The organism is Achromobacter spanius (genome assembly GCF_039673305.1).
Lineage (GTDB): Bacteria > Pseudomonadota > Gammaproteobacteria > Burkholderiales > Burkholderiaceae_B > Achromobacter > Achromobacter spanius_F.
In genome coordinates this window covers 56,798-167,808 of record NZ_JBDJLJ010000003.1, presented here as the reverse complement: position 1 = coordinate 167,808, position 111,011 = coordinate 56,798, and the positions used below count along the sequence as shown (strand labels likewise).

The window sequence follows — 111,011 nt, the reverse complement described above, 5'->3', positions numbered from 1 at the left end:
CCTGCGGCAGGAAGCGCAGCATCAGGATCAGCGCCACCCCGTACAGAATGTCCTGCGATTCCACCGCGCCCCGGAACAGCTCGGGCAACGGCGTCATGACCAGCGCGCCGATCAGTCCCCCCAGCAGATGCCTGCGTCCGCCGACGACCATCATGATGATGAGCGCGACCGACAGGTGCATGTTGAAGGACTCCGGCGAGATGTAGCCCACGTAGTGCGCCAGCAACGCCCCGCCCAGCCCGGCGAACACGCTGGCCAGCGTGAAGGCGAAAAGCTGCGTGCGCCGCACGCCGATGCCGCTGGACTCCGCCAGCGCCGGGTTCTCGCCGACGGCGTCCACCGCCTCGCCCGCCGGCGACGCATAGAACCAGCGGAAGAAGGCCAGCACGCCTACCGCGACCAGCGCCGCCAGCGCATAGAAGGCGGCCTTGTCGACGAAGACGTAGCCGGCGATGGCGGGCGCCGGAATGTTGGTGATGCCGTTCGCGCCGCCCGTCACGTCGCCGAACTCCAGCAGCACCAGCCGCAGCAGCTCGCCGAACGCAAAGGTCACCAGCACGAAGTAGACGCCCTGCAGGCGCAGCACGATGCGGCCCAGCAGATAGGCGACGCAGCCCGCGGCGACCATGGCCGCCGCCACCCCGACGATGAACGGCAATCCCAGCCCCTTCACGCAGAACACGGAGGCATAGGCCCCGACGCCCGCCAGCGCCCCGTGGCACAGCGACACCTGGCCCGCCCGCGCCAGCACCGAAAGCGACGTCACGACGACGGTGTTGATGCAGATGAAGATGGCCAGGTGGTAGGTGAAGGCCTGGTTCAGGAAGAATGGCACGCAGGCCAGCAGTCCAAGACCCAGCACGCTGGGCAGCCCCAGCGGCTGTGGCGCGGCGGCGCCCCGGATCAGGGCCCGGTCCGGGGCCGGCGGAATCGTTGGCAACACGGCTTTGCTCATATCCATCTCACGCCTCCGCCTTGCCCAGCAGCCCCGCGGGCCGCAACACCAGGATGCCCATCACCAGCACGAAGATCAGGATCTCCGCCAGGCTGTTGCTCATAAAGGAACTGGCCAGGCTTTCGGACACGCCCAGCAGCAGGCTTGCCGCCGCCGCGCCCGGCACGCTGCCCAGTCCGCCCAGGATCACCACGATGAACGCCTTGAGCAGCGGCGTGCTGCCGATGAAGGGCGACACCGAGAACAGCGGCGCCATCAGCGCCCCCGCGATCGCCGCCAGCCCCACCCCGATGCTGAACCCCAGCGGATACATCATCTTGGCCCGCACGCCCTGCGCCGTCGCGATCTCCATGTCCTGCACCGACGCGCGCAGGGCCTTGCCCTGCCGCGTGTGGATCAGGAACCCGTACAGGACCGCCAGCACGATGACCGAGCACACGGCCACGTACAGCCGCGACGCCGGGATGATCACCGACCCGAGCCGGAACACGCCCTCGGCCACCTGCGGCATGATCTGCGAATCGGGGCCGAACACCAGCAGCGCCACCGATTGCAGGATCATGGCCACGCCGATGGTCGCGATCATGCCGTTCAGCTCGTCATGCCGGAAGGGCTTGAGCACGGTCCACTCCACCAGCCAGCCCAGCGCCGCCGTCACGATGAAGGCGCCCAGCAGCGCCACCAGGAATGGCGCTTCCCAGTGGCTCATGAGCACGTAGGTCGCGAACGCGCCCACCATATAGAACTGCCCGTGCGCGAAATTGACGACGCGCATCACGCCGAACACCAGCGTGAACCCCACCGCCATCAGCAGGTAGAGCAGGCCGATGATGACGCCGTTGACCAGCGCCTGGGATAACAAGTTGGACATGGGTATCCCTCCGCCCGCTCATTTCTGGATATCGACGCACTTGTCGATATCGCAGCGCGCCACCGTGACTTCCTGGCCGTCGCGGACCTCGGAAATGAAGAACGGCGACGCGACCTGATGGTCGATGCCGTAGCGCGCCTTGCCGCTCCAGTTCACGACGCCCTGGATGCCCTTGTAGTCCTTGAGCTTGGCCAGCTCGTCGCGGACGCGGGTGCTGTCGGCCACGGTGCCCGCGTTTTGCATGGCCTTGAACAGCATGTGCGTGCCGTCGTAGAAAGCCGGGCTGAAGCCGTTCATCTTCTTGTTGTACTTGTCCTGGTAACGCTGGGCGTATTGCGCCACCTCCTTGTTGTCGGGATCCTGCAGGGACGTGACCATCATGCCTTCGGTCGCGGCCTTGCCGGCCACGGCCACGATCTCGGGCGTGGCCGGCCCCCCGTTGCGCACGATCGGCCCCTTGAATCCCAGCTCCCTGGCCTGGCGCACGATCATGCCGGCCGTGGCCGGCGAATTCCCGTTCAGCTCGATGGCGTCGACCCCGGCGGCAAGCATCCGGGTCAGCAGGGGCACCATGTCCACCCGCTGGCGTTCGAAGAATTCCTTGCTGGACAGCGCCGCGCCCGCCTTCTCGTACGCCTTGGACAGGTCTCCGGAAATCTGTTGGCCGGACTCGTCGTTGGGGAACAACCCGCCGACCTTCTTCAGGTTGTATCGCTTCACCAGCCACGCGATGATGGGCGGCGACGTCTCTTCGGTCGTCAGGTTCGGGCGGAAGGAATATGGTTTTTCCGGGCTGAGCGCCTTGTTGGTGAAGCCCAGCGTCATGATGATGACCTTCTCGCGCTCGGTGACCGGCTGCACGGCCAGCGCCGGGGCGGAGCCCATCGGCCCGATGATGTACTTCACCTTGTCGTCGCTGACCAGGCGGTTCGCAGCGGTCACCGCGTCGGCCGACTGGTACTTGTCGTCATAGGGAATGACGCTGATCTTGTACTTCTTGCCGCCGACCTCCAGGCCGCCCTGCGCATTGATGTCGTCGGCCGCGAGTTCGGCGCCGTACAGCAGCGCCTGGCCCCAGGCCGCGCCCGCGCCGGACAAGGTCACCAGCGCGCCGATCTTCAGCGTGTCCTGCGCCAGGGCCGCGGCCGGCAGGGCCAGCGCGACGGGAAGCATTACCTTGAATATCCGAACCATGTCTCTCTCCTGTGCTTTTTTGTGTAGTCAGTGCTTGAACAACAGGTGTCCTGTTGGCGAACGGCCGCTGCCGGCCGCGCCGCGTCACAGGGGAATTTCGATATCCAGCAGCGGCGCGTGCTGCTGCGCGCCGTAGACGTCCACGTCGCCCACCGCGCCCGACGCCACCGGGCGCGGCAGGGTCGCCTTCCACGCCAGCGCCGGCGGATACTCGGTAAAGAGCACGTCGTCCTCCCGCACCCCGTACAGGCGGGCGATCAGCGCGGCGCTGACGACGCCCGTGGCGCGGACGCGCTCGAACAGCGCCGGGTCATCGAACATGATGTCCAGCGTGATGGAAAACGGCCCTGCGTTCTTGCTTTTGCAGGCCTTGGCGATGTCTTTCAGCTTGGCCACGTCGGCTCTCCCCGCTCAGACGGTTTCGTATTCAATGGGAAACAGGCTGAGCGGATCAGCCACCTCGATCACGTGCTGCATGAAGAACTCGTAGATCGGCCCGCGTTCGATGTCCGACGGCGAAAACGGGAACGCCATGTTGCCTTCGCGGCACATGCGCCCGGGAAAGTCGGAATGCAGCAGGGTCACGCGCGCCAGCGACAGGGCCGCGTTGGCGATTTCCTGCGTGGTGCCCACGACTTCGGCGACGATGGCCAGTTCCTGCGGGCGAAAGCCGGGGTTGGGCTCCCAGCTTCCCATGACGCCGTTCGCGCCATAGACCCGCAGCACCAGTTGCCAGTCCTGCGGCGCGAGGCCCAGGGCCGCGACCTTGGTGGCCGTGGACGAACGCACGAAGTCCAGGAAGCCGTCCACCTGGCCGATGAGGCCCGGATCGCGCGTGGCGGCAAAGGCCACCGCGCTGAATCCCGCCCGCCGCACGCCTTCCAGCTTGATGCTGTACGGCTGGGGCTGCCATTTCATGCCCGTGATGCGCACGCGGCGGTCCGACACCGCGCGGATCTCGCAATCGCGCGTGTCCACGCAGCCGCCCGGCTCGTAGCGCAGCACCGGGCTGGCGTTCTCGTGCAACGCCTGCACCGCCACCGACAGCGGGGTGCAGCGCAGCTCGGGGTTGAGCGGCTCGGCCTCCACGTAGTCCTCGCCCACCGTCACCATCAGGCAGTCGTGCTTCTTGGGGATGGCCGCGTTGCAGGCGCACTCCAGCATCTTGCCGGCGTACCACGCGGGCGCTTCAGGCACGCCGTGGTGCATGGCCAGCGCCACCCACGGCGCGGGGTCGGTGCCGCGTCCGCCCAGGATCACCTGCGCGCCCTGCTCCAACGCCTGGCGGTAGGGCTCCGGCCCCATCATGCCGACGATGCGCACGGCCTGGTCGACGTCGTCCGCCGTCAGGATGCCCGCCGCGCCCAGCGGGCGGATGCGGTCTTCGGCCAGCGCCCGCCGGATCGCCGCCGGCTCCTGCTCGGCATGGATCAGCGCCATCTTGAAATGCAGATCGTGTTCGCGGGCGATCTCCCGCACGATGTCGGCGCAGGCCTGCAGATGGGGCTCGCCGCCGGCGCCGCCGCAGGTGCCCACCATCATGGGGATGCCATTGGCGATCGCCGCGCGCAACAGCAGCGACAGGTCCCGCTTCATGGCGAGCCGGGAATTCAGGGTCTTGCCGGATCCCAGGTAATGCGGGCCGGGATCGCTCGACCCCCCATCCACCCCCACCATATGCGGCTTGAGTTCCATGGCCGCCTTGATGGAGGCCTCCGGAAACCCGTAGCCCAGGATGCCGCTGGCGGACATCATCCGCACGCTTGCTTTGCTCATGTCGGCGGTCCTCAGCGGCTGTTGGCCTTCCAGTCGCCCGCGCGCGGACGGCGCAGGCCCAGATTGCCGCGCAGCGTGCCGCTGCCGTACTCCTTGCGCACCAGCCCGCGCTTCTGCAGGTGGGGGATGACAAGGCGGACAATCTCCTCGTAGGTCCCCGGCACGGCGGTCGCCGACAGCACGAAGCCGTCGCAGCCCTTGCTGAACCACTCTTCCATCATGTCGGCCACCTGCTCGCCGGTGCCGCAGAACACCGGGCCGTCGTTGAGCGTGCCGCGGCCCGAGGCCTCGACGAAGTCGCGCACGGAAGGGTTCTTCTTGCCGCTGACCTGCACCACCTTGTCGCGCAGGCTCTGCCACGACATCGCGGCCAGTTCCGCATCCGTGAAGGGCTGGTCGTAGGGGCGTCCCGAGAAATCGATGTTGGCGGTCTCGCCGATCATGGTCAGCCCGTCGATGGGACGCGACAGGCCGGCAATCATCTCGCGCTTTTCCTTCGCCAGGCTTTCCGTTTCGGCGGCGATGATCTTCACTTCGGCGGCGACCTTCAGGTCGTCGGGATGACGCCCGGCCTTGGCCACGCCTTCCTTGAGCGCCTGGTACTGCTTGATGCCGCCTTCCAGCGTCGGATACTTGGCGAACACCACTTCCGCCCAGCGCGCCGCGAAGGCCAGCCCCCGCCCGCTCTGGCCGGCCTGCAGGATCACCGGATTGCCTTGCGGCGAGCGCGGCACGGTCAGCGGCCCGCGCGACCGGAAGAAGCGGCCTTCATGGTCCAGTCTGCGCACCTTGTCCGGATCGGCGAAGAAGCCCTCTTCCTTGTCGGCGACGATGATGTCGTCTTCCCAGGTATCCCAATGCCCCATGACCACTTCCATGAACTCGTCGGCGCGGTCGTAGCGCAGGTCGTGCTCCAGATGTTCGGTATGGCCGAAGTTGGCCGCTTCCGAATTGTTCATGGAGGTCACCACGTTCCAGGCCACGCGGCCCTTCGTCATCAGGTCCAGCGTCGCGAACAGGCGCGCCACGTGGAAGGGTTCGTAATAGGTGGTGGAGTAGGTGGCGCCCAGCCCCAGGTGACGCGTGGCCATGGCCATGGCCATCAGCACCGCGGTCGGTTCGAGCTTCACGGCGCGCACGCCGCTGCGCACGGTTTCGCGATGGTCGCCGCCGTAGATGTCCGGCATCGCCAGGCGGTCGTCGAAGAACGCCATGTCGAAGCAGCCGTCCTCCAGGGTGCGCGCGATGCGCTGGTAGTACTCCGGCGTGAGGTAGTCGGCCATGCTCGACGGATTTCTCCAGGAGCCGACGTAGTTGGAACAATTCTGCGCTTGCAGGAAGGCCACCAGGGCCATTTGGCGGGCGTTTGTGCTCATGCTTTTCCGATTTCCGATGAGTTCGAAGAGGTGTCGAAGTGGCGTCAGTATTGGTGTCGACTCGGATATGCACAATTTCCGCGGCGTGATACATCTATAACCACCATGAATCAATCAACCGACCACACCGCCCTCACCCGGCTCGAACTTTCCGAACTGGAAACCTTTCTGTGGGTCGTGCGCGAAGGCAGCTTCAGCGACGCCGCCCGCAAGCTGCATCTGTCCCAGCCGGCCGTCACCAACCGGGTCAAGCGCCTGGAAGACAAGCTGCGCACCAAGCTGCTGCAGCGGACCACGCGCCAGGTCACCGCCACGCCGGATGGCATCCGCCTGCGGGACGCGGCCGAGGAAGCGCTGGCGGGCCTGCGCGAGGTCATGCGCCACTTCCAGAAAAGCGCCGAAACCGGCCGCAACCGCATCGTGGTGGCCTGCACGCCGATGCTGGCCGCAACGGTGCTGCCGCGCCTGATCCACGACTACCAGCAGCGCTATCCGGATATCCAGGTGGTGCTGCGCGACCTGCCCTACGCGCAGGTGGTGCAGGCGGTCACCCAGGACGCGGCGGACTTTGCCGTGGCGGCGCTGGACACCAAGCAGCGTGGGCTGCAGTTCCAGTCATTGGCCGAGGAAAAGGTGCTGCTCGTCGTGCCCGCCGGCCACCCGCTGGCCGCGCACGCCAGCGTCACCCTGTCGATGATCGCGCCCTACCGGATCATGTTCCTGGACCGCTACCTGTCGCTGCGCAAGCACCTGACCGAAGAATTCGCCAAGCAGGGGCTGACGTTCGAGCACACCACGGCCTCCACCCTGCCCACCCTCCTCGGCATGATCGACGCCGGCAACTGCGTCACCTTCCTGCCGCGCACCATGGTCCAGCGCAACGCCCAGTCGTCGCGCGTCCTCATCGAGATCCAGGACCTGGACGCCACCCGCCACTGGGGCTGCATCCTGTCGCGCAAGGCCGAACTCTCCACGGCCGCGCAGGCCTTCAAGGAATACCTGCGCAAGCACTTTCGCGAGCAGCTTGCCGAACCCGTCTGAAACCGCCGCATTCATAACGGTGCGTAATAGACGCATACCGGAACACAATTTGTGGGCGTTTCCCCGCCGCTCCTAGACTGGGCGCCATGCCAGGCTGCATGCAGGCGGGACGGTTTCCATCCTGCGCGGCGCTGGCATTCACGAAACAGGATGCGAGCATGACACCCTTCGACAGCCGGGAATTCCGCCGCGCGCTCGGCGCTTTCCCCACCGGCGTTACCGTAATCACCACCTGCGATGCCGGGGGCAAACCCTTTGGCGTCACCGCCAACTCCTTCAGCTCGGTATCGCTGGATCCGCCGCTGATCCTGTGGAGCCAATCCACCACCTCCAGCAGCTACCCGGCGTTCCGCGATTGCGATCGCTTCGTCGTCAACATCCTGGCGGACCATCAGGTGCAGGTGTCCAACCAGTTCGCGAAATCGGGCGCCGACAAGTTCCGCGAGGTTCCCGTCACCGCCGGGCTGGGCGGCGTGCCCATCATCGACGACTGCGCCGCCCACCTGGAATGCGTGAAGGTCGCCGCCTATCCCGGCGGGGACCACGTGGTCTACCTGGGCCAGGTGGAGAAGATCTTCCGCAGCGCCCATCACTCGCTGGCCTTCGGCGACGGCAAGTACCTGCGGACCTTCGCGCACGACCTGGGAGAAGTCGGCAGCCAGACGGGCACGGCCAGCCTCGCGAGCCTGAAGGCCCAGCGGATCGCCCTGGCGGCGCTGCCCGCCATCTGCGAGCGCATCGGCCAGCGCACTGTCGGCATCGCCGTCTGGGGCAACCAGGGCGCGACGATCGTCGGTTGGGAGCCGTCGGCCCATCCGGTCAGTCCGTTCCTGCAGGCGGGCGTCGTGGTAAGCCTCACGCAATCGGCCACGGGCATTGCGTTCGCCGCCTTCATGCCGCCCGAACAGGCACAGGCGGCCATCGACGACGAACTGCAGGCGCGCGCGCGCAGCGGCCAACCCGACAACGGACAGTTCGCGCAGCGCGTGGCCGAGACGCGCCGGCACGGACTGGCGCGGGCCGTCGGCGCGGCCGACTCGCCGCGCCATAAGGTCAAGGTCAACGCCTTCAGCGCGCCCGTCTTTGACGCGGGCGGCAACATGGTGCTGGCGATCTCGACCACCTGCGAGGCGGAGCGGCTGCCTTCGGATTGGGAGGGACCGGTGCCGGTCGCGCTGCGCGAGGCCGCGCGGGAGCTGTCGCAGCGCCTGGGCTGCCCGTCGGAAGCCTTCGTGCTGGCGGGCTAGCTCAGGGCAGGCACGGTTGTCATGCGGACTGCGCGGGCGGCTGTCCGCGCGTCACAGTTGCCCGGGCACGACCCGGTTGCGCCCCTGGCGCTTGGCCTCATAAAGGCCCCGGTCGGCCGCCTGGATCAGCTCGGTGCAAGGCTGCTCGCCTTGGGGCACGGCCGTGGCCAGGCCCACGCTGACCGTCAGCCAGGGGCCGGAACCCGCTTCCCGCTGCGGGATCTGCATGGCCTCGACGGCGCGGCGCAGCTTCTCGGCGGCCAGGCGGGCGCTGCCCGCGGGCGTGCCGGGCAGCACCAGCGCGAACTCTTCCCCGCCGAAGCGCGCGGCCAGATCGGTGGACCGGTCGCAGCTCGCGAAAATGGTGTTGGCCACGCGCTTGAGCGCTTCGTCGCCCGCGATATGGCCGTAGGTGTCGTTGTAGGACTTGAAGTGGTCCACGTCGATCATGAGCATGCTGATCTCGCGGCCATCGCGGCGCGCGCGCAGCCATTCGGCGTTCAGGTACTCATCGAAATAGCGCCGGTTGCCCAGGCCCGTCAGGCCGTCGGAATTGGTCAGCCGGCGCAGCTCCATGTTGCTTTCCAGCAGCTGCTGCTGGCTCTGGCGCAGGGCCTGGTAGGCCTCGTCGCGCTGCACCAGCGCCATGTAGGAGCGCGAGTGGTAGCGGATGCGCGCCACCAGTTCGATGGAATCCGGCAGCTTCACCAGGTAATCGTTGGCGCCGGCCGAGAAGGCGGCGCTCTTGATCGCCGGATCTTCCTTGGTGGACAGCACGATGATGGGGATGTCCCGCGTCACGGGATGGCTGCGGTATTCGCGCACAAGGCTCAGGCCGTCCACGCCCGGCAGCACCAGGTCCTGCAGGATGACGGTGGGCCGCGTCTGGACCGCCACGGTCAGGGCCTTGTATGGATCCGAACAATAGTGGAAATCGATATTGCCTTCGGGCACCAGCGCGCGCCGGATGGCCTCTCCAACCATCACCTGATCGTCGACGAGCAGCACCATCGCCCCGTGCGAATTCAAGTCCGCGGAGGCTGGGTCGTCAATGGAAGGGAGCATAGTGAGGTCCTTGAATTTCGCCTGTGTTCCGCGGCTCAGGCGAACGCCTGGATGACGCGGGTGGCAATTTGTTCGAGTGGCCGGATTTCCACGGCGGCCTGCATGGCCGCGGCGGCCTTGGGCATGCCATAGACGGCGCTGGTGGCCTGGTCCTGCGCGATGGTCAGGCAGCCCCGCTCGCGCAGCGCCTTCAGGCCGCGCGCGCCGTCCTGTCCCATGCCGGTCAGCAGCACGCCGACCGCCACGCCGCGCCAATGCTGCGCCACGCTATGGAAAAAAACGTCGATGGAGGGCCGGTACAGGCTTTCCGTGGGTTGGTCGGTGTAGCGCAGGGTACCATCGTCCAGCAAATGCAGATGGTCATCCGTGCCCGCCAGCAGAATCTGCCCAGGTTGCGGCCGTTCGCCTTCGCGCACCAGCCTGACGGGCAGCGACACCTGGTCGTTGAGCCAGTCCGCCATGCCCGCCGCGAACGACGCGTCCACGTGCTGCACCAGCACGATGCCCGCCGGGAAGTCGGTCGGCAGGTCGCCCAGCAACTGCGCCAGCGTGGCCGGCCCGCCTGCCGAGGCGCCGATCACCAGCAGGCGCCGCGCGCCCGGCTGGGGCGCGGGCTTGGCCAGCGGCGTCAGGGCCGGACGGCTGCCGTAGCGCCCGATCAGCCAGCCGATATTGCGGATCTTGCGCAGCAGCGGCGCGGCGGCGCTGCGCATGTCGCCGCTGCCGACGACCGGCGTGTCCGCGGCGTCCAGCGCGCCGTGCCCCATCGCGTCGAACACCCGCGAGGTATGGCGCGCCACGTCCGCCGTCACCACCACGATCGCGCAGGGCGTTTCCGCCATGATGCGGCGCGTGGCCTCGACGCCGTCCATGACGGGCATGATGAGGTCCATCAGCACCACGTCGGGACGGTCGCGCGCGCACTGCTGCACGGCCTCCAGCCCGTCGGACGCTGTCCACGCCACTTCCAGGCCGGGCTCCAGCGCAATCGCGCGCCGCAGGGTCTCGACCGCGAGGGGCATATCGTTGACGATCCCGATTCTCACGTGCGTGCCTTCCCGATCAGGTCTTCGACGGCATCGAGCAGCGCATCGTCGTGGAAGCTGCCCTTGGCCAGATAGTAGTCGGCGCCGGCGTCCAGCCCGCGCTGCCTGTCCTCTTCCCTGTCCTTGTACGACACCACCATCACCGGCAGGCCCTGCAGCCTGGGATCGGCCTTGATCCGCGACACGAGCTCGATGCCGTCCATGCGCGGCATGTCCACGTCGGTCACGATCAGATCGAAGTCCTCGGCGCGCAGCATGTTCCAGCCGTCCATGCCGTCCACCGCCACGGCCACGTCGAAGCCCCGGTTCAGCAACAGCTTGCGCTCGAGTTCGCGCACCGTCAATGAGTCATCCACCACCAGCACGCGCTTGCGGCGCCGCGCCGTCGCGGCCTCGGCCCCGCTGTCGACCCGCGACAGGCTGCCGCCTTCAATGAGCTTCTGGACGGACACCAGCATGTCCTCCACGTCCAGGATCAGCAGCGGCGTGCCGTCGTCCATCAACGCGCCCGCCATCACGTCCTGCACCTTGCCCAGCCGCGGATCCAGAGGCTGGACCACCAGCGTGCGCTCGCCCACGTAGCGGTCCACGGCGATGCCGTAGAGGCGGTCATGCTCGCCGGCCACCACCACCGGCAGCGTGTCGGCGGCCGGCGCGGGTTCGCCGGCGCGCAGGATCTGGCGGGCCGACACCAGGCCGATCTGGCGATCCATGAAGCGAAAATGCTGCTGGCCTTCGAGCTGTTCGATGTCCTCGGCACGCACCTGCAGCGCATGCCGGACGTAGGCAAGCGGAAACGCGTAGATCTGCCCCTGCACTTCGACCAGCAGGCTGCGCACCACCGACAGCGACAGGGGCATCTCCAGCACGAAGCGCGTGCCCTGCCCCGCCTGCTGGTACACCCGGACGGCGCCGCGCAACTGCCGCACCATCGTCTGCACCACGTCGAGCCCCACGCCGCGCCCCGAGATCTCGGTCACTTCGTCGCGCGTGCTGAACCCCGACAGGAACAGGAATTCAAGCAGTTCGGCCTCGCTCAGCCGCGCGGCGGTCTCCGTGTTGGTGAGCTTGCGTTCGACGACCTCGGCGCGAAGCTGGTCCAGCGAAATCCCGGAGCCGTCGTCCGCCAGCTCGACCAGCAGCATGCCGGCCGAGTGACGGGCCGACAGCCGGATCAGGCCTTCCGGCGGCTTGCCCGCCGCCACCCGGGCCGCGGGCGCTTCGATGCCATGGTCCACCGCGTTGCGCAGCAGGTGCATGAGCGGGGCATCCAGCTTTTCCAGGATGTCGCGGTCCACCTGCGTGTTCTCGCCGTCGATCTCCAGGCGCACCTGCTTGCCCAGCGAACGGCCCAGGTCGCGCACCATGCGCGCCATGCCGCCCAGGCCATCGCCGAACGGCCGCATCCGGCAGGCCAGCGCGGTGTCGTAGAGCCGCCGCGTGAGATGGCTCATGCGCCAGCCGAATTCGTCGACTTCGTTCGCGCGCTGCGTCAGTTCGCGCTGGCACTGGTCAAGGATGCGCTGCGCATCGTCCAGCGCCGCCTGCCCGCGCGCGTCCAGCTTCTGTCCCGCCAGCACGGCGCGCACGCCGTCCAGCGCCTGCGCGGCGCCCGCCTGCATGCGCCGCAGGCGCAGCATGGACGCGCTGAACGGGCCGACCCACTGCGATTCGACCAGCGTTTCGCTGGACAGGCCCAGCAGCTTGTTGAGCGTGTCGGCCGTGACGCGCAGCACGCGCTCGCCGTCTCCCAGTCCGGTGTCCGAACTGCGGCGCGCCGGCGCGGGAACCGGGGCCGCCGGCGCCGCCGACCCGGCGGGCGCGGCCGGTGCGTCATACGGCAGCACGATCGGCGGCAGGAAATCCGACGGCCTGGGCGGGCGCGGCGCCAGGGCCGGCGGCGCATTGGGCGCGCTGCTCAGGCGCACCACCAGGTCGCCGATCTCGGCGTCCAGCTCCACGCCCGGCGTGGCCACGCGCTGCAGCAGATCGGCGCCCAGCAACAGGGCGTCGATATCGGCCGCCTGCAGGCGCAAGCGTCCCTCCTGCGCGGCCACCAGGCAATCCTCCATGGCGTGCGCGATGCGCACGGCGGGATGCAGGTCCACGATGCGGGCGGCGCCCTTGAGCGAATGCGCGGCGCGCATGCAGGCCTCGAGCTGCGGCGCCGAGGTGGGATCCTGTTCCAGCGCCAGCAGGCCGTCGTTGAGCACCTGCACCTGGGTGCGGGTCTCGATCTGGAACAATTCGAGCAGCGAGGCGTCGCGCATCTGATCCGGATTCACGCCAGGCTCCGTTCCAAGGCTTGCATCAGCAAGGTTTCGTCCAGCACGCCCACGCCGCGCCCGCCGCAGCGGGCCATGCCGCGCGAATACTTGAGGCTGGCTCCCTGCACCGTCGCCGGCAACGGTTCCAGCGCGTCCAGGTCCACGTCGTGCATGCCCTCGACCTCGTCCACGGGCAGCACCACCGCCCGCCCCGCGCCGCCGATGATCAGCATGCGCGCGGCCGCGGGACGCTCGCGCGACTGCGGCGCCGCGGCCTCCAGGCCCAGCAGGCGCGACAGCGAAACGCAAACCGTCAGCGTGCCGCGCACGTTCGTCACGCCCAGCACGGCCGGATCGCGGCGATGCGGCAGGCTGACGATGCCGCGCGTGCCGGCCACCTCGTCCAGCGCGCGGGTGGGCAGGCCCAGCCATTCCTGATGCAGCCGGAACACCAGCAGCGAAGACAGGTTCTCGCCCTGGGCCTCGGCGGCGGGTTCGGCCTGTTCCTCCATGCCCGGCGCCAGCCGGTCGAGGATGCGCTTGGCGGCCGCCGCATACACGGGGCAGTTGCGGCAATGCACATGTCCGGGCAGCTGCGCGCAGCTTTTGTCGCCGCGGATGCCGATGCGGTTCCAGCAGTCGTCCACGTCGGACAGCGTTGAAATCTGTTCACTCACGCCGCGCCTCCTGGCGCGCCGCGCGCGCCTGCAGGCGGCGGGCGCCCTCGTGGTCGCCATCGGACGCGACCAGCGCCGCCAGGTGCAGCAGCGCCTCGCGGTGGGTCGGGTCCAGGTACAGCGCCTTGCGGTAGGCGGCCTGCGCCTGCCGCGCATTGCCCGCCGCGTCCAGCAGCAGGCCCTGCAGATGCAGCACCGCGGCGCTCGCGCCATGCAGGTCAATGTGGGCCTGGCACTGCGCCATCGCGTCCCGCACCCTGCCCTGGTCGGCCAGGGACTCGATCTGCCGCAGCGATGCCTCGGACGCCTGTCCGGGCGCCACGGCCGCGCCGGCAGGCGCCGCGCCCGCGATGGCCGCGTGCGGCAGGGGCAGCCGCGGCGCAGGCGTCTGGGCGACGGTTCGCCTGGGCGGCGTCCAGGCATGCACGATGGGAGGCGGCGCGCGCAGCGGAGCCGGGGCTTCGGCCGGCGCCGGCGCCGGCCTGGCCCGAAACGCGAACGAGCGCGCGATGGGCACCGGCGGCAGCCGCCGTCCCGTCAGCAGGCTGGTCTCGGCAGGCCCCACGAAGATCACGCCGTCCTCGCGCGTGTGGCGCCGCAGCACCTGGATCGCGCGCTCCTGCGTGGCGGCGTCGAAATAGATGAGCAAGTTGCGGCAGAAGACGAAATCGTAGGGCGCCGCGCCCGCCAGCAGATTGGGATCGAACAGGTTGCCCGGCCGGAACCGGACCTGCGCCGTCACCCGCGAGGCCAATTGGTGGCCGTCGGGCGCCTCGGAGAAATGGCGGTCGCGGAACGACAGATGGTCGCCGCGGAAGGAGTTGCGGCCATACACGGCGCGCTGGGCGAATTCGACCATGCGCACGCTGATGTCCACGGCGTCCACCTGGAAGCGCTGCGGCGGCACGCCGGCGTCCAGCAGCGCCATCGCGATGGAATACGGTTCTTCGCCACTGGAACAGGGCACGCTCAGCACCCGCAGCACCCGGCCTTCGCAGCCCGGCGCGAACAGGCGCTCGCGGGCCAGCGCCGCCATGGCCGCCTGCGATTCCGGATACCGGAAGAACCAGGTCTCCGGCACGATCACGGCTTCGATCAGCTGCTGCATTTCGTCGGGCCAGGACTGCACCCGCGCCAGGTATTCGCGCTCGTCTTCCACGCCGGCCGCATGCATGCGGTGGCGCACGGCGCGCTCGACGGCGGCCTGGCCGATGGAGCCGCTGTCCAGCCCCATCCTGCGCTTGAGCAAGCCGCTGAATTCTTCCATCAGGCTCATGGCCGCGCCTCGCCAGCCGCCGGGGCGGCCCCGGGCGGAAACAGCAGCGACCGCACATGCAGCGGCAGCAGATCATCCACCCTCACGGCCTGCACCATGCCCTGCGCATCGCTCAGGACCGGGCCGAGGTAGCGGGCTTCGGCGTTGTCCAGCGCGTGCGGCTGGAACGCGGCGGGGTCGTAGTGGACGGTTTCGGTGGCCTGCTCCAGGATCAATCCCAGCAGGCGCTCGCCCGCCAGCGCATCCGCGCGGTAGCGCACCATCGCCAGCCGGGTGCTGGTCACGGCCGCCGCCGCGCCCGCGCCGGCCAGCGCGCTCATGTCCAGCACCGGCACGGCCGCGCCGCGGCGCTGCATCATGCCCGCCACCCAGTGCGGCGCGCCGGGCACCTGCTTGAATGCGCGCAGGCCCAGCACCTCGGCGATATCGGCGGCGTCCAGCGCATAGCGGTCCGCGCCGATCCGGAACAGCAGATACAGCCGGCGTCCGGCGGCGGCATGAGCCGGACCGGCGGGCGCGCGGGGGACGGGATCCGTCATGGCCGCGTTCACACCTTGAAGCGCGAAACGCCGCTGCGCAGGTCATTGGCCACCAGCGTCAGCTCTTCGATGGCCAGGCTGGACTGGCGCAGCGATTCCACGGTCTGCTGCGCGGCGTCGCTGAGCTGCTGCAGCGCCTGGTTGATCTGCTCGGCGCCGGTCGCCTGCGCCTGCATGCCTTCATTCACCATCTGCACCCGCGGCGCCAGCGTCTGCACCTGCTGGATGATCTGCGACAGCTGATCGCCCACCTGCTGCATGTCGGTCATGCCGCGGCGCACTTCCTCGGAAAATTTGTCCATGCCCATCACGCCGGCGGACACGGACGACTGGATCTCGCGCACCATCTGCTCGATGTCGTACGTGGCCACGGCCGTCTGGTCGGCAAGGCGGCGGATCTCGGTGGCCACCACGACAAAGCCGCGGCCGTACTCGCCGGCCTTCTCGGCTTCGATGGCCGCGTTCAGCGACAGCAGGTTGGTCTGGTCGGCCACCTTGGTGATCGTCGTCACGACCTGCGTGATGTTGCCCGCCTTCTCGTTCAGGATGGCCAGCTTGGCGTTGACCGAGCCGGCCGCGCCCACCACGTTGCGCATGGTGTCTTCCATGCGCGCCAGGCCCACCTGCCCGCTGCCGGCCAGCGTCGCGGTCTGCTCGGCCGCGCCGGAGACCTCGGTCATGGTGCGCACCAGTTCGCGCGAGGTCGCGGAGATTTCGCGAGAGGTAGCGCCGATTTCCGTTGTGGTGGCCGCCACTTCGGATGCGGTGGCCTGCTGCTGCTTGGACGTGGCGGCGATCTCGGTCACCGACGTCGCCACCTGCACGGCCGACCGCTGCGTCTTGCCGACCAGGCCGGTCAGCTCGTCCACCATGCCGTTAAAGCCGCTCTCGATGGCGTTGAATTCATCGTTGCGCGCCAGCTTCAGCCGCCGGGTCAGGTCGCCGCCGCCGGTGGCTTCCAGCGTCTTGACGATGTCGCGCATCGGATTGGCGATGGCGCGCATCAGCAACACCCCGCAGACGATCGCCGCGGCAATGGCCATCGCCAGCGACGCCAGCATGCCGGTTTCGGCCGACCTGACAGATTGCCGGATGCTGACCGCGGCCAGGTCCGCCTGCTTCTTGTTTTCAACGACCATCCTGGCCAGGATGTCGCGCCCCTGATAGAACGCGGGCCGCAATTCCGACGCGATGCGCGCCCGCACGCGCGCGGGATCCGACTGATCCGCGGACGCCAGGATGTCGGTGCGGATGCGCTTGTATTCGCGCAGATCCTTTTGAAACTCGTCGAACAGCTGCTGGTCGTCCTGCCGGGTGATGGCCTGCCGGTAGAACTCGATGTGCTCGTCCAGCAGCTGGTCGTTCTTGGGCAGCGCCTCCAGCGTGGTGCGGCGCTCCCGCTCGTCGGTGGTATTGAAGGCATCCTGCACCACCACGAAGCCCGCGAACCACGCGGCCCGGATCGAGGTGCTGTAGTAGATCCCCGGAACGGCGTCGACGTTGATCATTTCGACTTCGGACTCGATGTGCAGCAGCCGCCGGTAGTCCACCACCACCATCAGGGTCATGATCGCAAGAATGACCAGGAAACTGGCCAGGATGCGCCGGCGGAGCGTCAGATTCTTCATTCCGAGAGACCTTTGTACTGTTTCGACTTGTCAACGTCCGAGCGGGACGCCCCTTGAATCCCGCCGCATCGGCCTGCCCGCGGCCGGCGGCCCTGACGGGATGTGGGAAATTTCGACAATTATTACAAAGGTGCCGCCCCGCAGCCATGAAAAATGCGGGAAAACCCAAAACTTGCCGCCCTTCGTCGGTAAAAAGCAAAGTTCTATTACAGAATTTGGTCCGACACCTGTGAGCGTTGGTGCGTTTTCCGTCAGGCCTGGCCCGTCCAGAGCGCCTGGGGCGGCCGTTCCCGGACCCAGTCGCGCGTCTTTTCGTACGCGTGCGCCAGCTGCAGCACGGCCAGGTCCCCACGGGGCGGCCCGATGAGCTGCATGCCCATCGGCAGGCCCGCGGCGTTGAACCCGACCGGCACGCTGATCACCGGACACCCCGCCAGCGTCCAGGGCGTGACGGTCTCCATCCAGCGATGGTAGGTATCCATGGGCCGGCCGGCGATCTCCTTGGGCCAGTCCAGATTCACGTCGAAGGGAAACACCTGCGCCGACGGCACGGCCAGGTAGTCCACGTCCTCGAACATGCGCAGCACCGTCTGGTACCACGCGCTGCGCTCCTCGGTCGCCTGGTAGACCTCGTGCGCGGTCATGCCGTCCAACCCTTCGACTTCCCAGATCAGCGCGGGCTTGACCAGCTTGCGGGTGTCCGGATTCTGGACCAGCGCATGGAATTGCCCGCCCACCATCAGGTGGCGGTGCGTCAGCCAGATGCGCCACAGCCGCTCGCCCGCGAAGGGCACCTGGTAATCGACGACCCGGCAGCCCGAGGCGTCCAGGCCCTTCAGCGCCTGCGCGCACAGGTCCAGGATGCCGGGCTCCATCGGCAGATAGCCGCCCCAGTCGCCCAGCCAGCCCACGCGCCGGCCGGACAGGTCGGCGTCCAGCGGCTGTGCGTACTGGGCGGGGTCGTCGGTCAGCGACAGGGGCGCGCGCTTGTCATGGCCCGCCATCACCGACAGCAGCAGTGCCACGTCGCGCGGCGTGCGGCCCATGGGCCCTTCATAGGAAAGCTGCTTGAGGAACACTTCCGGCGCGGGACCGGCCGGCACGCGCCCCGCGGACGGACGCATGCCGTAGACGTTGCAGAACGCCGCCGGGTTGCGCAGCGATCCGCCGAAATCGCTGCCGTCGGCCACGGGCAGCATGCGGGCGGCCAGCGCCGCGGCCGCGCCGCCGCTGCTGCCGCCGGCGGTCTTGGTGGCGTCGTAGGGGTTGCCCGTGGCGCCGTAGACCTTGTTGTAGGTGTGCGAGCCCAGGCCGAATTCCGGCACATTGCTGCGGCCGATGAAGATCGCGCCGGACGCGCGCATGCGCTCGACGATGATCGAATCATGCTGCGTCACCACGTCCTTGTAGACCAGCGATCCCATGGACGTGACCATGCCGCGCACCGCGGTCAGGTCCTTGGGCGCCTGCGGCATGCCATGCAGCCAGCCCAGCCACTGGCCCGCGGCCAGCTGGGCGTCGCGTTCGTCGGCTTCGCACAAGAGTTCGTCGCTGTCGCGCCGCGCGACGATGGCGTTCAGCTTGGGGTTGACCTGGTCGATATGCGCCAGATAGGCCTGCATCACTTCGCGGCAGGACACGCGGCGGCTGCGGATGGCGTCCGACAGCGCGTGCGCGGGCATCGCCACAATCTCATTCAGCGGGGCGGCGGTAGACATGGGTGTGGGTCTCCTGGCGGCGCGCCGCGGGGCAGCCGGGCGCGCGTATTGTCGTTGGGCGCGCGGCGGCCACCCGCCCGCGCAAGGCGACAATACTACGCAAACTGTCGGGCCGCGTCAGGCCGGGCCGCGTCAGGCCGGGCCGCGCCAGGTCCGCGCCTTGCCCCCAACGATGCTGACCGACCTCAGCGGCTCGCCTGACGATCCGTGCCGATCAATTCCAGCAGGCCGTCGGACAGCGTGCCGCGCCAGCTCAGATAGTCGTGGCCGCCCGCGACCTCGCGGTGCGTCACCAGGTAGCCCTTGGCGAGCAGCACGTCGCGCAAGTGCCGGTTGGTCTCCAGGATGCCGGGCTGGCCGCCGCGCCCCGTCTCGAACAGCCCGGCACCCAGGAAGAAGCGCACCGGCAGCTTGCGGATGGCGACGAACTGCCGCGTCAGCCACTGGTCCTCTTCGCCCGGCGGCGCCCACCAGTAAGAGCCCGACTGGCTGAGCACGTTGCCGAAGATCTCGGGATGGCGCAACGCCGCGTACGACGACGCCAGCCCACCGTAGCTGGAACCGCCGATGACGGTGCGCGCCGCCGGCGCGCCGATGCCCTGCTTGCGCGCCCACGGCATGAGCTCGCGCGCCAGGAAATCGGCGAAGTCCGGATTGGGCGGCAGCTCGCGGCCCCGCGAATCCGCCGTGGGATTGTCGATCAGCAACGCCGCCGTCGGCGGGATGACGCCTGCCGCGATCATGTTGTCCAGGATGGTCGGCGTGGGCACCCGGCCCAGGTACGCGCCCGCGTCGAACAGCACCAGCACGTGGTTGTCCGGGCCATCAGGCCGCCAGCCGGCCGGACGATACAGATGCACCTTGCGCGTGTTGCCCAGTATATCGCTGCGCAGATCCTTGGCCTGCACCGTGCCGGCTGGCACGCCCGCGCGCGGCTCCACCCAGGGCTGCGGCGGCGCACCGGCCAGTTCCAGCACGGAATAGTTCTGGAAGGCGTCGACGCCGCGCTCGGGATAGACCTTCGGGTTGCCGGGATCGGCCTGCGCGGTGGCTAGGATCGCGCGCCGCCGCGCCATGCCGGTTCCAGGCAGCTCGGGCACGTCGGGCGCCAGCCGGTACGACAGGCGCGTCGACCTGGGCACCACGAAGCTCACATGCCAGACATCGGAATCGCCCAGCCGCGCCAACTGCGCGTGGTCGGCCGACGGCCCGCCAAAGAGGCGGACATTGCGCTGCGCGCCCCGCCACAGGAAGGTGACGCGATCATTGGCCGCATCCACCGGCTCGACCAGCGGCGTGCCCGTGCGCGCGATCTCTTCCCAGAACGCGGCGGTCGTGCCGCCCCGCGCCAGCGTCTGCGCCAGCGCGGCCAGGCGCGGGCTTTCAATCGCGGGCGCGGGCGCATGCTGCGCCGACAACGGCAGGCGCTCGGTCACCGCCCACCGGTATGCGCCCTGCCCCTGCGCCCGCACCGTATAGGCGCCGTCGGCCGGACCGACCAGCATCAGCATGCCGGCCGGCTTCTCGCGGTCGCTCAGCCGGCGCACGTGGCGGCCGTCCGCGTCCAGCAGATCCAGCGTCACGCCGCTGTCCGCCGCCCACGTGCCCGCCAGGAACTCTCCCTTCCGCAACTCGATGCGCGTGTCGGCATGCGCCTGCGGCGTCACCTCGCCCTGCGCCGACTGCGCCGCGGCCAGTCCTGACGCCGCGCCCAACATCGCAAAAACCAGCGCCGCCGGCGCAACGCGCCACCCCATTCTTTTTCGCATACAGGCCCGCCATAATAAGAATAGGTATCATTATTACCCAAACCGCCGACCATGCCGGCGTTCGCGTAAATTCCGCCGCGACGCTTGAGCCATATCAAACCGCAAGGGTTCGCCCCCGCCCTAAGATCGCCTCCTGCCCACCGTCCGGAGACGATCTTGACCACCCCCACCGACCTCTGCACCGAAGCCGAAATCCAGGACATGGTCCACACCTTCTACGGCAAGGCGCGCGCCGACGAGTCGCTGGGTCCCATCTTCAACGGCCTGATCCACGACTGGGACGAACACCTGGCCACGCTGTCCGACTTCTGGTCCGCGGTGCTGCTGGGCACCGGCCGCTTCTCGGGCATGCCCATGCCCAAGCACGTCGCCATGCCCAACCTGAAGGCCGAGCTCTTCGAACGCTGGCTGGTGCTATTCGGGGAAACTACCGACGCCCTGCCCAACCGCGCGCTGGGCGACGCGGCGCAGGAAATGGCCAAGCGCATGGCGCGCAGCCTCTGGTACGGCTACCAGCTGTCGCGCGATCCCAGCCAGCCGCTGACCGAACTGCGCCCCGCGTAGCCCGCGGCCGGATCAGTCCACCCGCCACCAGCCCGGCAGCAGTCCGCGCACCTTGGCGCGGCGATAGCGATCGTCGATGAGATGCACCGTGCCCACGTCGTGCTCGGTGCGGATGACGCGGCCCGCCGCCTGCACCACCTTCTGCATGCCCGGGTACAGATAGGTGTAGTCGTAGCCGTTCTCTTCGCCGTAGCGCAGGTCCATGGCGCGCTTCATGTTTTCGTTCACGGGATTCACCTGCGGCAGGCCCAGGGTGGCGATGAACGCGCCGATCAGCCGCTTGCCCGGCAGGTCCACGCCTTCCGAGAACGCGCCCCCCAGCACCGCGAAACCCACGCCCTGCCCGGTTTCCGTGAAGCGGGCCAGGAACGCCGCGCGGCCGGGCTCATCCATGCCCGGCGTCTGCAGCCAGATCGGCACGTGCGGATGGCGCTGGCGCATCAGGTCGGCCACCCGCTTGAGGTAGTCGAAGCTGCTCAGGAACCCCAGGTAATTGCCGGGTCGCTCGGCGTACTCGCGCGCGATGAGGTCGGCGATGGGCGCCAGCGAGCGCTCGCGGTCGCGAAAGCGCGTCGACACGTTGCCCACGACCCGCACCGCCAGTTGCGCCGCCTGGAACGGCGCGGCCACGTCGATCCAGGGCGTGTCCTTGGGCAGGCCCAGCGTATCGCGGTAGAACTGTTGCGGACTCAGCGTGCCCGAAAACAGCACCGTGGCGTGCGCCCCCGCATAGCGCGCGGCCAGATAGGGCGCGGGAATGACATTGCGCACGCACAGCACGGACGGCGGCGTCTTGGCGCCGGCGGCGGCCGCGTCGCTGCGCGTCGCGTCGAACAGCGCGTGCGAGCCGAACTGCTCGGCCAGCCGCATGAAATGCAGCGCCTCGAAGTAGAACCCCAGCAGGGGATCGTCCTGCGGCAGCGGCGCCTGGCCGATATATTCGGTGATGGCGGCAACCGCCTTCTGCACCGCCGACAAGACGCCGGCCGGCGCGGCGTCGTAGGCCTGGTAGCGTTCGGCCTGCTTCTTGTTCAGGGCGTTCCAGGACCGGTGCAGTCCGTCCAGCGCTTTCTTGAGCGCCTTGGGCGCCGCGTGGCGCGCCGCCGTCAGGCGGTCCTGGTCCAGTTCGCCGGTGTACATGCGGCGCGCGCGGTCCACCAGGTTGTGGGCCTCGTCGACCAGCACGGCCACCTTCCACTGGTGCGCCTGCGTCAGCGCGTACAGCATCGCCGTGGAATCGTAGTAGTAGTTGTAGTCGCCCACCACGACGTCGCTCCAGCGGATCAGCTCCTGCGACAGGTAATACGGACAGACATCATGCTCAAGCGCGGTGGCGCGCACGGCGGGCGCGTCCAGTCGCGTGTGTTCCAGCGCCGCCGCGCGCGCCTGCGGCAGGCGGTCGTAGAAGCCCCGCGCCAGCGGGCAAGATTCGCCATGGCAGGCCAGGTCCGGATGCACGCAGGCCTTGTCGCGGGCCTGCAGGTCCAGCACCCGCAGCCCGGGCGCGGCGGGCTGGGCGTTGACCGTGTCCAGCGCCTCGAGCGCCAAGCCCCGCCCGGGCCCCTTGGCCGCCAGGAAGAACATCTTGTCCAGCCCCGTTCCCGGGCTGGCCTTGAGCAAAGGAAAGATCGTGCCCAGCGTCTTGCCGATGCCGGTGGGCGCCTGCGCCATCAGGCAGCCGCCGTCGCGCGCCGTGCGGTAGGCGGCCACCGCCAGTTCGCGCTGACCGGCCCGGAACTCGCCGTGCGGAAACGCCAGCTTTTCCAGCGCGGCGTCGCGCGCCTGGCGATGGGCAAGCTCAGTTCTGGCCCAGGCCAGGAAGCGCCCGCACTGCGCCTGGAAGAACGCGGCCAGTTCGGCGGCCTGGCAGGTTTCAACCAGCACGGTCTCTTCTTCCGTGGCCACGTTGAAGTACACCAGCGCCACCCGCACGCTCGCCAGGCCCCGCGCCTGGCACAGCAGATGGCCGTACACCCGCGCCTGCGCCCAATGGACCACGCGGTGGTTCTCGCGCACGCTGTCGATCTGCCCGCGATACGTCTTGATCTCTTCGAGCTGATTGGCGGCCGGGTCGTAGCCGTCGGCGCGGCCACGCACCAACAGGCCTTCAAAGGCGCCGGACAGGGGAACCTCGGTCTCGTAGTCCGGCCCCCGTCGTCCCGTGACCACCGCATGGCCCGCCATGCCCTCCACGCCGCTGGGCGCCGGCGTGAAACGCAGGTCCAGGTCGCCCGCCCGGGCCGTGAACTCGCACAGCGCACGCACCGCCACCGCGTAGCTCATGCCGCGCCCTCGAGCCAGCTGACGTGGCAGACGCGCACCGGCATACCATGCGCCACGCAGTACTGCAGCCAGCGGATCTGGTTGTCCTGCAGCTTGTCGCCCGGCCCCTTCACTTCGATCAGTTCATATCGGCGTTCGGCGGGCCAGAAACGGACGAGGTCGGGCAGCCCGGTCCGGTTCGCCTTGACGTCGCGCAGCAGCCGCGCAAAGAACAGCTTCAGGTGCGCGGCCGGCAGGCAGTCCAGTGCCTGCGCCAGCAACGGTTCGGACAAGGCGCCCCAGAACACGAACGGGGACTGCACGCCGGATTTGTCGGCGTAGCGCCGCAGGATGACATCGCGGTAGGCCGGCGTATCAAGCTGCGCCAGGCAGTCCTCGAAGTGCGCCTGGCGCCGCGCGTGGAAGTCCGGCGCATCCAGGTCGGCCGGGCCGCGCTGGAACGGATGGAAGAACGCGCCCGGCAGCGGCGCGAACACGGCCGGCCAGCACAATAGCCCGAACAGCGAATTGATCAGCGCATTCTCAACGTAATGCACCGGAGCGTCGTCATGATGCAGGTGGTCCCGCGTCACGTATTCCACGGACGAGGCCACGGCCGGACGCGGCAGCGCCAGGTCGGTGCGCGGCACGGCCGGCGCGGCGGCGCGCGCCGGCACGCCCTGCCCCAGCCCGCGCCGCAGCCGCGGCATCATGCGCGCCACGCGCTGGCTTTCTTCTTCGCTTTCCGGCGCGCTGCCGGCCTGCAGGGCCAGCGCCATCGCGTCCTGGAACCGCTGCATCCGTTCATACACGCGGATGCGGCGATGCCTGGCGCCCGGATAGTCGCAGCAAGCGTACACGCGCTGCGCGGCCTCCCAGTCCTGCGCACGCTCACAGGCCTGCCCGATCCGCAGCAGCACCTTGGCGCGGCGCTTTTCCAGCCAGGCGTTGCCGCTGGCGCAGGCCTGCGCGGCCTGCAGCAAGGTGTCGACGGCGGCGCCCTCGTCCAGCGCCTGCCGGCAGGCGTGCAGCGCCAGGTAGCAGTCCACGTCCGCGCGCGTCTGGAACGCCCGCGACGCGGCGTCGAACGGCACGGCTTCGTACTGGAACACGCCCAGGTCCGCCAGCACGAATTCCGACCAGTCTTGGTGCAGGTTGCCGAAGAACATCAGGCGCAGGCGTTCGCAGCGTTCGCCCACGGTCACGCGCCAGACGGCCTCTTGCGCGCCGGGGTTCCAGCCGCCATAGGGACGCGCGTCGCCCAGGACGGGGCGCAGCGCCTCGAGCATGTCGGCCTTGCGCGCGGCGGGCCTTGCCGCCGCCTGCGGGGCGAACACGCGGACAAGTTCCGGCTTGGTCAGCAGCCCGAACAGTTCGTCCAGCGTCATCAGCGCCTGGGCGTCCAGCCAGCCCAACGCCTGCAGCGGCGCGGCGGCGTCCTCGATGCCCGGGATTTCGTCGTAGACGAGCCGGCTGGCGCGAAACCACGGCCCGCGCCGCATCAGCATGCGCACCATCAGCGCTTGCGACGCCTGCGGCAACGCCGCGAAATCCGCCAGGAAACGGCAATCGTCCGCGTCCAGCAGGTCGGCGTAGCGGTCCGAGACCCACGCCAGCGCGCGCTGGAAATTGTGCAGATAGTAGTAACGGTGCGGGGGCAACATCGGCGCCGGAGAGCTGTTTATTTATCCAGTAATCATAGCAGGCCGGCCGCCGGCGCGTCCGCTTGCGCACCCGCTTGCGCCGCCTGCCACACGTGCCTGACGATGCACAGCCCTTCCCCTTCGTCAGGCTCGACGAAATACGCCGTGATCGCGTCGTACTCGGCATCGCTGGTCTGGAAGGGATGCGTGCCCGCGGCATTGCGCGCACGCAGCCGCGCCTTGCACACGTCGTCCGGCACGTCCAGGTAATGCAGCTGGTGCGGACACCCCGACGCTTGCGCCACCGCGCGCAGCCATTCTCGGCTGCGCCGCGTATTCGCGGGAAAGTCCAGCACCACCGACAGGCCGGCCGCCACCAGCGCCGCCACATGGTCGCCCATGGCATTGCGCAGGCGGCCGGCGCAGCGCGCGTAATCCGTCACGTCCACGATCTCGCCGGGATACAGCGACGCCAGCCAGCGGTCTTCGCTGAGCAGCAGGGTCCCGGGCCGCGCCGCGAGCCGGGCCGCCAGCGTGGACTTTCCCGCGCCGATCTTGCCGCACAGAAAGTGGAGCACGGGCGCGGCGGCGTCGAAGGTCGAAGAGTCGGTGGAAGATTCGGTGGAAGATTCGGTGGAAGATGCGGTGAAAGACATGCGGGCCTCCTGTAAGACGGCAGATCCAGGAGGCGGAAAACAAAAAACCCGCCTCTTGGCGGGTTCATGTAGCGATGTCCGGATGCGCGCTACCCCACCATCAGTGCGATGGTGGAAATAATCAAGGCGAACGGGGCGCGGGTCGAAGACATGACCCGCAGCTTGCGCCCTTGCCCGCCCCTTGTCAAACCCGCGCATGAAAAACGGCGCCGGAAAGCCTGGGCTTTCCGGCGCCGTCAGGCGTCGCGGCGGGCGCTGACACGCCCGCTCGACGCGTCGGCTTACTGCGCGCGCACCGGCTGCGGCGCCGCGCCGATATCCTTGCGCACCTTGGCCACGTCCGCGGCGGAGACTGCCGCCCCCTTGTTGCCCCAGCTCGACCGCACGAAGCTCACCACGTCGGCGACCTCCTTGTCGGTCATGCGCCAGTCGAAGCCCGGCATCGCGTACGCGGTCGGCGCCGACGCCGTGCCCGGCATCTGCGCGCCCTTGAGCACGATGTGGATCAGCGAGGCCGGATCGGCCGAGTTCACCGTGGAGCTCAGCGCCAACTGCGGGAAAGTCTCCGTGTAGCCCTTGCCCGTGCTGCGGTGGCAGGCCGCGCAGTTGTTCAGGAAGGCCATGGCGCCGTCGCCCTTGTCCTTGCCGGTGCGCAGCGCCTGGGCCACGGACTCGTCATAGGCCAGCGGCTTGGTGGCGTCCTTGTTCACCGGAGGCAGGCTCTTCAAGTACACCGCAATGGCGTTCAGGTCGTCGTCGGTGAGGTGCTGCGTGCTTTCCTCGACCACCTGGGCCATGCCGCCGAAGGCTGCCGAATGGCCGTTGCGGCCGGACTTCAGGAAGGTCGTGATGTCTTCCTTGCTCCAGCTGCCCAGGCCGTCGGTGACGTCGCCGCGCAGGTTCTTGGCCAGCCAGCCTTCCACCACGCCGCCCGACAGGAACGCCGAACCGTCCGCGTCCGTCAGCGCCTTTTCCTGCAGCGCCATGCCGCGCGGCGTGTGGCAGGTGCTGCAATGGCCCAGGCCTTCGACGAGGTACTGGCCACGCAGCAGCGCCTGCTTGTCCGCGCCGCTCAGGTTGGCCGTGACAGGAGCCGTCGCGACGTCGGGCGCGAACATCCAGCGCCACACGGTCAGGGGCCAGCGCATCGACATCGGCCAGATGATGTCGGTGTCCTTGTTTTCCTGCTTCACCGGCTCGACGCCGTGCATGAAGTAGGCGTACAAGGCCTTGACGTCATCGGGGGTGACCTTGGCGTACGCGGTGTACGGCATGGCCGGGTACAGCGAATGTCCGTCCTTGGCCACGCCGTGGCGCACGGCCCGGTCGAAGTCCTCGTACGAATAATTGCCGATACCCGTTTCCTTGTCCGGCGTGATGTTGGTCGAATAGATCATGCCCAGCGGCGAATCGATGCCCAGGCCGCCGGCAAAGGGCTTGCCGCCCTTGGCCGTGTGGCAGGCGATACAGTCGCCGGCGCGCGACAGGTATTCGCCCTGCTTGATCATCTGCGCATCGTTTGACGCCGGCGTGCCGTCCGCGGCAAACGCGGCGCTGGCAACCAGGGCCGAGAAGGCCGCAACAATGGTCTGCTTAATCATTGTTCCGTCTCCTTAAGCCTGGACCAGCGGGCCGGGGTTCTTCAGATACTGGTCGCGGATCGCCTGGGCGGCCCAATAGGCCAAGGCGCCCACCAGCCCGGTCGGGTTGTAGCCCATGTTCTGCGGGAACACGCAGGCGCCCATCACGAACACGTTCGGCACATCCCAGCTCTGCAGATACTTGTTGACCACGCTTTCCTTCGGATTGGTGCCCATGATGGCGCCGCCCGTGTTGTGCGTGCTCTGGTAGACGCGCGTGTCGTAGCGCGCGCCCTTCTTGCGCACCGCCACGAAATGCTTCTCGGGATTCATGGCCTTGGCCACGGTCTCCATGCGCTTGCCCATGTAGCCCAGCATGTCGAACTCGTTGTCGTGCCAGTCGAACGTCATGCGCAGCAGGGGCTGGCCGTAGGCGTCCTTGTAGGTCGGATCGAGCGACAGGTAGGCGTCGCGGTAGGACATCACCGAACCGGAAATGCCGATGGTCATGAAGCGCTGGTAGGCGTCCTGCACGCCCGCCTTCCAGGCGGTGCCCCAGGTCGGGGTGCCCGGCGTCGTCGGCGTCTGCTTGATGGGACGGCCGCCGTAGCGCACGTGGCGGATGCTGGCGCCGCCCACGAAGCCCAGCGGGCCGTGGTCGAACTGGTCGCCGTTCAGGTCGTCCATGCCCACGCCGCCCGCGCCGGTGCCGACGAAGGGGTTGAGCTGGGTGCCCTTGGGCAGCAGCACGTTGACCGCGCCGTTCATCTGGTAGGCGTAGTTCTTGCCGACCACGCCTTCGTTGGTCTTGGGATCATAGGGCTTGCCGATGCCCGACAGCAGCAGCAGGCGCACGTTGTGCATCTGGTAGGCCGACAGGATCACCAGGTCCGCGGGCTGCTCGATCTCGCGGCCCTGCGCGTCGATGTAGGTCACGCCCACGGCCTTCTTGCCGGTCGAATCCAGGTTGACCTTGATCACCTGCGCCTGCGTGCGCAGTTCAAAATTCGGCTTCTTCAGCAGCACCGGCAGAATGGTGGTCTGCGGCGAGGCCTTCGAATACATGTAGCAGCCGTAGTTCTCGCAGAACCCGCAGAAATTGCAGGGGCCCAGGCGCACGCCGTACGGGTTGGTGTACGGGCCCGAGGCATTGGCCGCGGGCGTGGGATACGGATTGAAGCCGACTTCGCGCGCGGCCTTGTCGAACAGCGATGCGCCGTACGTCGTGGCCAGCGGGGGCAGCGGGAATTCCTTGCTGCGCTTGCCTTCCAGCTTGTTGCCGCCTTCGACGATCTGGCCGTTCAGGTTGCCGGCCTTGCCCGACGTGCCGCAGACGTACTCGAACTTGCTGAAGTACGGCTCCAGTTCGTCGTAGGTCACGCCGAAGTCCTGGATGGTCATGCCTTCCGGGATGAACTTCTTGCCGTAGCGCGTCTCGTAGCGCGTGCGCAGTTCCAGCTCTTCGGGCAGCACGCGGTAATGCATGCCGTTCCAGTGGAAGCCCGCGCCGCCCACGCCCGTGCCCAGCAGGAACGAACCGTTCTGGCGATACGGCACGGCCACGTCGTCCACGCCGTGGCGGATCGTGACGGTTTCCTTGGACAGGTCCTGGAACAGGTAGCCGCGCACCGAGTACTTCAGCTCGTCGATCACCTTGGGGTATTCGGCGTCCTTGGGCGTGTCCTGCATGCCGCCGCGCTCCAGCGCCAGCACTTGCAGGCCCGCTTCGGTCAGCTCCTGGCCCAGGATCGCGCCGGTCCAGCCGAACCCGACCAGCACCGCATCAACTTTCTCTTTCTTGATCGCCATGATTAACCCTTCTCCCCAGAGATAGACACGGGGCCATAGGGGTACTTCACATTGGGCTGGTCGACCCAGTCCATAAAGTCGGCGCGCGCGCCGGGAAAGCCCACCATCTTCCAGCCCACCATGTTCTTGTTGCCGCCGTAGATCGGATCGGCGAAGAACCCTTCCTTGGTGTTGGCAAGGAGGAAGCTGAAGAACGTCTTGGACGGCACGGATTCGAACGCGATCTTGCCGGCCTGCAGGTCTTTCAGGATCTGTTCCTGCAGGGCCTTGTCCAGTTCGGCGTACGCCTTGCCGTGCGTCTTCACGCACCAGGCGTCACAGGCCTCGATGCCGTGGCGGTAGACTTCGCGCGGATTCTGGTTGAGCTGGTAGCCCAGTTCCGGCACCTGGTCGGTGTGGAACGGCCCGTCCATGTACCAGAGTTTGCCATGGCCAAAGGGCGTTTCCATCTGGCGGTCGATGAATTCGGGCACGCCGGCGGCGATCGCGCCGGGGCCGTATTCGTCGGCGGGGATCAGGTGATCCACCGCGGCAACGATGAAGGCCCATTCGGCCTTGGTGAAATAGGTGGGCTCGTAGGGCTTGTTGGCCGCCTGGGCGGCCTTGCCGTCGGCGGCGTTGGTACAGCCTGCGGTCAGGCCGCCAACCGCCAACGTGGACGCTGGCACAATGGCCATCGCCTGCAGAAACCGCCGGCGCGGCTGTGCGTCATCTGTCATGGACATCTCCGTGAATACTCCAAGTTGTCCTAGCGCGCTACCGAACATGAAACCTGGAACACGAACTGCCGAGCTAGAGACAACACGCTCTTTTCTTGCTGAAGATCAAACCTGGTCTTGGAAAAGGGACGTAAGAGCAGGTGCCCGAATTATGCGCTCTTAAACGCATCTGATCCGCTCAAATAACCGTATCAGATTGAAATTCTTGACATGGAAAAGTCTTTTGCATTAAGGACAATGTAAGAAGCCCGGGAAATCGGGTTTTTCTGACAGCAAGGTGAAAGCATTCGGTATATTTGCGCGTCCACACCTGGCGCTGATGCCTGAGCGGCATCGATGCTGGCGTCGTGCCCTTGCGCGACACACGAACGGACTCGACGATGACCGAAAACACCAAGACCTGGCGCAGTTCGACCACCACAAAAAGCTGGAGTTCGACCACGGCGCTCACACCCGAACAGCGCGCAAGCATCGAAGCGCTACTGGACAGCCCGATCGACGGCGCGACGGTCAGCGAAACCTGGAGCTATGCGGGCACGGAGAACGGCGAAACCTTCAACGTCGAGATCCGCAACGGCGCCGTCACGGTGAACGGCCGACGCTATGACAGCCTGGACGATGTGCCGCGCGCCGAGCGCGAGCGCATCGAAGCCCTGCGCAATGGCCAGGGCATGGAAGGCCTGTGGAACATGCTGCGAAGCGCGGGGGTGGACCCCAACGACCTGGGCGCCGCATTGGCCGATCGCCAGGCCAAGCCCGCGTTCACCATCGAAACCGACAGCCCCAACGCCGCGCGCACCGAAGCATCCGGCGCTTATCGCGCGCCCGCCCCAGGAGACCAGGACGGCCCTGCCCCTGGCGCGGTCCCGGCCGGCGCAGGCCTGCGCAAGACACTCCTGATCGGTATCGCAATCGGCCTGGCGTTGTGGGTGGCGCAGGCGTTGAATCTGTTCTGAAATGCGCAGCAGCGGTTCTCAGCGCGCCAATCCGTCCGCGGTGGTGCGGGCGTTGATGGCAATGCCGAGCCGCTGACGCGAGCCGCCGACGACAGACACGTCGGCGGCTCCGCCATCAGCATCTTGCGCTGGCCCGCGTGGCGGGCTTCCCAAGCGCAAGACCGCCTAGCGTCCCTTCCCGCGCAACTGCTCCAGCAGCGCGACGGCGCGATCGGTGCGCACATCGTGTTCAGCGGCCATCTGCCTGGCGATCGCATCGATCTCATCACCCACGGCCCCGGCGACCAGCGCGATATTGCGGGCGTGCAGCGCCATGTGCCCGCGCTGGATGCCTTCGGTGGCCAGCGCGCGCAGCGCACCCAGGTTTTGCGCCAGGCCCACGGCCACCGCGATCTCGCCCAGTTCCTGGGCCGTCTTCACGCCCATGATCTTGAGCGACAGTTGCGCCAGCGGATGCGTCTTGGTCGCGCCGCCCACCAGGCCCACCGGCATCGGCATCTCCAGCGTGCCCACCAGCGCGCCAGAGGTGTCCTTCTCCCAGGTGGAAAGCGAGGTGTAGCGGCCATTGCGGCAAGCCCAGGCATGGGCGCCGGCTTCCACCGCCCGCCAGTCGTTGCCGGTGGCGACGATGACGGGATCGATGCCGTTCATGATGCCCTTGTTGTGCGTGGCCGCGCGGTAAGGGTCCACGGCCGCGAAGGTGTAGGCGTCAAGCACGCCCTCCACGATCTCCGCTCCGCTGCGTTCGCGGGTCGTCAGGATCTCGGGCGTCAGGCGCACCCGGGCCCGCGCCAGGCGCAGGTCGGCCAGGTTGGACAGGATGCGCAGGCGCACCTGCCCGCCGGTCAGCTTTTCCACCAGCGGAGAGACCGATTCCGCCATCGTGTTGACGGTATTGGCGCCCATCGCGTCGCGCACGTCCACCAGCAGGTGCAGCACTACCATCGGTCCGCGCGGCGTATCGGGAAAAACGTGGATATCGATGTCGCGGCAGCCGCCGCCCAGGCCGATCAGCACCTTGTCGCGGCTGTTGGCGACTTCCAGGATCTCGTCGCGCCCTTTCAGCAGCGCGAGCCGCGCGCCGTACGGGTCGGTGATGCCCAGGATCTGCACCTGGGCGCGCATGATGGGGCCGGTGCTGGAGGTTTCGAAGCCTCCTGTGTCGCGCGCCAGCTTGGCCATGAATGAGGCCGCCGCCACCACGGAGGGCTCTTCGACCGCCATGGGCACCAGCACGTCCCGGCCGTTGACCTGGAAGTTGCCGGCCACGCCGAAGGGCAATTCGAACGTGCCGATGACGTTCTCGATCATGCCATCCGCGCGCGCCGCCGGCAGCGCGCCGGGCTGGGCGACAAGGGCGATTTCTTCGTCGGTAAGCCCGGTTGCCTTGGCGACGTGCGCCAGGCGCTGGGCGGGAGCAAGAGCGCGAAAATTGGGCAGGCGCGAATCGGCCATGGAAGGTCTCCTGATTGATGAGGTTGGCTTGCAATGGGAACAAGGGCGGCAGCGGCCAGGGCGCTCAGCCCGATTTGTTGGCGGCCGTCCTGTCGCGGGACATGAAACGCTGCAGGCCCGCTTTGGCTTCGTCACTGGTGAACGCGCGCTGCCCCAGCAGCGCCTCGCGGCGGAACGCCTCGTCCAGGGAAAGATGCCCCAGCGTAAGCGCCGCTTCCTTGATGACCGACACGGCCACGCGCCCTTTCCGGGCGATCGATCGGGCGTACTCGAGCGCCACGGATTCGAGCTCGCCAGGGGCGACCACGCGGTTCAAGAGGCCCATCTCGGCAAGCCGGGACGCGGGAAAACGCTCTGCCGTCAGCATCAGCTCCATGGCCAGCGCGAACGGGATCTGGCGCACCAGTCGCACCAGCGTGCCTCCCGCCGGCACGAAGCCGAGCGAAGACTCGGGCAAGGCGAAGACGGCCGTGTCCGAGGCGATCCGGATATCGGCCGCCAGCATGATCTCGAAGCCACCCCCCAGGCACAGCCCATTGATCGCCGCCACCACGGGTTTATGAAAGCCCGCCTGCTTCAGATGCGCCCCGTCCCATTCCGATATGTCGAAACGGCCTTCCGCCAACGCCGGAATGGACTCGCCCAGGTCGGCGCCCACGCAAAAGGCCCTGTCGCCGTTTCCGCCCAGCAGGATCACTCGCACGTCGGGGTCTTCGTGGGCCCGTACGAACGCCTGGGCCAGCGCCTCGTACATCGCCAGGGTCAGCGCGTTCAGCTTTTCGGGCCGGTCAAAGCGGATGTGCGCGATCGCATCGCTGACCGCATAGGAAATGCTCATCAGACGACTCCCTCGGCCACGTAGCGGTCATAGTCGGCGGCGGCGACCCCGAGCCAGCCCTTCAGGACCATCTCGTTGTGCTCGCCGAAGCCGGGCGCCGCCCCCTGCGCCCGGACGGGCGTGCGGGACAGTTTCATGGGGCTGCCGAACGCCTGGACCGCGGCGCCGTCGACTTCGATCGGCACGAACATGTCCCTGGCCTTCAGGTGGGGATCGTCCACCACCTCGGCAATGGTCTTGATGGGCGTCACCGGAATGATGTCGCCGGCGATGGCTTCCAGCTCCGCCTTCGTACGCGTCCCGCACCATCCCTGGACGATGGGCTGCACCCGCCTGGCGTAGACATCGGGATCGAAGCGCTGGGCCATCGTGGCGATCTCCGGATCGTCGATGAGCGCCGGCTCCCCGAAGAGCCGGCAGGCCTCTCCCCAGAACTTGTCCGTGTAGGCGCCGAAGAAGACATAGCCGTCCTTGCAGGCATATTGGCCATAGGGCTTCACGAAGGGATGCTCGTTGCCCAGGGGCTCACCGATGACCCCGTCGACCGTGTAATTGACGATCGCGTGCTCGGTCAGCGTAACCACCGAATCCTGCTGGGCCACGTCCACGAGCTGGCCTTTGCCCGAGCTGCGCATGTCGATCACGGCCGCCAGCGCGGCGATCGCCGCATAGAACGACGCGGACAGGTCGCCGATGATGGTGCCCACGCGCAGCGGCGCCTTGCCCTTCTCGCCGTTGATGGACCACAGGCCGCCCGTGGCCTGGGCGCTGTTGTCATAGGCCGGCCGCCTGGCATTGGGGCCGGTCTGGCCGAATCCGCTGATCGACACGTAGATGAGCCGCGGATTGCTCTCCTTGAGCGTCTCGTAGTCCAGCCCCATGCGCGCCATGGTTCCCGGGCGGAAATTCTCGACAAGCAGATCGGCCTTGCCGACCAGCTCGCGCAGCAGCGTCCGCCCCTGCTCCGACTTCAGGTCCAGGCTCACGCCCAGCTTGTGGCGGTTGTACTGCGCGAAGAACGCGCTGGCCTGTCCATGCGCCCCCTCGACGAACGGCGGAAAGGTCCGCACGTAGTCGGGCTCGGCCGGGTTCTCGATCTTGATCACCGTGGCCCCCAGGTCGGCAAGCATCATGGTGCAGTACGGGCCTGCCACGACCCGTGTCACATCGATGACCACCAATCCCCGCAGCGGGCCCACGCCCAACGGTAGTTGCGCCAGATCATGATTCACTTCATTCCCTCCGATGCAAGGCCCATGGACATCGTGTCCATGCGCTCGAATTCCAGGGCGGACTCGCCGTGGCCGGCGCCGCCCTGAGCGTCGGGTAGCGCCGTTCCCACGTGTCCGCGCTCGATGTACAGCGTCCTGCTCTGCACGTCCTCGAGCAAGGACGCGTTCGACTCGGTGACCACCACGCAGAGTTGCGGATGAGAGGCCCGCAGCGCGCGCAGCGAATCGCCGTACTGGCGCGCCAATGCCGGCGCCAGGCCCTGGAACGGTTCGTCCAGCAGCACGAAGCGCGTGCCCACCATCAATGCCCGCGCGAGCGCCACGATCTTTCCCTGGCCGCCCGACAGGGCGGCGCCGGAGCGCGGCAGCAGCGCCTTCAACTGCGGAACGCTGTTCAGCACGGCGTCCAGCCGCCGCCGGATTTCCGGCGTGGGCACCCGGAGCACGTCGCAGGGCAGCGTGATGTTCTGCTCGACCGTCAACGTCGGCAGGATCACCCGATCCTCGGGCGCATAGCCGAAGCCCTGGGCAGCCCGCCGGAAGGCCGCGCGCTGCGCGATGTCCTCGCCGTCCAGCAGCAGCCGGCCCGACTTCAGCCTGGCCAGGCCCATGATGCTGCGCAGCAGCGTCGTCTTGCCCGCGCCGTTCCTGCCCACCACCGCCACGGTCTGGCCGGCTTCGAGCAGGACATCCACGCCGCGCAGCACGGCATGCCCCGCCAGGTCCACATTCATCGACTGGATATGCAGGCTCATCGCACCCCCAGCACTTCGCGCCGGACCACCGGGTCCGCAAAGACCTTGCGCGGCTCGCTGTCGGCGGCGATGCGGCCGTCTATCCATGCCGCGACCCGCGTCGCGTATTTCAGGACGATGTCCACGTCATGCTCCACGAACCAACTGGTGACCTTGCGCAGCGTCAGCGCCCGCATCAGCGTCTGCATGACGCCATGCTTGTCCTCCGAGGCCACGCCGCTGGTGGGCTCGTCCATGATGACCAGCTTGGGCTCCAGCATCAGTGCGATCGCGACATCCAGCAACTTGCGGTGGCCTTCGGGCAGCACCATCGTCGGGTGCGCCGCATACCGATCCAGTTCCACCAGTTCCAGCATGGCGGCCACCGCCTTCTGGTCGGCGGAGCTGGACAGCGAGGTCCAGCGCGACAGCTTTCCCTGCCTGCTGGCGGAAGCCAGCTCCAGGCATTGCCGCACCGTATGGTCCTGGAATAGCTGGGGAAGCTGGAACGACCGCCCCACCCCCAGCCTTGCGATCTGCCGCGGGCCATGGCGCGTGATGTCCACCCCTTCAAGGAACACCTTGCCGCTGGACGGCTTCAGGTAGCCCGTGCAGATGTTGATGAATGTGGTCTTTCCGGCGCCGTTGGCGCCGATCACCGCCAGGTGCTCCCCGTGATTCAGCGCGAAGTCGATCTGGTCGGCCGCATTCACGCCGCCAAAGCGCAGCGTCAATCCTTCGGTGCGCAGCAGTTCAGTAGGGGACGAGCTCATCGGGCACCTCCGGCGGCAAGACGCGCGCGGGCCTGTTCCAGCCAGCCCACCATCCCGCCGGGCGCAAAAAAGATCACGGCGATGAGCGTCAAGCCCAGCAGCATCTGCCAGGCATTGGTGAAATACACGGCGGCGGTCAGCTTGATCGTCTCGAACACGGCCGCCCCGAAAAAGGCGCCCAGCGCATGGCCGGATCCGCCCAGGATGGCAATGAAGACGTACTCGCCCGACCGGATCCAGTAGCCGCTTTCCGGCGTCACCAGGCCCTGCTCCAGGCTGAGCAACGCGCCGGACAGCCCGACCAGCGCCGCCGACATGACATAGCCCTGCGCCAGCGTCGCCCGTGCAGACACGCCGATGTATTCAAGGCGCGTTTCGTTCGTCCGGATGGCAAGCATCACCTGGCCGGCCGACGACTCGAAGTAGCGCTGGATCAGCCAGGTCAGGGCCACGGCCAGCGTCAGGGCCAGCGCCAGCACCCCGAACTCGAATTCGCCGCGGTCCAGCGTCATGCCCAGCAGCGTCGGCCGTTCGAAGCGCAGGCCGTCCGTGCCACCCGTCCAGGCATACAGCTTGCCGGCCAGCGCGAACAGCACCATGGAAATGCCCAGGTTGAGCATCCCGAAGAAAATGCCGCGGTAGCGCGAGACGAACGCGGCGGCGATCGTACCGGCGCATACGCTTGCCAGCACGCCGGCCCCCACGACGACCAGCGCGTCGGCGCCGGGAAAGAGCCGGGCGGTGAACGCGGCGGCATACCCGCCGATCGCCGCATACATCGCGTGGCCAAACGAAACCTGGCCCGCCCGCAACAGGACGGTCAAGCCCAGCGCGGCAAGGCCCGCGCACAGGAACCCGATGACCGGCACGCGCAGCCCGGCCCAGAACCAGCAGGCCGCGAGCGCCATCAGGAAGGCCAGCGCGGCGGCCGGCAGAATTGGAAAGCGCTGCATCAGATCCTCCGGGCCGTGGCGGCGGAAAACAGGCCATGCGGGCGAACGAGCAGCACCGCGACCATCATGAGATAAGGCATCACGACCTCGAGTTCAGGCAGGGTATAGACGGCCATCGCCCGGGCCAGGCCGATGAGCAGGGCCGCCACCAGCGCGCCGGTGATCTGGCCCAGGCCCGCCGTGGCGATCACGGCAAAGGACGTCACGATCATTTCGGCGCCCAGCCCCGGCACGAACGACGTCAGCGGGACCGAGAGCGCGCCTCCCAGCGCCCCCAGGGCGCCGGCCAGCCCGAAGGTCAGCATGCCCACGCGCGAGGCATTGATGCCCAGCGCGGTGGCGACCTCGCGGTGGTGGATGACCGCGACGATCTGGCGGCCCGCTATCGAGTGCTTCAACAGGAACTGGAGCGCCGCGTAGGCCGCAAGCGCCACGCCCGGCACGAACAGCAACTGGTAGTTCATGAACGTCACGCCCACCAGCTCCGTCGTCCCCATGCGCGCGGCCAGCTCGCCCGCATTGACGGGCGTTGCCCCCCAGATCATGCGCTGAAGGTCTTCCAGCACCATGAACGCCGCGAACGTCACCAGGAGCTGAAGCACGGGATCGCGATCCTGGAAGTGCCGGAGCAGGCCTCGCTCCAGGAACATCCCGAGGCATCCGCCGACCAGCGCCGCGGCCACGAACAGCGCGGCCACCATCAACGGCGTGGACGACGTATGCGGCGCCAGCCAGCCCAGCAGCGTGGCGGCGCTGTAGCCGCCAAAGGCATACAGGCTGCCGTGCGCCACGTTGACCACGCCGAACACGCCGCAGATCAAGGTCAGGCCCAGCGCGATGAGAAACAGCAGGCTGGCGTAGGACACGCCGTCCACGCCCGCCAGCAAGAGCAGATTGAAGTCCATGACAGATATATGCCGCTACGGGGCTTCAGTTGCCGACGCGCTTGATCTGGCTGTTCTGCAACAGCTCGGGCTTGAGCGTCTTGACCCAGTCGACCGACTTCTGTCCGACGGGCGGCGCCACGATGTCCGCCGGATAGAACGACAGCTCGCCCACGACCGGGAAGGTCTGCGAACCGTCCTTGCGCGTGACGCCATAGAGCTGGCCCTGCAGCGCCTGGCCGTCTTCCCGCATGCGGATGGGTCGCGACAGACCGCGGTATTCCAGCGTGCGCAAGCTGGCGGCAAGCTGATCCGGCGTGGGCCAGTTCCCGCCGTTCTCCGTCAGCGCCTTCTTGTAGGCGCCCGTCGCGGCCTTCAGGGCCTGGATCATGTGATACACGGCAAAGTTGGGATAAGCGCCGGTGCGCTGCTTGAACTTCTGCACGAACGCGCGCACTTCGGGGTCACCCGCGAACTCCGGATCCGCAAAATAGCCATCGCCCACGAAGCCGACGATGACGCCGGGCGGCACGGCGTCGCCCAGCCGCTCCAGCGACGAGTCGGCCAGCGGCAGCACGAACTGCGAATTCTTCAGCAGCCCGCGCTGGGAGGCCTGGCGCAGGAAGGTGTCCAGGTCGCCGCCCCAGGCGGTCGACAACACGACGTCGGGGCGCAATGCCTGCAGGCGCGTCACCTCGCTGGAGAAATCCGGCGCACCGAACTTCGGGAACAGTTCGGCCACGATCTTCACGTCCGGCTTGAGCGCCTGCAGCGTATGGCGGAAGACCTCCCAGGAATCGCGTCCCCATGCGTAATCCTGGTTCACCACGGCAATCGTCTTGAAGTCGGGCTTGGTGCGCAGCAGGTGCAGCACGGCGGCCACCATTTCCATGGTGCCGTTCGGACCGGTGCGGAACACATAGCGGTAGCGCCGCTCTTCCAGCACCTTCTCGCTGGAGCATTCCCACAGGATGTTGACGATCTTGAGATCTTCCGCCACCGGCGCCAGCGCATTGCAATAGCCGCTGGAAATCGCCGACAGCATCAGCTTTTCGCCGGGTTCCTGAGCCAGCCTGCGGTATTCGGCCAGGAACTTTTCCGCGCCCTGCCCTTCGTCGATCCAGGTCTGCCTGAGCTTCACGCCATCGATGCCGCCCGCGGCGTTGAACTCCTCGATCCACATGTCCGCCGCCACCTTCGCGGGCGCGCCCAGCACCGAGGCCGAACCCGTCATGAAGGTGCTCATGCCGAGCTTGAGTTCCGCGGGACGGTTTTGCTGCGCCATCGACGTGGCGGACAGCGCAAGCAGGGCGGCGCCTACGCCCAGGAATCTGGCTAGCGATTTCATGGTTTGTCTCCTCAGCCTTCAGACTGATAATGTTTTAGTGAGTGAATAATGACGTTTAAGAAGGCCGGCGAACATGTACGAAAAACACATGTGTCGGATGTTCTTGTGTCGCTTAATCACATCGCCATTGCTGCGCACCCCGTTCATTCAGGGTTTTCACTGAACTTTTCCAAGGACGAAGCACATGCGGGAATCCGCTCTTCCGGCGCAAGAGGCCACGGCAATCCAGTCCGCGGAGAACCTGGGCGCGGCGCCCCCGGCGTGGGATCCCGGCGCGCTGCAATCGGAGCTGCTGGTCATGCTCCAGCGCAATGCCGGCGCCCGCGACTATGACCAGATGCTGGCCCGCATGGAAGCCGCCACGCAGGACCCCGCCGAACGCGCCCAGCTGGCCGGCAGCATCCGTGCTGCCATTGCCATCTGCGAACAGCAGGCCTTGCAGCAGCGCCGCGAAAAAAGCCTGCTGGTGGTGCTGGAAAGCGTCAACGACCTGACCGCGATCCGCGACCTGGAGCTCGTGCTGGGCGCGATCGTCCGCCGCGCAAGGCAGATCTTCGCGTCGGACATCGGCTATCTCACCAACTTCGACCGCGTCCGCAACGACTTCTACATCCGGGCCACCGACGGCGCGATCTCCGAGCGCTTCAAGAATGTCCGGGTGCCGCCGGACCACGGCATCTGCGGGCACGTCCTCAAGCACAAGACGCCGTATCACTGCAGCGATTACCTCGCGGACGGCGGCTTCGCGCATGACCGCGGGATCGACCTGGCCATCAAGGACGAAGGCGTGCAATCCTTGCTGGGCGCGCCGCTGATGGTGGGCAACCATTGCATCGGCGTCCTGTGCATCTGCGATCGGCAGCCGCGCCATCACGCGCCCTGGGAGATCGCGATGCTGTCCACGCTGGCCGCCCAGGCCGCCATCGCCATGGAGAACGCGCGCCTCTTCCAGGAAGCGCAAGTGGCGCTGCAGCGCGCCAGTGAAGCCAATGCATCGCTGCATCGCCAGGCCGCGGAAATCGAAGCGGCCGCGGAAGCCCAGGAGCAAATGACCAAGCTTGTGGCGCGCGGCTGCACCGTGCTGGACCTGATGAACATGGTCGCGTCATTGCTCGGCGGCCACATCGCGCTCCTGGACGAAGCCGAGCAACCCATCCAGCGCACCGGCGCTGGCGATCCGCAGGCCGCCGCCGGCAACCAGTTGGCGGTGCTGCTGCAGGACACCCCCACCCAGGACGCCATCCATCAGGCGCTGTCCGCGAGCCGGCGCACGGGCAGGTCGCAAGAGGTCGATAACGGGGCGGGCATCCACGTCCGCGCCGCCGCGCTCATGGGGGCCGACCGCCTGCTGGGCGCCATGCTGATCGCATCGGACGGCCCCCTGACGCCCACGCAGATCCGCACCTTCGAACGCAGCGCGCTGGTTGCCGGCGTCGTCCTGCTCTCGCAAGAGCGTAGCGAACGCGTGGTGAGCAACGAATCGGCCGCCACCATCCGCGCGCTGGTGAGCTGGCAGCAAGAGAGCCCTTCCGCGCTGCAATCGCGGGCCAGCCCTTTGGGGCTGGATCTCTCCGAGCCGTTGCGCATGGCGGTCTTGAGCGTAGAGGAACGGAACATCGAATATGCGCTGCGCCGGGTGCGCGCGCAGATCGCGCGTGGAACCCTGCTGGAAAACGTCGAAGGCTTCATCGTCGGCATTTGCGCCGACAGCGCCTTCGACCAACTGGAGCGCACGCTGCAGGACACCTTGCTCACGGACGAGCGCCTTGACACGCTGGGGGTCGTCTCGGCCAGCCTGCACAGGCTGGATGCGCTGCCCAACGGCTTCCGGTCCCTGAAACGGGGCATCGACATTCTGAAAGCGCTGGGCCGGTCACGCGAAATGGTGGCCGAGGCCGGGCTGTCCATGTATTCGCTCTTGTTCGAGCAGCGGCAGGTGGCGGATGTCTCGGGCTTCATCGACGCCACGGTCGGAAGGCTCGTCGCCCACGACCAGCGTCGCAACACGGGGCTGGCGGACACGCTGCTAGCCTATCTGGAACACGCCCAGAACGCCCGGTCCACGGCCGACCATCTGCAGATACACGTCAATACCTTGCGGCAACGGCTCGAGGTGGTCGACGATCTGCTCAAGGGATGGCGCGACGACGGGCGCTTCCTTGAGCTGCATGTGGCGCTGCGCCTGCATCGGCTGCGCAGGGGCCTGCGCGACACGCGGGCAAGCGGCGAGACGGGCGAACCGGCGGGCGCGGATGGCGCTCAGGCGCCCCGCGCGTAATAGCCCAGGAACATCCCCACCGCGGAATCCGCCACGCGCTCGCGCTCCGCCTTCGCCAAAGGCGGCTGCCCAAGCGTCACCTGCGGCCAGAACGCAAAGCTCTTCACCAGCCCTTCAAGCTGATGGCCCGCGAAACCAGGGTCCACCTCGGCCAGGCGCCCGTCGTCGATGGCCGCCTGGATCCAGGCCGTCACGCCGCTGCCCTTCTCGTCCATGCGGCAGACGATGTCCTGGGCGCGGTCCGGCGCGTGGATGATCTCGGCCATGGCCACCCGGGCCAGGTCGATGAAACTCGCGTCTCCAAGCAGCTCGAGCTTCTGCATCAGGAGCTGGCGCAATTGCTGCGCCAGCGGCACGTCGGCCCGGTACGCAACGTCGACGCTCGCCGCGCTGCTGGCCCACAGCTGTTCCAGCATCAGCGCGAACAGCTCTTCCTTGCTGGGGAAATGGTTATAGACCGTGCGCTTGGAAACACCCGCCGCCTGGGCGATGCGGTCCATGCTGGTCGCCTCGTAGCCCGCGACGCGGAATTCTTCCACCGCGGCGCGCACGATGTCCTCGCGCTTGCGGTCGGTCAGGCGTCTGGGCGGGCGGGAAACGGCGAGGTCCGGGGCTTTGGTCGGCATGACTGAAATTTTACACCGGCCAGTGTACTTTTCTGAAAATGGAAACTACACTGTGTAGTGTAATTTTTGATTCGCCTCATGAAGCGACTGCTCCTGCCCCTTCTGCTTGGAATCCTTGCCGTGACCGCCATTGCCATCTGCCGCCCCGCCCTGCCCAGCCACCCGGAATCCCCGCAACATCGCGACGGCCGCTTCCAGAATCCTGTCCCGCGCCCGGCGATGGGCTTCTGGAAAGGCGTGAAGCTGGCCTGGACGGTCCTTTTCGCCAAGCCCGCCGGAACCGTGCCCGACATCGAGATTCCGGTCCGCCCCCTGGACCGCGCGGCGCTGGACGCCGCGCCCGACCGCAGCCTCTACCGGCTGGGCCATTCCACGATCCTGATGAAGCTGCGCGGCCGTTACTGGCTGACGGATCCCGTCTTCTCCGAACGCGCCTCGCCGGTGCAATGGGCCGGTCCTGCCCGCTTTCATGCGCCCCCCGTCCGCATCGAAGACCTGCCCCCGATCGCCGGCGTCATCCTGTCGCACAACCACTATGACCACCTGGACCACGCCGCGGTCACGAAGCTGGCCGCCAAGACCGGCCGATTCATCGCGCCCCTGGGCGTGGGCGACCAGTTGATCGCCTGGGGCATCGACGCCGCCAAGGTCGAACAGCTGGACTGGTGGCAATCCACCGACGTCGACGGCCTGCGCCTGACCGCCACGCCGGCGCAGCACTTTTCCGGCCGCGGCCTGACCGACGGCGACCGAAGCCTGTGGGCCTCGTGGGTCATCCAGGACGCGGAACTGCGCGTGTTCTTCAGCGGCGACACCGGCTATTTCGACGGTTTCAAAGCCATCGGCAACGCCTTTGGCCCCTTCGACCTGACACTGATGGAGACGGGCGCCTACGACGAGCGCTGGGCCTTCGTGCACATGCAGCCCGAAGAAACCCTGCGGGCGCACCAGGACCTGCGCGGCAAATGGTTGCTGCCCATCCACAACGGCACCTTCGACCTGGCGCTGCATCCCTGGCAACAGCCGTTCGAGCGCATCGCCGCGCTGGCGCGGGAAAACGGCGTGGATCTGGCCACGCCCGAAATGGGAGAGCGCGTGGACATGGCGTCGCCACAGGCGGGGAATGCATGGTGGCGCAAGGGGGACGCACACCCCTGACGGCAAGGCCGGCCGCATGCCGCGGTCCAGTACAATCCGCGTTTGGCGACGTTGTGCTCGCCCATCTGTCTGGACCAAAGCATGTTGCGACTGTCTGAAATCAAGCTGCCGTTGAACCACACGTCCGAGGAATTGCCCGCCGCAATCCTGAAAAAGCTGGGCATCCCGGCCAGCGACCTGAACGGCTACACCATCTTCCTGCGCAGCTACGACGCGCGCAAGAAACACAATATCCTGCTGATCTACACGCTGGATATCGACGTCGCAAACGAAGCCGCGCTGCTCAAGCGCTTTCACGACGACCGCAACGTCAAGCCGTCCCCCGACACCGAATACAAATTCGTCGCCCAGGCGCCCGCCGCCCTGGCCAAGCGTCCCGTCGTCATCGGCACCGGCCCCTGTGGCCTGTTCGCCGGGCTGGTCCTGGCGCAGATGGGCTTCAAGCCCATCATCCTGGAACGCGGCAAGGCCGTGCGCGAACGCACCAAGGACACCTGGGGCCTATGGCGCAAGCGCATCCTGAACCCGGACTCCAACGTCCAGTTCGGCGAAGGCGGCGCCGGCACGTTCTCGGACGGCAAGCTCTACAGCCAGATCAAGGATCCCAAGCACTACGGCGAAAAGGTGCTCAAGGAATTCGTCCTGGCCGGCGCGCCGGAAGAAATCCTGTACGTCAGCAAGCCCCACATCGGCACCTTCCGCCTGGTCGGCATGGTCGAAGTCATGCGCGACACCATCACCAAGCTGGGCGGCGAAGTGCGCTTCTCCAGCAGGGTCGAAACGCTGCATCGCGAAAACGGCCAGGTCACCGGCGTCACCCTCGCCAACGGCGAACACATCGAGACCGACCACGTCGTGCTGGCGATCGGCCACAGCGCGCGCGACACCTTCCAGATGCTGCACGACCAGGGCGTCTTCATGGAAGCCAAGCCCTTCTCCATCGGCTTTCGCATCGAACACCCGCAATCCCTCATCGACCGTGCGCGTTTCGGCCCCAACGCCGGCCACCCGATCCTGGGCGCCGCGGACTACAAACTGGTCCACCACGCCAGCAACGGGCGCTCCGTCTACAGCTTCTGTATGTGCCCGGGCGGCACGGTGGTCGCGGCCACGTCCGAGCCCAACCGCGTCGTCACCAACGGCATGAGCCAGTATTCGCGCAACGAACGCAACGCCAACGCCGGCATCGTCGTGGGCATCTCACCCGAGGTCGACTACCCCGAACACGTCCTGGCCGGCGTGGACTTCCAGCGCAAATGGGAATCCCAGGCCTTCGAATTGGGCGGCCGCAACTACAGCGCGCCGGGGCAATTGGTGGGCGACTTCCTGGAAGGCAAGGCCTCGACCGAATTCGGCGCCGTCCTGCCCTCTTACACGCCGGGCGTGCACCTGACCGACCTGGCCACCGCCCTGCCCGACTTCGCCATCACCGCCATCCGCGAAGCCTTGCCGGCTTTCGACAAGACCATCAAGGGCTTCAACATGCCCGAGGCCGTGCTGACGGGCGTGGAAACGCGGACCTCGTCGCCGATACGCATCAAGCGGGACAACGAGACGCTGCAAAGCATCAACACGCAGGGCTTGTTCCCGGCGGGCGAAGGCGCGGGTTATGCCGGCGGGATTCTGTCGGCGGGGGTGGACGGGATCAAGATTGCGGAGGCGGTGGCGCTGAGCATCATGGCCCGTCAGGGATAAATACGGATCGTCCGGGTCCGGTGCGCCGGCCGGGCGTCAGGTTAGGGTCGTATTTCTTTTTGACCCGCGACGCTTCCACATCCAGCGCGTCGAGCGTGCGCATCACGTTGCACAGATAAGAAAGTCTCCATGCAATTGTTCGCGCCTCTGAACGGCAATGCGCCTATCTTGACGGCCGCGTCTGCGTCAGCCCGGTGGGAGGCCCGTCGATGGCGGTCCATCCCGCATCCACCGCCAGGCTGCTGCCCGAGATATAGCTGGCGGCGTCCGACGCCAGAAACGCGACCGCAGCGCCCACTTCGGACGGCTGGCCCCAGCGGTTCAGCACGGTATGGCCGGCATACGTGTTGTAGATGTCGGCACGTTCCTTCAGCGGCTCGGTCAGGCGGGTCTCGATGATGCTGGGCATGACCGCGTTCACGCGCACGCCGTAGCTGCCGACCTCGGCCGCGAACGCCTTCACCATCTGCTCGATGCCAGCCTTGGTGGCCGCATAGATGCCCAGCCCGGGCTCGATCGTCACGGCGCGCATCGACGAGCACAGGATCATGCTGCCGGCGCCCTGGTTCATCATCGGCCGGCCGAAGTGGCGCATGAAATGGAAGGCGCCGCGCAGGTTCAGGTTCACCACCTGGTCGAACTCTTCTTCCGTGTAGTCGACGATCAGCTTGCGGATGTTCAGCGCCGGCGTCGACACCGCAATGTCCACCCGCCCCTGTTCTTCCAGCACCCTGGCGGCCAATGCCCCGATGGCCTCGCCGCTGGCGGCATCGGTCTGCATCCAGCCGGCCGAACCGCCGCCGTCGATGATCTGTTGCGCGCAGGCCTGCGCGCCGCCCTCGTCGCGGTCGGCGCACATCACATAGGCGCCCATCGCGCCCAGCGCATGCGCCGAGGCCTGGCCTATGCCGGACGCGGCGCCCAGCACGACGGCGACTTTGCCCTGCAGACTGAAAAGTTGGGGATAGTTGGTCATGAGACGGCTATGAACACATGTTGGAATGGGGGCACGCCGGGCTTCTGTGGCCTGCCCCGTGGTCGAGCCATGCTCAGCGCGACGCCCCGATCTGCAGAACGGTGAAGTCGCGCTGCATGTAGCGGTTCATGATCTGGGTCAGGATCGGGTTGGCGGGGTTGGCGGGTTTGTCTGATTGCGGCGCAGTCAGGCTCACGACCGCTGCGCAAAGCTTGCCCGCCTGGACGGTGCGTCCGGAAACCTCGGCTTGCACCGCGCCGGCCATGCTTTGCTTCCATGCGGCGCCAACGCCATCGACGGCTTGCTGGGCGGCGGCGCAATCCGCGTAGGACAGGGAAATCACGACGGCGGGCGCGTTCTTGCGCTGCACGTCCGCGATGACGCCCGCAAAGTACGGCGGGATGCCCCGTCCGTTCGATTCGGCAATGGCTTGAAGTTTCTGCTTCGCGGCTTCCATATCCCCCGGCGAGCCGGACAGCACCTTGGCCGGGTCCACGCCTTGCAGGCCAAGAACAGGCGAAATGATGGCCGCCTGCACGATCCGGGCGTCATCCGAAGGCACGGCGTCCTTCAATCCGGCGACGGCCGCGGCAACGATCTCGCTGTCCGCCACGGATGGCGAAGGTTTGGCCAATACCTTCATGCCGGCAGCCGCAGGCGCCTGGACCAGCGCGGCGTCCAGCGGCAGCACAAAGGTCGGCATGCCCATCGTGCCTCGCCACGGATCCTGTCCGCTGGCCTTGGTCATATCCGGCTTGTTGGCCTCGCCGTTGGCCATCAGGCCAGCCACATCGCCATTCACCGCCTTGAAATCGGCCTGCTTCAGGCGATCCACCAACTTGTCCGCGGATTGGCTGTCTTTCAGCCCCCAGTAGGTGACGTTGCCCGGCGGCTGGCCAAATCCGGCGAAATAGGAAAGCTCATCAAACTGGATTTTTGCGTTGCCGGACCACTTGTCCAGGCCGTACCCGATGGATTGGAGCGGAGTGATCGCCTGCGCGATGGACAGCCTGCGCATGCCATCCGGGGTCGGCCCGCTTTTCTCCAGGCCTCGCCACGCCTGTACATCCAAAAAGAAGATCTGCATCGCCTGCGGGGCGGTCAACACCACCTGCGGCACCTGCTTCAAGGCCTGCTGCAATGTCTGGGTGCTGTCCTGTGCAGCCACCGACGTACCGCAAACTGCCGCCAAGCCAAGCGCAAGGGCCGTTGAGCGCATCCAATATCTCCCGTTAGTTGTTGCTTCGATCGGGCAGTATATCAATGGTCAGTCACCAATAAAAAAGCCCGCTTTTACGCGGACTTGCGGAGGCTAGTGCGTTCTGGAAGCGTCAGCGCCGGGCCTCGATCAGGTGCCGGGTCGCGTGCGCCACGAAAGGCTCCCCCTGGCGCATCCGGCAATCCAGCGCAAGCAGCGCATCGCGGTATCCGGACACCGAAAAATCCGGTACCCACCATACGCACTTGCGAAGAATCCATACCACCGCGCCCACGTCATGGAACACCATGCGGCAGCGCGCCAAGCGCAGGTCCGTCACGGTCAATCCCGCCGCGCGCGCCGCCGCGGCTTCATCCTGCGGATCACGAAGCTGTCGCGCCGCCGGCAGCGGCCCCATGAAATGCTCGATCAGTTCGAAGGCCGAAGCCGGCCCCACGTGCTGCGCGAAATAGTGTCCACCAGGCTGCAAAACGCGATGGATTTCTGCCCAATCCAGTTGCACCGGATGGCGCGACGTCACCAGCGCAAACGATGCATCGGCGAAAGGCAGCGCCGCGCCGGCAGACACCTCCACCACCTGCACGCCGCGCGCGCCCAGGCGCTCGCGCGCCTGTTGCGCATTGGGCTGCCAGGCTTCGGTCGCGACCATGCGCGGCGGAAACCGCCCGGCCTCGGCCAGCACCTCGCCGCCGCCCGTGCCCAGGTCCAGCGCCGACTCCACGCTGGCCAGCCGCTGCGCCAGCATCCGGGCGTACCCCCAAGGCGGACGTTCCTCGCTGGCCCGTCCCGCCAGCCAATCGAACCCCCAGCCGCTCACGTCGGCCGCTTCGGCTTCCGCCACCAAGGCGTCAAAGGGCTTCATCTGCGCGGTCGTCGCTGAAAGGCCGGATCTCACGTCATCCCTTGGCTTACTGCGCACTGCCAGTGGCGGCGGCAGGCTGGCGGGCCAGTTCAATGAAGGCTCGCACGTAATCGATGGCGGTGTCCGCCTCGCGCGCGCCCAGGAAGATCTGCTTGGCGATGCCGCGCACCCCCAGCCTTACGGGCACCACATCCATCCTGGCCGCGTATTCCTCGACCAGCCAGCGCGGCAAGGCGGCCACGCCGCGTCCGCTGGCCACCATCTGCACCATGATGTCGGTCGTTTCGATGGATTTGTGGCGCTTGGGCGTGACGCCGGCCGGCAACAGGAACTGGTTGTAGATGTCCAGGCGCTCGATGTCCACGGGATAGCTGATGAGCACTTCCTGGGTCAACTGCTGCGGCTTCACATACGCCGCCGACGCCAGGGGATGGCCCTTGGGCACGACCAGCACCTGCTCGTAGTCGAACACGGGCTCGAACTTGAGCCCCGGCTTGAACAGCGGGTCGGGCGTGACCAGCAGGTCGATCTCAAAACCGAAGAGCGCGCCAATCCCGCCGAACTGGAACTTCTGCTTGACGTCGACATCCACGTCCGGCCATGCGGCCAGATAAGGAGACACCACCTTCAGCAGCCACTGGTAGCAGGGGTGGCATTCCATGCCGATGCGCAGCGCACCGCGCTCGCCCTGCGCGAACTGGCCCAGGCGCTCTTCGGCCAGGTCCAGTTGCGGCAGCACGCGGTTCGCCACCGCCAGCAGGTACTGGCCGGCCTGCGTCAGGCGCAGGCTTCGACCTTCGCGCAGCCAGACGTCGGTGCCCAGTTGCTGCTCCAGCTTCTTCATGCTGTGGCTCAGGGCCGACTGGGTCAGGCTCAGCACGCCCGCGGCGGCCGTCAACGACCCCTGCTTTTCGACCTGCTGAACGATGCTGAGGTGGATGCGTTCAAGCATTCAGATGAATCTCGCTCATGGATTTGTGAAATAAAACCATTTTACTTCATCACTCCCCTCCCCTAGTATCCGCTTCCATTGATTGTTCGCAAACGATCGAGCGGCCCTTGCCACCGATCAAACTTTGAATGCGCGGGCTCCTCCGCGCGTTTCGGCGGCACGCACGCATACGGCAAGGCCTCAGCGGCGCGCAGATTCCTTTTCATGAAATCCAGAATGACACGTCCACTCCGTCTAGTAGCAGTCTCCGGCGGATTGCAACGCCCCTCCAAGTCCGCCGCCCTGGCAGAGCACCTGCTCGACCTGATCGCCGACGAAGTCCCCTGCGAACAACACCTGGTGGAACTGGGTCAACTCGCGCCGCAACTTGCTGGCGCGGTCTGGCGCTCGCACCTGCCCGACACGGTGGAGCGGGAGCTTTGCGCGGTCGAACAAGCCGACGTCCTGGTGGTGGCGACGCCGGTCTTCCGCGGCTCGTACACGGGCCTGTTCAAGCACTTCTTCGACTTCATTCATCAGGACGCCTTGATCGACAAGCCCGTCCTGCTGGCCGCCACCGGCGGCAGCGAACGCCATGCCCTGGTGATCGACCATCAATTGCGGCCGCTGTTCAGCTTTTTCCAGGCGCGCACCTTGCCGCTGGGCGTCTACGCGACCGACAAGGATTTCGCCGACTACCGCCTGCAGAACGAAGCCCTGATCGAGCGGGCCCGGCTGGCGATCCACCGGGCACTGCCCTTGGTCGAACTGACGCGCCATCTCAGCACTGCCGCCGCGGAGGACGCGGTCGCAGCCTGAAGCAAGACTTGGCCCAGGTAGCCGGCCAGGCGGCCGCTACAGGGCCGTCCAACCCAACATACGCCCTCTGAACGCCCCGCGCGCCGCGCCCGTTCAAGAGCCGGCTTTAACCCCAAGCAAACCATTTCGCAACATCCACGCGCCCACCGCCATGAGCAACGATTTCACATTCACCATCAAGAGCCTTCGTTTCGACGAGAATTATCAGCCGTCGGACAATACGCGCATCACGACCAACTTCGCCAATCTGGCCCGCGGAACGAGCCGCCAGGAAAATCTGCGCAACACCTTGAGGATGATCGACAGGCGCTTCAATAGCCTGGCGCATTGGGACAACCCGACGGGGGACCGCTACGCGGTCGAACTCGAGATCATTTCCGCAGAAATGAACATCGGCGCCGAAGGCGGCAGCAATGTTTTTCCGCTGATCGAGATATTGCAGACCAACATCGTCGACAAGAAAAACAACGAGCGTATCGAGGGCATTGCAGGGAACAATTTCTCTTCTTACGTGCGCGACTACGACTTCAGCGTGGTTCTGCCCGAACACAACAACAATAAATCCACGTTCAGCATCCCCGACGATTTCGGCGATCTGCACGGCAAGCTGTTCAAGCACTTTCTGAATTCAAGCGCCTACAAGAAGCGGTTCAGCAAGCCGCCGGTCATCTGCATCAGCGCATCGAGCAGCAAGACCTACCACCGCACTGAAAACCAGCACCCCATCCTGGGGGTCGAATATCGGCAAGACGAATTCTCTTCCACCGATCAGTACTTCGAGAAAATGGGCCTGCAGGTTCGCTATTTCATGCCGCCGGGCAGCGCCGCACCCCTGGCCTTTTATTTCCAGGGCGACCTGCTGGGCCGCTACACCAATCTTGAGCTGATCAGCCTGATCAGCACGATGGAAACGTTCCAGAAGATCTACCGCCCCGAGATCTACAACGCCAATTCCGCGGCCGGCAATCTCTATCGCCCCAGCCTGAAGAACCAGGACTACTCCCTGACGCAGATCGTCTACGACCGGGAAGAGCGCAGCCAACTGGCCGTCAAGCAAGGCAAGTTCACGGAAGAGCACTTCATCAAGCCCTACAAGAACGTGCTCGACACCTGGGCCGCCAATTCCGCTCTCTAATCACTCGCAACACACGGAACACTGATCATGAAGAAACTACTGCCCACGTCGACCGCCGGCAGCCTGCCGAAACCTTCCTGGCTGGCCCAGCCCGAAAAACTCTGGTCGCCCTGGAAATTGCAGGATCAGGAGCTGGTCGAAGGCAAGCAAGACGCCCTGCGCCTGGCGCTGCAAGAACAGCAACATGCAGGCATCGACATCGTCAGCGATGGCGAACAAACCCGTCAGCATTTCGTCACCACGTTTATCGAGCATTTGAGCGGCGTCGATTTCGAAAAGCGTGAAACCGTCCGGATCCGCGATCGCTACGATGCGAGCGTCCCGACCGTCGTCGGTGCCGTCAGCCGCCAAAAGCCGGTGTTCGTCGAAGACGCCAGGTTCCTGCGTCAACAAACCAAGCAACCCATCAAATGGGCGCTGCCTGGCCCCATGACGATGATCGACACGCTGTACGACGCCCACTACAAGAGCCGCGAAAAGCTGGCCTGGGAATTCGCCAAGATCCTGAACCAGGAAGCCCGCGAACTGGAGGCCGCCGGCGTCGACATCATCCAATTCGATGAGCCTGCGTTCAACGTCTTCTTCGACGAAGTGAACGACTGGGGCATCGCCACCCTGGAACGCGCAATCGAGGGCCTCAAGTGCGAAACCGCCATCCATATTTGCTATGGCTACGGCATCAAGGCCAACACCGACTGGAAGAAGACGCTGGGTTCCGAATGGCGCCAGTATGAGGAGTCGTTCCCCAAGCTGCAGCAATCCAGCATCGACATCGTCTCGCTGGAATGCCACAACTCGCATGTGCCCATCGATCTGATTGAGCTTATTCGTGGCAAGAAGGTGATGGTGGGCGCGATTGACGTGGCTACCGATACCATCGAGACGCCGGAGGAAGTGGCCAATACCTTGCGCAAGGCGCTTAAGTTTGTGGATGCCGACAAGCTGTATCCGTGCACGAATTGCGGGATGGCGCCGTTGTCGCGTCGGGTTGCGAATGGGAAGTTGAGTGCGTTGAGCGCGGGTGCGGAGATTGTCAGGAAAGAACTCGCGGCCTGATGCCGGTGTGAAGACCCAAGAGAAAAGGCGCCGGAGCGCCTTTTCTTTTACCTATCTACAGCGAGCAGGATCACTCCCACTCGATCGTCGCAGGCGGCTTGCTCGACACGTCGTAAACAACCCGATTGATGCCGCGCACTTCATTGATGATGCGCGACGACACCCGAGCCAGCAACGGATGCGGCAGCGGAGCCCAATCGGCCGTCATGAAGTCAAACGTCTGCACCGCACGCAGCGCCACGACATACTCATACGTACGCCCATCGCCCATCACGCCCACCGACTTCACCGGCAGGAACACGGCAAACGCCTGCGAGGTCAACTCGTACCAGGTCAGGCCGCTGGCCTCGTCCTTGGTGTTGCGCAGCTCTTCAATGAAGATCGCGTCCGCGCGGCGCAGCAGTTCGGCGTATTCATGCTTGACTTCGCCCAGGATGCGCACGCCCAGGCCGGGGCCGGGGAACGGGTGGCGGTAGACCATCTGCGGCGGCAGGCCCAGGGCCACGCCCAGTTCGCGGACTTCGTCCTTGAAGAGTTCGCGCAGGGGTTCCAGCAGCTGCAGGTTCAGGGTGTCCGGCAGGCCGCCCACGTTGTGGTGCGACTTGATGGACGTGGCCTTGCCCGTCTTGGCGCCAGCGGATTCGATGACGTCCGGGTAAATGGTGCCCTGAGCCAGCCACTTGGCGCTTTGCTGCTTGCCGGCCTGTTCCTGGAACACTTCGACGAATTCGCGGCCGATGATCTTGCGCTTGGCTTCGGGGTCGGCGACGCCGGCCAGCTTGCCCATGAACTGCGCGGTGGCATCGACGTGAATGATCTTCACGCCCATGTTTTCGGCGAAGGTCTGCATGACCTGCTTGCCTTCGTCCAGGCGCAGGAGGCCGTGGTCGACGAAGACGCAGGTGAGCTGGTCGCCGATGGCCTTGTGGATCAGCGCGGCGGCAACGGACGAGTCCACGCCGCCGGACAGGCCCAGGATGACTTCGTCGGTGCCGACCTGCTCGCGGATGCGGGCGACGGCTTCCGAGACGTAGTCGGGCATGTTCCAGTCGCCCGTGCATTCGCAGATTTCGTTCACGAAGCGGGCCAGCATGGCCTTGCCCTGGACGGTGTGCGTGACTTCGGGGTGGAACTGGACGGCGTAGAAGCGGCGGTCTTCGTCGGCCATGCCGGCGATGGGGCAGGACGGCGTGGATGCCATCAGCTTGAAGCCCGGGGGCAGCTCGGTGACCTTGTCGCCGTGGCTCATCCAGACCTTGAGCATGCCGTGGCCTTCGGACGTGCTGAAGTCTTCCAGGCCTTCCAGCAGCTTGGTGTGGCCGTGGGCGCGGACTTCGGCGTAGCCGAATTCGCGGTGGTCGGAGAAGCTGACCACGCCGCCCAGCTGCTGCGCCATGGACTGCATGCCGTAGCAGATGCCCAGCACGGGCACGCCCAGCTCGAACACGGCGTGCGGGACGCGCATGGAGCCTTCTTCGTAGGCGGAGGCGTGGCTGCCGGACAGGATGATGCCCTTCAGGCCCTGCGCCATCTGTTCGCGCACGAAGGCGTCGTCGACGTCGCCCGGGTGGACTTCGGAATAGACGCCGGCCTCGCGGACGCGGCGGGCGATCAGCTGCGTGACTTGCGAACCGTAGTCAAGGATAAGAATGCGCTGGTGCATGGAGACTCTACCCGTTGTAAATAAAACCGCACCGGCAGACCCGCTGATCTTTGCGGTTCTGCCGGTGCGTGATGCATGACATTGTAGTTGACTGTGCGGATCAGTCGGCGCGGTAGTTGGGCGCTTCCTTGGTGATCTGCACGTCGTGCACGTGGGACTCGCGTACGCCCGCGGAGGTGATCTCCACGAACTCGGTCTTGGTGCGCATGTCGTCGATGGTGGCGGCGCCGCAGTAGCCCATGGAGGCGCGGATGCCGCCGACCAGTTGGTAAATGATGGCCAGCACGCTGCCCTTGTAGGGGACGCGGCCTTCGATGCCTTCGGGGACCAGCTTGTCGGCGTTGTTGGCCGGGTCCTGGAAGTAGCGGTCGGCCGAGCCTTCCGTCATGGCGCCCAGGCTGCCCATGCCGCGGTACGACTTGTACGAACGGCCCTGGAACAGCACGACTTCGCCGGGCGCTTCTTCGGTGCCGGCGAACATGCCGCCCATCATGCACGCGAACGCGCCGGCGGCCAGCGCCTTGGCGACGTCGCCGGAGTAGCGGATGCCGCCGTCGGCGATGAGGGGAACGCCCGTGCCTTCCAGCGCCTTGGCGACTTCGGAGATGGCATGGATCTGCGGCACGCCGACGCCTGCGACGATGCGCGTGGTGCAGATGGAGCCGGGGCCGATGCCGACCTTCACGCCATCGGCGCCGTACTCGACCAGCGCGCGCGCGGCGGCGGCGGTGGCGATGTTGCCGCCGATGACTTCAACCTTGGGGTAGTTCTGCTTGACCCAGCGCACGCCTTCCAGCACGCCCTTGGAATGGCCGTGCGCGGTGTCGACGATCAGGACGTCGACGCCTGCGGCGACCAGCTTTTCCACGCGTTCTTCGGTGTTGCCGCCCACGCCCACCGCCGCGCCGACGCGCAGCTGGCCTTGGGCGTCCTTGCTGGCCATCGGGTGTTCGGTGTTCTTGACGATGTCCTTGACGGTGGCCAGGCCACGCAGTTCAAAGCCGTCGTTCACGATCAGCACGCGCTCCAGGCGGTGCTTGTGCATCAGGGCCTGCGCTTCATCCAGCGTGGCGCCTTCCTTCATGGTGACCAGGCGTTCCTGCGGCGTCATGATGTTGCGCAGGGGCTGATCCAGGTTTTCTTCGAAGCGCAGGTCGCGGTTGGTGACGATGCCGACCAGCTTGCGGCCTTCGACGACCGGCAGGCCCGAGATGCCATGCTGGCGCTGCAACGCAATGGCGTCGCGCACTTTCATCTGGGGGGTGACGGTGACCGGATCGATCACGATGCCGAATTCGTGGCGCTTGACGCGAGCCACTTCACGCGCTTGGGCGTCGGCGGAAAGATTCTTGTGGATGATCCCGATGCCGCCCTCTTGCGCCATGGCGATGGCCAGACGCGATTCGGTGACGGTGTCCATGGCGGCGGACACGAGGGGGATATTCAGGCTGATGTTGCGAGTCAGGCGCGTGGCCAGGGAGGTGTCGCGCGGCAACACCTCGGAATACGCAGGCACCAACAACACATCGTCGAAGGTGAGCGCTTTTTGAACGAGACGCATGGGTAACTCCGGGCGCAAAGCAAGATTATACGCCGACAGCATGTTTTGACTAGGTGTTCTCCCTAGGTTTCGGACGGATATTTATCGCCTCCGCAGCGACCCTCTCTGTCCCGGATTATTTTTACCCGGGTTATATTGACAGCAATTTTTACCCGGACAATAATTGAACCACGAAATTCACCCGGATATAAAAGGTACAGCAATGAACCTACCCCTTCCCTCCGACCCGCATACCGCCTTTGAAGGCCATCGCATCCTGGCCGCCGGCCCGCTTGCCGACGTGGCGCTGGCGGTCAAGCACGCCATGGTGGCCCGCGGGGACCACACGATTCTTGTGTTCCAGGATTCGACCGGCAAGCAGGTGGACCTGGACCTGAGCGGCAACGAAGCACAGATCGTCGAACGGCACACGCCAGCAGATACCGCCGATACCGTCGACCCGGACCAGGACCTGGATGCGGAACCGGACAGCGCCCCCCGCGGCCGTGGCCGGCCCAAGCTTGGCGTGGTGCCGCGCGAAGTGACGCTGCTGCCGCGCCACTGGGACTGGCTGGCCGCGCAGCCCGGCGGCGCGTCGGTGGCGCTGCGCAAGCTGGTGGACCAGGCGCGGCGCGACAACGAGGCGCAGGATGCGAAGCGCCAGCGCCAGGAAGCCGCCTATCGGTTCATGTCCAGCATGGCGGGCGATCTGCCCGGATTCGAGGAAGCGACACGCGCCCTGTATGCCGATGACCGCGAAGCGTATGCGCGGCAGGTCGCTCAATGGCCGCAGGACGTGCGCGGCTATGCGATGAGCCTGGCCTGGGGCGCGCCCGCCGCAACGTCCGGCGACGCCTGAACGCACCAGCCCGCCGCCCGCGAATGCATCCGCGGCGGGCAGGAGGCCATGGCACTCAAGCGGCTGAAGCAGGCGACGCGCGCATTGACGCATTCCCCCGGCAGCTTTTATTTTTCATGTACACGTTATCGACTTTCGCCGGGGCCGCGCCATGCCGCAATTGGTTCTGTTGTTGTTGGGAGTGACCTACCTGCGCCAGCGCTGGCGCGCGCTGGCCATCGCGGGCGCGGTCTTCCTGCTGGCGGGGATCGTCGTGTTCATCGACGCGCTGGACGGCGCGGCCTATTTCCCCCTGAACGCCTTCGCCATCCTTTTCATCATCGAAGGCCTGGGCACGCTGCTGATCGCCTCCAGCGGCGTGGGCGGGCAGCGCGTCCTGCGCTACGCCAAGGGCCTGTTCGTCCTGCTGGCGGGCGGCCTGATCCTGGCCGGCCATCATCACGGCCACTTCGTGCTGTCGATGATCTTCGGCGCGCTGTTCCTGGTGGACGGGCTGCTGCAGTGCATCGCCGGCTACGTGGTGCGCTATGAGCGCTGGCGCTATGCGTTTGCCGGCGGCGTGGCGGAAATCCTGCTGGCCATCTTCTTTTTCCAGCCCTATCCCACCAATTACCTGGGCACCGTGCCGTATTGCCTGGGCCTCTTCCTGGGAATCGCGGGCATGAAGCTCCTGTGGCTGGCGCGCCGCGTGCGGCACCTTTCCTCCAATCCCGCCTTTGCCGCCACGCAGTCGATGGGTTTTGCCCCGACCGCGCCGGAGCAAGCCGCGCCGCGGGTCTGGGACGGCCCGCCGGCCGATTCCGAACGGGCGCTGACGGTGCACGTCTGGACGCCGTCCGGCTCGGCCAAGACGCAGACCCGCAGCTATCCGGTGGTGGACCGCTACATCGCCGCGGTGGACGTCAATGGCGTCATTTCCACCGGCCACGCAGCGCTGGAATCGCCCGAGGGCATCTACATCAGCCTCTATCCGCAAGAAGAGATCGACCGGTCGCCCGACGATTTCAGCGCCCTGCTGCGCGCCACCGCCGAAAACGACATTCCGGGCGTTTACCAGCCCGACTACGCCACCGAATCCAAGGCCTGGTGCCCGTCTACCATCCGCGTGCGGATCCGGAACTACGACGCGGAAAAGCTGGCGGCGTTCTGGGAGGAATACCGCAAGAATTCGACCTACAACCTGACGCACCGCAACTGCTCCAGCACGGTGTCGGGCGCGCTGGACGCCGCGCTGGACGGCGTCGTGGGCCGCCTGCATGGCGGCGAGGCCGGCTGGCGGGTGCTGATCCGGCTGCTGCTGACGCCGGAGCTGTGGGTGGCGTCCCAGATCCGCAAGCGCGCCCTGACCATGGCCTGGACGCCGGGCCTGACCCTGGACTACGCCCGCGCCATGAGCATGCTGGCCGATCCGCGGCCGTTCGGCTGGTGGAAGATGTCGCAAAGCGCGCTGCGCCGGATCGCCGAACTGCGCGGAAGCTGGCGGGCGCAGGACAAGGAAGCGCCGGCACGCCGGCCGCGGACCTGAAGCGCCGGCAAGCTGTTGCAATTGATCCCTGGAGAATCGCCAGGACGGGGCGTAACGTGAAAGCGCGGCATATGCCGCGTCGCCTTCGCAGGTACGCATCATGACGCCCAACACTCCCCGCCCCGACTCCCGCCATGCGGCGCCCCCCGCCGCGCCCGACCCTCATGCGCCGCCGCAGGCGGACAAAACGCGCGCCAAAGCTGAGCATCAGCATGAAGATGCGCGCCGCAAGGCGCTGGTCGGCTCGCAGCACAAGGAAAACACGCGCGCCGTGGCCGCGCCGCGCTATCACGGACACCGGGGCGGCTAGCGGCCCGCGGCGGCCGCGCCAGTTGCCGTGCGCTCCATCGGGCCCGATGCACGCGCGGCGAGCCGAGCCCGGCCGCACCGCGCCTGCCCGCAGGCGGCCGCGGCCCTGCCTGGACACCGGTTTTCCGGGCCGCCGAATCGCCCCTTCATCGGACTGCCGGAACGTCAAACCGGATTTATGAGGTATGTTCCTGGAACTACCGACGGATCCCGATGATGCAGTCCGACGAAAACTACCTCCTCTACGACGGCGATTGCCCCTTCTGCTCGAACTACGTGCGGATGGTGCAGTTGCGCAAGGCCGCTGGCCCCATCGCCATGCTGAACATGCGCGACCATCCCGATCTGGCCGCGCGGCACCGCGCGCAAGGCTACGACCTGAACCAGGGCATGATCCTGCACCTGGACGGCCGCGATTACTGGGGCTCGGACGCCATTCACCGGCTGGCTCTGCTCAGCACGGGCAACGACCTGTTCAACCGCGTGAACGCCGCCATCTTCAGCAACACCTGCCTGTCCAAAGCGCTCTACCCCTTCATGCGCACCGGCCGCAGCCTGACGCTGACGCTGCTGGGCAAGAAGAAAATGCCCTGATGCGCGCATCGTGCCGGCCACGCGGGATGCGCGGACACAGCTCCTGTTTCCCTTCAATCTGGAATTGACCCGATGCTCTACATCACCGGCGCCGTGCTTCTGGCGCTTACGCTAGGTTCTGTCTTCTATCGCCGCATGCAGCGCAGGGCCGGGGACACCGCCCGCACCATCGGCCGCGACATGGTCGCCGGCGCCGCCATCTTTGCGTTCGTCGGGCCTGCCGTGGGCATCGCCGTCGTTGCCCTGGTCATGGCCGCCGTCACCCGGAGCACCGACGGCCTGATGTTCGGGATCTTCGGACTGCCCTGGGCCTATATCTTCGGCATCGTGCCGGCAATGTTCTGCGGGATGACCGCGGGCGCGCTCAAGCCGCTGGCGCCTTCGTGGCTTGCCATTCTGCGCATGGGCGTCATCGGCGCGGTTTATGCCTTTGCCTTTCTGCTGACGTTCGGCGGACGCGACCTGTCCTGGTCTTCCGCGCTGTTCCCCCTGTACATGGGCGCCGTGCCCGCAGCCGTCGCCGGACTGGCATGCGCGCGGCTGCTCTACGGCAAGCCCGCGCCTATTCGCTAGCCCAGCTCAGTTGCGGCGAAGGCGCGCCGTGCGCGTGAAAGTGCAACGGCCCGGCAAGCAGGTCCGCTTTCAGTTGGCGGCACCGAGCGTACATCGCGGCCGGTCGGACGTGCCCGAAAGGGTCAGGCGGACTAGGGCCGGCGCCGCCGCCCGTGAGCCGAACAGCCAGTAGCCTGACTGGCGAGGCTCCGCTACTGTCGTCGTAAACCACTTTGGGGATCGACATGCGCGCCCACCGCACGACCATGCGCTTTCCCGAATCGGCGGCGCGTTTCATTCCAGGATGGCTCCTGTTTCTGGCATGCACGACCGCAACGGGAGCACCCGCGCCGCAATCGCCCGACTTGCATGGCGCCCTGATCGTGTCGTCGACCTACCGCTATTACGCGTCCATTCTTTATGGCACGGAAGCCGAAGCCCGCCGCAGCGCGCTGGCCTCCTGCAGGGAAGACGAACCGCACGCCAAATGCGCGGTGTACGCAAGCTTCAAGAACCAGTGCATCGCAGTGGCGGCGAACGGCCCGCACCACTTTGTCGCGATCGGCCAGACAGACTGGGATGGGCGGGAGACTGGCGATTACGGTCTGCGCCTTTGCCGCGACAAAACAGGATCCGAATGCCGGCTGGTGCTCAGCGCGTGTTCGACCCCGGCGCAACAGGCCGAGGACCAGAGCGCCAGCGCGGACAGGGAAAGGCCCGCGCCGACGGATTCACCGGGTTATGTCGCCGCCCGTGTCCGCCGCGACGACAGCCAGGCGTGACGCCGCCTCATTCCCGTCCGCCGATCCGCACAGCGCCCGACCCGTCCACCTTCACCACGCGCTGCAGGAATGCGTCCAGCGCGGGATTGTCGTGCTGCGCGTGCCAGGCCAGGTACATGTCGGCGTACAGATTGCGCTGCCCGATCGGCCGGAACTCCACCCCTTCGAAGCGCAGCTCTCGCGCCGAGTCCGGCACGATACCCACGCCCAGCCCCGCGCGCACCAGCGCCAGCAGCGTATGCGTCTGCCCGGCACGCTGCACATACTGCGGCTGCACGTCGGCCAGGCCGAAGGCGCCCACGATGCGGTCGTAGAAGTACTTGCCCTCCCGCGGCGAATACAGCACGAACGGCTGTCCCTGCAGCAGGCGCAGCGGCACCGTGGCGTGTTCGCACAGGGGAGACCCGGCGGGCAGCGCCAGCACCAGCGGCTCGCGCTCGACCAGGCGCGACTCGATGCCGGCCTGCTGAGGCACGCTGCGCGCCAGGATGGCGTCCAGTTCGCGGGCCAGCAGCAGGCGGCTCAGGTCGGTGGTCACGGTTTCGCGGAGCTGGATTTCCACGCCGCCGAGCAGCTTGCGCGCCTGCATGATCAGGGACGGCATCAGGCGGTAAGCCGCCACGGCGGTGAACCCCAGGGTGATGTGCCCGGCTTCGCCGCCGGAGGTGCGGCGCGCCGTCGCGGCGGCCTGCGCCGAGAACTCAAGCAGGTGCCGGGCGTCGCGCAGGAAGCGCCGGCCGGCGGCGCTCAGCAGCACCTGCCGGCTGTTGCGCTCGAACAGCGTCACGCCCAGATCCTGTTCCAGCAGCTGGATCTGGCGCGACAGCGGCGGCTGCGTCATGCACAGGCGTTCGGCGGCGCGGCCAAAGTGCAGTTCTTCGGCCACGGCGATGAAACATTCAAGCTGGCGGAACTCCATCGATTCAATCCTTGAATTGATTAATGCTATTTATAGCTCGAACGGCTATCCATGGACAGGCCTCCCTATACTCGGATCCAAGGCCGCAAACCGGCCGGACCGCGCATCAGGAGATTTCCCCCGCAGCACCATTTTTTCGCGGCTAGCGCCGCTTTCAACGCCAAAAGAGAAAATCCATGGAGACAAAGAAAACCGCCCGGATCCGCGTCCGGCTCATCGCCGCGGCGCTGGCCTGGACCGCCGCCGCGGCCTTGCCAGGCGCCGCCAGCGCCGCGGGGTATCCGGACCGCCCGATCAATCTCATCGTCCCCTTCTCGCCAGGTGGCGGCACCGACATCTCGGCGCGCCTGCTGGCCGCGGCGCTCGGTGAAAAATTCTCGTCGTCGGTGGTGGTGGACAACCGGCCCGGCGCGGGCGGACAGATCGCCGCCGACCTGGTTGCGCGCTCACAGCCCGACGGCTACACACTGCTATTCGCGAACTCCGGCATGCTGGCGATCAATCCCTGGATCTACAAGCTGCATTCGGATCCGGTGAAGGCCTTCGCGCCCGTCTCCCTGTTCTCGGACCTGCCGTTCGTGCTGGTGGTGCCGGCCAGCCTGCCCGCCAAGAACGTCGCGGAACTGGTCACGCTGACCAAGTCGCAGCCGGGCAAGCATACGTTTGCCAGTTCGGGCACGGGCGGCGCGCCGCACCTGTCCGGCGAAATCTTCCAGCAGGCCACCGGTGTGGATCTGGTGCACGTGCCCTACAAGGGCGGCGGCCCCGCCATGACCGACCTGATGGCCGGCCGCGTCGACATGCTGTTCGCGTCGGTCCTGGAAACGATGCCCTACGTCACCGCGGGCAAGCTGCGCGCGCTGGCGGTCACGGGCGCAGCGCGCTCGCCCGCCATGCCGGACGTGCCCACCATCGATGAAGCCGGCGTCAAGAACGCGCAGAGCGGCTCGTGGACGGCCGTGCTGGCGCCGGCGGGCACGCCGCAGGCCGTGATCGACAAGCTGTCGGAGGCGATCCGGGCCGTCGCCGCGGATCCTGCCGTCAAGGCCAAGCTCGAATCGCAGGGCGCCGTGGCGCATGGCTCCACGCCGAAAGAACTGCAAGACCTGGCCGCCAGCGAACGCGAGCGCTATGGGCAGATAATCAAGAGCCGCAACATCCAGACCAACTGACCTCAACCGCGGCCCGCCCCGGCGGGCCCTTCTCTCTATAAGCCGTATCCATGACCGCATCCCTTTCCGCTTGCGCCGCCGACCTGCTGATGGTTGGCCCCCTGCTGCCCGAACTGGTGGCCGACCTGGAATCGCGCTACCGCGTCCATCGCCTCTGGGAGGCCCAGGATCCGGCGGCGCTGCTGCGCGAACACGGCCCCGCCATCCGCGGCATCGCCACCAGCGGCCGCTTCGGCGCGAAGAAGGAATTGATCGACGCCCTGCCCGCCCTGGAAGGCATCTTCAGTTTCGGGGTGGGCTACGACACCATCGACGTGGCCGCCGCCAAGGCGCGCAATGTCGTCGTCACCAACACGCCGGGCGTGCTGGACGCCTGCGTCGCCGACACCGCGCTGGCGCTGATGCTGGCCGTTTCGCGCCGCATCGCCGAAGCCGACCGCTTCGTGCGCGCGGGCCGCTGGCCCACGGAAGGGTTTGGCCTGGGCACCCGCATGAGCGGCAAGCGCTGCGGCATCGTCGGCCTGGGCAATATCGGGCTGCAGATCGCCCGTCGCGCCCAGGCATTCGACATGGAGATCCTGTACACCAACCGCAAGCCGCGTCCCGACGCGCCGGCTTCGTACCGCTATTGCCCGGACATCGTCGAACTGGCCGGGCAATGCGACTACCTGGTGCTGGCGGTGCCGGGCGGCGGCGCCACGCGGCACATGGTGAACGCGCAGGTGCTGGACGCGCTGGGCCCGGACGGCTGGCTGATCAATATTGCGCGCGGGACGGTCGTCGACGAAGCGGCGCTGGTCGCCGCGCTGCGGGAAAAGCGCATTGCCGGCGCCGGCCTGGACGTGTTCGAACACGAACCCGCCACGCCCCCCGAATTGAACGGCATGGACAACGTGGTGATGCTGCCGCACATCGCCAGCGGCACCCACGAAACGCGCCAGGCCATGGCGGATCTGGTGCGCGAAAACCTGGACGGCTGGTTCACCGAAGGCCAGGTGCGCACGCGCGTGGTGTGACGCGCGAGGGGTGATTCAGGCCTGCGAGTTTGGGCGGAACGGCGGCCTCAGGCCACGCGTTCATCCGCGGCCGCGGGGGCCTGCCCCGGCGTGGTCCGGTCGCAGCGCGTCCATCCCGCAGCCGGATCGCGCTTGTCCTCCAGGTAGTCCCAATTCGCGCCGCAGTCGGCGCACGTGAAAGCTTCGTGCGTCGCGCGGCGGCGAGCCAGATGCAAGGCGCGGACCTGTCCCAGGCTGATCAGGTTGGCGTGCCCGGGCGCGCCGGCCTGATTCGGAACGATGGCCGCGCAATCGCCACATAGCGTCATGCCCCCTCCCTTTCATTTTGCTTTCGCACATGTTACGGAGGAAGCCGCGTTTGAAGCTCAACAATTCTCACATTAAGTATTTTGGAGTTACCTCTGCAGCAGGGAGAGGCGACGCACCTGACGAAACCCCTGATGACCCGTCACTGGTTTAGGCGGAATATACTGTACAAATAAACAGTGTATTCCGCCATGCCGTTCAAAACTCCTCTCTCCCACGCCGATCTGCGCATCATCCGCGAGCGCCAGCCCTGGAACGCCGACGTCATCTCCCTGCTCTGGGAAGTCAAGCGGTTGCGGTCCGTGCTGCTGCGCGCCTACCAGTTATCCGGCGACTTCAAGCGCCCGGCGGGAATCACGGGCGAGCTCTACGACCAGTTCATGAAAGACCTGCATGCCGAACCGTGCGTGCTGGAACGCGACGACATGACCGCGTCGCTGATGGAAGCGCCCGACAAGCTGCGCAAGGGCATGGCGCCGCGCTAGCATGCCCGGGCCCGCCAGGAACTTGGGCCGGCGAACTGTTACCTACGGACGTTATCCACGAACCGCACGGGCGCTGGCGCCCCAGGAGCTTTGTCCGATGTCGACTTTCCCCATCACCGCAGGCGGACCCAGCGCCAGTTCATCCATTTCCGCCGAAAACCTATCCGCGGGCGCCAAGCTCCACGCCATCATGCTGGCGCGGCACGACGCGCTGAAAGACCTCGTCGAAAAGCAGGCTGGCCAAGTCGGGGCGCTGAATGAGCAACTGCGCTCCCTCTCGATGAAAAAAGCCGAACTCGCCAGCAAACACAATCCGACGGACGAAGATAAAAGCCGTCTGGCCGCCTTGGATGCAGAAATGGCCAGCGTGGTCAGCATGCAGAGCCTTGAGATGACCAAGCTGCAAGACCTGGCCAGCAAAATGAATCAAAGCCTGGAGGCGATGACCGCCATCGCCAGGCAATTCCGCGACGAAAGCGCCGAATTCATCGCGAACCTGCGTTGACGAGGGCCGGGCCTGCCCTTCGCAAACGCAGGCATGAACTGGAATCCAGGCAAGTCCGGGAGTATCGTCAAGACGCATCCCTGGCCCAAGAACGGAGGCGCCCCATGCCTGACATTCCAAAGACAGAAATCGAGGCCGGCGCATCGCAAATGGGCAACCTGGTGCAGTTCCTGCTGTGGATCGCGGCGCGGCCACGCACCTACGCCGAAACCATGGAGGCTTGGCGCACCAATTGCCCCCGGCTGTCGGCCTGGGAAGACGCCACGGCGAACGGGCTGATCGACATGACGCACGGCGAAAGCACGGTGCGCGGCGAGGCAGTGGTGGTGCTGACGGCAAAAGGCCGCGCATTGCTCGCGTCAAAGTAGGAATTCCGGAGACGTTTACGCACCGGCGTTGCTCCCGCGATCACCTTCCGGCCACCGAGCCGTGACCTCCCCGGCAGCGCGCCGCATCGCAGCGTTCTGCCTAAGGGCTTGAAATAACTCGAAGTTATCAATTCCCCTGCGGAAAACCCCATTAGGGAATTTGCTTATGCGCTTTAATTATTTGCAAAGCGCATACTTGAGCCGCCAGAATTCGTCCTTGGCATAAATCAAGACCCATGGAACTTCGTCAACTCGAGGCCTTCGCGGCCGTCATGTCCACGGGCAGCGTCACCGCTGCCGGACGGCTGCTGGGACGCTCGCAGCCCGCGATCAGCCGCTTGCTGCAGGAACTGGAAGCCGAGATCGGCTACCCCTTGTTCGCGCGCAGCGGCCCCCGCGTGACGCCCACCGAGCAGGGCTTTCTGCTGTATGACGATGTCGAACGCGCGCTGACCAGCCTGCAACAGATCCGCGGCCGCGCCGACGAGATCGCGCGCGGCCAGGCCCAGCCCCTGCTGATGGCCGCCACCTCCGCCCTGGCGGCGGGCCTGGTGCCGGACGCGCTCAAACGCATCGAAGACCGCATCGGCGCCGCGCGCGTGCAGTTGCGCAGCGCCTCGCCGGAACGCGTGGTGCATGCGGTGCTGTCGGGCGCCGCCCAGTTGGGCGCGACCAGCCTGCCGCTGGAACATCGCGGCCTGACCGTGCATTGGATCGGGCAGGCGCCCTGCGTGGCTGCCCTGCCGGAAGATGATCCGGTGGCGCAGCAGGCCGTGGTGCCGGTGTCGGCCCTGGCCGGACGCCGCCTGATCACCATGGCAAACCCCTACCGGCTGCGCCGCCGCCTGGACGCCGCGCTGGCGCGCAATGCGCAGGCGCTGGGCACCATCGAAACCAATTCGTCCATCAACGCCCTGGCCGCGGTACGCGCCGGCCTGGGCGTGTCGGTGCTGGAACCCATCACTGCCTACGGCGCGCCGATGCCGGGCGTGGCGATCCGTCCCATCGACCTGGACATCCCCTTCTTCTTTGGGGTCATCACCCCGCAGTCGCAAACGCTGACGCCGGCCTGCCAGGCCATGGCGGACGCGTTGGCCGAAGCCGCCGCAGCCCTGCTGCCCAGCTTTGCGCTGCACGACGCCTGCGAGCATTCGGCGCTGTTGCAGTCGATCTACGGCGATGACGCCCCTGTTATGGAAACACCCGCAATATGACTCAGCCCCTCGCCACCCCGCCGCAAGGCCTGCCCGCCCTGGAGGCGCGTCTGCGGCAAGACCTGTCCTGGCTGGAAATCCCCGCCAAGAACTGGGTGACGCCCCGGCTGGTCGACGGCCGGCAGGTGCTGGACGTGGCCATCATCGGCGGCGGCATGGCCGGCCTGGCGGCGGCCGCCTCGCTCAAGCACCTGGGCATCGACGCGCCGATCTTCGACCAGGCGCCCGAAGGGTACGAGGGCCCCTGGGCCACCACCGCCCGCATGGAAACGCTGCGCTCGCCCAAGCAGTTGACGGGCCCCGCGCTCGGCCTGCCGGCGCTGACTTTCCGTGCCTGGTTTGAAGCCCAGTTCGGCCCTGAAGCCTGGGACGCGCTGGACAAGATCCCGCGCCTGCAATGGATGGACTACCTGCGCTGGTACCGCCGCGTGCTGGACCTGGACGTGCGCAACGAACACCGCATCCTGTCCGTGCAGCCGCGCGCCGACAAGCTGGTCGAGCTGGACATCGAATCGCCCGCCGGCCGCAGCACCGTGCTGGCCCGCCGCGTCGTGCTGGCCACCGGCCGCGACGGCCTGGGCGGCGCGTATGTGCCTGATTTTGCAAAGAAGCTTCCGCGCGACCGCTGGGCCCATTCGTCCGACGTGATGGACTACAACACCCTGGCCGGCAAGCGCGTCGGCGTCGTGGGCGCGGGCGCCTCCGCCATGGACAGCGCCGCGACCGCGCTGGAAGCCGGCGCCGCCAGCGTCGACCTGCTGATCCGCCGCAACGACATTCCCCGCATCAACAAAGGCAAGGGCGCAGGCAACCCAGGCCTGACCCACGGCCACCTGACCCTGCCCGACGAATGGAAGTGGAAGATCCGCCACTACATCAACGCCGCGCAGGTGCCGCCCCCGCGCGGCAGCACGCTGCGCGTGTCGCGCCACCCGAACGCCTTCTTCAATCTGGGCTGTGGCGTGCAGGACCTGGCGCTGGTCGGCGACGAGATCCACGTCACCACGCCCAAGGGCGTGTTCGTGCTGGACTTCCTGATCTTCTCCACGGGTTTCCGCATCGACTGGACCGTGCGTCCGGAATTCGCGCCGCTGGCGCCCCACGTGCGCGCCTGGGGCGACCGCTACACGCCGCCCGCCGGCCAGGAAGACCAGGAACTGCATGACTCGCCCGACCTGGGCGCCGTCTTCGAACTGCAGGAAAAGGTTCCGGGCGCCTGCCCGGGCCTGGACCGCGTGCATTGCTTCTCGTACCCCGCCGCGCTGACGCAGGGCACGATCTCGGGCGACATCCCGGCCATCAGCGAAGGCGCCAAGCGCCTGGCGCAGGGCATCGCCGGCCTCTTCTACCGTGAAGACGTCGCCACGCACTACGCCAACATGGAAGCGTTTGCGGAACCCGAAGTGTTCGGCGACGAGTGGACCCCAGCCCCTACGCCGGCCCCCGCCCCGCAGACGGAGACCGCGCAATGACCGCATGGCTGCTACGCCGCGTGGCGCAGGCCGCCGTGGTCGTGTTCCTGATGACGCTGATCGTCTTCGTGGGGCTGCACGCCATCGGCAACCCCGTGGACATCCTGATCGGCCAGGACGTGGACCAGGTGGACCGCGCGCGCATCATCGCCGAACTCGGCCTGGACAAGCCCCTGTGGCAACAGTACCTGGCCTTCCTGAACGGCGCGCTGCACGGCAACCTGGGCAACAGCTTCGTCTACAACATCCCGGCGATCGAGCTGGTGATCCAGCGCCTGCCGGCCACGCTTGAACTGGCCATCACGGCCCTGACCTTCGCCGTCCTCATCGGCCTGCCGCTGGGCCTGGTCGCGGGCCTGTATCCCGACAGCCGCCTGTCCAAGATGATCATGGCGGGCAGCATTGTGGGCTTTTCGCTGCCCACCTTCTGGGTGGCGCTGATGCTCATCATGGCGTTCAGCGTGTCGCTGGGCTGGCTGCCGGCCAGCGGCCGCGGCCAGACGGTGGAATTCCTGGGCTTCCAGTGGTCGTGGCTGACGGCCGACGGCTGGCGCCACCTGATCCTGCCGGCGTTCAACCTGTCGCTCTTCAAGATCTCGCTGGTGATCCGCCTGACCCGCGCCGGCGTGCGCGACGTGATGCCGCTGGACTTCGTGAAGTTCGCGCGCGCCAAGGGGCTGTCGCCCTTCCGCGTGGTCTGTGTGCACGTGCTGCGCAACACCATGATCCCGCTGGTGACGGTGCTGGGCCTGGAGCTTGGCTCGACCATCGCGTTCGCCGTCATCACCGAAAGCATCTTCGCCTGGCCCGGCGCCGGCAAGCTGATCCTGGACAGCCTGAACGCGCTGGACCGGCCCGTGATCGTGGCCTACCTGATCGTGGTGGTGTGCCTGTTCGTGACGCTGAACCTGATCGTGGACATTCTGTACAAAGTGCTGGACCCCCGGGTGCGGCTGGAGGCCTCGGCATGAGTTCCGTATCCAATACCGCGCAGGCGCCCGCCCTGCGCCGCGAATCGCCGTGGCGCCGCAACCTGGCCGAGTTCCTGTCGTCCAAGACGGCCGTGCTGGGCTTGGTCGTGGCCACCCTGCTGATCCTGGCCGCCGTGCTGGCCCCGTGGATCTCGCCGCAGAATCCCTATGACCTGCTGCAGATCGACGTGCTGGACTCGCGCCTGCCGCCGGGCAGCATGAACGGCCTGGACACCTTCCATTACTGGCTGGGCACCGACGGCCAGGGCCGCGACCTGCTGTCGGGCATTCTGTACGGCCTGCGCATCAGCCTGATGGTGGGCGTGGGCTCGGCGCTGATCGCCGGCGTCATCGGCACGTTGCTGGGCCTGTTGGCCGCCTACGCCGGCGGCAAGGTCGACGCCTTCATCATGCGCCTCGTGGACCTGATCCTGTCGTTCCCGTCGATCCTGGTGGCCATGATGATCCTGGCCTACCTGGGCAAGGGCGTGGGCAACGTGGTGCTGACGCTGGTGATCCTGGAATGGGCCTACTACGCCCGCACCGCGCGCGGCCAGGCCCTGGTGGAGCGCCGCCGCGAATACGTGGAAGCCGCCCGCTGCCTGGACATCCCCAGCTGGCGGATCATGCTCAAGCACATCCTGCCCAACTGCCTGCCGCCGCTGATCGTCATCGGCACCCTGCAGATCGCGCGCGCCATCACGCTGGAAGCCACGCTGAGCTTCCTGGGCCTGGGCGTGCCCGTGACCGAGCCGTCGCTGGGTCTCCTGATCTCCAACGGCTTCCAATACATGCTGTCCGGCGAATACTGGATCAGCTTCTATCCCGGCATCGCGCTCTTGATCACCATCGTGGCGATCAACCTGGTGGGCGACCGCCTGCGCGACGTGCTGAACCCGAGGACCCACAAATGACCGACCGCTCCGCCTCGGCTGGCGCGCCGGCCACGCTTGAAGTGCGCAACCTGCGCACCCACTTCCATACCCGCGCGGGCGTGCTGCCCGCCGTGGACGACGTTTCCTTCACGCTGGAACGCGGCAAGATCCTGGGCCTGGTCGGCGAGTCCGGCTCGGGCAAGTCCGTCACGGGCTTTTCCATCATGGGCCTGGTCGACGCGCCGGGCCGCATCGCCGGCGGCCAGGTGCTGTTCCAGGGACGCGACCTGACCCGCCTGGCCCCGCGTGAACTGCGCCGCCTGCAGGGCAACCGCATCGCCATGATCTTCCAGGATCCGATGATGACGCTGAACCCCGTGCTGCGGGTGGACGTGCAGATGATCGAGACGGTGCGCGCGCATAACGGCATGAGCAAGGCTCAGGCGCGCATCCTGGCGCGCGACACGCTGGGCATGATGGGCATTCCCAGCCCCGAGGAACGCCTGCTCGCCTACCCGCACCAGCTGTCCGGCGGCATGCGCCAGCGCGTGGCGATTGCGATTGCCATGCTGCACCGCCCGGACCTGATCATCGCCGACGAGCCCACCACCGCGCTGGACGTCACCATCCAGGCGCAGATCCTGTCCGAAGTGCAGAAGCTGGCCCAGCAACACGGCACCAGCCTCATCTGGATCACGCACGACCTGTCCGTCGTCGCGGGCCTGGCCGACGACGTCGCCGTCATGTATGCCGGCCGCATCGTCGAACACGGCAAGGTCGACGACGTGCTGGACCGCCCGCAGCATCCGTACACCGTCGGCCTGATCGACAGCCTGCCCAGCAACAACGCGCGCGGCCAGCGCCTGCGCCAGATTCCCGGCATGACGCCGAACCTGCTGCACCTGCCGGCCGGCTGTGCGTTCGCGGCGCGCTGCGCGCGCGCCACCGCCGCCTGCGGCCAGCAACCCGGCATCACCGAAGCCCTACCCGAACACAAAGTGCGCTGCTTCCATCCTTCCATCCAGATCCACAGCGAGGTGGCGGCATGAGCGCGGCCGCCAATGCCCCCACCCCGCTGATCGACCTGCGCCAGGTCAGCAAGCGCTTCGGCGAACGCAAGATCGGCGCCGCCGGCCGCGCTCTGCAGTCGCTGGGCCTGTCCAAGCCGCCCGCGATCACCCGCGCCGTGGATCATGTGGACCTCATCGTGAACCCCGGCGAAGTCGTCGGCCTGGTCGGCGAGTCCGGCTGCGGCAAGTCCACGCTGGGCCGCATCGCCGCGGGACTGCTCACGCCCTCGGGCGGCGAAGTCCGCATCAACGGCGTGCGCCCCGCCGACATGAATTCCGCCCAGGCCCACGCCGCGCGCCTGAAAGTGCAGATGATCTTCCAGGACCCCTACGCCAGCCTCAACCCGCGCCTGCGCGTGGACGAGATCGTGGGCGAAGCGGCCCGCATCCACGGCCTGGTCGGCAACGGCGACTTCGACGACTACGTCAGCGCGCAACTGGAACGCGCCGGCCTGGACCCGGCCCTGCGCCAGCGCTACCCGCACCAGTTCAGCGGCGGCCAGCGCCAGCGCATCGGCATCGCGCGCGCGCTGGCCGTGCAGCCGTCCATGCTGGTCTGCGACGAGGCCGTCGCCGCGCTGGACGTGTCGATCCAGGCGCAGATCCTGAACCTGTTCATGGACCTGCGCGAAGAGCTGAACCTGACCTACCTCTTCATCAGCCATGACCTGGGCGTGGTCGAACACCTGTCCGACCGCGTCGTCATCATGTACCTGGGCCGCGTGGTGGAAACGGCGACCGTGGAAGAAGTCTTCCTGCGTCCCAACCACCCCTACACCCAGGCGCTGCTGGCCGAAATCCCCACCCTGAAATCGCGCCACAAGACCTTCACCGCGATCAAGGGCGAGATCCCCAGCCCGCTCAACCCGCCCTCGGGCTGCCATTTCCATCCGCGATGTCCGCATGCGATGCCGCGCTGCAAGACCGAGGTTCCCACGCTGAAGGGAATCGCCATCAACCACCTGAGCGCCTGTCACCTGAACGACATGGCCTGACGAACACTGGCAGCGGCGCCACCGCCGCAGCCGCTGGACCCACTCCGTTCCCCCCTCTACCAAGGACCCCGGAAAATGAAACGCCTGATTCTCTCGACCCTCACCGCCGCCATTCTGGGCGCCTCGGCCGTCGCCACCGCCGACAACCTGTCGATCGGCTTCGCCGACCCGCTGTCGTCGCTGGACCCGCAGCTGAACAACCACGCCGGCGACCGCTCGGTGGCCCTGCACTTCTGGGACCTGCTGATCGAGAACAAGTGGAACAAGCTGCAGCCCGGCCTGGCCGTGAGCTGGAAGCCGCTGGACAACACCACCTGGGAATTCAAGCTGCGTGAAGGCGTCAAGTGGCAGGACGGCACGCCGTTCACCGCCGACGACCTGATCTACTCCTACACCCGCGCCCGCGGCGTGCCGGGCAGCGTCGCCACCTATGCCGGCTACCTGCGCACCATCGACACGATGACCGCCAAGGACCCGCTGACCCTTATCGTCAAGACCAAGGCCCCCAACCCCGACCTGCCCCTGAACCTGGCGTCGATCCACGTCGTCAGCAAGCACGTGGGTGAAAAGTCCTCGACCGAAGACTACAACTCGGGCAAGGCCATGGTCGGCACCGGCCCCTACAAGTTCGTCTCCTACACCCCCGGCGACCGCGTCCTGATGGAACGCAACGACGCCTACTGGGGCGACAAGCAGATCTGGGAAAAGGTCAACTACCGCTACATCAACAACGCCGCCGCCCGCACCGCCGCCCTCTTGGCCGGCGACGTGGACGTGATCGACAAGGTCTCGGTGTCCGACCTGGCCAAGCTGCAGAAGGCCTCCAACATCTCGGTCTACCCGTACGACGGCCTGCGCGTCATGCTGCTGCAGCCCAGCTTCAACCCCGCGCCCAACCAGTACATCACCGACAACAACGGCAAGCCGCTGGACAAGAACCCGCTCTTGGACGTGCGCGTGCGCCAGGCGCTGAACCTGGCCATCAACCGCAAGGCCATCGCCGACCGCATCCTGCAGGGCGCCGCCACCGAAGCCAACCAGTGGATGCCCAAGGGCACCTTCGGCTACAACCCCGACATCAAGGACATCCCCAACGACGTCGCGCAAGCCAAGAAGCTGCTGGCCGAAGCGGGCTTTCCCGACGGCTTCAAGCTGACCATGCACGTCCCCAACGACCGCTACCCGCAAGGCCCGGAAACGGCCCAGGCCGTGGCGCAGTTCTGGACCCGCGTGGGCGTGAAGACGCAAGTGGAAGTCGTGCCGTGGGCCGTGTACTCGGGCCGCGCCAACAAGAACGAGTTCGCCGTCAGCATGCTGGCGTGGGGCAACGGCACGGGCGAAGCCAGCTACGCGCTGGTCAACATCCTGGCCACCGTCGACGCCAAGAAGGGCCTGGGCGCCTCCAACTGGGGCCATTACACCAACGCAAAGGTCGACGCCGCCCTGGAGCAATCCACCTCGGAATTCGACGTGGCCAAGCGTGAAGCCATCCTGCGCGACTCCGTCAAGATCGTGTCCGACGACGTCGGCATCATCCCGCTGTTCCACTACAAGAACATCTGGGCGACCAAGAAGGGCCTGAAGGTCACGCCGATGACCAGCGACCGCACGGCCGCCATGATGGTCACCAAGGTCTCGGACAAGTAAGCCATGGCGCCGACCCTGACCGTCACCCCCGCGGACGCCCTGATCGACGTCCCGCGTCAGATCCGCGTCGAACACGCCGCACCCGGCGCGACCGTCGAGATCACCGCCCTCACCCGCCGCAACGGCGTGCTCTGGCAAGCCCAGGCCGCCTACACGGCGGGCGAGGACGGCGTCGTCGACCTGACCCGCGACGCGCCCGTCTCGGGCGACTACACCGGCCTGGCCCCCATGGGCCTGATCTGGTCGCAGTCTCCCGTGGACTCGAAGAGCCGCGAGCACTTCAACCACCCGGTGACCGACGCGCTGGTCACCGACGTGGTGGCCCGCGTCGAAGGCGCCGAAACCCGTGCCACGTTCACGCAGCGCCTGGCGTCCGACGGCGTCACGCGCGTCGAGGTCCGCGAGGAAGGCCTGGTCGGCACCCTGTACCTGCCCGCCGGCAGCGCCCCGGGATCGCATCCCGCCGTCATGATCCTCAACGGATCCGGCGGCGGCATCAACGAACCGCGCGCCGCCCTGTACGCCTCGCGCGGCTACGCCGCCTTCGCGCTGGCCTACTTCAAGGCGCCCGGCCTGTCCGACTACATCTCCAACACGCCGCTGGAGTACTTCCAGACCGGCCTGCGCTGGCTGCGCAAGAAGGTAAGCCCCAAGCACGACTTCGTCGCCATCAGCGGCCAGTCGCGCGGCGGCGAACTGGTGCTGCTGCTGGGCGCCACCTTCCCCAAGGAAGTATCGGCCGTCGTCGCCTATGTGCCCGGCGCCGTGGTCCACAGCGGCCAGAACGCCTGCGACCCCAAGATCGGCCGCGAAGGCCCCACGTGGCTGCTGGGCGGCAAGCCCCTGCCCCACGTCTGGGAAAACAACCGCACGGCCACCTGGGCCCCGTTCGATGAAGGCCCCGCGCCCCATCGCCACGAAAAAGCCATCCTCACCGCGCTGCAAGACCCCGACGCCGTCGCCCGCGCCCGCATCCGCGTGGAAGACATCGAAGGCCCGGTCATGCTGCTGTCCGGCACCGACGACGGCTCCTGGCCGTCCAGCCTGTACTCGAAGATGGTGCAGGACAAGCTGAAGGACGTGCAGCACCCGTATCCCGTCCAATGGCTGGATTACGAGAACGGCGGCCACTCCATCCTGTTCCCCTACGTGCCCACCACCCAGCTCGTCTACGCCCACCCCGTGTCCGGCAAGATCAGCACCAGCGGCGGCAACCCCAAGGACAACGCCCGCGCCGACCAGGAATCCTGGGAAGGCGTGAAGACGTTCCTGGACGCGGCGGTAAAGGCCAAGGGCGCGGCGGCGACGCCCGCCAAATGACACCCAAGGAGACCTCCTAAATGGCACAACAACCCATCGTCTACGACGTCGCGAATGACATCGTCGATCAGCTCGTCGGCTTGACGCCCGGTAGCCAGACCTTTGAAGTGCGCCACAAGCGCGACAAGGTCGCCGCCGCCACCCAGGGCAGCTACGACGCCCTCTTCGACCCGGCCCTGCCCGGCCTGTCGCTGGCCGACCGCCTGCTGGTCGCGCTGTACGCCACCCGCATCACCCCGTCGCCGCTGCTGGCTGCCCACTACCGCGCCCGCGCGGTGGAAGCCGGCGCTGCCGCCGCCGACATCGCCGTCGCCGAATCCGGCAAGCCGTCTGATGCCGCCGACCCGCGCCTGGCCGCCGTGCTGGAATACACGCGCAAGCTGATCGAAAAGCCGGTCGAAGGCGACGAAGCCGCCCTGAAGACCCTGCCCGCCGCCGGCGTGTCCACGCCCGCCGTCGTCACGCTGTCGCAGCTGATCGCCTTCCTGTCGTACCAGACGCGCCTGGTCGCCGGCCTGGTCGCGATGAAGGCCGCCGAAGGCCAGGCAGCCGGCTCCGCCGCCGCCGAGGCAACGGCCGTGGTCAATCCCGGCAACACCGAACCTGGCGCCGTCATCAAGGCCCACGGCTTCACCAACGAAGTGCTGGAATGGAAGGCCTGGCTGGATGTCGTCAACGTCGACACCGCCACGCCGGAGCAGATCGCCGTCCTGGAAGAAAGCCACCCCAAGGCCAAGGTGTCGGACTACTACCTGTTCCTGGTCCACCAGCCCGAAATCCTGCGCCAGCGTTCGACGGCCTTCAACGCGATCATGTACGCCCCGGGCGGCATGTCGCGCGCGGAGCGCGAATTGGGCGCCACCGTCGTGTCGCGCGTGAACGGCTGCGTGTACTGCGCATCGGTGCACGCGCAGCGGTTCGAGCAACTGGCCAAGCGCAATGATGTGATTGGCCAGGTGTTCGAGGATCCCATCACCGCTGGCACCACCAGGCGTGAACAGGCCATCGGCAAGTTCTCGATCCAGATCACCGAGGCCCAGGCCGCGGTGAATGCGGACAGCATCCAGGCGCTGAAGGACGTGGGCCTGAACGAAGGCGAGATCCTGGATCTGCTGCATTCGGATGCGATCTTTGCCTGGGCGAATCGCTTGATGCTGAATCTGGGCGAACCGGTTTTCCCGAAGGCTTGACGCCGGCGCTCCTGCACCGCAAATAGCCCCGAAGCAGGCCGCTCAATGCGGCCTGTTATTTTTGGCGCGCCCCCACCCGTTGCGCCAGCAAATCGTAGAACAGGCTGGCCACGGGATTCAGCGCCTTGCCGCGCGGATGGATCAGGCCAATGGTGCGGCTGATGGACGGCTCGCGCAGGGAGACGCTGACCAGGGTGCCGTGGTCGTCGTCCGGCATCGCAAGGCGGGGAACGACGCCTACGCCCAGTCCCGCCTCCACCATGCTGACCAAGGCGGGCACGTGCTGCACCTCGCAGAAATGGCGCGGCCGGCTGCTGCTATGCACCAGTGCCTGATCCATCAGGAAACGGTTGCCGCTGCCCTGCGCCAGCGTAATGTAGGGATGATCCTCCAGATCGGCCCAACGGACCCATTTCCGGCGGGCCAACGGATGCTTGCGACTGACCGCCGCCACGAACGGCTCTTCCAGCAACGGCTTGAACTCGATCTCCACATCGTTCGTGCCGATGTAGGTCAATCCAAAATCCGCGTCCCCGCGCGCCACGGCCGTCAGCACCAGCGATGACGACTCGTCGATGATGCGAATCCGGATACGCGGATACTGCGCGTGATATTCGCGGATCACGTCCGGCAGGAAGTACGCCACCGCCGACGGCACGCAGGCGATTGTCACCATGCCTGACAGGCGCTCGGCAACGTCGCGAATGCCGACCAGCGCGCTCTCCAATTCGTTCAGCACGCTGCGCGCACGCGGCACGAAGCCGCGCCCGATCGTCGTCAATTCAACTTTCCGGGTCGTGCGCGTCATGAGCTGCACGCCCAGCGCCGCCTCCAGCTTGTCCACGCGGCGGGACAGCGCCGACTGCGACAGATGCAGAACCTCCGACGCAGCGCGAAAGCTGCCCATATCGGCAACGGCCAGGAAGGCGCGCAGGTCGGCCAGATCGAAATTCATGCGTTTTCATCAATAATTAAGCTAATTTTTGCACTTTACTCGATATCTGGTGCCGGGCACGATGTCTCCCAGCCGCAGCCAATAGCGGCCTTGACCCGGAGACATGCCCATGAAGCCCCTACGGAGAGCCTGCCTGCGCCGCGCGCTGGCCCTCGCCACCCTGCCCCTGCTGTTTTCAGCCTTGCCGCCGGCCCATGCCGACACGTGGCCGCAGCGTCCCATCCGCCTGCTCGTGCCCTATGGCCCCGGCGGCAGTTCCGACGTCGTGGCCCGCGCCGTGGCTGTGGAAATGTCACGCGATCTGGGCCAACAGGTCATCGTCGAAAACAAGGGCGGCGGCCAGGGCACCATCGCCACGATGGAGGCCGCCCGCGCGCGGCCCGACGGCTACACGCTGATTCTTGGTCATGTCGGGACGCTGGCGGTGAACCCCGCCATGATGCCGAAGCTGGCCTATGACCCGCGCAGCGACTTCGCCCCCATCATCCTGCTGGCCAAACTGCCCATGGTGTTCGCCGTGGGCGAGAAAGTGCCGGCCGCCACCCTGCCGGAATTCGTGGCGTTGGCGCGCGACAAGCCCGGTGTCCTGAACTACGGGTCGGCCGGCAACGGCAGCGCCGGCCACCTGGCCTTCGAAATGCTGAAGACCGCCACCGCGATCGACGTCGTGCACGTTCCGTACAAGGGCACCGGCGCGCAGGTCACCGATCTGCTGGCGGGCAACATCGATGCCGCCGCGGCGGGCATTCCCGGCCTGCTGCCGCACGCGCAGGCCGGCAAGATCAAGATCATCGCGGTCGGCTCCGAGCACCGGCTTTCCATCCTGCCGGACGTGCCCACGGTGGCCGAACAGGGCTTCCCCGGCTTCGAAAGCTCGCAATGGTTCGGCCTGCTGGCGCCCGCCGGCACCCCTGCCGAGGCAGTGTCGCGGCTTCGCGCCGCCGCCGAGCAGGCACTCAAGAGCGATTCGGTGCGCCAGCGCCTGGCGCATGACGCCAGCGAGGTGTCCGGCGCCGGCCCCGAGGAATTCGCTGCCTTCATCGACGCGGAGGAGCGGCGCTGGAGCAAGGTCGTCAAGAGCGCGCGTCTTTCCGTCGAATGATCCCGATTTCCCCTCTTTATTCAATCAAGGATTCTTGAACATGGCTGTCACCACGGGCTCTAAAGCCGTCATCCCCGAAATCGAACTGCGCGAACTTGGCGTGCGCGCATTCGAAAGCCTGGGCCTGCCGCGCCAGGATGCGACCGATGTGGTCGAGGTCCTGGTGCTGGCCGATCTGTTCGGCCTGTCCACCCATGGACTGTCGCGCATCGAGTCCTATGGCGAACGCCTTGAGGTGCGCGGAATCAATCCTGAAGCCCGGATCCGCGTCGACAGTCCAGCCCCCGCCCTGCGCCTGGTTGACGGCGACAATGGCGTCGGCCCGCTGGTGGGCATGCATGCGCTGCGCGCGGCCATGCAGGCCGCCAGCGAGTGCGGCGTGGGCGTGGCATTCGCACGGGGAAGCAACCACTTCGGACCGATCTCGCCTTATGGCCTGATCGCCGCCGAAGCCGGCTACGCCAGCATCATCGGCAGCAACGCCACGACCACCATCGCCCCGTGGGGCGGCACCGATGCGCGCTTGGGCAACAGTCCCATCGGATTCGCGGTCCCCAATCCAACGGGAAATCACTTCCTGCTTGACATGGCCATGAGCGTCGTGGCCCGCGCCAAGATCCGAAATGCGTTGAAGGCCGGACAACCCATCCCCGACACCTGGGCAACCGACGCCCAAGGCCTGCCCACCTCCGATCCTGGAAAGGCCCTGGACGGATTCCTCCTGCCGATCGGCGGCCACAAGGGATATGGGCTGGCGCTCATGGTGGACCTGTTCGCAGGCCTGCTGTCCAACGCCGCCTATCTCACCCACGTCAAATCCTGGGTGGATGCGCCGGATCAGCCTCAGAACCTGGGCCACTTCTTCCTGCTGATCGACACCAGGCGCCTCGGCTCGACGCAATGGCTGGCCGAACGCATGAACGACTTCGCCGCCATCCTGCACGACAGCCCGCCCGCGGATTCCGAACGCCCCGTCATCCAGCCAGGTGAAATCGAGCTTGCCAAACTGGCGCACCAACGGGCGCACGGGATCGGCATCGACGCGGAGGTGTTGGCGCTGCTGCGCCGTCATGCCGGCCAGGAACAGGGCTAGGCCAGCGGCCTTCCAAAAGGAGACAGACCCCATGAAAGGCTTCGCAACGCTCACGCTTGGGCTGTTGTCCGCGGTATCAGCAGGCGCGGCGCACGCCGCGTCCGACTATCCCGCCCAACCCATCAGGATGATCGTGCCCTACGTGGCGGGCGGCGCCGCCGACATCACGGCGCGTGTCGTGGCCGCAAACATGGCCAGGACGTTGAAGGGCACCATCGTCGTCGAAAACAAGCCGGGCGCCAACGGCATGATCGGCACCGACTTCGTCGCCAAGGCCGCGCCCGACGGCTACACCCTGCTGCTGGACGCCAGCGGCCCCCTGGTGGTGAACCCGTCGCTGTACAAGAAAACGCCCTATGACCCGCTGAAAGCATTCGCGCCCATCAGTCAGATCACCAGCTATCAGTATGCGCTGGTCGTGCCGGAACAATCACCGATTCGCAGCGTCGACGACCTGATCGTCGCCGCCCGGGAAAAGCCCGGCGCAATAACCTACGGATCGGCGGGCCTGGGCGCTGGCGGGCATCTGGCCGGCGATCTGCTCGCGATCCAGACCGGCACCGAACTCACGCATATCCCCTACAAGGGCAACGCCCAGGCCCTGACCGACGTGCTGGGCGGCCAGCTTGCGTTCACGTTCGACACCACCGTCACCGCCACCCCGCACATCCAATCCGGCAGGCTGCGTGCCTACGCCGTCACCGGCCCGCGCCGGGCGTCCAGCCTCCCCGACATTCCTACCCTGCAGGAACTGGGCTACAAGGATTTTGTCGTCACCCAATTCCAGGGACTACTTGCGCCGGCCGGCACGGACCCGGTCATCATCGCGAAGCTGCACGATGCCGTGGTGAAATCCGTGCAGGACCCCGACGTGGTGCGCAAGCTGGCCACCGAAGGCGGCAACGAAATCGTCGCGGGCACCCCCGAGGAATTTGCCCGCCAGCTTCGCGACGACCTGCAGCGCTATCGCAAGCTGATCACCGACGCCAACATCAAAGCGGAGTGACACCGTGTACCAGATTGATATCCTGATCCAGGGCTATCCCGGCCGCGCAGTCTGCCATGGCGGCCTGGGTTGGAGCACCAGCACCCTGCTGCGCTCGGCCGAACACAAGATCCTGGTCGACGTAGGCGCATTCGGCATACGCCACCAACTCGCCCGGCATCTGGACGCCTGCGGCGTCGCGCCGGACGACATCACCGACGTCGTGCTCACGCACGCCCACTACGACCACGCGGTCAACTTCACCCTGTTTCCCAACGCCACCGTCTGGATCGGCGACCAGGAACTGCAATGGGCCGCGGCTCAGCCACCCGGATTCAATCCGCTGCCCGAACTCTATGTGAAAGAGCTCAATCATCTGCCACGCGTGCGCCGGATCGGCGACGGCGACGAATTCCTGCCGGCAATCACCGCGATCGCCTCGCCCGGCCACACGCCGGGCCACCTGCTGTTCTACGTGGATGACCCGCGCCAGGCCGTCCTGTTCACGGGCGACGCCGCCAAGAACCGCGCGGAACTGGTCTCGGGCCATGTCGTGGATACCGCCGACGCCACCGCCAGCCACGCCAGCCTGGAACGCATCTGGCAATGGTGGCGCAAGCGCGAAGGCACACTGCTCATTCCCGGCCACGACCTGGGCATGAAGCTCGATGAGCATGGCGCGCCGGTGTACGTGGGCGAACGCCGCGCCGCCATCAACGCCTGGTTCGGCGACAACCTGCAACCCCGGCAGATCGATCTCTGCTGCCCGGCAACGCCCGGCTCCTACCAACTCTGACCCGCATCATCGACATGACCGCCATCGACCCCAAGACCATCCAGGCCATCGCCCCCACCGGCGTGCTGCGCGCCACCATTAACTTGGGCAACCCCATCCTCGCCTGCCGGAACAGTACCGGCGCGCCTGCCGGCGTCTCCGTCGACCTGGCCCGCGCCTTCGCCGACAGGCTGGCCCTGCCCTTGGAACTTATCGTCCTGGACAGCGCCGGCAAAGCCGTCGACACCGTCAGCCAGGACGCCGCCGACTTCGGCTTCTTCGCCATCGACCCCAAGCGCGCCACCAGCATCACCTTCACCGACGCCTATGTGTTGATAGAAGGCGCGTACCTGGTGCGCAACGACTCGCTCCTGCGCGACATCCAGGAAGTCGACGACGCGCGCCATCGCGTCACCGTCGGCAAAGGTAGCGCCTACGACCTGTACCTCACGCGAGAACTCAAGCGCGCCACCATCACCCGCGCCGACACCTCGCCCACCGTCGTCGACACATTCCTGAAAGAAGGCACCGAAGTCGCCGCCGGCGTGCGCCAGCAACTCGAAGCCGACGCCAAGCGACATGAAGGCCTGCGCCTGCTGCCCGGCAGCTTCATGACCATCCGCCAGGCCATGGGCCTGCCAAGCAGCCGTGGCACGGCCGCCGCCCGGGTGCTGACGGAATTCGTGGAAGACATGAAACGCAGCGGCTTCGTCGCCCTGGCCCTGGCCCGCCACGGCATCGAAGGCGCCGCCGTCGCCCCGCCGTCGGCGTCATAGCGCGAGGTAGGCCCAGGCGGTAACCACGGCATTTTCGGTAAACTGACGCTTTCCGCCTCCCCTTGCGCCCCGCCCCACGCGGGGCGCATTGCCTTACCCATGTCCGAAAAAACCCACGACATCCGCCCCGGCCAGTCAATCGAACTGCTCAAGGCCCTGCACATCCTGACCCGCGACGGCAAGATGAACCAGGACAGCCGGCGCAAGCTGAAGCAGGTCTACCACCTGTTCCAGTTCATCGAGCCGCTGCTCAAGGACGTTCAGCAGCAGCGCGGCGCCGTCACCCTGGCCGACCACGGCGCGGGCAAGTCGTATCTGGGGTTCATCCTGTATGACCTGTTCTTCAAGGAACAGCCAGAGGCGCTGAAAAACGGCTCCCACATCTACGGCATCGAAACCCGCGAAGAACTGGTGAAGTCGTCAGAAGAACTGGCCAAGCGGCTGGGGTTTGGCGGGATGTCGTTCCTGAACCTGTCGGTGGCCGAGTCCATCACCTCGGACAAACTGCCCGCGTCCATCGACGTCGTCACCGCCCTGCATGCCTGCAACACCGCCACCGACGACGCGATTCATTTTGCGCTGGAGAAGCAGGCCAAGTACATCGTGGTGGTGCCTTGCTGCCAGGCCGAAGTGGCGTCGGTGTTGAGAAAGAATAAGGCGAAGGCCTTGGCGGATCCGTTGGCGGAAATCTGGCGGCATCCCCTGCATACGCGGGAGTTTGGAAGCCAGATCACCAACGTGCTGCGCTGCTTGCAGCTCGAAGCCCACGGGTATCAAGTCAGCGTGACTGAACTGGTCGGATGGGAGCATTCGATGAAGAATGAGCTGATCATTGCGCAGTACAAAAACCTGCCGACCAGGAAGCCCACGGAGCGGTTGACGGAGATGCTCGAGCGGATTGGGCTGCAGGAATTGAAGGACCGGTTTTTTGTGCGGGAAGCGGCGAAAGAAATTTCCGCGTGAGCAGGGATGCCGTCCCTCAGGCCCTCGACCGGCGCCGCTCGCATAGATTCTCTGGTGCAGGCCTTTCCTGCCCGAATTCGGGCAGACGTGAACAGCGTCGTTGCGCTGATTCGGCCCAGCTTCAACCATGATCAGGGAACGCCGGTTAGTGTGCAGGGCGAACTGGTCATCATCCCGTATCGAATCCAACAGGATTTCAATCCCACGCTTCCTTTGACCGACGCCCAGGCGCTCATCCACGCATGCGTGCTTTCTCGGCACCATGATGGACGCGTACGCGAGCGTCAGGTCGAACGCCTGACGCGGGCACAGGCACCATGGGTTGCGCCGTTCGTTGCGCAGTTATGCGGCGAATACGTTGTGGAAATTCTTCACGCCGTTGAGCGCAATTCGGGATTGATGAATCGGGAAATCTACGGTGAGTTCTTCTCCCGCAATTCCACGTATATGGCTTTGATCCGGCAGCGAATGATCAGCTACTGGAACTGCTACTACCGCGGGCAGCACAGGAACTATGTGGGGTTCAGGTTATTTGAGCTGTTTCGGGAGTGGCAGGCCTCTTACCCCAAGATTGGCGCCAAGTCCTGACGAGATTCCGCCTCTGAGGTTGCCTCACGAATTGCCCGGAAACGCTCTCGACAGTCCCGGCCACCAGTGCATGGCAGACGCAGCAAGCGCTTCTACTTGACGCCGGCAACCTTGAGCGTAATAACCACGACCATCCCCGGTGGTATCGCACCCGCATCTGCCTGGTCTCCCGCCATGAGTTCGGACGGGACATGGAACCTGGCGGAACCGCCCAACCCCAGTTGGGTCACCACGGTCTGGAACGCTGGCGGCAAATCCGGAACCTTCACGCCGGTTGGCACGCCGGGACTAATCACGTCTCCCGTCCCAAGCTTTTCTTCGACTTCAAGCAGAATGTCGCTTTGCGCAGTGACAAACGGCGCCTTCCCCTTCGTCAGAATTCGATAAACGCTCCCGTCGGGCATCTTGACCGCGCCCTTTTCTTTCAAGGCCTCGGCCAGCAGCGTCTTGCTCACTTTCTGGTTGTTCGAGAGCATCGCGGAGTCCAGTTGCTTCTCGACACCGGCAAGCTCGGCTGCGAGCTTATCCTGGGGTATCTGCATGGCGTTGTTCAGCTTGTCGTTGAATCCCTGCGCGAAAGCCTGCACATCCAGCGTCTTGTCGATGGAACGAAGCTTGCGGGTTTCGTAAGTGGCGCTGTCCCCATACCATGCGCCCAGGGCGTAACTGATCCGAACATCCTTGGAGGCTTTGGCGTCGATGATCCGCTTGGCGGCGCCCGAGGCGTCACTGCGTTCACGACCTGCGGGCGGGAGATTCTGTTTTTCCTTCAATTGCTCATTGACCGCATGAAGATCGGCCAGCGCCCTATCTTGGTCTTTCCCTTGCTGGGCAAGCTGCCGGTTCTGCGCCTGTAATTCGGCAATCTGTTGCTGCAGTCCCGCTGCGTCCCCGTTTGACGCACCTGCGTCTTGGGCTGAAGCCGCGCCAGTATTGAGATTCTGGTTCGCGTTTGCCTTCAAAACTGCGAGTTCCGCCTCGGCCTCCTGCTTCTGCCCCAGCGCTTCCTTCAGTTGCAGCTTCAGTTCGTCGAGTTGCCGGGCAGACGGCGATGCGGCGGGCGAAACGACGGGACTAGGAGAAGCAACGTTCGAACCGTCGCCGATGATGGACTCTTCCGCCAGTCTTTCCAAAAGGCTGGTTGGAGCCGAATTCGCATTCCCGGCAGCTAGCACTAACGCACAGCAAAGCGCGGTACTGATGGGCTTGCTCATAGCTGGTCCTGCAGGGCTTGTGCACGCTGCATCATGTTGACGTAAATGGCATTGTTGATGCGAAAACAAACCAGCGAAAGCACCCTGTCAATCTCGGTCTGCATTACCTCGGCCGCCTTGCCATCAATTGCGGTGGCGTTCGACTTGTAGAGATTGTGGTTCTTGTTGATGGCATCCAGCTGCGCTTTGTAGGTTTCATAGGCGCTTGGATTCAAATTCTTCAGCGCGGCAAATTCCTGATAGCACTGTTGGTTCTTATCCACCGCCTCGGCATCTTTGCCGGCCAGAGCGGGAGGACGCGTCGTGCAGCCCGAAAGGAACATCGCAGCGGATAGCATCGCGGCGCCAACAGGAAAAAGTTTCATACGTTTGCAATCCACAGGATAGATACCAAATCGCCCGCCGGATTCGAGGAGGGCAAATCGCAAACTGCAAATCCACAATGTTGGCCACATCGGTTTTGGAGCAGTCGCATCGAATTGATGGACAGGATTGGACTACGGCAGACAAAGCCCTGCATATAGGAAAATTTCTATTCTTTTCCAGGACCAGTCCTATTTGTCTTGTCGCCTCGAGGAACGCGTCTGAGCCGCGAGTCGAGCCTTTTCCGCGCTAAATCGGCACATCCGCGCCCCGCTTCCCGGCGCAGCCAACCGCACAGATAACGCTTCCGCCCAAGAATTATTAGAAGGCGCAAAGTGGTAGCCTTGGCACCTTTTCGCATGCAATTCTGAACAGTGAAGGGCAACAGGCAATGAATTTCTCCGACTACCTTGTCCGGCTCCGTGCGGTCTACGAAGCGCGAGCGTTCGAGCCAGGCCTAAACGCGGGTGCCACGAGCGCGGTGGTGGAAGCGGTAGAGGCGCAACTCGGCTTCCCTATCGCTGCGGAAGTCAGGCAGGCTTGGCTTCTTGCCAATGGAGGCAACAGCGATGCGCCGGTATTCATGCGGCCAGGCTTTTTGACCGGCTATGAATTTCTATCGCTGGAAGAGGCAACGACCGAACGGGCGCATATGGCCAGACGAGCCCCGCGATATGCCGGCTTCGATGAGCCGGCGTCGACCGATGCGCGCATCAGGGAAGGCTGGTTTCACCCGGGCTGGCTGCCCTTTGCCAGCTTTGGCGCGGGAACGCTGCTGCTGATGGTAGACCACACGCCGGGTGAGGCCGGCACGCCGGGACAGATCATCGCGTTTACCCATGACCCGGACCAGATCACTTGGGTCGCACCGGACTTTGCCGCGCTGCTGATGGGCTCGATCGTCGAGATCGAGGCCGACCCGGAGGAATTTCTGGGAGAGTATTGATCCGGGGGAGCATTGCGGTTCCGTCACATCGGGCCGCAACTCCGCCGTTCCTGGCAGCAAGTAATACCTCTTTCCTCGCGAGACGGAGTGTGCGCAATGTTGATGATCCTTCTCTTCCCCCTTGCATTCATCGTCGTCCTGGCGATCTGGCTGGCGCATGTCTGGAAGAAGCGCTCGGTGAAATCGGCTCCGTCTGCGATTACCACGACCCTCGTGGCCTTGATTGTCTGCTATGCCGTGGGACTGGCACTGATCTCCATCGACCCATGGTATGACGACAACGGCGCGCCTGAATTCATCTCCTGGCAATATCGGTGGGTGTGGGCCGGATGGCTGGCGAGCTGGCTCGCAATTCTGATCCTGCCCATAGTCCTCGGACTGCGCGCGTTAATCCGTTCGCTCGGTCAGCATTCAGAAAAAGCCAGGTAAGCGGAGGCGCTTCCGAAATAGACGCTTGGTCTGAAATTGAAAGTGCATTTGGGAAAGACGGCCTCCCCGCGAGTGCCAAGTAACCCTCCCCTAGATCAAGGACTATTCGGCACGGCTGGACTCTTGTCAGCGCTAACGTTCGCCAAGCGCCGCAATTCGGAACGGGCCAAGGGCAAACACACATTGCTGCCGGAATGTCCATGAGGGACCGGTACATCGCGCTTTTCCGGTCGTTCGCCGGCACGCCATCTGCACAGCAGTATGGTATCCCCAAACGAGTAACCGACCCAGGCTTGCACGATCATTGGAGCATCCAGCTTCGCCGCCACTGCAGGCGCATTCATGAGATTCTGCTCCGCGGGCATCTTCGATTTCGCTCCCTCATCCGTTTTCGATGAGCTGTCCGTCTCTGGCCTCACGGTTGAAAGTTTTTTGCTCCAGTCTGATACGGACAGCGGCATTGCGGCCAGGGGAAAGCCAAGCATCCCCAAACCTTGAATGGCTGTAGGCGAGGAAACCAGAAAATACTCCTCCCGCGAGCTCTGAATCTCCAGCAAATGAAAGACCTTATCGCGGATCGGTGCATATATCATCGAAAACAAGGAAAGAAGAACCAGCCCTCCTGCTGCCACACTTGCACGTTTGGCCGCCACGACGGAACTCACATTCTGGCTCCGGGTGTGCAAGTAGGTAAACGCGGGCAAGATCGCCAAGCCACCACACAGCAGAATGATGAAGAAGGCGGGAATGTACCCAATGCTGGACTCCAACTGCTCTCCCCACAGCCTGATGAGGACCAGCACCGGCCAACTCGTCGTTACTACGACGGCGAGCGCCATGAACACCACAAGGAAAGGACGTAGCCAAGCAAACGCCGCAGGCACTTTCCGAGCGGTTTTCTGCCTATCGCCGCCGGCATCTTCTTGCCCCAACGGCGTTTCTCCAGTTGGGCGCTCCAGGTCCGCATCCTCGGAGCCTGGCATCAGCCAGAACTCGAAGAATTTGGCGCGCCACAGCCTTTCGACATCATCTTCCCGCCGCTTGTTTTTCTGATTATCCGCACTTTGCTTTTCGCATGCGTCGCATGCCGCCGAATATCCCGGCAAGGCGTAACCCACCAGGCCGGCGAAATAAAGACACACCAGAGCCCAACCCGCCGAAAATTTCTCCGAGAACGCATCAATCAGCCCGACGGCGGCAAAAATGATCGTCCATAGCGCGGCCATTCCGACCAAGATCCACTTCACGCGTGCAGGCGTCAGTCTGCCCTCATAAAAATCAAGTCCAGAAGAAAAGAAAAGCGATGGCGTCAGAAAAATAAGAATCGCCGCACCAACGAATGCGAGCGCGCTGATCGCGAGAAACGCCAGGCCGCTCGGCGATGACGCTGTCGGCAATAGCAAATGCGTCCAGCCAATCTCACGTAGGTACGACCACAGCATTACTCCGGCCCCCAGCATAAAAACGGGGCTTAGCTTCAAGACAAGGTCAACGCACTGGGTGATAACCGTAAGATAAAAGCTGAAAGTCTCTCCCGTGGATTTCTTCGTCACTCCGCTGCCTCCCTCCACGGGTAGATTTGCCATTTGCGTCGAGTCCAGCGGTTCCTCGTTTTTGTTCACGGGCGTACAGCTCCAACTGCGGTATGAGTAACGCATTAATCACGGCATCCCCAGCGATAAACTTAATTCGACATCTCGGATGGATCACAACTCATGCACGCGAGCGCCTGATGACTCTCCCGGCAAAACCCTCATGAGTTCACGCCCGATCCGATATCTGCGCATGCCTACCCGCAATCCCCCCCGCCGCCTGCCTCATCCTCTCCACCACCTCCCCAAACCGCTCCACCCCCAATCTCTCAGCCATCGCCGTCACCGTAATCGCCCCCAACGCCTCCCCGCTTGCCGACATAATCGGCACCGCCACCGCGCTGGTCCCCGGCATCAACCCGGCCGGCGCATGCGCCAACCCATCCCTTCGCGCCATCTCAACCCGCGCAATCACATCCTCCACCCGCTCCCCCAGCACTTCGAGCCGCGCCGCATTGCTTTGCACCAGGCGCACACTCTCCTCGGCATTCAAACTGGCCAACAACGCCACCCCGGACACCCCGACCCCGAGCGGCCTGCGAACACCGACTTCAATCGACAGCACCTGTATGGGATGCCGCCCGGTACGCCGGCCTATACAGATCGAATCCTGTCCATGCCGGATACTGAGAAACACCGTATCCCCCACCTGATCCGCCAGTTCCGCCATGTACGGATCCGCCAGCGTCAATAACGGAAACCGCCGCGTGCGCGCCAGGCCCAGCAGCGTGATTTCTTGCCCGATCAGATATCGACGCGTTTCCGGATCCTGTTCTACCGCCTCTTCCTGCACCAGGGTCTTGAGAAGGCGATGCACCGTCGGCCGATTCAGGCCGGACATGCGTTCCAGGTCCACCAGGCGCACGCCGCGCTCCTGCCCGCAGGCAATCAGCCGCAGCAGCGCCAACGCGCGCCGCACGGTTTGCGCGCCGGACGCGCTTTTATCTTCGGGATCGCTCATGCCGCCTCCGGCTTCATGACAGATTTCGCCGTCTGCGCAATGCCGCGCTTGGTGATGATCTGGCCCAGCGATGCGTAGTTGGGGCCGCCGATGCGGCAGATGGGGCGCAGTTTGCCGGTGTCGATCTTGCCGTCCTGCATCAGGCCGTCGCGGATATGGAACATCACCACCTCGCCCACAAAGAACTCCGCGCCGGTATTTCCAAACGGCGTGACGCTGTGCAGCCGGCATTCCAGGCTGATCGGCGCAGCGGCCAGACGGGGCGTGGCGATGACCGCGCCGGGAAGGACGTCCAGGCCCAGCAGTTCGGCCTCGCTGATTTCGGGCGGATGCTCCTGGGCGCTTTCATGCAGCGGGTCCAACAGCGTCTCGTCGGCGATGTTCACGACGAAATGGCCGTGTTCCATGATGTTCCGGCCGGTGTCTTTGCGCTCGCCGGCCTTGCGGCCGATGTTGACGCCGATCATGGGCGGCTGGTTGGAAACGAAGGTGTAGCAGCTAAAGGGGGCCAGGTTGACGACGCCGCTGGCGTTGACGCTGCTGATCCAGGCGATGGGGCGCGGCACGATGATGCCGCTCATCAGGCGGTAGGTCTGTTCGGGGTTCAGGTCGCTTGCGGGGAAGTGCATGGTTGTCTCGCTCCGTAGTCCGGATATTGAACATCAGTTTGTAGGCATATTCACGCGCATGTCTTGCGTCAAGCCTGATTTTCCGATGCGGAGAGTTCAAACCAGAAGCCGCGTACAAGCCGTCGTTCCAGAAGAGTCCAATATTCGGAACTTTTTGCGAAATTGGCGTTGTTCGCCAAGGCGCAAATTCCTAGAGTGTCATCAAACAAACAAAACGCGATGACACGCACAGGAGACTGACCATGAACCGCACCGCGCTCCGCGCCTGCGCCACTGTGGCGCTGACCGTCCTTACCTCGATGGCGCATGCCGCCTGGCCCGAGAAGCCCGTGAAGATCGTAGTGCCCTACCCGCCCGGCGGGAATGTGGATGTGGCGGCGCGGCTGATCGCGCCGGGATTGCAGGCGGCGCTGGGGCAGCCGTTCATCGTGGAGAACAAGCCGGGCGCGGGCGGGATGATCGCCGGCGAGCAGGTGGCGCGTTCGGATCCGGATGGCTACACGCTGTTCATGGCCGCGAATGGCCCCCTGCTGTTTTCGCCGCTGATCTTCAAGCGCGAGGCCTACAAGTGGGACCGCGACTTTGCACCGATCAGTTCGGTGTCGTACACGCCGCTGGTGCTGCAGGTGCGCCCCGGGCTGCCGGCCAAGACCCTTGATGAGTTGCTGACGCTGGCCAAAAAGGAGCCGGGCAAGCTCAACATGGCGTCGCCCGGCGCCGGCACGACGAATCACCTGGTGAGCGAGCTGCTGCAGTCGCTGACCGGCGCGCGCTGGACGACTGCTCAGTACAAGGGCAACGCCCCGGCCACGACGGATCTGCTGGGCGGCCAGGTGGATTTCAATTTCGACCAGATTTCGGTGGCGCTGCCGTACGTGAAGGAAGGCCGCCTGCGAGCGCTGGCGGTGACGACGGCCAAGCGCGTGCCGTCGATGCCGGACGTGCCGACGTTTGCGGAAGCCGGCGTGCAGGGCATGGAGGCGGCAACGTTTACCGGCTTGCTGGCGCCCAAGGGCACGCCCCCGGAGGTGCTGAACAAACTGAGCGCGGCGCTCGCCAAGATCCTGGCGCAGCCGACGATCATCCAGCGCTTTGACGACCTGGGCGCCGAAGCCCGCGGCAGTTCGCCCGAGGAATTCACGCGCTATCTGGCCGCGGAGGACGCGCGCTGGACGCCGATCATCAAGCGCGCCGGCATCACGGCCAACTAAACGACCGACTGAGCGGCCGACTGAGCAACCAACGAAGCGGCCAACCAACTCCCGGGGCGCTGCAACGCGGCGCCCCTCCCCTACAGATTGACCTGACACGGAACCCGCCATGAGCAGACGCAGCATCTATGCCGAAGGCTTCAGCCACAAGAATCCCATTCCCGCCGCCTGCCGGATCGGCCCCATGCTGTATTCCGGCAGCATCCAGGGCACGGACCCGGCGACGGGCGCCTACGGCGACACGCTGGAGCGCCAGTGCGAGCTGATGTTCGACCACGTGCGCCGCATCGTGGAAGCGGGCGGCGGATCACTGGACCACATTGCGAAGATGACGGTGTGGATGCGCGACCGCAGCCAGCGCGCGGCGCTGAACGCGGTGTGGCTGCGGGCGTTTCCGGATGCGCAGAACCGTCCGGCGCGCCACACAATGCAGGCGGATCTGGATGGCGACAAGCTCATCGAGTGCGATTTCGTGGCGATGATCGGATAAAGGAGCCTGACGATGGCGCAATACCAACCCTTCAATGCGAATCCCAGCGCGCCGGCCTATCGCTTGCCGCCCGGCTCGTGCGACAGCCAGTTCCATGTGTTCGGTCCGGCGGACCGCTATCCGGTGCGCCCGGGCGCGGCCTACGAGATGCCCAGCGCGACCATCGAGACGGCGCTGGGCCTGCACCGGCTGCTGGGCATCGAGCGCGGCGTGATCGTGCAGGCCACGACGTACGGCGCGGATCACCAGGTGGTGCTGGACGGCCTGGCCGCCGCCGGCCCCGGGTATCGCGGCTGTGCCAACGCCGTGGTGCTGGCCGAACGCGACGATGCCTACATCCAGAAGCTGCACGACGCGGGCGTGCGCGGCGCGCGCTTCACGCGCCAGGGGCTGGGCATCAGCATGGCGCCGGACGTGTTCGACCGCGCCATCGCCCGCATCCGCGAACTGGGGTGGTACGCCAAGTTCCAGCCCGAACCCGACGGGATGATGGCGCAGGTGGAACAGTTCGAGAACCTGGACATTCCGGTGCTGCTGGATCACATGGGCCGCGCAGACCCGAGCGCGGGCGCCGTCGATCCGACGCGGCGCAAGCTCGAGTCGCTGCTGACGCGCGGCAACTTCTGGGTGATGTTGTCGCTGACGGAGAAGATCTCGCGCACGGGCGAGCCCTGGGACGACGTGATCCCGCTGGCCCAGGCGCTGATCGCCGCGAACCCGGACCGCGTGGTGTGGGGCAGCGATTGGCCGCATCCGGTCTCGGTGAAGGCCACGCCCAACGAGGGCCGCCTGCTGGACCAGTTGGCGCGCTATGCCGGCGACGACGCCACGCTCAGGAAGATCCTGGTCGACAACCCCGCCCGCCTTTTTGGATTCGACGAATGAAACTGCTCAGCTTCACCCATGACGGCCGCGCGCGCTTTGGCGCCCTGCGCGGCCAGGACCAGATCGTTGCGCTGGACGGCCAGGGACACGCAAACCTTCGGGCCGCGCTGGAAGCGGGCGACCTGCCCGCGCTGGCGCGCCTGGCCGAGACGCTGCCCGTCACGCACAAGCTGGACCAGGTGCGTCTGCTGCCGCCCATCCCCGAGCCGGAGAAAATCATCTGCGTGGGCGTGAACTACGGCAAGCGCAATGAGGAATACCAGGACGGCAGCGCGCCGCCCGCCTATCCCAGCGTGTTCCCGCGCTTTCCCGGGTCGTTCGTGGGGCATGGCGAACCCCTGCTACGCCCGCCGGAGTCCGAGCAGTTCGACTACGAGGGCGAGATCGCCATCGTGATCGGCAAGGCCGGCCGCCGCATCGCCGCGCAAGACGCCTGGAGCCACGTCGCGGGCCTGACCTGCCTGAACGAAGGGACAGTGCGGGACTGGCTCCGCCACGGCAAGTTCAATGTGACGCAAGGCAAGAATTTCGATGCCAGCGGTTCGATGGGACCGTGGCTGGTGACCGCGGACGAGTTCGACCCCGCAGCGCCCTTGACCGTCAGCACGCGCGTGAACGGCGAACTGCGCCAGCAGGACACGACCGACAACCTGATGTTCCCCTTCGCCGAACTGATCCGCTACATCTCCATCTGGACCACGCTCAAGCCGGGCGACGTGATCTCGACCGGCACGCCCATCGGCGCCGGCGTGCGCTTCACGCCGCCGCGCTTCCTGAAACCGGGCGACGTGGTCGACGTGGAAGTGGCCGGGATCGGTGTCCTGTCAAACCCCGTGGCCGACGAACCGGCCCTGTCCGCACAAGGAGCCCGCCATGCTCAATGAAGACGATCGCGCCCGCGCCGCCGGCCTGCTGCTGGAAGCAGAACGCAGCGGCGTGCCCACCACGCAGCTCGACCAGGCCTTCCCCGGCATCGAGATCGCCGACGCCTATGCGATCCAGAAGCGCATCATCGACCAGAAGCTGGCCGCGGGGGCCAAGCTGCGCGGCCACAAGATCGGCCTGACGTCCAAGGCCATGCAGAGCACCGTCGGCATCGACGAGCCGGACTACGGGCATCTGCTGGACACGATGTTCTACCAGGATGGCGAGACCATCCCGGCGGACAAGCTGATCGTGCCGCGCGTCGAGGTGGAGCTGGCCTTCGTGCTGGGCAAGCCGCTGCGTGGTCCCGACGTAAGCCTGTTCGACGTGCTGGACGCCACCGACTACGTGGTGCCGGCGCTGGAACTGATCGACGGACGCAGCAAGTATCCGCGCCGCATCGTCGACAACATCGCGGACAACGCCGCCTGCGCGGGCATCGTGCTGGGCGGCCGGCCCGTGCGGCCGCTGGACATCGACCTGCGCTGGGTGGGCGCCCTGCTCTTGAAGAACGGCGTGATCGAGGAATCGGGCGTGTCGGCCGCGGTGCTGGGGCATCCGGCGCTGGGCATCGCCTGGCTGGCCAACAAGCTGGCCGAGCACGATACGGGCCTGGCCGCCGGGCAGGTCGTGCTGGCCGGGTCGTTCACCCGCACGGTGGCAGTCAAGAGCGGCGACACGCTGCATGCCGACTACGGCAAGCTCGGCAGCATCTCGGTCCACTTTTCCTAGGACGGCGCATGGAACTCCCGATCAACACGTTCAAGCGCGCGCTGCGCGAACAGCGCCACCAGACCGGGCTGTGGGTCACGCTCGGCCATCCGAACAGCACCGAGTTGGTGGCGGCCAGCGGCTTTGACTGGCTGCTGCTCGATACCGAGCACACGCCGGCGCTGCTGCCCACGGTGATGGCGCAGCTGCAGGCCGCGGCCGCGTACGGCAGCCATCCCGTCGTGCGCCCGTCGTGGAACGACAAGGTGCAGATCAAGCAGTACCTGGACATCGGCGCGCAGACGCTGCTGCTGCCCTATGTGCAGAATGCCGCCGAAGCCGAAGGCGCCGTGGCCGGCATGCGCTACGCGCCGCGCGGCGTGCGGGGCGTCAGCGGCACCATGCGCGCCACGCGCTATGGCCGGGTGCCCGACTACATGCGGCGCTGCGAGGAAGAGCTGTGCCTGCTGGTGCAGGCCGAGACCGGCGAGGCGCTGGAAAACCTGGACGCCATCATCGCGGTCGACGGCGTGGACGGGGTCTTCATCGGGCCGGCGGACCTGGCGGCCAGCCTGGGGTACCCGGGCGAGCCGCAGCATCCCAAGGTGGTCGCGGAGGTGGAACAGGCCATACGTCGTGTGCGCGCGGCGGGCAAGGCGCCCGGGGTGTTGACGCCGGACGAGACACTGGCGCGGCGGTACATGGCGGCGGGGAGCCTGTATACGGCGGTGGGCGTGGATGCGGCGATCCTGGCGCGGCACTGCGATCAGTTGGCGGCGCGGTTCGCGAGCGCGACTACCGCATAAACACCGCTTGCCGCACGCAGGCGCGGGCGTGCGCCGCGCACGCCTGCCGCCCCCGGGTCAATCCCCCGAACTGCGGCGCAGCCGATCGGACGACTCTTTATTCAAGCGCTGCGCTTCCGATTCCGCGTAGTCTTCCTCGCCCGATTCGTACTTCCCTTCATACATGCAGCTGCTGCGGAGCCATCCGCACTCGCCGGCTATCGTTGAGCATCCCGAACTCAGCGCAGCGAGAAACAAGACGACACTGCATCGGCCTAACGTTTGAATCGACATATCGCTCCTTGATGATCGGACTAGTGTAGGGGATGGTGTCGAGCATGAACGATGCAGCGTCGATCCGCACCACGCGGCGTTTCGAATTGTCTCCGGCTGTAGGCCCGCGGGCCTGGCGGCCACGTCCTGCGTCAAAGATGCCGATGGCTGCACGCCATCACCTGCCCCGCCAGTTCTCCGATCAACCTTGCCAGCCCTTGCGCGCTCTCCCGATCCAGCCCCTCGCATCGCACCATCCGGAATCCCATCGCCAGGCTGTAGTGCCAGTCCAGTTCAAGAATCCGGTAGCTCCGACCGCTCTGTTCGCAATGCCATTGCGCGGCCGGGTTCTCGTACGCCTGGCCGATGTAGTCCACGGGTGATTCAGACGGCATCGGAGACGCCGGCTCATCCGATCCCGGGACGCCGGGCTCGCACAGATTCTCGCCGACCATGACGCGCGGGTGAGGCCCGTCGTAGGCCAGCAGCATCAGCGGGAAGTGTCTGGGGTCAATGTCGTAATCCTGTTTGACCTCGGCGCTCAGGTACGGTCTGGCCGCCGGGCCGAGGCAGTATTGGGTGCTGTGCCATGATGCGTCGTCTTCGTCGAAGCTGTCGTTCCGGAGGGCGCTGTAGGGAATACTGTTGTCGTGTGCCGCCAGCACGTAACCGCCGTCGAGCAGCCGGCTTTCCAGCGCCGGCCAATCGGGCGGCGGCAAATGGAAGTCGCGCGGACAGATGAATTGGTGGTGTTCAGACATGACCTGTCATCCGAGAGTAAAAGGATTGTGGCGCGCAGCCGCTTGAAAGCGACTCATCCTGGCAACGACACGCGAGTATTACAGAAACTCGTTCCGATCGAAGCACGCGCCCCCACTTCACCGCGGCGATTCCCTGAAGTAATGGTGTCGGAGTCAGCCCGCCCGGATAGGCCAAGCGTCCATAAAGGTGGACAATATTCGGCGAGCCGCCCCTCGGGCTGGCTTGCACCCGCATATTGAATCCCGGCATGTGATGGGTGAACGAACGGAGCGAATCCATGCGCACTTTCGTACAACAACCGAAGGCCGCTTCCCAGCAAGCGACAGCCAAGCGCCGCGGACAAGGCAGCGCATCAGATCCTGCGGGATGGCGCACTCCAGATGGCGGGGCCGCAAACGGCAAGGGAGAAATCCCGGCGGCTCCCACGCCAGCGGCCCCCGTTCACGCGTTGAACCGGATGTCCGTGCATCCCCCGACCGACCGCCTGGCGATAGGCAGCGCCGGCGATCAGTCCGAGCAGGAAGCGCACCGGGTGTCCAAACAGGTGATGCGCATGCCGGAGCCGCTGGCGGACGTGCCGCGCGGCGATCCGGCATCGGCAGGGATGACTCCCGCCATTCGGCCGGTTGCCGCGCACGATGCGGCATTGGCCAGTGAACCGCCTTTCCTGCGCGAGGTCCTGGCATCGCACGGCCATCCCCTTGACGCCAACACCCGGTCGTTCATGGAATCGCGATTCCGCACCGATTTCAGCGGCGTCCGCGTGCATGCAGACGAACGGGCCAGCGCATCCGCGGATTCCGTCCAGGCCCGCGCCTTCACCGTCGGCCATCACATCGTCCTGGGCACCAACGAATACGCCCCCGGCACGCCAGCAGGCCGCGCATTGCTTGCGCACGAGCTGGCGCACGTGATCCAGCAATCATCCCTGGCGCCCGGCGGCGCGATGCTGTTGCAGCGCGAGCCGCGCGGGCCGACCTACGGCAATCTGCCCAGGGATGCGCCCGCGTTCGGGTCTTCACGCGATGTGATCCGGCTCAAGAATGTCGACGGCACCTGGAAGGAGGTCGGCGGCCGGTACGGCCGGACGGCGCGGGGCAACTATGACTTTGTCGTGAAGGACGGCGAGATCTTTGCGGTCAAGGCCAAGAACAGGATGGGCGCGATCGGCCACACCGAGGCCGCCCGGGGCGAACGCGTCAACTGGGCCGGACAGGTCGAGTTCGAGGGCGGCAAGGTGAAATCCTGGAACGACGGTTCGGGCCATTACCGGTCCTTGTCCAGCATGCGCCAACCCGCCGTGCAGGCCGGGCTTCCCGATGAGAAGTTTGTTCAGCACCCCGAGACGATCGGGCGGCCCCGCCCTAAAGGGTCGTTGCCCCAGCTCCCCGTCGAACAGCCCGCGACCAAGCCGCGCGTGCCCGGCGAACAGCCAAAGGTTGGCTCCGGCCCTCCGCGCATGGCGGAATTCGAGCAGCGCTATGGGAAGGCGCCCGCGGCCGCGCCCACCACGGCTGCCAGCACGGTCGTGGCCGAGGAAGCCGCGTCTGTCCTGAAAGTCCAGGGCCGCGCCGCCTCTGCGCTGGGCAAGATCGGCAGCGCGGCGGGCTGGGTGGCGGACTTCCTGATGCCCGGTCCGCAGGACGCGATCATGCTGATGGTCCAGTTCGCCATGACCTACGCCGAGGCGCAGGAAGCCGAGCGCGCGAAAGGCATGCGCTCGGGGTTTGGCCAGGGCCTGTGCGCGGGACTGCTGCGACTGAGCCGGGGCTGGATACGCGACAACCTGGCGCCCAAGGTCATCAGCCGCAGCGTCGCCAGCCACGTGGCCGCCACCACCGGATACCGCGAGAAGGGCTTCGTCCAGGGCCTGGTTGCCGGCATCTCGTTCGCGGAGCGGCTCTCCGCGGATCAGCGCAAGGCCCTGATCAAAGAGGCCACGCGCGCCATGCGGGCCAAGGGCGACGACATGACCCTGCGCGCGCGCTGGGAGCGCGGCTATACGGCAAACGACATCATCGACCTGTCCATCGCGCTGGCGCCGCGCATCACGGAAATCCTTGAAGAAGCGCAGAAAAACGAGGAACTGCGCCAGGCGGCGGAGAACTGGCGGAAATTCAAGAAGTACGGTCCCCTCATGCCGCTGGCGCCGCTGTTCGAGGAATCGGAGCAATAGGCGTCGCCCCGGGCGTAAAACCGGGCATGAGCCCGGGCCGTTTGGCTACACTCCTTGCCATGCGCAACCCGCCCGATCCCTTCGCCCCGCCCCGAAAGCAGCGCGCCGTCCGCCAGAATTCGCTCTTGTGGATCCTGGAACCGCTGGAGCGCGACGCCGGCTATTCGCACCGGAAGATGTTCGGCGCCGACGCCGCATACCTCGATGGCCTGCTGTACCTGATCGTCGCCGACCGCGACGATCCCTGGAACGGCGTGATGGTGTGCACCTCGCAGGAGCGGCACGCGGCCTTGCTGGCCGACATGCCGTCCCTGAAGGTTCACCCGGTCCTGGGCAAATGGCTGTATCTGCCGCAATCGGACGACTCGTTCGAGTCGATCGCGGCAACGCTGGCGGCGCTGGCGGTGGCGCGCGACCCGCGCCTGGGCGTTGTGCCCAAGCCGAAGGCCCGGCGCAGCAAGTCGCCGCGCGTCGGCGAGTAAGCCACGGGGGGCTACGTGCCCACCCGCACCACCAGCTTCCCGAAGTTCTTCCCTTCCAGCAGGCCGATGAACGCGTCCGGCGCCTGCTCCAGTCCGTCGACGACGTCTTCGCGCCAGCGCAGCTTGCCTTCCCGGATCCACCCCGCCGCCTCGCGCAGGAACTCGGCTTCCTGCTCCCGCGGGAAGTCGTACACGATGAACCCCTGCAGTTTGATGCGCCGGGCAAGAACCTCGCGCATGGTCGACGGCAGGCGGTCCGGGCCGCTTCGGTCGGCCGGGCCATCGTTGTAGTTCGCGATCAGCCCGCAGACCGGCACGCGGGCAAAGTCGTTCAGCAGCGGCAGCACCGCGTCCCACACATGACCGGCGACGTTCTCGAAGTAGACGTCGATGCCATCGGGGCAGGCCTCGCCCAGCTTCTGCGCGAAGTCGGGCGCCTGGTGATCCACCACGGCGTCAAAGCCCAGTTCGTTCTTCACGAAGGCGCACTTTTCCGGGCCGCCGGCAATGCCGACCACCCGCGCGCCCTGGATACGCGCGATCTGGCCGACGACCGAGCCGACCGCGCCGCTGGCGGCGGCGACGACGACCGTTTCGCCGGGTTTGGGCTGGCCGATGTTGAGCAATCCCACATACGCCGTGAGGCCGGGCATGCCCAGCACCCCCAGCGCGGTGGACGGCGGCGCGATGACGGGGTCGAGCTTGCGCAGTCCACTGCCATCGGACAGCGCGTAGCGTTGCCAGCCGGCTTCGGACAGGACGATGTCGCCCTCGCGCCAATCGGGGTGGCGGGACGCCTTGATGCGGGCAACGGTGGCGCCCACGATGACGTCGCCAAGCGCGATGGGCGGCGCGTACGATTTGGCGTCGCTGACGCGCCAGCGCATGTAGGGATCCAGGGACAGGGTCTGGACCTCCAGCAGGACCTGGCCGTCGCCCGCTTCGGGAATGGGCGCGTGTTCGACCCGGAAATCGCCCGGCTTGGGGCGGCCGACCGGCCGGGAGGCGAGGACGACGCGCGTGTTTTGAGGATGGGACATGGGATGAATCTCCGTGAATAAAGTCAGCCAATCAGCGGCAGGACTTCATCCTAGGCACCCTCAAGAGATAAAGGTAGACTGATATCTCATAAACCAGAATTCATGGATTGATAATGTCAGGCGACTTCGACCCCGCCCTGCTGCGCACCTTTGTGGCGGTCTGCCAGCATGGGAGCCTCAGCCGCGCCGCGGATCACGCCGGGCGGGCGCAGTCGGCGCTCAGCACCCAGATCCGGCGGCTGGAAGAAATGGTGGGCAAGCGGCTGCTGCACCGCACGGGCCGGGGCATGTCGCCCACGACCGAGGGCGAGCTGCTGCTCAGCTACGCCAACCGCATCCTGGCGCTGGGCGAGGCCGCGGCCGCGCGGCTGCGCGAACGCGCCGTGGCGGGCAGCGTGCGTATCGGCCTGTCCGAGGACGTGGCCGTGGCGGCCCTGCCGGCCGCGCTGGGGCGGCTGCGGCGTTCGTGCCCGCAACTGCACCTGGAGGTCGTCATCGACGACGGCGAGCGGCTTGCCGCGCGCTGGCAGGAGGGCACGCTGGACGTGGCGGTGGGCGCCTGCGCCGGGTTCGTGGATGAACCGCTGCACACGTGGTCCGTCGATCTGCACTGGGCGTGCGGCATCGACGACGCGCCCGATCCGGACCGGCCCCTGGACGTGATCGTCTATGCCGAGCCCTGCTCCTGGCGCCGGCTGGCGTTTGACGCGCTGACCGCGGCGGGACGGGACTTCCGGGTCTCGCTGACCAGCCACAACGTGGGCGCCACCATCGCCGCCGTCGAGAACGGATTGGGCGTGGCGCTGCTGACGACCGAATGCCTGCGCCCCGACACGATGCGGATCATTTCCCTAGGTCCTGACCGCGCGCAGCCGTTGCGCGCGCAATTCGGCCTGTACGCGGCCGCGCGGCTGAGCGAAAGCGGCCAGGCCGCGGTGTCGCTGCTGCACGAAAGCCTTCAGGGATGGACCGAACCCAGGCTGCCGCGAGAAGCCGGGCTGGTCACCGCCTGATGTCGTGGGCGGAGTTCTCTCGCGTCGGTAAAGACGCCACATTTGTTACTCCCCGCGCCCCGCTTCCCGCGCCAAACTGTCCGAATGCTCCTCACCCGCAACGCGCCATCGCGGCGCGGGTTCGCAAGGGATCCACGCACACCTGGAGGTTCCGACCATGACCACGCCCCCCGCATCCCCGGACAATGGCGCCCAGCCCGCCATGCATACGCCCCCCGTCGTCTCCCCCGAAGACTGGGAGGCCGCACGCCAGCAACTGCTGCTGAAGGAAAAGGCCCACACCCACGCCCGCGACGCCCTGGCCGCCGAACGCCGCCGCATGCCGTGGACGGCCGTCGACAGGCAGTATGTGTTCGAAGGCCCCGCCGGCAAACTCGCGCTGCCAGATCTGTTCGACGGCCGCCGCCAGCTCATCGTCTACCGCGCCTTCTTCGAACCCGGCGTCTATGGCTGGCCCGAGCACGCATGCCGCGGCTGTTCCATGGTGGCCGATCAGGTCGCGCACCTGGCCCATCTGAACGCCCGCGACACAACGCTGGTCTTCGTGTCGCGCGCACCGCAGGCGGACATCGCCCGCCTGAAGTCGCGCATGGGCTGGACGATGCCGTGGTTCACCCTGACCGACAGCTTCGATGCCGATTTCGGCGTGCACGAGTGGCACGGCACCAACGTGTTCTTCCGCGACGGGGACCGCGTATTCCGCACCTATTTCCTGAACAACCGCGGCGACGAGCAAATGGGCGGCACCTGGAACTACCTGGACATCACGCCGCTCGGCCGTCAGGAAACCTGGGAAGATTCACCGGAAGGCTATCCCCAGACGCCGACCTACAAATGGTGGAACTGGCACGACAGCTACGTGCCCGACGCGCCGCCGGACCAGAAGTGGGTGGAGATTTCCGACGCGGGAGAAAAAGCGTTCAGGAACCATTGCGACCCGACGTAGCAAGGCTCGCGGCGAAAGCCTTGCTGGGGCTTGCCGAGGCTTGCCGGGGCTTGCTTTAACATAGGCGCGATACGCAACTCTTGCAGCGCGCCCCATGAAAATCGAAACAGGCCCACGCAGCGGCCGCAAGCGTCCCAGAGACAGCCGGCATGAGCAGTGAACTGGCCGACTGGAAGCGAGCCTTTCGGCCTTGCCGCATTCCCGCCATCGCAGTGCTTGTCCTGGGCGTCATTTCCTACCAGTTCTTCAGCATGGCGAAGGACATCCGTCTTCCCTACGATCCCGCGGAACTGAACACGATCCAGCTGCGGGTGGACAAGGTGGCCACTTGCGAAGGCAAGGCCAAAATCCGCGGCTGGTGGCAGTCCTTCGGCGTGCCATGCGTGTATTCGGGCAATTATCCCTACATGGTGTTCAAGTTCCACGGAACGACGGGCAATGTCCAATACGTCGAGGGCGAACGCGTCGAGTTCATGGTGCGCGAAAACGAAGAAGCGCTCACGGACGGCAAGGTCGCCCTGGAATACAACATCGCCATTCCCGTGCGGGTCTATGGCGTGCGCAGGGCCGGAGAAACGCTGGTCGATCCGGTGCAGGTCCACGAATGGAATCTGTCGCGCAAGGTGCAGCGCAGCCTGGTCGGATGGATCGCGCTGATCCTGGCTGTCGGCGCGGCGGTCGTCACCTTCCGCCGGGCCAAAAGGATCTTGAACGAAGATACGTGGTGACCTTCAGCCGTGCTGGCGCGCCCCTTCGAATACGCGGGACCAGGCCTGCGTCAGGACAGCGGCATCGTCTTCGGACACGTATTGCGGCGCCGCACGCGCCATCGCGGCGTACAGGAAAGCGTCGCTCGCGCCCTGCCATACGGGCGTCAGCACCTGCTCGGTCTCGCCGTCTTCCTCGATCAGGATGAAGGCGGTTTCGCCATCGACGGCCTCTGCGCGCGTGCGCAGCTGCGAATGGATCAGCAGGAAGCCGCCATGGACCGGCGACCGCTCCTTGTCCCCGCGGCGCGACGCGGCGAGCGTCCCCCACCATTCGTCCTCGGCCCTCTCGCCGGGCTCTGCGCCACCCTGCGACCACCGCGCCCAAGCCCTGCCATAGGCCGCCGCGGCGGCCGCGGGCAGGCTGTCGGCCAGCGCCTGTGCCTGCGCGCGCGACAGGCTGCCGATCTGCTGGACAAGTTCGAGCACGGCATCGCCGCGCGGCCCGAACAACGTCGCCATGGGAATCTCTTCCTGCAGCTCGATGGCCGCGGCGCGCCAGTATCCGGGCTGCGCCACCAGGCCTGACATGTCGCCCAGTTCATCGACCCGCACACGCCAGAGCCGGCCGGGCCAGCGGCTGCCGATGATGATCGATTCCAGCGATTGATCCACCACCAGCCAGGGCGGGACGGCCCGTGCAAGCGCAACGCGATTACCGTTGCGTTCCAGGGCGATCGACGAATCGGAATCGTCATACCAGTAGCCTACCCGCAGGGCCGTCGCGCCGCCGTCGACCGCGGCGCCCGTCACATCGCCGCCGCAATGCCTGCACACGCGCGCCTCGCGCAGGATGCGCCCGCCGCACAGCGGACAATCGATGTGCGTGGCCGGCACGGGTTGCCTGGCGTGGGGCGACCGGTCGGCAATCGTCATCAGGAAAATGCCCGCAACCACCGGACTGATGAGGCAGGCAAGAATGGTCCAGCCGAACCGCTTGCGCCCACGGCGGGCCGCCACGGCGCCGACCGCGATGGCCAGGGCTATCCACAGAAAGATGAAGAAGATGAGCATGGGCGCGATGTTATACCGGCGGCGGACATGCTTTATTTTCGCGGCGCGCACGGGAACGGCGCCCGGACGCGCCGGGCCGGGGTAACCTGCTGCGAAGCATTCGTTCTGATGTGCATCGTAGGTCACTAATCCAAAGGAAGCAGACATGCGTGAAATTTCTTCAAGACTGCGCAGGACCAGTGTGGCGGCCCTGGCGCTGGGCATGGCCGGCGTGATGTTTTCCGGCTGCACCACCACGGACTACAACGCGTCGGCCACCCCCGCCGAAAAGCGGCAGGAACTGGACTCCGCCGCGGACGCAACCTTGACCAAGCTCTACGAGTCATCTCCCCAATCCAAGGAACTGGTGGCGCGGGCCCGTGGCGTGCTGGTGTTTCCGTCGGTGCTGAGCGCCAGTTTCATCGTCGGCGCGCAGCACGGGTCGGGCGTCCTGCGGGTCAGCGGCCAGGACACCGGCTACTACAGCATCACCGGCGGCTCCGTCGGCATCCAGGCGGGCGCCCAATCCAAGGCCATGGTGCTGCTGTTCATGACGGACGACTCGCTGGCCAAGTTCCGCGCCAGCAGCGGCTGGACGATCGGCGCCGACGCCACCGTCGCCGTGGCCAACGTGGGTGTCAACGGCAGCATCGACTCCAACACGGCCCAACAGCCCATCGTGGGCTTCGTCATGAACAACGGCGGCCTGATGGCGGGCGTGTCGGTGGACGGCAGCAAGATTTCGCCGCTGCTGCTGTAATGGCGGATGCCGGCGGGACGCTGCGTCGCCCTGCCGGCCCCTGCACACCGCTACCCGGAGATTTCCGCATGATTACCGAACAGGACAAAAAGCACCTCGCACGCTGCGTCGAACTGGCCAGGCAGGCGCTCGATGCCGGAGACCAGCCTTTCGGTTCGGTCCTGGTGTCCGGCGACGGGCGGGTGCTGTTCGAAGACCACAACCATGTCTCCAGCGGCGACCGCACGCGGCATCCGGAATTCGAGATCGCCCGCTGGGCCGCCAACAATGTGCCCGAAGCAGAGCGCGCAGCCTGCACGGTCTACACGTCCGGCGAGCATTGCTCCATGTGTTCGGCGGCGCACGGATGGGTGGGATTGGGCCGGATCGTGTATGCGGTCTCATCCGGGCAGTACGCCGACTGGATGCGCGGATGGGGCGTTCCGGCTTCGCCGGTGCGGCCCTTGCCCATCACCGAGGTCGTCGACGGCATCGAGGCCGAAGGGCCGGTGCCGGAGTTCGTCGAACAGATCCGCCTGCTGCATGAAGAGAACGTGCGCCGGCGGGCCACGCAGGGATAAGGCCGGCCGATCATCCTGAAGCAATCTGTTCGTCGCCTAACGAATAGATACACATACTCGAAAGCCAGCAATTATTTGCAGGCAATGGTCATGCTAAGTTGGCGGCCGTGCCGTAATCGGGGTCGGGTCCCAAAAGATCTGCCCAGTTCGCGCAGCACGCGACGGCGCTTCCCTAGCCTCCTCTTGATACTGACCATGCAAATCAACGTTGATCGCGGCGCAGCCCGCGCCTCGGGCATCAAACGCAAATCCGGCGGCCTGGCCCTGGCGTTGGGCCTGGCCTTCGCCGTCGCGGCGCCCGTTCATGCCGCAAAGGATCCGGGCGCGGCAGCCCTGCCCCCGCGCGCCAACGCGCAGCAGGCGCCGGCCCAGCAGGCTCCCGCGCAGCAACAGGCGCCCGCGCAGCAGCAGGCGCCGGCTCGGGCGCCCGCTCAACAGGCCCCCGCGCAATCGGGCGCCCTCGTTCCCGTGCAGAAAACCCAGGTCAACAACCAGGCCGCCTACGAGCGTCTGCTGAACAACAGCGGCGTCACGGTGCAATGGCTGTGGTCCGCGCAGCGCGGCAAGCTCAACGCCATCGACGACAACGACGTGGTGCGCATCGACGGCACCCAGGCCAACTTTGAAGGCACGCTCAAGATCAAGGGCGAAATCGTCTCGATCGACAGCGACCGCTTCGTCCTGCGCGGCACGATCCTGATCCTGGACGCCCCGGACAAGGGCCGCCGCTGCGAACGCACCGGCGACTACGAGTTCAAGGCAACGGGCAAGCGCAAGTACTGGCGCATGCAGCAGATGGAAGCCTGCGGCGGCCTGACGGACTACGTCGACGTCTTCTATTGATCCTCTACCAGCGACGGACCGCCCCATGCCGCCTACCGCGATCAAATGGCTTGCCAGCATCGTTTTCGGACTGCTGATCGGCAGCGCCAGCTTCGGCGTCACCAGCCCGCTGCTGCAGATCGCGTTCGGACTCCATCAACCGGCGGACGCATCGTATGGGGCTGCCGATGCCGTTGCGTTCGAACGGATGCAGATCGCCAGCGCGGTCCTGTATGGGCTGATCGCGGTGGCGGTCGCCGTGGCGCTGGCCCGTATCGCCAATATTCGCCGGCTGATCGGCTGGGGCTGCCTGGTGCTGGGCGTGGCGTTGCTGCTGACCGTGCCCATCGCACTGCTTGAAATGGACCCTGCCCTCCACACCGGCGGCGGCGCGGATGCGCGGGATGCCAACACCGCGCTGTTCTTCTTCCTGCTTATCTTTGGACTGCCCTATCTGGGCGGCGGCCTGCTGCTGACGATAGGCGGCGCGGTGCTGGTGCGGAAAAATCGCGAGAAGCCGGCGGCTTGATACCGACCGGCCGTCAGATCAATTCGCGCATGCCCTGGCCTGGGCATCCAAGGCGGCGGAGTCGGGCAGAATCGGCATTTTGGTCGATTCGCCGCGCCCCTTTTCATCCACGAATTTGCCGCCCATATATCGCTTCATTTCCATCATTTCCATGACGGGCGCCAGGCAGTTGAATCGTAGCGTGATCTCCATCCGATCGTATTGCTGGCCATTGTCCAGTTTGTCCGGCTGACGCAGATCCATGCGAAGCCGCCCTGCGGCATGATCGCCCTGGCGAGATGCCGGCTCGGCATAGATCGAACCAAACTGTTTTGTATCCTCTGTCGCCAATATCCAGCCGGGCGGCAGCACTGGCGCGGTATATCCGACGGTGCAGGCTTGGTAAATCATTCGACCGACGGAAGCCGTGCCAGCGCCGAACTGAGGCGCAGTGCTTTTTTTGCTCGATAGAGCCTTGCCCTTCAGGTAGTACGTGGTCCGGACCGGCTGCGCGATCGGTCTCGCACAATTGAGTTCGAGCTCCGTGTCGATCTGGTCATAGTCCATCCCGCTGCCAGAATCATGCTGTACGGTGTGGAACTCAGTCCTCAGCACACCCTGCGCAAGCTCTCCCCGGCGCGAATTTTCAACGGCTGACACCGACATGCGCACACTGCTTAAAGACGCCACGGGGATCCATTCGCGACCTTCGGCCACGGCACACGCGGTAAACAACAACACTGTGCCGATGGAACGAAAGCGCATGATTGCGGATCCCTCTTTCAAAAAATGGCTGTCAGCGGACGATCAGCCCAAGGCGGGCCGCGCAGGATTGTATCCATACTCCTCGGGTTTCAGCATCACACCACCGGCAGCTTGAGCACCTGCTCTGTCGTCAGCACGTCCCCGAACGTGTCGTCGATACTGGCCAACGCCGCCCGGTGCAGGCTGTCGTGGTCCACGACGCTGCCATCGGCCCGGTCCAGGTCCCGGGTTGCGCAGGCATCCTCGGCCACGATGACCTGGTAGCCCAGGGGCACGGCATCGCGCGCCGCGCCGGCCACGCAGGCATGGGTCATGAGGCCAGTGATCACCAGGGTCTTGATGCCGCCCGCCTTCAATTGCGCATCCAGATCCGTGGTGGGAAATGCGCTGACCGACGATTTGCGCACCACCGTGTGATGCGGCGCGGGCTGCAGGTCGTCATGGAAGTCGCCCGACGGGCTCTGGTCCGCGAACACCGGGCTGCCGGCAGGCGTCACGTGCTGGATATGGAACACGGGGATGTTGGCTTTGTCTGCATGCGCGATCAGCCGCTGCGCGTTGCCCAGGGCCGCCTTGCCCTCGGGGATCGGCAGCTTGCCGCTGAAATATTCGTTCTGGAAATCGATCACCAGCAAGGCGGTGCTGTCTGCGTCGATGGACGCCGGGGCGGCGGCGCCGGCCAGGGTGCGGATGGTGGGATGGCTCATGGTGGGTCCTCGGCAAGGTGGAATGTAGGTGGCCTGCCATTGGCGGGCGAGCTCCGCGCGTGCTGCGTGGAAGGCATCAGTTTCCCGCCGTCAGGCATTCGGCGATAGTGGCCCGATGGACAACAATTGCTAGAATCGGGCCAATCCACCTCCCCCCTGCGCCTGGCCCGAAAGATGCATACCGTTGCCGTCATCGCCTTCGAAGACATCAGCCCCTTCCACCTGTCCGTCCCCTGCATGGTGTTTGGCGACGACCTGGCCAAACTGGGCGTGCCCCGGTATCGCCTGTTGATCTGCGGAGAGCGGCCCGGGCTGTTGTCGACGATGTCGGGATTCAGGATCGAGGTCGAGCATGACCTGCGCGCGCTGGAACTGGCCGACACCATCATCATGCCGGCATGGCGCGACCCCGACGAATCCGCGCCGCCCGCCCTGCTGAAGGCTTTGCAGGCGGCCCACGCGCGCGGCGCGCGCATTGCCGGCCTGTGCCTGGGCACATTCGTGCTGGCGGAAGCCGGCTTGCTGGACGGCCGCAGCGCCGCCACCCACTGGGCCTGGAGCGAAGACTTCGTGCGCCGCCATCCCAAGGTCAGGCTGGAGCGCAAATCCCTGTACATCGATGACGGCGACATCCTGACGTCGGCGGGCACCGCCGCCGCCATCGACTGCTGCCTGCATCTGCTGCGCTGCGACCACGGCGCGGAGGTCGCCAACCGCGTGGCGCGGCGCATGGTGGTGGCCCCGCATCGGGACGGCGGACAGGCCCAGTACATCGAACAGCCCTTGCCCGAACGGCACGGGCCGGACAAGCTGGGCGCCACCCTGGACTGGGCCATGCAGAACCTGCGCGAGCCGCTTACGCTGGACCAGCTGGCCGACAAGGCCGGCATGAGCCGCCGGAACTTCACGCGGCGCTTCAAGGCGAAGACCGGCGCCACGGTGTCCCAATGGGTCCTGAACCATCGCCTGGCTTCGGCCCAGCGGCTGCTCGAAACCAGCGACAAGACCGTGGACCTGATCGCCGACAGCGTGGGATTTGGTTCGTCTGCCTCGTTCCGGCAGCATTTCGCCAGCGCTTTTGCGATTTCGCCGTCCGGCTACCGCAGGCAGTTCAGCGCGAATTCGAGCGGCGGGGCGACGGCGTCCATCGCCGGCCGCCACGCCGCGAGCCCGAGTGCGGCAACGGCCTAGCCAGCCCGCAACTCCCTCACCCCCCGACCCAGCCGACGCCGCAGCAGCGTCCGCAAGGTCGCCCCGTCTTCGTAGCCGACCTCGGCTGCGATTGCTTCCATGTTCAGATGGCTGGTGCGCAGCAGGTGCACCGCCCGCTCGACCCGCAAGTCCTGGAAATACGATAACGGCGACTTTCCGAGCACGGCCTCGATGCGGCGCTGCAGGGTGCGGGTACTGGTGGCCAGCGCGTCCGCCGCGGCGTCCAGCGAGAACCCGTGGGCCAGCCGGTCCCTGGCCCAGCGCTCGAAACGCTCCACCAGGGGATCGGCGCGCGCCAGGTGGTCGGGGATCATGTAGGGCGCCTGCGACGGGCGCGCGTCCACCAACAGATAACGGACGACCACGGCCGCCAGCGCGGGACTGGCCTGTCCCAGCAGCCACAGAGCCAGGTCCAGGTGCCCCATCGCGGCGCCGGCGGTCGTGAAGCTGCCGGACGGCACCATCATCCGCGCGCTGTCCAGCCGCACCTGCGGGTAGCGCTGGCGGAACAGCGGCGCAAGCCACCAGGACGTGGTGGCCTCCTGTCCGTCCAGCAGGCCCGATTCTGCGAGCACGAAGGTGCCGATGCAGGCGGCCGCGATCTTCACGCCGTCGTCATGGCGCTGCCGCAGCAGCGCCAGCGCGTCCCGCACGTCGCGCCGCTCCAGGGCCGGCAGCAGCTGTTCCGGCATCTTGGTGGCGATGGCAGGCAGGATCAGCCAGTCGGGGCTGCCCATTGCGCTGGCGGGCTTGACCGGCACGCGCATGCCCAGCCCCGTTCGCACCTCGCGGCGCATGCCGATCACGCTGATGTCGAACCGCGGCCCCGTGCCGGGCTGCTGCAGGTCGGCCAATTCGTTGGCGGTGGCGAATGCGTCCAGGATGGCCGACAGCCCCGTGTCGAAGCAGCCGTCCAGGGCCAGAACCGATATCTTCATGGCGGAAATGACTCCAAAAATGTCACTTACGACAATAGAGCGGAGATCCGTTCCTGTCTACATTGGCCTCATGCGCAACCGCGCGGACAACAGGAACCGGCATGGACCAATCAGCACACAGCCTCGACAACCCGATCTGGAACGCCCTTGCGACCGAACAGGCGCACCTGGGCATCGGAAATGCCCTCGCCCGCCGGTATCACCCCGACGTGGCGCCCTTTGCCGCGATGGCGTCGGATGCTCCCGAAGCCTGGCTTGCGCTAAGCCAGCTTTTGCCTGCCGGCCAGCAGGCGGCGCTGCTGTCGTCCGATCCCGTCAAGCCCCCGCCCGCGCTGCGCGCGCAGCCGGTCGGCGAGATCCACCAGATGGTCGCGACGCGCCGCGACGCCTGTCCGGCGGATGATCCGGATATCGTGGCGCTGGGCCCCGCCGATGCGCCGGAGATGCTCGCGCTGGCCGAAAAGACCAAGCCCGGCCCATTCTGCAAGCGCACGCACGAGATGGGGCGCTATATCGGCGTGCGCGCGCAAGGCCGGCTGGTCGCCATGGCGGGCGAACGGATGCATCCCGCCGGCCACGTCGAGATCAGCGCGGTCTGCGTGGACGACGCGTGGCGCGGCAAGGGCCTTGCCGCGCGGCTGGTGCGGCGGCTTGAAGTGGAAATCTGGCAGCGGGGCGAATCGCCGTTCCTGCACGTGCTCAGCAATAACGGCAACGCGATCGCGCTGTATGAGCGGCTGGGATTCGCATTGCGGCAGACGTTTTTCCTGACGCTTGTCGGACCGGCCCGGCCCGGCGAGGCCAGCGCCTAGCGCGCCGATTGCAGCAAAAAGCCGCCAGCCGCCCGGCGCATCTAAGCCCGGCGGCTGGCGTCCCAGACCTTGAGCACCTGGGTGATCGCGGCGTCAAACGCCGGATAGCGCATGCCATCGCGCGCCAGTGTGGACAGGCCCACCAGGAAGCTGTCGAACACGGTCGCGAGCGATCGCGCGTCCGTGTCCGCAGAAAGTTCGCCGCTTTCGATACCGCGTTCCACGCAACGCAGGAATCCCGCCCGGGTGCGCAGACGCGACGCCGTCAGCGGCTTGGCGACGGCCGCATGCTCGGGCGTGGGCGCGCTCATCACGCCCAGCGCCACCATGCAGCCCTTGGGATGCCCGCGCTCGCACTGCATCCTGGCCGACCGGCGCAACGACTGCTCGATGGCATCGCGCGGCGCGATGTCGTCGTCCCACAGGCTGTCGTTCACGCGCGCGTAGGTGTCCAGATAGCGCTGGACGGCCTCGCCATACAGGGCCTCTTTCGAGCCGAAGGCGGCGTAAAAGCTCGGGGCCGAGATGCCCGCGCCCATGTTCGCCTTGAGCTGGGCCAGCGACGTCGATTCGTAGCCGTGCTCCCAGAACAGGTGCAATGCCTGGTCGACCGCCTGGTCGCGGTCGAACGCCCTGGGCCTGCCCATCTGCGCCATATCGATCTCCTGTGATGACGACATAAATACTAGTCGATACAAAACTCGTTGACAACGCAAAGGGCGCACGCCTACATTTATATCGATCGATACATAATTGCCGGCAATTGGCCGTGCGTGGCGTCGCCGCGGCGGCCGGCGGTGTCGACCCACGTTCATCTACTCAAGGATCTTTTGTGAATCACGCTTCCCTCCACACCGGGCGCCCCGACTCCGACCGGCTGCCCATTGCCGGACTGCTGGCGCTGGCAATGACCGGCTTTCTCTGCATCGTGACCGAGACCCTGCCCGCGGGCCTGCTTGCGCAGATCAGCGCAGGCCTGGACATCAGCCAGGCCCTGGCCGGGCAGATGGTCACCGCCTATGCGCTGGGCTCGCTGCTGGCCGCGATTCCGCTCACCATCGCCACGCGCGGCTGGCGCCGCCGCAATGTCCTGCTGCTGAGCATCGTGGGATTCCTGATCTTCAATTCCGCCACCGCCCTCTCGTCGAATTACTGGCTCACGCTGGCGGCCCGGTTCTTCGCCGGGGTTTCCGCCGGACTGGCCTGGAGCCTCCTGGCGGGCTATGCGCGCCGGATGGTCGCGCCCTATCAGCAAGGGCAGGCCATGGCGATTGCCATGGTGGGCACGCCGATCGCCTTGTCGCTGGGCGTCCCATTGGGCACGCTGCTGGGATCGGCGGTGGGCTGGCGCATGGCGTTCTGGATCATGTCGGCGCTGACGCTGGCGCTGATCGGCTGGGTACTGGCCAAGGTGCCCGATTATCCCGGGCAGTCGGCCCACGAGCGCATGCCGCTGCGCCGGGTGTTCACGACGCCCGGCGTGCGGGCCGTGCTGGCGGTCGTGGTCGCCTGGATGCTTGCCCACAATATTCTCTACACCTACATCTCCCCCTTCGTGGCGCCTGCCGGCCTGGCGGCCCGCGTGGACCTGGTCCTGCTCGTATTCGGCGTGGCCGCACTGGCCGGCATCTGGATCACGGGGAAACTGGTCGACCGGCATTTGCGCGCCACCGTGCTGGCAAGCCTGGCCGCGTTCGTCCTGACCGCGCTGGCATTTGGCCTGATGCCGGCCAGCCCTGCCCTGATCTACGTGGGCGTCGCCGTATGGGGCACAAGCTTTGGCGGCGCGGCGACGCTGTTGCAGACCGCCCTGGCCGACGCGGCCGGCAAGGGCGCCGACGTGGCGCTGTCCATGAACGTGGTGGCCTGGAACGGGGCCATCGCCGCCGCGGGCGTGGCGGGCGGCATGCTATTGGAGACCTGGGGCGCCGGTTCGTTCCCGTGGGCGCTGGCCGTCCTGGCGACGATCGCGCTTGCGATTGTCGCGTCCTCGCACGACCACGCGTTCAAGCCTGGACTGCGCAGTCCAGGGCCTGTGGTCGTCGGCCATTGACGCGCGCCAGCCGCGGCGTCGCGCATGCGCGCTTCGCCGCGTTCCCTGACCTGCGCTAGTGCAGAACTACCAAGCGGGATGGAGGATGCC

Annotated in this window: 109 protein-coding genes (1 of these 109 cut by a window edge); 57 read left to right on the top strand and 52 right to left on the bottom strand. The window is 66.3% G+C overall.

Annotated elements, in window-relative coordinates; all coding sequences use genetic code 11:
* The 6 genes from ABE485_RS04855 to ABE485_RS04830 form a co-directional block, all read right to left on the bottom strand.
* A protein-coding gene (locus tag ABE485_RS04855; protein ID WP_346513863.1) for a branched-chain amino acid ABC transporter permease crosses the window boundary here: on the bottom strand, nt 1-955 show its 5' portion. The gene continues 47 nt to the left of window position 1, outside the view; 955 of the gene's 1,002 nt are visible here — the first part of the coding sequence; its start codon is at nt 953-955; the stop codon falls past the left edge of the window.
* 7 nt (nt 956-962) lie between these two features.
* Complete coding sequence (locus tag ABE485_RS04850; protein WP_346513862.1) at nt 963-1,826, bottom strand: branched-chain amino acid ABC transporter permease; 864 nt, start codon at nt 1,824-1,826, stop codon at nt 963-965.
* An 18-nt stretch (nt 1,827-1,844) separates the two neighbouring features.
* Complete coding sequence (locus ABE485_RS04845) at nt 1,845-3,020, bottom strand: ABC transporter substrate-binding protein (RefSeq protein WP_346513861.1); 1,176 nt, start codon at nt 3,018-3,020, stop codon at nt 1,845-1,847.
* 84 nt (nt 3,021-3,104) lie between these two features.
* On the bottom strand, nt 3,105-3,416 hold the full coding sequence (locus tag ABE485_RS04840) for a DUF4387 domain-containing protein (RefSeq protein ID WP_346513860.1): 312 nt from the start codon (nt 3,414-3,416) through the stop codon (nt 3,105-3,107).
* A gap of 15 nt (nt 3,417-3,431) precedes the next feature.
* A complete protein-coding gene (locus ABE485_RS04835) occupies nt 3,432-4,796 on the bottom strand; it encodes an acyclic terpene utilization AtuA family protein (protein WP_346513859.1) in 1,365 nt (454 codons plus the stop codon).
* Between the two features lie 11 nt (nt 4,797-4,807).
* Complete coding sequence (locus ABE485_RS04830; protein ID WP_346513858.1) at nt 4,808-6,172, bottom strand: LLM class flavin-dependent oxidoreductase; 1,365 nt, start codon at nt 6,170-6,172, stop codon at nt 4,808-4,810.
* A 105-nt stretch (nt 6,173-6,277) separates the two neighbouring features.
* Between ABE485_RS04830 and ABE485_RS04825 the strand changes: the two genes are divergently transcribed.
* Both ABE485_RS04825 and ABE485_RS04820 read left to right on the top strand, forming a co-directional pair.
* Nucleotides 6,278-7,213: a LysR family transcriptional regulator gene (locus ABE485_RS04825; protein WP_346513856.1), complete on the top strand. Its 936-nt coding sequence runs from the start codon at nt 6,278-6,280 to the stop codon at nt 7,211-7,213.
* A gap of 158 nt (nt 7,214-7,371) precedes the next feature.
* The gene (locus ABE485_RS04820; protein ID WP_346513855.1) at nt 7,372-8,460 is read left to right on the top strand and encodes a flavin reductase; all 1,089 of its coding nucleotides are present in this window, start codon (nt 7,372-7,374) and stop codon (nt 8,458-8,460) included.
* A gap of 51 nt (nt 8,461-8,511) precedes the next feature.
* Here the strand turns inward: ABE485_RS04820 and ABE485_RS04815 are convergent, their stop codons facing one another.
* The 9 genes from ABE485_RS04815 to ABE485_RS04775 form a co-directional block, all read right to left on the bottom strand.
* On the bottom strand, nt 8,512-9,525 hold the full coding sequence (locus ABE485_RS04815) for a PleD family two-component system response regulator (protein WP_346513854.1): 1,014 nt from the start codon (nt 9,523-9,525) through the stop codon (nt 8,512-8,514).
* Nucleotides 9,526-9,560: 35 nt separating this feature from the next.
* Entirely contained in the window at nt 9,561-10,571 is a 1,011-nt protein-coding gene (locus ABE485_RS04810) for a chemotaxis response regulator protein-glutamate methylesterase (RefSeq protein ID WP_346513852.1), read from the bottom strand.
* Complete coding sequence (locus tag ABE485_RS04805; protein ID WP_346513850.1) at nt 10,568-12,856, bottom strand: hybrid sensor histidine kinase/response regulator; 2,289 nt, start codon at nt 12,854-12,856, stop codon at nt 10,568-10,570. The genes ABE485_RS04810 and ABE485_RS04805 overlap by 4 nt, the downstream gene beginning before the upstream one ends.
* Entirely contained in the window at nt 12,853-13,515 is a 663-nt protein-coding gene (locus tag ABE485_RS04800) for a chemotaxis protein CheW (RefSeq protein ID WP_346513849.1), read from the bottom strand. The genes ABE485_RS04805 and ABE485_RS04800 overlap by 4 nt, the downstream gene beginning before the upstream one ends.
* Nucleotides 13,508-14,791, bottom strand: coding sequence for a CheR family methyltransferase (locus ABE485_RS04795; protein WP_346513848.1), 1,284 nt, complete (start codon nt 14,789-14,791; stop codon nt 13,508-13,510). The genes ABE485_RS04800 and ABE485_RS04795 overlap by 8 nt, the downstream gene beginning before the upstream one ends.
* The gene (locus ABE485_RS04790; RefSeq protein WP_346513846.1) at nt 14,788-15,330 is read right to left on the bottom strand and encodes a chemotaxis protein CheW; all 543 of its coding nucleotides are present in this window, start codon (nt 15,328-15,330) and stop codon (nt 14,788-14,790) included. The genes ABE485_RS04795 and ABE485_RS04790 overlap by 4 nt, the downstream gene beginning before the upstream one ends.
* 8 nt (nt 15,331-15,338) lie before the next feature.
* On the bottom strand, nt 15,339-16,958 hold the full coding sequence (locus ABE485_RS04785; protein WP_346513845.1) for a methyl-accepting chemotaxis protein: 1,620 nt from the start codon (nt 16,956-16,958) through the stop codon (nt 15,339-15,341).
* Between the two features lie 251 nt (nt 16,959-17,209).
* Complete coding sequence (locus ABE485_RS04780) at nt 17,210-18,676, bottom strand: amidase (protein WP_346513844.1); 1,467 nt, start codon at nt 18,674-18,676, stop codon at nt 17,210-17,212.
* A gap of 185 nt (nt 18,677-18,861) precedes the next feature.
* Complete coding sequence (locus ABE485_RS04775) at nt 18,862-20,433, bottom strand: enterochelin esterase domain-containing protein (RefSeq protein ID WP_346513843.1); 1,572 nt, start codon at nt 20,431-20,433, stop codon at nt 18,862-18,864.
* A gap of 213 nt (nt 20,434-20,646) precedes the next feature.
* Between ABE485_RS04775 and ABE485_RS04770 the strand changes: the two genes are divergently transcribed.
* Nucleotides 20,647-21,009 (top strand): group III truncated hemoglobin, encoded by a 363-nt coding sequence (locus tag ABE485_RS04770; protein ID WP_430795393.1) that lies wholly within the window; start codon nt 20,647-20,649, stop codon nt 21,007-21,009.
* Between the two features lie 12 nt (nt 21,010-21,021).
* On the opposite strand, the gene ABE485_RS04765 is transcribed toward ABE485_RS04770, so the two are convergent.
* The 6 genes from ABE485_RS04765 to ABE485_RS04740 form a co-directional block, all read right to left on the bottom strand.
* Nucleotides 21,022-23,292, bottom strand: coding sequence for a helicase C-terminal domain-containing protein (locus ABE485_RS04765; protein WP_346513841.1), 2,271 nt, complete (start codon nt 23,290-23,292; stop codon nt 21,022-21,024).
* Nucleotides 23,289-24,935, bottom strand: coding sequence for a VRR-NUC domain-containing protein (locus ABE485_RS04760; RefSeq protein WP_346513840.1), 1,647 nt, complete (start codon nt 24,933-24,935; stop codon nt 23,289-23,291). The genes ABE485_RS04765 and ABE485_RS04760 overlap by 4 nt, the downstream gene beginning before the upstream one ends.
* Nucleotides 24,936-24,967: 32 nt before the next feature.
* Nucleotides 24,968-25,570 (bottom strand): AAA family ATPase, encoded by a 603-nt coding sequence (locus tag ABE485_RS04755; RefSeq protein WP_346513838.1) that lies wholly within the window; start codon nt 25,568-25,570, stop codon nt 24,968-24,970.
* A gap of 281 nt (nt 25,571-25,851) precedes the next feature.
* Nucleotides 25,852-27,171, bottom strand: a complete 1,320-nt coding sequence (locus tag ABE485_RS04750; RefSeq protein WP_346513836.1) for a c-type cytochrome — start codon at nt 27,169-27,171, stop codon at nt 25,852-25,854.
* A 12-nt stretch (nt 27,172-27,183) separates the two neighbouring features.
* Nucleotides 27,184-28,959: a GMC family oxidoreductase gene (locus ABE485_RS04745; RefSeq protein ID WP_346513834.1), complete on the bottom strand. Its 1,776-nt coding sequence runs from the start codon at nt 28,957-28,959 to the stop codon at nt 27,184-27,186.
* Between the two features lie 2 nt (nt 28,960-28,961).
* On the bottom strand, nt 28,962-29,678 hold the full coding sequence (locus tag ABE485_RS04740; protein ID WP_346513832.1) for a gluconate 2-dehydrogenase subunit 3 family protein: 717 nt from the start codon (nt 29,676-29,678) through the stop codon (nt 28,962-28,964).
* A 380-nt stretch (nt 29,679-30,058) separates the two neighbouring features.
* Here ABE485_RS04740 and ABE485_RS04735 point away from each other — a divergent pair, with 380 nt between their 5' ends.
* The gene (locus ABE485_RS04735; RefSeq protein ID WP_346513831.1) at nt 30,059-30,634 is read left to right on the top strand and encodes a hypothetical protein; all 576 of its coding nucleotides are present in this window, start codon (nt 30,059-30,061) and stop codon (nt 30,632-30,634) included.
* Between the two features lie 165 nt (nt 30,635-30,799).
* On the opposite strand, the gene ABE485_RS04730 is transcribed toward ABE485_RS04735, so the two are convergent.
* The 8 genes from ABE485_RS04730 to ABE485_RS04695 all read right to left on the bottom strand — a co-directional run bounded on the left by ABE485_RS04730 (nt 30,800) and on the right by ABE485_RS04695 (nt 38,851).
* On the bottom strand, nt 30,800-32,089 hold the full coding sequence (locus ABE485_RS04730; RefSeq protein ID WP_346513830.1) for a hydroxymethylglutaryl-CoA reductase, degradative: 1,290 nt from the start codon (nt 32,087-32,089) through the stop codon (nt 30,800-30,802).
* A 64-nt stretch (nt 32,090-32,153) separates the two neighbouring features.
* Nucleotides 32,154-32,927 carry an enoyl-CoA hydratase/isomerase family protein gene (locus ABE485_RS04725; RefSeq protein WP_346513829.1) on the bottom strand — a complete coding sequence of 258 codons (774 nt, stop codon included), beginning with the start codon at nt 32,925-32,927 and terminating at the stop codon, nt 32,154-32,156.
* Nucleotides 32,927-34,159, bottom strand: coding sequence for a CaiB/BaiF CoA transferase family protein (locus tag ABE485_RS04720; RefSeq protein ID WP_346513827.1), 1,233 nt, complete (start codon nt 34,157-34,159; stop codon nt 32,927-32,929). Before ABE485_RS04720 ends, ABE485_RS04725 begins: the two co-directional genes overlap by 1 nt.
* Complete coding sequence (locus ABE485_RS04715; protein WP_346513826.1) at nt 34,156-34,914, bottom strand: ATP-binding cassette domain-containing protein; 759 nt, start codon at nt 34,912-34,914, stop codon at nt 34,156-34,158. Before ABE485_RS04715 ends, ABE485_RS04720 begins: the two co-directional genes overlap by 4 nt.
* Nucleotides 34,911-35,666, bottom strand: a complete 756-nt coding sequence (locus ABE485_RS04710) for an ABC transporter ATP-binding protein (RefSeq protein ID WP_346513825.1) — start codon at nt 35,664-35,666, stop codon at nt 34,911-34,913. The genes ABE485_RS04715 and ABE485_RS04710 overlap by 4 nt, the downstream gene beginning before the upstream one ends.
* Nucleotides 35,663-36,619, bottom strand: coding sequence for a branched-chain amino acid ABC transporter permease (locus ABE485_RS04705; protein ID WP_346513823.1), 957 nt, complete (start codon nt 36,617-36,619; stop codon nt 35,663-35,665). The genes ABE485_RS04710 and ABE485_RS04705 overlap by 4 nt, the downstream gene beginning before the upstream one ends.
* Nucleotides 36,619-37,524, bottom strand: a complete 906-nt coding sequence (locus tag ABE485_RS04700; protein WP_346513822.1) for a branched-chain amino acid ABC transporter permease — start codon at nt 37,522-37,524, stop codon at nt 36,619-36,621. The genes ABE485_RS04705 and ABE485_RS04700 overlap by 1 nt, the downstream gene beginning before the upstream one ends.
* A gap of 25 nt (nt 37,525-37,549) precedes the next feature.
* Nucleotides 37,550-38,851: an ABC transporter substrate-binding protein gene (locus tag ABE485_RS04695; RefSeq protein ID WP_346513820.1), complete on the bottom strand. Its 1,302-nt coding sequence runs from the start codon at nt 38,849-38,851 to the stop codon at nt 37,550-37,552.
* A gap of 184 nt (nt 38,852-39,035) precedes the next feature.
* On the opposite strand from ABE485_RS04695, the gene ABE485_RS04690 reads away from it, so the two are divergent.
* A complete protein-coding gene (locus ABE485_RS04690) occupies nt 39,036-41,129 on the top strand; it encodes a helix-turn-helix domain-containing protein (RefSeq protein WP_346513819.1) in 2,094 nt (697 codons plus the stop codon).
* On the opposite strand, the gene ABE485_RS04685 is transcribed toward ABE485_RS04690, so the two are convergent.
* Nucleotides 41,111-41,755 carry a TetR/AcrR family transcriptional regulator gene (locus ABE485_RS04685; protein WP_346513817.1) on the bottom strand — a complete coding sequence of 215 codons (645 nt, stop codon included), beginning with the start codon at nt 41,753-41,755 and terminating at the stop codon, nt 41,111-41,113. The genes ABE485_RS04690 and ABE485_RS04685 overlap by 19 nt on opposite strands.
* A gap of 78 nt (nt 41,756-41,833) precedes the next feature.
* Between ABE485_RS04685 and ABE485_RS04680 the strand changes: the two genes are divergently transcribed.
* Complete coding sequence (locus ABE485_RS04680) at nt 41,834-42,913, top strand: MBL fold metallo-hydrolase (protein WP_346513816.1); 1,080 nt, start codon at nt 41,834-41,836, stop codon at nt 42,911-42,913.
* 81 nt (nt 42,914-42,994) lie between these two features.
* Complete coding sequence (locus tag ABE485_RS04675) at nt 42,995-44,608, top strand: NAD(P)/FAD-dependent oxidoreductase (protein WP_346513815.1); 1,614 nt, start codon at nt 42,995-42,997, stop codon at nt 44,606-44,608.
* Here the strand turns inward: ABE485_RS04675 and ABE485_RS31220 are convergent.
* The 5 genes from ABE485_RS31220 to ABE485_RS04655 form a co-directional block, all read right to left on the bottom strand.
* Complete coding sequence (locus tag ABE485_RS31220; protein WP_430795388.1) at nt 44,589-44,714, bottom strand: hypothetical protein; 126 nt, start codon at nt 44,712-44,714, stop codon at nt 44,589-44,591. The genes ABE485_RS04675 and ABE485_RS31220 overlap by 20 nt on opposite strands.
* Before the next feature lie 57 nt (nt 44,715-44,771).
* The gene (locus ABE485_RS04670) at nt 44,772-45,584 is read right to left on the bottom strand and encodes an SDR family NAD(P)-dependent oxidoreductase (protein WP_346513814.1); all 813 of its coding nucleotides are present in this window, start codon (nt 45,582-45,584) and stop codon (nt 44,772-44,774) included.
* 73 nt (nt 45,585-45,657) lie between these two features.
* Nucleotides 45,658-46,848: a hypothetical protein gene (locus ABE485_RS04665; RefSeq protein WP_346513813.1), complete on the bottom strand. Its 1,191-nt coding sequence runs from the start codon at nt 46,846-46,848 to the stop codon at nt 45,658-45,660.
* Nucleotides 46,849-46,915: 67 nt separating this feature from the next.
* Nucleotides 46,916-47,665, bottom strand: a complete 750-nt coding sequence (locus tag ABE485_RS04660) for a class I SAM-dependent methyltransferase (RefSeq protein WP_346513812.1) — start codon at nt 47,663-47,665, stop codon at nt 46,916-46,918.
* Nucleotides 47,666-47,711: 46 nt separating this feature from the next.
* On the bottom strand, nt 47,712-48,617 hold the full coding sequence (locus tag ABE485_RS04655; protein WP_346513811.1) for a LysR family transcriptional regulator: 906 nt from the start codon (nt 48,615-48,617) through the stop codon (nt 47,712-47,714).
* Between the two features lie 216 nt (nt 48,618-48,833).
* Here ABE485_RS04655 and msuE point away from each other — a divergent pair, with 216 nt between their 5' ends.
* The 3 genes from msuE to ABE485_RS04640 all read left to right on the top strand — a co-directional run bounded on the left by msuE (nt 48,834) and on the right by ABE485_RS04640 (nt 51,606).
* Nucleotides 48,834-49,415, top strand: a complete 582-nt coding sequence (gene msuE, locus ABE485_RS04650; protein ID WP_346513810.1) for an FMN reductase — start codon at nt 48,834-48,836, stop codon at nt 49,413-49,415.
* Between the two features lie 151 nt (nt 49,416-49,566).
* On the top strand, nt 49,567-50,550 hold the full coding sequence (locus tag ABE485_RS04645) for a DUF1852 domain-containing protein (protein ID WP_346513809.1): 984 nt from the start codon (nt 49,567-49,569) through the stop codon (nt 50,548-50,550).
* A gap of 27 nt (nt 50,551-50,577) precedes the next feature.
* Nucleotides 50,578-51,606 carry a methionine synthase gene (locus ABE485_RS04640; RefSeq protein ID WP_346513808.1) on the top strand — a complete coding sequence of 343 codons (1,029 nt, stop codon included), beginning with the start codon at nt 50,578-50,580 and terminating at the stop codon, nt 51,604-51,606.
* Between the two features lie 70 nt (nt 51,607-51,676).
* Here ABE485_RS04640 and guaA read toward each other — a convergent pair whose 3' ends face one another.
* Both guaA and guaB read right to left on the bottom strand, forming a co-directional pair.
* Complete coding sequence (gene guaA, locus ABE485_RS04635) at nt 51,677-53,269, bottom strand: glutamine-hydrolyzing GMP synthase (protein WP_346513806.1); 1,593 nt, start codon at nt 53,267-53,269, stop codon at nt 51,677-51,679.
* A 100-nt stretch (nt 53,270-53,369) separates the two neighbouring features.
* A complete protein-coding gene (gene guaB, locus ABE485_RS04630; protein ID WP_008158424.1) occupies nt 53,370-54,830 on the bottom strand; it encodes an IMP dehydrogenase in 1,461 nt (486 codons plus the stop codon).
* Between the two features lie 202 nt (nt 54,831-55,032).
* Here guaB and ABE485_RS04625 point away from each other — a divergent pair, with 202 nt between their 5' ends.
* The 6 genes from ABE485_RS04625 (at nt 55,033) to ABE485_RS04600 (ending at nt 59,430) form a co-directional block, all read left to right on the top strand.
* Entirely contained in the window at nt 55,033-55,668 is a 636-nt protein-coding gene (locus tag ABE485_RS04625) for a DUF2239 family protein (protein WP_346513804.1), read from the top strand.
* 151 nt (nt 55,669-55,819) lie between these two features.
* The gene (locus ABE485_RS04620) at nt 55,820-57,193 is read left to right on the top strand and encodes an HdeD family acid-resistance protein (RefSeq protein ID WP_346513802.1); all 1,374 of its coding nucleotides are present in this window, start codon (nt 55,820-55,822) and stop codon (nt 57,191-57,193) included.
* Between the two features lie 100 nt (nt 57,194-57,293).
* Entirely contained in the window at nt 57,294-57,503 is a 210-nt protein-coding gene (locus ABE485_RS04615) for a hypothetical protein (RefSeq protein ID WP_346513801.1), read from the top strand.
* Between the two features lie 215 nt (nt 57,504-57,718).
* Nucleotides 57,719-58,096 carry a DCC1-like thiol-disulfide oxidoreductase family protein gene (locus ABE485_RS04610; protein ID WP_346513987.1) on the top strand — a complete coding sequence of 126 codons (378 nt, stop codon included), beginning with the start codon at nt 57,719-57,721 and terminating at the stop codon, nt 58,094-58,096.
* Nucleotides 58,097-58,168: 72 nt separating this feature from the next.
* Nucleotides 58,169-58,669 (top strand): hypothetical protein, encoded by a 501-nt coding sequence (locus tag ABE485_RS04605; RefSeq protein ID WP_346513800.1) that lies wholly within the window; start codon nt 58,169-58,171, stop codon nt 58,667-58,669.
* 224 nt (nt 58,670-58,893) lie between these two features.
* Nucleotides 58,894-59,430, top strand: a complete 537-nt coding sequence (locus ABE485_RS04600) for a DUF4189 domain-containing protein (RefSeq protein ID WP_346513799.1) — start codon at nt 58,894-58,896, stop codon at nt 59,428-59,430.
* 7 nt (nt 59,431-59,437) lie between these two features.
* Here ABE485_RS04600 and ABE485_RS04595 read toward each other — a convergent pair whose 3' ends face one another.
* Nucleotides 59,438-60,349: a LysR family transcriptional regulator gene (locus ABE485_RS04595; protein ID WP_346513798.1), complete on the bottom strand. Its 912-nt coding sequence runs from the start codon at nt 60,347-60,349 to the stop codon at nt 59,438-59,440.
* A gap of 176 nt (nt 60,350-60,525) precedes the next feature.
* Between ABE485_RS04595 and ABE485_RS04590 the strand changes: the two genes are divergently transcribed.
* A complete protein-coding gene (locus tag ABE485_RS04590; protein WP_346513797.1) occupies nt 60,526-61,521 on the top strand; it encodes a Bug family tripartite tricarboxylate transporter substrate binding protein in 996 nt (331 codons plus the stop codon).
* A 50-nt stretch (nt 61,522-61,571) separates the two neighbouring features.
* Nucleotides 61,572-62,537 carry a 2-hydroxyacid dehydrogenase gene (locus ABE485_RS04585; protein WP_346513796.1) on the top strand — a complete coding sequence of 322 codons (966 nt, stop codon included), beginning with the start codon at nt 61,572-61,574 and terminating at the stop codon, nt 62,535-62,537.
* A gap of 47 nt (nt 62,538-62,584) precedes the next feature.
* On the opposite strand, the gene ABE485_RS04580 is transcribed toward ABE485_RS04585, so the two are convergent.
* The gene (locus tag ABE485_RS04580; protein ID WP_346513794.1) at nt 62,585-62,845 is read right to left on the bottom strand and encodes a hypothetical protein; all 261 of its coding nucleotides are present in this window, start codon (nt 62,843-62,845) and stop codon (nt 62,585-62,587) included.
* A gap of 189 nt (nt 62,846-63,034) precedes the next feature.
* On the opposite strand from ABE485_RS04580, the gene ABE485_RS04575 reads away from it, so the two are divergent.
* From ABE485_RS04575 to ABE485_RS04520, 12 genes are all read left to right on the top strand, one after another.
* Complete coding sequence (locus tag ABE485_RS04575) at nt 63,035-63,328, top strand: hypothetical protein (protein WP_346513793.1); 294 nt, start codon at nt 63,035-63,037, stop codon at nt 63,326-63,328.
* A gap of 97 nt (nt 63,329-63,425) precedes the next feature.
* On the top strand, nt 63,426-63,833 hold the full coding sequence (locus ABE485_RS04570) for a hypothetical protein (RefSeq protein ID WP_346513792.1): 408 nt from the start codon (nt 63,426-63,428) through the stop codon (nt 63,831-63,833).
* Between the two features lie 104 nt (nt 63,834-63,937).
* Nucleotides 63,938-64,201 carry a hypothetical protein gene (locus tag ABE485_RS04565; RefSeq protein ID WP_346513790.1) on the top strand — a complete coding sequence of 88 codons (264 nt, stop codon included), beginning with the start codon at nt 63,938-63,940 and terminating at the stop codon, nt 64,199-64,201.
* Between the two features lie 236 nt (nt 64,202-64,437).
* The gene (locus tag ABE485_RS04560; protein ID WP_346513789.1) at nt 64,438-65,415 is read left to right on the top strand and encodes a LysR family transcriptional regulator; all 978 of its coding nucleotides are present in this window, start codon (nt 64,438-64,440) and stop codon (nt 65,413-65,415) included.
* Entirely contained in the window at nt 65,412-66,887 is a 1,476-nt protein-coding gene (locus ABE485_RS04555) for an NAD(P)/FAD-dependent oxidoreductase (protein ID WP_346513787.1), read from the top strand. The genes ABE485_RS04560 and ABE485_RS04555 overlap by 4 nt, the downstream gene beginning before the upstream one ends.
* Nucleotides 66,884-67,858, top strand: coding sequence for an ABC transporter permease (locus ABE485_RS04550; RefSeq protein ID WP_346513786.1), 975 nt, complete (start codon nt 66,884-66,886; stop codon nt 67,856-67,858). The genes ABE485_RS04555 and ABE485_RS04550 overlap by 4 nt, the downstream gene beginning before the upstream one ends.
* Nucleotides 67,855-68,772 carry an ABC transporter permease gene (locus ABE485_RS04545; RefSeq protein WP_346513785.1) on the top strand — a complete coding sequence of 306 codons (918 nt, stop codon included), beginning with the start codon at nt 67,855-67,857 and terminating at the stop codon, nt 68,770-68,772. Before ABE485_RS04550 ends, ABE485_RS04545 begins: the two co-directional genes overlap by 4 nt.
* Nucleotides 68,769-69,782, top strand: coding sequence for an ABC transporter ATP-binding protein (locus ABE485_RS04540; RefSeq protein WP_346513784.1), 1,014 nt, complete (start codon nt 68,769-68,771; stop codon nt 69,780-69,782). The genes ABE485_RS04545 and ABE485_RS04540 overlap by 4 nt, the downstream gene beginning before the upstream one ends.
* Nucleotides 69,779-70,798 carry an ABC transporter ATP-binding protein gene (locus ABE485_RS04535; RefSeq protein WP_346513783.1) on the top strand — a complete coding sequence of 340 codons (1,020 nt, stop codon included), beginning with the start codon at nt 69,779-69,781 and terminating at the stop codon, nt 70,796-70,798. Before ABE485_RS04540 ends, ABE485_RS04535 begins: the two co-directional genes overlap by 4 nt.
* Nucleotides 70,799-70,873: 75 nt before the next feature.
* Nucleotides 70,874-72,445: an ABC transporter substrate-binding protein gene (locus tag ABE485_RS04530; protein ID WP_346513782.1), complete on the top strand. Its 1,572-nt coding sequence runs from the start codon at nt 70,874-70,876 to the stop codon at nt 72,443-72,445.
* A 3-nt stretch (nt 72,446-72,448) separates the two neighbouring features.
* Nucleotides 72,449-73,765: an acyl-CoA thioester hydrolase/BAAT C-terminal domain-containing protein gene (locus tag ABE485_RS04525; protein WP_346513781.1), complete on the top strand. Its 1,317-nt coding sequence runs from the start codon at nt 72,449-72,451 to the stop codon at nt 73,763-73,765.
* Between the two features lie 20 nt (nt 73,766-73,785).
* Complete coding sequence (locus ABE485_RS04520) at nt 73,786-74,955, top strand: CMD domain protein (RefSeq protein WP_346513779.1); 1,170 nt, start codon at nt 73,786-73,788, stop codon at nt 74,953-74,955.
* Between the two features lie 55 nt (nt 74,956-75,010).
* Here the strand turns inward: ABE485_RS04520 and ABE485_RS04515 are convergent, their stop codons facing one another.
* Nucleotides 75,011-75,910 (bottom strand): LysR family transcriptional regulator, encoded by a 900-nt coding sequence (locus ABE485_RS04515; RefSeq protein WP_346513777.1) that lies wholly within the window; start codon nt 75,908-75,910, stop codon nt 75,011-75,013.
* Nucleotides 75,911-76,019: 109 nt separating this feature from the next.
* Here ABE485_RS04515 and ABE485_RS04510 point away from each other — a divergent pair, with 109 nt between their 5' ends.
* The 7 genes from ABE485_RS04510 to ABE485_RS04480 all read left to right on the top strand — a co-directional run bounded on the left by ABE485_RS04510 (nt 76,020) and on the right by ABE485_RS04480 (nt 82,192).
* Complete coding sequence (locus tag ABE485_RS04510) at nt 76,020-77,012, top strand: Bug family tripartite tricarboxylate transporter substrate binding protein (protein WP_346513775.1); 993 nt, start codon at nt 76,020-76,022, stop codon at nt 77,010-77,012.
* 40 nt (nt 77,013-77,052) lie between these two features.
* A complete protein-coding gene (locus ABE485_RS04505) occupies nt 77,053-78,105 on the top strand; it encodes an Ldh family oxidoreductase (protein WP_346513773.1) in 1,053 nt (350 codons plus the stop codon).
* Nucleotides 78,106-78,136: 31 nt separating this feature from the next.
* Nucleotides 78,137-79,111, top strand: a complete 975-nt coding sequence (locus tag ABE485_RS04500) for a Bug family tripartite tricarboxylate transporter substrate binding protein (RefSeq protein WP_346513772.1) — start codon at nt 78,137-78,139, stop codon at nt 79,109-79,111.
* Between the two features lie 4 nt (nt 79,112-79,115).
* Nucleotides 79,116-79,886, top strand: coding sequence for an MBL fold metallo-hydrolase (locus ABE485_RS04495; protein WP_346513771.1), 771 nt, complete (start codon nt 79,116-79,118; stop codon nt 79,884-79,886).
* Between the two features lie 14 nt (nt 79,887-79,900).
* The gene (locus ABE485_RS04490) at nt 79,901-80,641 is read left to right on the top strand and encodes a transporter substrate-binding domain-containing protein (RefSeq protein WP_346513770.1); all 741 of its coding nucleotides are present in this window, start codon (nt 79,901-79,903) and stop codon (nt 80,639-80,641) included.
* A 99-nt stretch (nt 80,642-80,740) separates the two neighbouring features.
* Nucleotides 80,741-81,604: a class I SAM-dependent methyltransferase gene (locus ABE485_RS04485; RefSeq protein ID WP_346513769.1), complete on the top strand. Its 864-nt coding sequence runs from the start codon at nt 80,741-80,743 to the stop codon at nt 81,602-81,604.
* Nucleotides 81,605-81,691: 87 nt separating this feature from the next.
* Complete coding sequence (locus ABE485_RS04480) at nt 81,692-82,192, top strand: hypothetical protein (protein ID WP_346513767.1); 501 nt, start codon at nt 81,692-81,694, stop codon at nt 82,190-82,192.
* Nucleotides 82,193-82,284: 92 nt separating this feature from the next.
* On the opposite strand, the gene ABE485_RS04475 is transcribed toward ABE485_RS04480, so the two are convergent.
* Together ABE485_RS04475 and ABE485_RS04470 are read right to left on the bottom strand one after the other, a co-directional pair.
* Entirely contained in the window at nt 82,285-83,406 is a 1,122-nt protein-coding gene (locus ABE485_RS04475; protein WP_346513766.1) for an FKBP-type peptidyl-prolyl cis-trans isomerase, read from the bottom strand.
* Nucleotides 83,403-83,771 carry a hypothetical protein gene (locus ABE485_RS04470; RefSeq protein WP_346513764.1) on the bottom strand — a complete coding sequence of 123 codons (369 nt, stop codon included), beginning with the start codon at nt 83,769-83,771 and terminating at the stop codon, nt 83,403-83,405. Before ABE485_RS04470 ends, ABE485_RS04475 begins: the two co-directional genes overlap by 4 nt.
* Before the next feature lie 389 nt (nt 83,772-84,160).
* Here ABE485_RS04470 and ABE485_RS04465 point away from each other — a divergent pair, with 389 nt between their 5' ends.
* Nucleotides 84,161-84,715 carry an SMI1/KNR4 family protein gene (locus tag ABE485_RS04465; RefSeq protein ID WP_346513762.1) on the top strand — a complete coding sequence of 185 codons (555 nt, stop codon included), beginning with the start codon at nt 84,161-84,163 and terminating at the stop codon, nt 84,713-84,715.
* Between the two features lie 96 nt (nt 84,716-84,811).
* Complete coding sequence (locus ABE485_RS04460) at nt 84,812-85,144, top strand: hypothetical protein (RefSeq protein WP_346513761.1); 333 nt, start codon at nt 84,812-84,814, stop codon at nt 85,142-85,144.
* Nucleotides 85,145-85,239: 95 nt separating this feature from the next.
* Here ABE485_RS04460 and ABE485_RS04455 read toward each other — a convergent pair whose 3' ends face one another.
* The 3 genes from ABE485_RS04455 to ABE485_RS04445 all read right to left on the bottom strand — a co-directional run bounded on the left by ABE485_RS04455 (nt 85,240) and on the right by ABE485_RS04445 (nt 88,326).
* Nucleotides 85,240-86,766 (bottom strand): hypothetical protein, encoded by a 1,527-nt coding sequence (locus ABE485_RS04455; RefSeq protein WP_346513760.1) that lies wholly within the window; start codon nt 86,764-86,766, stop codon nt 85,240-85,242.
* Nucleotides 86,767-86,905: 139 nt separating this feature from the next.
* Nucleotides 86,906-87,697, bottom strand: coding sequence for an IclR family transcriptional regulator (locus ABE485_RS04450; protein WP_346513759.1), 792 nt, complete (start codon nt 87,695-87,697; stop codon nt 86,906-86,908).
* Complete coding sequence (locus ABE485_RS04445) at nt 87,694-88,326, bottom strand: flavin reductase family protein (RefSeq protein WP_346513757.1); 633 nt, start codon at nt 88,324-88,326, stop codon at nt 87,694-87,696. Before ABE485_RS04445 ends, ABE485_RS04450 begins: the two co-directional genes overlap by 4 nt.
* 242 nt (nt 88,327-88,568) lie before the next feature.
* Between ABE485_RS04445 and ABE485_RS04440 the strand changes: the two genes are divergently transcribed.
* From ABE485_RS04440 to ABE485_RS04415, 6 genes are all read left to right on the top strand, one after another.
* Nucleotides 88,569-89,537, top strand: coding sequence for a Bug family tripartite tricarboxylate transporter substrate binding protein (locus tag ABE485_RS04440; protein ID WP_346513755.1), 969 nt, complete (start codon nt 88,569-88,571; stop codon nt 89,535-89,537).
* A gap of 109 nt (nt 89,538-89,646) precedes the next feature.
* Nucleotides 89,647-90,027 (top strand): RidA family protein, encoded by a 381-nt coding sequence (locus ABE485_RS04435; RefSeq protein WP_346513754.1) that lies wholly within the window; start codon nt 89,647-89,649, stop codon nt 90,025-90,027.
* Nucleotides 90,028-90,039: 12 nt separating this feature from the next.
* Nucleotides 90,040-90,912: an amidohydrolase family protein gene (locus ABE485_RS04430; RefSeq protein ID WP_346513753.1), complete on the top strand. Its 873-nt coding sequence runs from the start codon at nt 90,040-90,042 to the stop codon at nt 90,910-90,912.
* The gene (locus ABE485_RS04425; RefSeq protein ID WP_346513751.1) at nt 90,909-91,796 is read left to right on the top strand and encodes a fumarylacetoacetate hydrolase family protein; all 888 of its coding nucleotides are present in this window, start codon (nt 90,909-90,911) and stop codon (nt 91,794-91,796) included. The genes ABE485_RS04430 and ABE485_RS04425 overlap by 4 nt, the downstream gene beginning before the upstream one ends.
* On the top strand, nt 91,786-92,568 hold the full coding sequence (gene hpaH, locus ABE485_RS04420; RefSeq protein ID WP_346513750.1) for a 2-oxo-hept-4-ene-1,7-dioate hydratase: 783 nt from the start codon (nt 91,786-91,788) through the stop codon (nt 92,566-92,568). Before ABE485_RS04425 ends, hpaH begins: the two co-directional genes overlap by 11 nt.
* 8 nt (nt 92,569-92,576) lie before the next feature.
* The gene (locus ABE485_RS04415; RefSeq protein WP_346513748.1) at nt 92,577-93,353 is read left to right on the top strand and encodes an aldolase/citrate lyase family protein; all 777 of its coding nucleotides are present in this window, start codon (nt 92,577-92,579) and stop codon (nt 93,351-93,353) included.
* Nucleotides 93,354-93,757: 404 nt separating this feature from the next.
* Here ABE485_RS04415 and ABE485_RS04410 read toward each other — a convergent pair whose 3' ends face one another.
* A complete protein-coding gene (locus ABE485_RS04410; RefSeq protein ID WP_346513747.1) occupies nt 93,758-94,366 on the bottom strand; it encodes a hypothetical protein in 609 nt (202 codons plus the stop codon).
* 458 nt (nt 94,367-94,824) lie between these two features.
* On the opposite strand from ABE485_RS04410, the gene ABE485_RS04405 reads away from it, so the two are divergent.
* Together ABE485_RS04405 and ABE485_RS04400 are read left to right on the top strand one after the other, a co-directional pair.
* Nucleotides 94,825-96,543, top strand: coding sequence for a DUF4157 domain-containing protein (locus ABE485_RS04405; RefSeq protein WP_346513746.1), 1,719 nt, complete (start codon nt 94,825-94,827; stop codon nt 96,541-96,543).
* A gap of 59 nt (nt 96,544-96,602) precedes the next feature.
* The gene (locus tag ABE485_RS04400; RefSeq protein ID WP_346513985.1) at nt 96,603-97,025 is read left to right on the top strand and encodes a hypothetical protein; all 423 of its coding nucleotides are present in this window, start codon (nt 96,603-96,605) and stop codon (nt 97,023-97,025) included.
* An 11-nt stretch (nt 97,026-97,036) separates the two neighbouring features.
* Here ABE485_RS04400 and ABE485_RS04395 read toward each other — a convergent pair whose 3' ends face one another.
* Nucleotides 97,037-98,065: an NADP-dependent oxidoreductase gene (locus ABE485_RS04395; protein ID WP_346513745.1), complete on the bottom strand. Its 1,029-nt coding sequence runs from the start codon at nt 98,063-98,065 to the stop codon at nt 97,037-97,039.
* 113 nt (nt 98,066-98,178) lie between these two features.
* Between ABE485_RS04395 and ABE485_RS04390 the strand changes: the two genes are divergently transcribed.
* From ABE485_RS04390 to ABE485_RS04380, 3 genes are all read left to right on the top strand, one after another.
* The gene (locus tag ABE485_RS04390) at nt 98,179-99,078 is read left to right on the top strand and encodes a LysR family transcriptional regulator (RefSeq protein ID WP_346513744.1); all 900 of its coding nucleotides are present in this window, start codon (nt 98,179-98,181) and stop codon (nt 99,076-99,078) included.
* A gap of 202 nt (nt 99,079-99,280) precedes the next feature.
* Nucleotides 99,281-100,024 (top strand): DUF899 domain-containing protein, encoded by a 744-nt coding sequence (locus ABE485_RS04385; RefSeq protein WP_346513984.1) that lies wholly within the window; start codon nt 99,281-99,283, stop codon nt 100,022-100,024.
* 149 nt (nt 100,025-100,173) lie between these two features.
* Nucleotides 100,174-100,752 carry a hypothetical protein gene (locus ABE485_RS04380; RefSeq protein ID WP_346513742.1) on the top strand — a complete coding sequence of 193 codons (579 nt, stop codon included), beginning with the start codon at nt 100,174-100,176 and terminating at the stop codon, nt 100,750-100,752.
* Nucleotides 100,753-100,755: 3 nt separating this feature from the next.
* Here ABE485_RS04380 and ABE485_RS04375 read toward each other — a convergent pair whose 3' ends face one another.
* Nucleotides 100,756-101,805, bottom strand: coding sequence for a hypothetical protein (locus tag ABE485_RS04375; RefSeq protein ID WP_346513741.1), 1,050 nt, complete (start codon nt 101,803-101,805; stop codon nt 100,756-100,758).
* A gap of 145 nt (nt 101,806-101,950) precedes the next feature.
* Here ABE485_RS04375 and ABE485_RS04370 point away from each other — a divergent pair, with 145 nt between their 5' ends.
* The 4 genes from ABE485_RS04370 (at nt 101,951) to ABE485_RS04355 (ending at nt 104,455) form a co-directional block, all read left to right on the top strand.
* Nucleotides 101,951-102,544 (top strand): BPSL1445 family SYLF domain-containing lipoprotein, encoded by a 594-nt coding sequence (locus ABE485_RS04370; RefSeq protein ID WP_346513739.1) that lies wholly within the window; start codon nt 101,951-101,953, stop codon nt 102,542-102,544.
* 68 nt (nt 102,545-102,612) lie between these two features.
* On the top strand, nt 102,613-103,104 hold the full coding sequence (locus ABE485_RS04365) for a nucleoside deaminase (protein ID WP_346513738.1): 492 nt from the start codon (nt 102,613-102,615) through the stop codon (nt 103,102-103,104).
* A gap of 195 nt (nt 103,105-103,299) precedes the next feature.
* Nucleotides 103,300-103,947 carry a hypothetical protein gene (locus tag ABE485_RS04360; RefSeq protein ID WP_346513737.1) on the top strand — a complete coding sequence of 216 codons (648 nt, stop codon included), beginning with the start codon at nt 103,300-103,302 and terminating at the stop codon, nt 103,945-103,947.
* 25 nt (nt 103,948-103,972) lie between these two features.
* Complete coding sequence (locus tag ABE485_RS04355) at nt 103,973-104,455, top strand: hypothetical protein (RefSeq protein WP_346513735.1); 483 nt, start codon at nt 103,973-103,975, stop codon at nt 104,453-104,455.
* 18 nt (nt 104,456-104,473) lie between these two features.
* On the opposite strand, the gene ABE485_RS04350 is transcribed toward ABE485_RS04355, so the two are convergent.
* The gene (locus ABE485_RS04350) at nt 104,474-105,199 is read right to left on the bottom strand and encodes a hypothetical protein (protein WP_346513734.1); all 726 of its coding nucleotides are present in this window, start codon (nt 105,197-105,199) and stop codon (nt 104,474-104,476) included.
* A 95-nt stretch (nt 105,200-105,294) separates the two neighbouring features.
* Complete coding sequence (locus ABE485_RS04345) at nt 105,295-105,906, bottom strand: cysteine hydrolase family protein (RefSeq protein WP_346513733.1); 612 nt, start codon at nt 105,904-105,906, stop codon at nt 105,295-105,297.
* A gap of 174 nt (nt 105,907-106,080) precedes the next feature.
* On the opposite strand from ABE485_RS04345, the gene ABE485_RS04340 reads away from it, so the two are divergent.
* Nucleotides 106,081-107,097: a GlxA family transcriptional regulator gene (locus ABE485_RS04340; protein WP_346513731.1), complete on the top strand. Its 1,017-nt coding sequence runs from the start codon at nt 106,081-106,083 to the stop codon at nt 107,095-107,097.
* Here the strand turns inward: ABE485_RS04340 and ABE485_RS04335 are convergent.
* Nucleotides 107,094-108,056, bottom strand: coding sequence for a GlxA family transcriptional regulator (locus ABE485_RS04335; RefSeq protein ID WP_346513730.1), 963 nt, complete (start codon nt 108,054-108,056; stop codon nt 107,094-107,096). The two genes, ABE485_RS04340 and ABE485_RS04335, sit on opposite strands and share 4 nt — an antisense overlap.
* 101 nt (nt 108,057-108,157) lie before the next feature.
* Here ABE485_RS04335 and ABE485_RS04330 point away from each other — a divergent pair, with 101 nt between their 5' ends.
* Entirely contained in the window at nt 108,158-108,868 is a 711-nt protein-coding gene (locus ABE485_RS04330) for a GNAT family N-acetyltransferase (protein ID WP_346513728.1), read from the top strand.
* 41 nt (nt 108,869-108,909) lie between these two features.
* Here ABE485_RS04330 and ABE485_RS04325 read toward each other — a convergent pair whose 3' ends face one another.
* Nucleotides 108,910-109,524: a TetR/AcrR family transcriptional regulator gene (locus ABE485_RS04325; protein WP_346513727.1), complete on the bottom strand. Its 615-nt coding sequence runs from the start codon at nt 109,522-109,524 to the stop codon at nt 108,910-108,912.
* Nucleotides 109,525-109,775: 251 nt separating this feature from the next.
* On the opposite strand from ABE485_RS04325, the gene ABE485_RS04320 reads away from it, so the two are divergent.
* Entirely contained in the window at nt 109,776-110,921 is a 1,146-nt protein-coding gene (locus tag ABE485_RS04320; RefSeq protein ID WP_346513982.1) for an MFS transporter, read from the top strand.
* Nucleotides 110,922-111,011 lie beyond the last annotated feature (90 nt).

What these genes read in the sequence shown, in the direction of transcription:
- ABE485_RS04705 (WP_346513823.1), bottom strand. Translation starts at nt 36,619, where the DNA reads ATGCAGCGCTTTCCAATTCTGCCGGCCGCCGCGCTGGCCTTCCTGATG.
- ABE485_RS04820 (WP_346513855.1), top strand. Translation starts at nt 7,372, where the DNA reads ATGACACCCTTCGACAGCCGGGAATTCCGCCGCGCGCTCGGCGCTTTC.
- ABE485_RS04460 (WP_346513761.1), top strand. Translation starts at nt 84,812, where the DNA reads ATGTTGATGATCCTTCTCTTCCCCCTTGCATTCATCGTCGTCCTGGCG.
- ABE485_RS04835 (WP_346513859.1), bottom strand. Translation starts at nt 4,796, where the DNA reads ATGAGCAAAGCAAGCGTGCGGATGATGTCCGCCAGCGGCATCCTGGGC.
- ABE485_RS04760 (WP_346513840.1), bottom strand. Translation starts at nt 24,935, where the DNA reads ATGTTGCCCCCGCACCGTTACTACTATCTGCACAATTTCCAGCGCGCG.
- ABE485_RS04685 (WP_346513817.1), bottom strand. Translation starts at nt 41,755, where the DNA reads ATGCCGACCAAAGCCCCGGACCTCGCCGTTTCCCGCCCGCCCAGACGC.
- ABE485_RS04565 (WP_346513790.1), top strand. Translation starts at nt 63,938, where the DNA reads ATGCCTGACATTCCAAAGACAGAAATCGAGGCCGGCGCATCGCAAATG.
- ABE485_RS04625 (WP_346513804.1), top strand. Translation starts at nt 55,033, where the DNA reads ATGAACCTACCCCTTCCCTCCGACCCGCATACCGCCTTTGAAGGCCAT.
- ABE485_RS04365 (WP_346513738.1), top strand. Translation starts at nt 102,613, where the DNA reads ATGATTACCGAACAGGACAAAAAGCACCTCGCACGCTGCGTCGAACTG.
- ABE485_RS04700 (WP_346513822.1), bottom strand. Translation starts at nt 37,524, where the DNA reads ATGGACTTCAATCTGCTCTTGCTGGCGGGCGTGGACGGCGTGTCCTAC.
- ABE485_RS04360 (WP_346513737.1), top strand. Translation starts at nt 103,300, where the DNA reads ATGCAAATCAACGTTGATCGCGGCGCAGCCCGCGCCTCGGGCATCAAA.
- ABE485_RS04405 (WP_346513746.1), top strand. Translation starts at nt 94,825, where the DNA reads ATGTCCGTGCATCCCCCGACCGACCGCCTGGCGATAGGCAGCGCCGGC.
- ABE485_RS04680 (WP_346513816.1), top strand. Translation starts at nt 41,834, where the DNA reads ATGAAGCGACTGCTCCTGCCCCTTCTGCTTGGAATCCTTGCCGTGACC.
- ABE485_RS04620 (WP_346513802.1), top strand. Translation starts at nt 55,820, where the DNA reads ATGCCGCAATTGGTTCTGTTGTTGTTGGGAGTGACCTACCTGCGCCAG.
- ABE485_RS04530 (WP_346513782.1), top strand. Translation starts at nt 70,874, where the DNA reads ATGAAACGCCTGATTCTCTCGACCCTCACCGCCGCCATTCTGGGCGCC.
- ABE485_RS04335 (WP_346513730.1), bottom strand. Translation starts at nt 108,056, where the DNA reads ATGAAGATATCGGTTCTGGCCCTGGACGGCTGCTTCGACACGGGGCTG.
- ABE485_RS04355 (WP_346513735.1), top strand. Translation starts at nt 103,973, where the DNA reads ATGCCGCCTACCGCGATCAAATGGCTTGCCAGCATCGTTTTCGGACTG.
- ABE485_RS04695 (WP_346513820.1), bottom strand. Translation starts at nt 38,851, where the DNA reads ATGAAATCGCTAGCCAGATTCCTGGGCGTAGGCGCCGCCCTGCTTGCG.
- ABE485_RS04670 (WP_346513814.1), bottom strand. Translation starts at nt 45,584, where the DNA reads ATGACCAACTATCCCCAACTTTTCAGTCTGCAGGGCAAAGTCGCCGTC.
- ABE485_RS04505 (WP_346513773.1), top strand. Translation starts at nt 77,053, where the DNA reads ATGGCTGTCACCACGGGCTCTAAAGCCGTCATCCCCGAAATCGAACTG.
- ABE485_RS04765 (WP_346513841.1), bottom strand. Translation starts at nt 23,292, where the DNA reads ATGAGCTACGCGGTGGCGGTGCGTGCGCTGTGCGAGTTCACGGCCCGG.
- ABE485_RS04545 (WP_346513785.1), top strand. Translation starts at nt 67,855, where the DNA reads ATGAGTTCCGTATCCAATACCGCGCAGGCGCCCGCCCTGCGCCGCGAA.
- ABE485_RS04540 (WP_346513784.1), top strand. Translation starts at nt 68,769, where the DNA reads ATGACCGACCGCTCCGCCTCGGCTGGCGCGCCGGCCACGCTTGAAGTG.
- ABE485_RS04770 (WP_430795393.1), top strand. Translation starts at nt 20,647, where the DNA reads ATGGTCCACACCTTCTACGGCAAGGCGCGCGCCGACGAGTCGCTGGGT.
- ABE485_RS04605 (WP_346513800.1), top strand. Translation starts at nt 58,169, where the DNA reads ATGCTCTACATCACCGGCGCCGTGCTTCTGGCGCTTACGCTAGGTTCT.
- ABE485_RS04580 (WP_346513794.1), bottom strand. Translation starts at nt 62,845, where the DNA reads ATGACGCTATGTGGCGATTGCGCGGCCATCGTTCCGAATCAGGCCGGC.
- ABE485_RS04340 (WP_346513731.1), top strand. Translation starts at nt 106,081, where the DNA reads ATGCATACCGTTGCCGTCATCGCCTTCGAAGACATCAGCCCCTTCCAC.
- ABE485_RS04655 (WP_346513811.1), bottom strand. Translation starts at nt 48,617, where the DNA reads ATGCTTGAACGCATCCACCTCAGCATCGTTCAGCAGGTCGAAAAGCAG.
- ABE485_RS04485 (WP_346513769.1), top strand. Translation starts at nt 80,741, where the DNA reads ATGTCCGAAAAAACCCACGACATCCGCCCCGGCCAGTCAATCGAACTG.
- ABE485_RS04845 (WP_346513861.1), bottom strand. Translation starts at nt 3,020, where the DNA reads ATGGTTCGGATATTCAAGGTAATGCTTCCCGTCGCGCTGGCCCTGCCG.
- ABE485_RS04380 (WP_346513742.1), top strand. Translation starts at nt 100,174, where the DNA reads ATGAGCAGTGAACTGGCCGACTGGAAGCGAGCCTTTCGGCCTTGCCGC.
- ABE485_RS04430 (WP_346513753.1), top strand. Translation starts at nt 90,040, where the DNA reads ATGGCGCAATACCAACCCTTCAATGCGAATCCCAGCGCGCCGGCCTAT.
- ABE485_RS04510 (WP_346513775.1), top strand. Translation starts at nt 76,020, where the DNA reads ATGAAGCCCCTACGGAGAGCCTGCCTGCGCCGCGCGCTGGCCCTCGCC.
- ABE485_RS04445 (WP_346513757.1), bottom strand. Translation starts at nt 88,326, where the DNA reads ATGCACTTCCCCGCAAGCGACCTGAACCCCGAACAGACCTACCGCCTG.
- ABE485_RS04600 (WP_346513799.1), top strand. Translation starts at nt 58,894, where the DNA reads ATGCGCGCCCACCGCACGACCATGCGCTTTCCCGAATCGGCGGCGCGT.
- ABE485_RS04525 (WP_346513781.1), top strand. Translation starts at nt 72,449, where the DNA reads ATGGCGCCGACCCTGACCGTCACCCCCGCGGACGCCCTGATCGACGTC.
- ABE485_RS04795 (WP_346513848.1), bottom strand. Translation starts at nt 14,791, where the DNA reads ATGAGCCTGATGGAAGAATTCAGCGGCTTGCTCAAGCGCAGGATGGGG.
- ABE485_RS04330 (WP_346513728.1), top strand. Translation starts at nt 108,158, where the DNA reads ATGGACCAATCAGCACACAGCCTCGACAACCCGATCTGGAACGCCCTT.
- ABE485_RS04395 (WP_346513745.1), bottom strand. Translation starts at nt 98,065, where the DNA reads ATGTCCCATCCTCAAAACACGCGCGTCGTCCTCGCCTCCCGGCCGGTC.
- msuE (WP_346513810.1), top strand. Translation starts at nt 48,834, where the DNA reads ATGACACGTCCACTCCGTCTAGTAGCAGTCTCCGGCGGATTGCAACGC.
- ABE485_RS04780 (WP_346513844.1), bottom strand. Translation starts at nt 18,676, where the DNA reads ATGTCTACCGCCGCCCCGCTGAATGAGATTGTGGCGATGCCCGCGCAC.
- ABE485_RS04320 (WP_346513982.1), top strand. Translation starts at nt 109,776, where the DNA reads ATGACCGGCTTTCTCTGCATCGTGACCGAGACCCTGCCCGCGGGCCTG.
- ABE485_RS04520 (WP_346513779.1), top strand. Translation starts at nt 73,786, where the DNA reads ATGGCACAACAACCCATCGTCTACGACGTCGCGAATGACATCGTCGAT.
- ABE485_RS04560 (WP_346513789.1), top strand. Translation starts at nt 64,438, where the DNA reads ATGGAACTTCGTCAACTCGAGGCCTTCGCGGCCGTCATGTCCACGGGC.
- ABE485_RS04675 (WP_346513815.1), top strand. Translation starts at nt 42,995, where the DNA reads ATGTTGCGACTGTCTGAAATCAAGCTGCCGTTGAACCACACGTCCGAG.
- ABE485_RS04435 (WP_346513754.1), top strand. Translation starts at nt 89,647, where the DNA reads ATGAGCAGACGCAGCATCTATGCCGAAGGCTTCAGCCACAAGAATCCC.
- ABE485_RS04590 (WP_346513797.1), top strand. Translation starts at nt 60,526, where the DNA reads ATGGAGACAAAGAAAACCGCCCGGATCCGCGTCCGGCTCATCGCCGCG.
- ABE485_RS04500 (WP_346513772.1), top strand. Translation starts at nt 78,137, where the DNA reads ATGAAAGGCTTCGCAACGCTCACGCTTGGGCTGTTGTCCGCGGTATCA.
- ABE485_RS04815 (WP_346513854.1), bottom strand. Translation starts at nt 9,525, where the DNA reads ATGCTCCCTTCCATTGACGACCCAGCCTCCGCGGACTTGAATTCGCAC.
- ABE485_RS04325 (WP_346513727.1), bottom strand. Translation starts at nt 109,524, where the DNA reads ATGGCGCAGATGGGCAGGCCCAGGGCGTTCGACCGCGACCAGGCGGTC.
- ABE485_RS04750 (WP_346513836.1), bottom strand. Translation starts at nt 27,171, where the DNA reads ATGATTAAGCAGACCATTGTTGCGGCCTTCTCGGCCCTGGTTGCCAGC.
- ABE485_RS04850 (WP_346513862.1), bottom strand. Translation starts at nt 1,826, where the DNA reads ATGTCCAACTTGTTATCCCAGGCGCTGGTCAACGGCGTCATCATCGGC.
- ABE485_RS04645 (WP_346513809.1), top strand. Translation starts at nt 49,567, where the DNA reads ATGAGCAACGATTTCACATTCACCATCAAGAGCCTTCGTTTCGACGAG.
- ABE485_RS04490 (WP_346513770.1), top strand. Translation starts at nt 79,901, where the DNA reads ATGACCGCCATCGACCCCAAGACCATCCAGGCCATCGCCCCCACCGGC.
- ABE485_RS04775 (WP_346513843.1), bottom strand. Translation starts at nt 20,433, where the DNA reads ATGGGGTGGCGCGTTGCGCCGGCGGCGCTGGTTTTTGCGATGTTGGGC.
- ABE485_RS04425 (WP_346513751.1), top strand. Translation starts at nt 90,909, where the DNA reads ATGAAACTGCTCAGCTTCACCCATGACGGCCGCGCGCGCTTTGGCGCC.
- ABE485_RS04715 (WP_346513826.1), bottom strand. Translation starts at nt 34,914, where the DNA reads ATGAGCCTGCATATCCAGTCGATGAATGTGGACCTGGCGGGGCATGCC.
- ABE485_RS04830 (WP_346513858.1), bottom strand. Translation starts at nt 6,172, where the DNA reads ATGAGCACAAACGCCCGCCAAATGGCCCTGGTGGCCTTCCTGCAAGCG.
- ABE485_RS04550 (WP_346513786.1), top strand. Translation starts at nt 66,884, where the DNA reads ATGACCGCATGGCTGCTACGCCGCGTGGCGCAGGCCGCCGTGGTCGTG.
- ABE485_RS04790 (WP_346513846.1), bottom strand. Translation starts at nt 15,330, where the DNA reads ATGACGGATCCCGTCCCCCGCGCGCCCGCCGGTCCGGCTCATGCCGCC.
- hpaH (WP_346513750.1), top strand. Translation starts at nt 91,786, where the DNA reads ATGCTCAATGAAGACGATCGCGCCCGCGCCGCCGGCCTGCTGCTGGAA.
- ABE485_RS04390 (WP_346513744.1), top strand. Translation starts at nt 98,179, where the DNA reads ATGTCAGGCGACTTCGACCCCGCCCTGCTGCGCACCTTTGTGGCGGTC.
- ABE485_RS04660 (WP_346513812.1), bottom strand. Translation starts at nt 47,665, where the DNA reads ATGAAGCCCTTTGACGCCTTGGTGGCGGAAGCCGAAGCGGCCGACGTG.
- ABE485_RS04345 (WP_346513733.1), bottom strand. Translation starts at nt 105,906, where the DNA reads ATGAGCCATCCCACCATCCGCACCCTGGCCGGCGCCGCCGCCCCGGCG.
- ABE485_RS04370 (WP_346513739.1), top strand. Translation starts at nt 101,951, where the DNA reads ATGCGTGAAATTTCTTCAAGACTGCGCAGGACCAGTGTGGCGGCCCTG.
- ABE485_RS04585 (WP_346513796.1), top strand. Translation starts at nt 61,572, where the DNA reads ATGACCGCATCCCTTTCCGCTTGCGCCGCCGACCTGCTGATGGTTGGC.
- ABE485_RS04825 (WP_346513856.1), top strand. Translation starts at nt 6,278, where the DNA reads ATGAATCAATCAACCGACCACACCGCCCTCACCCGGCTCGAACTTTCC.
- ABE485_RS04515 (WP_346513777.1), bottom strand. Translation starts at nt 75,910, where the DNA reads ATGAATTTCGATCTGGCCGACCTGCGCGCCTTCCTGGCCGTTGCCGAT.
- ABE485_RS04615 (WP_346513801.1), top strand. Translation starts at nt 57,294, where the DNA reads ATGACGCCCAACACTCCCCGCCCCGACTCCCGCCATGCGGCGCCCCCC.
- ABE485_RS04475 (WP_346513766.1), bottom strand. Translation starts at nt 83,406, where the DNA reads ATGAGCAAGCCCATCAGTACCGCGCTTTGCTGTGCGTTAGTGCTAGCT.
- ABE485_RS04410 (WP_346513747.1), bottom strand. Translation starts at nt 94,366, where the DNA reads ATGTCTGAACACCACCAATTCATCTGTCCGCGCGACTTCCATTTGCCG.
- ABE485_RS04440 (WP_346513755.1), top strand. Translation starts at nt 88,569, where the DNA reads ATGAACCGCACCGCGCTCCGCGCCTGCGCCACTGTGGCGCTGACCGTC.
- ABE485_RS04400 (WP_346513985.1), top strand. Translation starts at nt 96,603, where the DNA reads ATGCGCAACCCGCCCGATCCCTTCGCCCCGCCCCGAAAGCAGCGCGCC.
- guaA (WP_346513806.1), bottom strand. Translation starts at nt 53,269, where the DNA reads ATGCACCAGCGCATTCTTATCCTTGACTACGGTTCGCAAGTCACGCAG.
- ABE485_RS04710 (WP_346513825.1), bottom strand. Translation starts at nt 35,666, where the DNA reads ATGAGCTCGTCCCCTACTGAACTGCTGCGCACCGAAGGATTGACGCTG.
- ABE485_RS04375 (WP_346513741.1), bottom strand. Translation starts at nt 101,805, where the DNA reads ATGCTCATCTTCTTCATCTTTCTGTGGATAGCCCTGGCCATCGCGGTC.
- ABE485_RS04575 (WP_346513793.1), top strand. Translation starts at nt 63,035, where the DNA reads ATGCCGTTCAAAACTCCTCTCTCCCACGCCGATCTGCGCATCATCCGC.
- ABE485_RS04570 (WP_346513792.1), top strand. Translation starts at nt 63,426, where the DNA reads ATGTCGACTTTCCCCATCACCGCAGGCGGACCCAGCGCCAGTTCATCC.
- ABE485_RS04640 (WP_346513808.1), top strand. Translation starts at nt 50,578, where the DNA reads ATGAAGAAACTACTGCCCACGTCGACCGCCGGCAGCCTGCCGAAACCT.
- ABE485_RS04415 (WP_346513748.1), top strand. Translation starts at nt 92,577, where the DNA reads ATGGAACTCCCGATCAACACGTTCAAGCGCGCGCTGCGCGAACAGCGC.
- ABE485_RS04555 (WP_346513787.1), top strand. Translation starts at nt 65,412, where the DNA reads ATGACTCAGCCCCTCGCCACCCCGCCGCAAGGCCTGCCCGCCCTGGAG.
- ABE485_RS04745 (WP_346513834.1), bottom strand. Translation starts at nt 28,959, where the DNA reads ATGGCGATCAAGAAAGAGAAAGTTGATGCGGTGCTGGTCGGGTTCGGC.
- ABE485_RS04535 (WP_346513783.1), top strand. Translation starts at nt 69,779, where the DNA reads ATGAGCGCGGCCGCCAATGCCCCCACCCCGCTGATCGACCTGCGCCAG.
- ABE485_RS04465 (WP_346513762.1), top strand. Translation starts at nt 84,161, where the DNA reads ATGAATTTCTCCGACTACCTTGTCCGGCTCCGTGCGGTCTACGAAGCG.
- ABE485_RS04350 (WP_346513734.1), bottom strand. Translation starts at nt 105,199, where the DNA reads ATGCGCTTTCGTTCCATCGGCACAGTGTTGTTGTTTACCGCGTGTGCC.
- ABE485_RS04450 (WP_346513759.1), bottom strand. Translation starts at nt 87,697, where the DNA reads ATGAGCGATCCCGAAGATAAAAGCGCGTCCGGCGCGCAAACCGTGCGG.
- ABE485_RS04690 (WP_346513819.1), top strand. Translation starts at nt 39,036, where the DNA reads ATGCGGGAATCCGCTCTTCCGGCGCAAGAGGCCACGGCAATCCAGTCC.
- ABE485_RS04755 (WP_346513838.1), bottom strand. Translation starts at nt 25,570, where the DNA reads ATGTCTTTCACCGCATCTTCCACCGAATCTTCCACCGAATCTTCCACC.
- ABE485_RS04470 (WP_346513764.1), bottom strand. Translation starts at nt 83,771, where the DNA reads ATGAAACTTTTTCCTGTTGGCGCCGCGATGCTATCCGCTGCGATGTTC.
- ABE485_RS04385 (WP_346513984.1), top strand. Translation starts at nt 99,281, where the DNA reads ATGCATACGCCCCCCGTCGTCTCCCCCGAAGACTGGGAGGCCGCACGC.
- ABE485_RS04725 (WP_346513829.1), bottom strand. Translation starts at nt 32,927, where the DNA reads ATGAGCATTTCCTATGCGGTCAGCGATGCGATCGCGCACATCCGCTTT.
- ABE485_RS04595 (WP_346513798.1), bottom strand. Translation starts at nt 60,349, where the DNA reads ATGGAGTTCCGCCAGCTTGAATGTTTCATCGCCGTGGCCGAAGAACTG.
- ABE485_RS04735 (WP_346513831.1), top strand. Translation starts at nt 30,059, where the DNA reads ATGACCGAAAACACCAAGACCTGGCGCAGTTCGACCACCACAAAAAGC.
- ABE485_RS04610 (WP_346513987.1), top strand. Translation starts at nt 57,719, where the DNA reads ATGCAGTCCGACGAAAACTACCTCCTCTACGACGGCGATTGCCCCTTC.
- ABE485_RS04730 (WP_346513830.1), bottom strand. Translation starts at nt 32,089, where the DNA reads ATGGCCGATTCGCGCCTGCCCAATTTTCGCGCTCTTGCTCCCGCCCAG.
- guaB (WP_008158424.1), bottom strand. Translation starts at nt 54,830, where the DNA reads ATGCGTCTCGTTCAAAAAGCGCTCACCTTCGACGATGTGTTGTTGGTG.
- ABE485_RS04740 (WP_346513832.1), bottom strand. Translation starts at nt 29,678, where the DNA reads ATGACAGATGACGCACAGCCGCGCCGGCGGTTTCTGCAGGCGATGGCC.
- ABE485_RS04785 (WP_346513845.1), bottom strand. Translation starts at nt 16,958, where the DNA reads ATGAAGAATCTGACGCTCCGCCGGCGCATCCTGGCCAGTTTCCTGGTC.